This is a genomic window from Cupriavidus sp. FW306-01-F10A (assembly GCF_058782785.1).
Genome location: NZ_JBYSYA010000016.1, coordinates 1 through 112,499 on the forward strand (window position 1 = coordinate 1; position 112,499 = coordinate 112,499).

103 protein-coding genes, 1 tRNA gene and 1 pseudogene (1 of these 105 running past the window's edge) are annotated in these 112,499 nt (G+C 67.0%); 62 read left to right on the forward strand and 43 right to left on the reverse strand.

All coding sequences use genetic code 11. The features are described 5' to 3' along the window. Positions 1 to 277: 277 nt before the first annotated feature. From gsiC to AC3WLF_RS21545, 12 genes are all read left to right on the forward strand, one after another. A complete protein-coding gene (gene gsiC / locus AC3WLF_RS21490) occupies positions 278 to 1,198 on the forward strand; it encodes a glutathione ABC transporter permease GsiC (RefSeq protein ID WP_010814211.1) in 921 nt (306 codons plus the stop codon). A 7-nt stretch (positions 1,199 to 1,205) separates the two neighbouring features. Beyond that, on the forward strand, positions 1,206 to 2,120 hold the full coding sequence (gene gsiD / locus AC3WLF_RS21495) for a glutathione ABC transporter permease GsiD (protein WP_010814210.1): 915 nt from the start codon (positions 1,206 to 1,208) through the stop codon (positions 2,118 to 2,120). Positions 2,121 to 2,137: 17 nt separating this feature from the next. After that, a complete protein-coding gene (locus tag AC3WLF_RS21500; RefSeq protein ID WP_492356488.1) occupies positions 2,138 to 3,184 on the forward strand; it encodes a DmpA family aminopeptidase in 1,047 nt (348 codons plus the stop codon). Beyond that, a complete protein-coding gene (locus AC3WLF_RS21505) occupies positions 3,184 to 4,002 on the forward strand; it encodes a M55 family metallopeptidase (RefSeq protein WP_492317868.1) in 819 nt (272 codons plus the stop codon). Before AC3WLF_RS21500 ends, AC3WLF_RS21505 begins: the two co-directional genes overlap by 1 nt. 79 nt (positions 4,003 to 4,081) lie before the next feature. Next, positions 4,082 to 4,843, forward strand: a complete 762-nt coding sequence (locus AC3WLF_RS21510) for a hypothetical protein (protein ID WP_492356490.1) — start codon at positions 4,082 to 4,084, stop codon at positions 4,841 to 4,843. Between the two features lie 63 nt (positions 4,844 to 4,906). After that, entirely contained in the window at positions 4,907 to 5,977 is a 1,071-nt protein-coding gene (locus AC3WLF_RS21515) for a M14 family metallopeptidase (RefSeq protein WP_492317866.1), read from the forward strand. A gap of 233 nt (positions 5,978 to 6,210) precedes the next feature. After that, a complete protein-coding gene (locus AC3WLF_RS21520; protein ID WP_492351149.1) occupies positions 6,211 to 6,837 on the forward strand; it encodes a CDP-alcohol phosphatidyltransferase family protein in 627 nt (208 codons plus the stop codon). A 4-nt stretch (positions 6,838 to 6,841) separates the two neighbouring features. After that, on the forward strand, positions 6,842 to 8,611 hold the full coding sequence (locus AC3WLF_RS21525; RefSeq protein WP_492356491.1) for a bifunctional alpha/beta hydrolase/class I SAM-dependent methyltransferase: 1,770 nt from the start codon (positions 6,842 to 6,844) through the stop codon (positions 8,609 to 8,611). Next, positions 8,608 to 9,993 (forward strand): phosphatase PAP2/dual specificity phosphatase family protein, encoded by a 1,386-nt coding sequence (locus tag AC3WLF_RS21530; RefSeq protein WP_492356492.1) that lies wholly within the window; start codon positions 8,608 to 8,610, stop codon positions 9,991 to 9,993. Before AC3WLF_RS21525 ends, AC3WLF_RS21530 begins: the two co-directional genes overlap by 4 nt. Beyond that, on the forward strand, positions 9,980 to 10,414 hold the full coding sequence (locus AC3WLF_RS21535) for a hypothetical protein (RefSeq protein WP_492317862.1): 435 nt from the start codon (positions 9,980 to 9,982) through the stop codon (positions 10,412 to 10,414). Before AC3WLF_RS21530 ends, AC3WLF_RS21535 begins: the two co-directional genes overlap by 14 nt. 6 nt (positions 10,415 to 10,420) lie before the next feature. After that, positions 10,421 to 11,047 carry a lysophospholipid acyltransferase family protein gene (locus AC3WLF_RS21540; RefSeq protein ID WP_316149908.1) on the forward strand — a complete coding sequence of 209 codons (627 nt, stop codon included), beginning with the start codon at positions 10,421 to 10,423 and terminating at the stop codon, positions 11,045 to 11,047. Next, the gene (locus AC3WLF_RS21545; RefSeq protein ID WP_010814200.1) at positions 11,044 to 12,006 is read left to right on the forward strand and encodes a phosphatidate cytidylyltransferase; all 963 of its coding nucleotides are present in this window, start codon (positions 11,044 to 11,046) and stop codon (positions 12,004 to 12,006) included. Before AC3WLF_RS21540 ends, AC3WLF_RS21545 begins: the two co-directional genes overlap by 4 nt. 12 nt (positions 12,007 to 12,018) lie before the next feature. Here the strand turns inward: AC3WLF_RS21545 and AC3WLF_RS21550 are convergent, their stop codons facing one another. The 7 genes from AC3WLF_RS21550 to AC3WLF_RS21580 all read right to left on the reverse strand — a co-directional run bounded on the left by AC3WLF_RS21550 (position 12,019) and on the right by AC3WLF_RS21580 (position 20,187). Further along, positions 12,019 to 12,918, reverse strand: a complete 900-nt coding sequence (locus AC3WLF_RS21550) for a LysR family transcriptional regulator (protein WP_492351146.1) — start codon at positions 12,916 to 12,918, stop codon at positions 12,019 to 12,021. Between the two features lie 72 nt (positions 12,919 to 12,990). Then, positions 12,991 to 14,376, reverse strand: coding sequence for an amidase (locus AC3WLF_RS21555; protein ID WP_492358819.1), 1,386 nt, complete (start codon positions 14,374 to 14,376; stop codon positions 12,991 to 12,993). Between the two features lie 50 nt (positions 14,377 to 14,426). Continuing rightward, the gene (locus AC3WLF_RS21560; protein ID WP_492351144.1) at positions 14,427 to 16,076 is read right to left on the reverse strand and encodes a dipeptide ABC transporter ATP-binding protein; all 1,650 of its coding nucleotides are present in this window, start codon (positions 16,074 to 16,076) and stop codon (positions 14,427 to 14,429) included. Continuing rightward, positions 16,076 to 17,005, reverse strand: coding sequence for an ABC transporter permease (locus AC3WLF_RS21565; RefSeq protein ID WP_492351143.1), 930 nt, complete (start codon positions 17,003 to 17,005; stop codon positions 16,076 to 16,078). Before AC3WLF_RS21565 ends, AC3WLF_RS21560 begins: the two co-directional genes overlap by 1 nt. A 7-nt stretch (positions 17,006 to 17,012) precedes the next feature. Beyond that, the gene (locus tag AC3WLF_RS21570) at positions 17,013 to 17,954 is read right to left on the reverse strand and encodes an ABC transporter permease (protein ID WP_492358820.1); all 942 of its coding nucleotides are present in this window, start codon (positions 17,952 to 17,954) and stop codon (positions 17,013 to 17,015) included. A 107-nt stretch (positions 17,955 to 18,061) separates the two neighbouring features. Beyond that, entirely contained in the window at positions 18,062 to 19,645 is a 1,584-nt protein-coding gene (locus AC3WLF_RS21575; RefSeq protein ID WP_492358821.1) for an ABC transporter substrate-binding protein, read from the reverse strand. Between the two features lie 41 nt (positions 19,646 to 19,686). Beyond that, complete coding sequence (locus tag AC3WLF_RS21580; RefSeq protein ID WP_010814193.1) at positions 19,687 to 20,187, reverse strand: MarR family winged helix-turn-helix transcriptional regulator; 501 nt, start codon at positions 20,185 to 20,187, stop codon at positions 19,687 to 19,689. Positions 20,188 to 20,428: 241 nt separating this feature from the next. Between AC3WLF_RS21580 and AC3WLF_RS21585 the strand changes: the two genes are divergently transcribed. Genes AC3WLF_RS21585 through AC3WLF_RS21595 form a run of 3 tightly spaced genes read left to right on the forward strand, consistent with a single transcriptional unit; the run spans position 20,429 to position 23,612 of the window. Then, complete coding sequence (locus AC3WLF_RS21585) at positions 20,429 to 21,424, forward strand: Bug family tripartite tricarboxylate transporter substrate binding protein (RefSeq protein WP_492317855.1); 996 nt, start codon at positions 20,429 to 20,431, stop codon at positions 21,422 to 21,424. An 11-nt stretch (positions 21,425 to 21,435) separates the two neighbouring features. Then, positions 21,436 to 22,449, forward strand: a complete 1,014-nt coding sequence (locus AC3WLF_RS21590) for an NADPH:quinone oxidoreductase family protein (protein WP_492351141.1) — start codon at positions 21,436 to 21,438, stop codon at positions 22,447 to 22,449. Positions 22,450 to 22,463: 14 nt separating this feature from the next. After that, positions 22,464 to 23,612, forward strand: a complete 1,149-nt coding sequence (locus tag AC3WLF_RS21595) for a CaiB/BaiF CoA transferase family protein (RefSeq protein ID WP_492317853.1) — start codon at positions 22,464 to 22,466, stop codon at positions 23,610 to 23,612. 64 nt (positions 23,613 to 23,676) lie between these two features. Here AC3WLF_RS21595 and AC3WLF_RS21600 read toward each other — a convergent pair. The 3 genes from AC3WLF_RS21600 to AC3WLF_RS21610 all read right to left on the reverse strand — a co-directional run bounded on the left by AC3WLF_RS21600 (position 23,677) and on the right by AC3WLF_RS21610 (position 26,474). Further along, positions 23,677 to 23,753, reverse strand: a tRNA-Val gene (locus tag AC3WLF_RS21600). A gap of 96 nt (positions 23,754 to 23,849) precedes the next feature. After that, positions 23,850 to 25,400: a class I adenylate-forming enzyme family protein gene (locus AC3WLF_RS21605; protein WP_492358822.1), complete on the reverse strand. Its 1,551-nt coding sequence runs from the start codon at positions 25,398 to 25,400 to the stop codon at positions 23,850 to 23,852. 66 nt (positions 25,401 to 25,466) lie between these two features. Further along, complete coding sequence (locus AC3WLF_RS21610) at positions 25,467 to 26,474, reverse strand: tripartite tricarboxylate transporter substrate binding protein (RefSeq protein ID WP_492351139.1); 1,008 nt, start codon at positions 26,472 to 26,474, stop codon at positions 25,467 to 25,469. 292 nt (positions 26,475 to 26,766) lie between these two features. On the opposite strand from AC3WLF_RS21610, the gene AC3WLF_RS21615 reads away from it, so the two are divergent. After that, complete coding sequence (locus AC3WLF_RS21615; RefSeq protein WP_114130968.1) at positions 26,767 to 27,087, forward strand: helix-turn-helix domain-containing protein; 321 nt, start codon at positions 26,767 to 26,769, stop codon at positions 27,085 to 27,087. Then, positions 27,080 to 28,402, forward strand: coding sequence for a HipA domain-containing protein (locus AC3WLF_RS21620; RefSeq protein WP_492358823.1), 1,323 nt, complete (start codon positions 27,080 to 27,082; stop codon positions 28,400 to 28,402). The genes AC3WLF_RS21615 and AC3WLF_RS21620 overlap by 8 nt, the downstream gene beginning before the upstream one ends. Positions 28,403 to 28,408: 6 nt before the next feature. On the opposite strand, the gene AC3WLF_RS21625 is transcribed toward AC3WLF_RS21620, so the two are convergent. The 7 genes from AC3WLF_RS21625 to dapC form a co-directional block, all read right to left on the reverse strand. Then, positions 28,409 to 29,671, reverse strand: a complete 1,263-nt coding sequence (locus tag AC3WLF_RS21625; RefSeq protein ID WP_492358824.1) for an MFS transporter — start codon at positions 29,669 to 29,671, stop codon at positions 28,409 to 28,411. A gap of 361 nt (positions 29,672 to 30,032) precedes the next feature. Next, entirely contained in the window at positions 30,033 to 30,926 is an 894-nt protein-coding gene (gene prmB, locus AC3WLF_RS21630; protein WP_492358825.1) for a 50S ribosomal protein L3 N(5)-glutamine methyltransferase, read from the reverse strand. Positions 30,927 to 30,951: 25 nt separating this feature from the next. Beyond that, complete coding sequence (gene dapE, locus AC3WLF_RS21635) at positions 30,952 to 32,103, reverse strand: succinyl-diaminopimelate desuccinylase (protein ID WP_011615477.1); 1,152 nt, start codon at positions 32,101 to 32,103, stop codon at positions 30,952 to 30,954. Positions 32,104 to 32,122: 19 nt separating this feature from the next. Continuing rightward, the gene (locus AC3WLF_RS21640; RefSeq protein WP_436221894.1) at positions 32,123 to 32,470 is read right to left on the reverse strand and encodes an ArsC family reductase; all 348 of its coding nucleotides are present in this window, start codon (positions 32,468 to 32,470) and stop codon (positions 32,123 to 32,125) included. A 22-nt stretch (positions 32,471 to 32,492) separates the two neighbouring features. Continuing rightward, on the reverse strand, positions 32,493 to 32,876 hold the full coding sequence (locus AC3WLF_RS21645; RefSeq protein WP_011615476.1) for a hypothetical protein: 384 nt from the start codon (positions 32,874 to 32,876) through the stop codon (positions 32,493 to 32,495). Positions 32,877 to 32,973: 97 nt separating this feature from the next. Continuing rightward, on the reverse strand, positions 32,974 to 33,801 hold the full coding sequence (dapD, locus tag AC3WLF_RS21650) for a 2,3,4,5-tetrahydropyridine-2,6-dicarboxylate N-succinyltransferase (RefSeq protein WP_492317846.1): 828 nt from the start codon (positions 33,799 to 33,801) through the stop codon (positions 32,974 to 32,976). A 202-nt stretch (positions 33,802 to 34,003) separates the two neighbouring features. Continuing rightward, positions 34,004 to 35,203: a succinyldiaminopimelate transaminase gene (dapC, locus tag AC3WLF_RS21655; RefSeq protein ID WP_492358826.1), complete on the reverse strand. Its 1,200-nt coding sequence runs from the start codon at positions 35,201 to 35,203 to the stop codon at positions 34,004 to 34,006. A gap of 194 nt (positions 35,204 to 35,397) precedes the next feature. Between dapC and AC3WLF_RS21660 the strand changes: the two genes are divergently transcribed. After that, positions 35,398 to 36,366: a DMT family transporter gene (locus tag AC3WLF_RS21660; protein ID WP_492317844.1), complete on the forward strand. Its 969-nt coding sequence runs from the start codon at positions 35,398 to 35,400 to the stop codon at positions 36,364 to 36,366. Positions 36,367 to 36,383: 17 nt separating this feature from the next. Here AC3WLF_RS21660 and AC3WLF_RS21665 read toward each other — a convergent pair whose 3' ends face one another. Further along, the gene (locus AC3WLF_RS21665; protein ID WP_492317843.1) at positions 36,384 to 37,211 is read right to left on the reverse strand and encodes a ferritin-like domain-containing protein; all 828 of its coding nucleotides are present in this window, start codon (positions 37,209 to 37,211) and stop codon (positions 36,384 to 36,386) included. A gap of 431 nt (positions 37,212 to 37,642) precedes the next feature. Between AC3WLF_RS21665 and smc the strand changes: the two genes are divergently transcribed. The 4 genes from smc to def are packed head-to-tail and all read left to right on the forward strand — an operon-like array spanning position 37,643 to position 45,182. After that, entirely contained in the window at positions 37,643 to 41,161 is a 3,519-nt protein-coding gene (gene smc / locus AC3WLF_RS21670; RefSeq protein WP_492358827.1) for a chromosome segregation protein SMC, read from the forward strand. Next, on the forward strand, positions 41,158 to 42,492 hold the full coding sequence (locus tag AC3WLF_RS21675) for a cell division protein ZipA C-terminal FtsZ-binding domain-containing protein (RefSeq protein ID WP_492317841.1): 1,335 nt from the start codon (positions 41,158 to 41,160) through the stop codon (positions 42,490 to 42,492). The genes smc and AC3WLF_RS21675 overlap by 4 nt, the downstream gene beginning before the upstream one ends. Positions 42,493 to 42,504: 12 nt before the next feature. Further along, positions 42,505 to 44,634 carry an NAD-dependent DNA ligase LigA gene (gene ligA / locus AC3WLF_RS21680; protein WP_492351133.1) on the forward strand — a complete coding sequence of 710 codons (2,130 nt, stop codon included), beginning with the start codon at positions 42,505 to 42,507 and terminating at the stop codon, positions 44,632 to 44,634. Positions 44,635 to 44,648: 14 nt separating this feature from the next. Beyond that, a complete protein-coding gene (gene def, locus AC3WLF_RS21685) occupies positions 44,649 to 45,182 on the forward strand; it encodes a peptide deformylase (protein ID WP_492351132.1) in 534 nt (177 codons plus the stop codon). 89 nt (positions 45,183 to 45,271) lie between these two features. Here def and AC3WLF_RS21690 read toward each other — a convergent pair whose 3' ends face one another. The 3 genes from AC3WLF_RS21690 to map form a co-directional block, all read right to left on the reverse strand. Beyond that, a complete protein-coding gene (locus AC3WLF_RS21690) occupies positions 45,272 to 47,023 on the reverse strand; it encodes a pseudouridine synthase (protein WP_492358828.1) in 1,752 nt (583 codons plus the stop codon). A 22-nt stretch (positions 47,024 to 47,045) separates the two neighbouring features. Beyond that, entirely contained in the window at positions 47,046 to 49,628 is a 2,583-nt protein-coding gene (locus AC3WLF_RS21695; protein WP_492317945.1) for a [protein-PII] uridylyltransferase, read from the reverse strand. A gap of 87 nt (positions 49,629 to 49,715) precedes the next feature. Beyond that, a complete protein-coding gene (gene map, locus AC3WLF_RS21700) occupies positions 49,716 to 50,534 on the reverse strand; it encodes a type I methionyl aminopeptidase (RefSeq protein WP_013956962.1) in 819 nt (272 codons plus the stop codon). Between the two features lie 335 nt (positions 50,535 to 50,869). Here map and rpsB point away from each other — a divergent pair, with 335 nt between their 5' ends. The 16 genes from rpsB to AC3WLF_RS21780 all read left to right on the forward strand — a co-directional run bounded on the left by rpsB (position 50,870) and on the right by AC3WLF_RS21780 (position 67,114). Beyond that, entirely contained in the window at positions 50,870 to 51,616 is a 747-nt protein-coding gene (gene rpsB, locus AC3WLF_RS21705) for a 30S ribosomal protein S2 (RefSeq protein WP_492317837.1), read from the forward strand. A gap of 296 nt (positions 51,617 to 51,912) precedes the next feature. After that, on the forward strand, positions 51,913 to 52,791 hold the full coding sequence (gene tsf / locus AC3WLF_RS21710) for a translation elongation factor Ts (RefSeq protein ID WP_010809600.1): 879 nt from the start codon (positions 51,913 to 51,915) through the stop codon (positions 52,789 to 52,791). Between the two features lie 271 nt (positions 52,792 to 53,062). Beyond that, positions 53,063 to 53,773 (forward strand): UMP kinase, encoded by a 711-nt coding sequence (gene pyrH / locus AC3WLF_RS21715; protein WP_010809599.1) that lies wholly within the window; start codon positions 53,063 to 53,065, stop codon positions 53,771 to 53,773. 110 nt (positions 53,774 to 53,883) lie between these two features. Further along, complete coding sequence (frr, locus tag AC3WLF_RS21720; protein ID WP_010809598.1) at positions 53,884 to 54,444, forward strand: ribosome recycling factor; 561 nt, start codon at positions 53,884 to 53,886, stop codon at positions 54,442 to 54,444. A gap of 44 nt (positions 54,445 to 54,488) precedes the next feature. Beyond that, positions 54,489 to 55,259, forward strand: a complete 771-nt coding sequence (uppS, locus tag AC3WLF_RS21725; protein WP_035815510.1) for a polyprenyl diphosphate synthase — start codon at positions 54,489 to 54,491, stop codon at positions 55,257 to 55,259. 36 nt (positions 55,260 to 55,295) lie between these two features. Continuing rightward, a complete protein-coding gene (locus AC3WLF_RS21730) occupies positions 55,296 to 56,117 on the forward strand; it encodes a phosphatidate cytidylyltransferase (RefSeq protein ID WP_492317836.1) in 822 nt (273 codons plus the stop codon). Positions 56,118 to 56,128: 11 nt separating this feature from the next. Further along, entirely contained in the window at positions 56,129 to 57,310 is a 1,182-nt protein-coding gene (ispC, locus tag AC3WLF_RS21735) for a 1-deoxy-D-xylulose-5-phosphate reductoisomerase (RefSeq protein WP_492317835.1), read from the forward strand. A gap of 107 nt (positions 57,311 to 57,417) precedes the next feature. Next, on the forward strand, positions 57,418 to 58,821 hold the full coding sequence (rseP, locus tag AC3WLF_RS21740) for an RIP metalloprotease RseP (protein WP_010809594.1): 1,404 nt from the start codon (positions 57,418 to 57,420) through the stop codon (positions 58,819 to 58,821). A gap of 100 nt (positions 58,822 to 58,921) precedes the next feature. After that, complete coding sequence (gene bamA, locus AC3WLF_RS21745; RefSeq protein WP_231881344.1) at positions 58,922 to 61,255, forward strand: outer membrane protein assembly factor BamA; 2,334 nt, start codon at positions 58,922 to 58,924, stop codon at positions 61,253 to 61,255. A 23-nt stretch (positions 61,256 to 61,278) separates the two neighbouring features. Next, the gene (locus tag AC3WLF_RS21750) at positions 61,279 to 61,806 is read left to right on the forward strand and encodes an OmpH/Skp family outer membrane protein (RefSeq protein ID WP_492317834.1); all 528 of its coding nucleotides are present in this window, start codon (positions 61,279 to 61,281) and stop codon (positions 61,804 to 61,806) included. A 53-nt stretch (positions 61,807 to 61,859) separates the two neighbouring features. After that, positions 61,860 to 62,951, forward strand: coding sequence for a UDP-3-O-(3-hydroxymyristoyl)glucosamine N-acyltransferase (gene lpxD, locus AC3WLF_RS21755; protein ID WP_492317833.1), 1,092 nt, complete (start codon positions 61,860 to 61,862; stop codon positions 62,949 to 62,951). Between the two features lie 12 nt (positions 62,952 to 62,963). Further along, entirely contained in the window at positions 62,964 to 63,413 is a 450-nt protein-coding gene (gene fabZ, locus AC3WLF_RS21760; protein ID WP_010809590.1) for a 3-hydroxyacyl-ACP dehydratase FabZ, read from the forward strand. Between the two features lie 134 nt (positions 63,414 to 63,547). Then, positions 63,548 to 64,351 (forward strand): acyl-ACP--UDP-N-acetylglucosamine O-acyltransferase, encoded by an 804-nt coding sequence (lpxA, locus tag AC3WLF_RS21765; RefSeq protein WP_340530707.1) that lies wholly within the window; start codon positions 63,548 to 63,550, stop codon positions 64,349 to 64,351. A gap of 87 nt (positions 64,352 to 64,438) precedes the next feature. After that, on the forward strand, positions 64,439 to 65,572 hold the full coding sequence (gene lpxB, locus AC3WLF_RS21770) for a lipid-A-disaccharide synthase (protein ID WP_492317944.1): 1,134 nt from the start codon (positions 64,439 to 64,441) through the stop codon (positions 65,570 to 65,572). Next, the gene (gene rnhB / locus AC3WLF_RS21775) at positions 65,572 to 66,297 is read left to right on the forward strand and encodes a ribonuclease HII (RefSeq protein WP_492317832.1); all 726 of its coding nucleotides are present in this window, start codon (positions 65,572 to 65,574) and stop codon (positions 66,295 to 66,297) included. The genes lpxB and rnhB overlap by 1 nt, the downstream gene beginning before the upstream one ends. A 34-nt stretch (positions 66,298 to 66,331) precedes the next feature. Then, on the forward strand, positions 66,332 to 67,114 hold the full coding sequence (locus AC3WLF_RS21780; protein ID WP_492317831.1) for a TrmH family RNA methyltransferase: 783 nt from the start codon (positions 66,332 to 66,334) through the stop codon (positions 67,112 to 67,114). A gap of 48 nt (positions 67,115 to 67,162) precedes the next feature. Here AC3WLF_RS21780 and ppsR read toward each other — a convergent pair whose 3' ends face one another. Next, a complete protein-coding gene (gene ppsR / locus AC3WLF_RS21785) occupies positions 67,163 to 67,966 on the reverse strand; it encodes a posphoenolpyruvate synthetase regulatory kinase/phosphorylase PpsR (RefSeq protein ID WP_010809585.1) in 804 nt (267 codons plus the stop codon). Between the two features lie 397 nt (positions 67,967 to 68,363). On the opposite strand from ppsR, the gene ppsA reads away from it, so the two are divergent. The 3 genes from ppsA to AC3WLF_RS21800 all read left to right on the forward strand — a co-directional run bounded on the left by ppsA (position 68,364) and on the right by AC3WLF_RS21800 (position 72,356). Next, positions 68,364 to 70,748, forward strand: a complete 2,385-nt coding sequence (ppsA, locus tag AC3WLF_RS21790) for a phosphoenolpyruvate synthase (protein WP_492317830.1) — start codon at positions 68,364 to 68,366, stop codon at positions 70,746 to 70,748. 152 nt (positions 70,749 to 70,900) lie between these two features. Next, positions 70,901 to 71,323: an NfeD family protein gene (locus AC3WLF_RS21795; protein ID WP_010809583.1), complete on the forward strand. Its 423-nt coding sequence runs from the start codon at positions 70,901 to 70,903 to the stop codon at positions 71,321 to 71,323. Between the two features lie 100 nt (positions 71,324 to 71,423). Next, entirely contained in the window at positions 71,424 to 72,356 is a 933-nt protein-coding gene (locus AC3WLF_RS21800; protein ID WP_010809582.1) for an SPFH domain-containing protein, read from the forward strand. 40 nt (positions 72,357 to 72,396) lie between these two features. On the opposite strand, the gene smpB is transcribed toward AC3WLF_RS21800, so the two are convergent. Further along, complete coding sequence (gene smpB / locus AC3WLF_RS21805; RefSeq protein ID WP_013956942.1) at positions 72,397 to 72,849, reverse strand: SsrA-binding protein SmpB; 453 nt, start codon at positions 72,847 to 72,849, stop codon at positions 72,397 to 72,399. Between the two features lie 177 nt (positions 72,850 to 73,026). Between smpB and AC3WLF_RS21810 the strand changes: the two genes are divergently transcribed. Together AC3WLF_RS21810 and AC3WLF_RS21815 are read left to right on the forward strand one after the other, a co-directional pair. After that, positions 73,027 to 73,464, forward strand: coding sequence for a type II toxin-antitoxin system RatA family toxin (locus AC3WLF_RS21810; RefSeq protein WP_010809580.1), 438 nt, complete (start codon positions 73,027 to 73,029; stop codon positions 73,462 to 73,464). Beyond that, positions 73,451 to 73,798, forward strand: coding sequence for an RnfH family protein (locus AC3WLF_RS21815; protein WP_492317829.1), 348 nt, complete (start codon positions 73,451 to 73,453; stop codon positions 73,796 to 73,798). The genes AC3WLF_RS21810 and AC3WLF_RS21815 overlap by 14 nt, the downstream gene beginning before the upstream one ends. A 54-nt stretch (positions 73,799 to 73,852) precedes the next feature. On the opposite strand, the gene AC3WLF_RS21820 is transcribed toward AC3WLF_RS21815, so the two are convergent. After that, positions 73,853 to 74,362: a DUF4124 domain-containing protein gene (locus tag AC3WLF_RS21820; RefSeq protein WP_492317828.1), complete on the reverse strand. Its 510-nt coding sequence runs from the start codon at positions 74,360 to 74,362 to the stop codon at positions 73,853 to 73,855. Between the two features lie 203 nt (positions 74,363 to 74,565). Then, a complete protein-coding gene (locus tag AC3WLF_RS21825; RefSeq protein WP_492317827.1) occupies positions 74,566 to 75,525 on the reverse strand; it encodes a DMT family transporter in 960 nt (319 codons plus the stop codon). A 124-nt stretch (positions 75,526 to 75,649) separates the two neighbouring features. Between AC3WLF_RS21825 and guaB the strand changes: the two genes are divergently transcribed. The 3 genes from guaB to guaA all read left to right on the forward strand — a co-directional run bounded on the left by guaB (position 75,650) and on the right by guaA (position 79,527). After that, positions 75,650 to 77,113: an IMP dehydrogenase gene (guaB, locus tag AC3WLF_RS21830; protein WP_010809576.1), complete on the forward strand. Its 1,464-nt coding sequence runs from the start codon at positions 75,650 to 75,652 to the stop codon at positions 77,111 to 77,113. Positions 77,114 to 77,309: 196 nt separating this feature from the next. After that, a complete protein-coding gene (locus tag AC3WLF_RS21835; protein ID WP_010809575.1) occupies positions 77,310 to 77,933 on the forward strand; it encodes a membrane protein in 624 nt (207 codons plus the stop codon). Beyond that, positions 77,908 to 79,527, forward strand: coding sequence for a glutamine-hydrolyzing GMP synthase (guaA, locus tag AC3WLF_RS21840; RefSeq protein WP_492340331.1), 1,620 nt, complete (start codon positions 77,908 to 77,910; stop codon positions 79,525 to 79,527). Before AC3WLF_RS21835 ends, guaA begins: the two co-directional genes overlap by 26 nt. A 122-nt stretch (positions 79,528 to 79,649) precedes the next feature. Here guaA and AC3WLF_RS21845 read toward each other — a convergent pair whose 3' ends face one another. The 9 genes from AC3WLF_RS21845 to AC3WLF_RS21885 all read right to left on the reverse strand — a co-directional run bounded on the left by AC3WLF_RS21845 (position 79,650) and on the right by AC3WLF_RS21885 (position 87,524). Further along, entirely contained in the window at positions 79,650 to 80,666 is a 1,017-nt protein-coding gene (locus tag AC3WLF_RS21845) for a D-cysteine desulfhydrase (protein ID WP_492358829.1), read from the reverse strand. 107 nt (positions 80,667 to 80,773) lie between these two features. Further along, entirely contained in the window at positions 80,774 to 81,499 is a 726-nt protein-coding gene (locus AC3WLF_RS21850) for an amino acid ABC transporter ATP-binding protein (RefSeq protein WP_492317824.1), read from the reverse strand. 52 nt (positions 81,500 to 81,551) lie between these two features. Beyond that, the gene (locus AC3WLF_RS21855) at positions 81,552 to 82,211 is read right to left on the reverse strand and encodes an amino acid ABC transporter permease (RefSeq protein WP_492317823.1); all 660 of its coding nucleotides are present in this window, start codon (positions 82,209 to 82,211) and stop codon (positions 81,552 to 81,554) included. A gap of 81 nt (positions 82,212 to 82,292) precedes the next feature. Continuing rightward, complete coding sequence (locus AC3WLF_RS21860; RefSeq protein ID WP_316149854.1) at positions 82,293 to 83,093, reverse strand: transporter substrate-binding domain-containing protein; 801 nt, start codon at positions 83,091 to 83,093, stop codon at positions 82,293 to 82,295. Positions 83,094 to 83,137: 44 nt separating this feature from the next. Beyond that, entirely contained in the window at positions 83,138 to 84,316 is a 1,179-nt protein-coding gene (gene metC, locus AC3WLF_RS21865) for a cystathionine beta-lyase (protein ID WP_492317822.1), read from the reverse strand. A 5-nt stretch (positions 84,317 to 84,321) separates the two neighbouring features. Beyond that, positions 84,322 to 85,548 carry a pyridoxal phosphate-dependent aminotransferase gene (locus tag AC3WLF_RS21870; RefSeq protein WP_492356852.1) on the reverse strand — a complete coding sequence of 409 codons (1,227 nt, stop codon included), beginning with the start codon at positions 85,546 to 85,548 and terminating at the stop codon, positions 84,322 to 84,324. 68 nt (positions 85,549 to 85,616) lie between these two features. Further along, positions 85,617 to 85,850 carry a DUF6356 family protein gene (locus tag AC3WLF_RS21875; protein WP_492344790.1) on the reverse strand — a complete coding sequence of 78 codons (234 nt, stop codon included), beginning with the start codon at positions 85,848 to 85,850 and terminating at the stop codon, positions 85,617 to 85,619. Positions 85,851 to 85,980: 130 nt separating this feature from the next. Then, complete coding sequence (gene trxB / locus AC3WLF_RS21880) at positions 85,981 to 86,982, reverse strand: thioredoxin-disulfide reductase (RefSeq protein WP_492317819.1); 1,002 nt, start codon at positions 86,980 to 86,982, stop codon at positions 85,981 to 85,983. A gap of 194 nt (positions 86,983 to 87,176) precedes the next feature. Continuing rightward, a complete protein-coding gene (locus AC3WLF_RS21885; protein WP_026201285.1) occupies positions 87,177 to 87,524 on the reverse strand; it encodes a DUF3088 domain-containing protein in 348 nt (115 codons plus the stop codon). Between the two features lie 244 nt (positions 87,525 to 87,768). Between AC3WLF_RS21885 and ftrA the strand changes: the two genes are divergently transcribed. Then, positions 87,769 to 88,779 carry a transcriptional regulator FtrA gene (ftrA, locus tag AC3WLF_RS21890; RefSeq protein ID WP_492317818.1) on the forward strand — a complete coding sequence of 337 codons (1,011 nt, stop codon included), beginning with the start codon at positions 87,769 to 87,771 and terminating at the stop codon, positions 88,777 to 88,779. Positions 88,780 to 89,031: 252 nt separating this feature from the next. On the opposite strand, the gene AC3WLF_RS21895 is transcribed toward ftrA, so the two are convergent. The 5 genes from AC3WLF_RS21895 to AC3WLF_RS21915 form a co-directional block, all read right to left on the reverse strand. Next, positions 89,032 to 89,904, reverse strand: coding sequence for a 3-oxoadipate:acetyl-CoA acetyltransferase (locus AC3WLF_RS21895; RefSeq protein ID WP_492317817.1), 873 nt, complete (start codon positions 89,902 to 89,904; stop codon positions 89,032 to 89,034). Between the two features lie 26 nt (positions 89,905 to 89,930). Next, on the reverse strand, positions 89,931 to 90,713 hold the full coding sequence (gene pcaD, locus AC3WLF_RS21900) for a 3-oxoadipate enol-lactonase (RefSeq protein ID WP_492317816.1): 783 nt from the start codon (positions 90,711 to 90,713) through the stop codon (positions 89,931 to 89,933). A gap of 13 nt (positions 90,714 to 90,726) precedes the next feature. Next, positions 90,727 to 91,005 (reverse strand): muconolactone Delta-isomerase, encoded by a 279-nt coding sequence (catC, locus tag AC3WLF_RS21905; RefSeq protein WP_492317815.1) that lies wholly within the window; start codon positions 91,003 to 91,005, stop codon positions 90,727 to 90,729. A 45-nt stretch (positions 91,006 to 91,050) separates the two neighbouring features. After that, complete coding sequence (locus AC3WLF_RS21910) at positions 91,051 to 92,196, reverse strand: muconate/chloromuconate family cycloisomerase (RefSeq protein WP_492317814.1); 1,146 nt, start codon at positions 92,194 to 92,196, stop codon at positions 91,051 to 91,053. A 113-nt stretch (positions 92,197 to 92,309) separates the two neighbouring features. Then, positions 92,310 to 93,227, reverse strand: coding sequence for a LysR family transcriptional regulator (locus tag AC3WLF_RS21915; protein WP_492317813.1), 918 nt, complete (start codon positions 93,225 to 93,227; stop codon positions 92,310 to 92,312). A 146-nt stretch (positions 93,228 to 93,373) separates the two neighbouring features. Here AC3WLF_RS21915 and catA point away from each other — a divergent pair, with 146 nt between their 5' ends. The 6 genes from catA to AC3WLF_RS21945 all read left to right on the forward strand — a co-directional run bounded on the left by catA (position 93,374) and on the right by AC3WLF_RS21945 (position 98,974). Next, entirely contained in the window at positions 93,374 to 94,297 is a 924-nt protein-coding gene (gene catA / locus AC3WLF_RS21920; protein WP_492317812.1) for a catechol 1,2-dioxygenase, read from the forward strand. Positions 94,298 to 94,401: 104 nt separating this feature from the next. After that, positions 94,402 to 95,826, forward strand: a complete 1,425-nt coding sequence (gene benA / locus AC3WLF_RS21925; RefSeq protein ID WP_492351121.1) for a benzoate 1,2-dioxygenase large subunit — start codon at positions 94,402 to 94,404, stop codon at positions 95,824 to 95,826. Next, positions 95,823 to 96,338, forward strand: coding sequence for a benzoate 1,2-dioxygenase small subunit (benB, locus tag AC3WLF_RS21930; RefSeq protein WP_492317810.1), 516 nt, complete (start codon positions 95,823 to 95,825; stop codon positions 96,336 to 96,338). Before benA ends, benB begins: the two co-directional genes overlap by 4 nt. Positions 96,339 to 96,359: 21 nt before the next feature. Further along, a complete protein-coding gene (benC, locus tag AC3WLF_RS21935; RefSeq protein WP_492317809.1) occupies positions 96,360 to 97,379 on the forward strand; it encodes a benzoate 1,2-dioxygenase electron transfer component BenC in 1,020 nt (339 codons plus the stop codon). A 17-nt stretch (positions 97,380 to 97,396) separates the two neighbouring features. Beyond that, positions 97,397 to 98,182: a 1,6-dihydroxycyclohexa-2,4-diene-1-carboxylate dehydrogenase gene (locus AC3WLF_RS21940; RefSeq protein ID WP_492317808.1), complete on the forward strand. Its 786-nt coding sequence runs from the start codon at positions 97,397 to 97,399 to the stop codon at positions 98,180 to 98,182. 96 nt (positions 98,183 to 98,278) lie between these two features. Then, positions 98,279 to 98,974, forward strand: coding sequence for an alpha/beta hydrolase (locus AC3WLF_RS21945; protein WP_492317807.1), 696 nt, complete (start codon positions 98,279 to 98,281; stop codon positions 98,972 to 98,974). 87 nt (positions 98,975 to 99,061) lie between these two features. Here AC3WLF_RS21945 and AC3WLF_RS21950 read toward each other — a convergent pair whose 3' ends face one another. Further along, entirely contained in the window at positions 99,062 to 100,453 is a 1,392-nt protein-coding gene (locus AC3WLF_RS21950) for an aminotransferase-like domain-containing protein (protein WP_492317942.1), read from the reverse strand. A gap of 415 nt (positions 100,454 to 100,868) precedes the next feature. Between AC3WLF_RS21950 and AC3WLF_RS21955 the strand changes: the two genes are divergently transcribed. The 9 genes and pseudogenes from AC3WLF_RS21955 (at position 100,869) to scpA (ending at position 109,670) form a co-directional block, all read left to right on the forward strand. Further along, positions 100,869 to 101,351: an MSMEG_0572/Sll0783 family nitrogen starvation response protein gene (locus AC3WLF_RS21955; RefSeq protein WP_456806965.1), complete on the forward strand. Its 483-nt coding sequence runs from the start codon at positions 100,869 to 100,871 to the stop codon at positions 101,349 to 101,351. Positions 101,352 to 101,371: 20 nt separating this feature from the next. Beyond that, entirely contained in the window at positions 101,372 to 102,388 is a 1,017-nt protein-coding gene (locus tag AC3WLF_RS21960; protein WP_492317806.1) for a Nit6803 family nitrilase, read from the forward strand. Next, positions 102,381 to 103,484, forward strand: coding sequence for an MSMEG_0568 family radical SAM protein (locus tag AC3WLF_RS21965; RefSeq protein WP_492358830.1), 1,104 nt, complete (start codon positions 102,381 to 102,383; stop codon positions 103,482 to 103,484). The genes AC3WLF_RS21960 and AC3WLF_RS21965 overlap by 8 nt, the downstream gene beginning before the upstream one ends. Further along, positions 103,481 to 104,035 carry an MSMEG_0567/Sll0786 family nitrogen starvation N-acetyltransferase gene (locus AC3WLF_RS21970; RefSeq protein WP_492358831.1) on the forward strand — a complete coding sequence of 185 codons (555 nt, stop codon included), beginning with the start codon at positions 103,481 to 103,483 and terminating at the stop codon, positions 104,033 to 104,035. Before AC3WLF_RS21965 ends, AC3WLF_RS21970 begins: the two co-directional genes overlap by 4 nt. Further along, positions 104,032 to 105,027: a sll0787 family AIR synthase-like protein gene (locus AC3WLF_RS21975; protein ID WP_492317803.1), complete on the forward strand. Its 996-nt coding sequence runs from the start codon at positions 104,032 to 104,034 to the stop codon at positions 105,025 to 105,027. Before AC3WLF_RS21970 ends, AC3WLF_RS21975 begins: the two co-directional genes overlap by 4 nt. An 8-nt stretch (positions 105,028 to 105,035) precedes the next feature. Next, positions 105,036 to 105,323 (forward strand): MSMEG_0570 family nitrogen starvation response protein, encoded by a 288-nt coding sequence (locus AC3WLF_RS21980; RefSeq protein WP_492356844.1) that lies wholly within the window; start codon positions 105,036 to 105,038, stop codon positions 105,321 to 105,323. Positions 105,324 to 105,358: 35 nt separating this feature from the next. Further along, positions 105,359 to 106,645 (forward strand): MSMEG_0569 family flavin-dependent oxidoreductase, encoded by a 1,287-nt coding sequence (locus tag AC3WLF_RS21985; protein WP_492317801.1) that lies wholly within the window; start codon positions 105,359 to 105,361, stop codon positions 106,643 to 106,645. Between the two features lies 1 nt (position 106,646). Beyond that, the gene (locus AC3WLF_RS21990; RefSeq protein ID WP_492317800.1) at positions 106,647 to 107,483 is read left to right on the forward strand and encodes a Pnap_2097 family protein; all 837 of its coding nucleotides are present in this window, start codon (positions 106,647 to 106,649) and stop codon (positions 107,481 to 107,483) included. After that, positions 107,480 to 109,670, forward strand: a pseudogene (gene scpA / locus AC3WLF_RS21995) (methylmalonyl-CoA mutase). The gene AC3WLF_RS21990 and the pseudogene scpA overlap by 4 nt, the downstream one beginning before the upstream one ends. Before the next feature lie 74 nt (positions 109,671 to 109,744). Here the strand turns inward: scpA and AC3WLF_RS22000 are convergent. The 3 genes from AC3WLF_RS22000 to AC3WLF_RS22010 form a co-directional block, all read right to left on the reverse strand. Beyond that, positions 109,745 to 110,554: a putative hydro-lyase gene (locus AC3WLF_RS22000; protein ID WP_492317798.1), complete on the reverse strand. Its 810-nt coding sequence runs from the start codon at positions 110,552 to 110,554 to the stop codon at positions 109,745 to 109,747. Between the two features lie 27 nt (positions 110,555 to 110,581). Next, positions 110,582 to 111,925: an MFS transporter gene (locus tag AC3WLF_RS22005; protein ID WP_492358832.1), complete on the reverse strand. Its 1,344-nt coding sequence runs from the start codon at positions 111,923 to 111,925 to the stop codon at positions 110,582 to 110,584. 505 nt (positions 111,926 to 112,430) lie between these two features. Then, positions 112,431 to 112,499, reverse strand: partial view of an acyl-CoA carboxylase biotin carboxyl carrier protein subunit gene (locus AC3WLF_RS22010; protein WP_492317796.1) — the end only. It continues 171 nt past the right edge of the window; only the last 69 of its 240 coding nucleotides appear in the window; its start codon lies beyond the right edge, outside the window — the gene reads right to left on this strand; it ends in the stop codon at positions 112,431 to 112,433.

Here is a 112,499-nt window from a genome sequence, read left to right on the forward strand (position 1 = left end):
GAGAACTTGACCTGCGCGCATCATGATGCGCGCAGGTCACGTGTCACCTATGTCTCCGAACACCTGTTACCCATGTCTCCGGTCTGTACACCGCGAGCGGGAGAGGGGCGGGGGTGAGGGCGGGCGCGTGCAGGACCAATGCCAGCCGCTTTGCCTTCTCCACTCAACGAGCAGTAAGCAGTAAAGCAGTAAGCCGAGGTGGCCGCCTTGCCCGCGTCGCGGGGTCGCAGGGCGGGCGGCCTGCGGCCTCTGCTGCTGCATTTCCTTCTGGTGTGTCATGCTGAATTACTTCCTCAAACGTGTGCTGGGCGTGATCCCCACGCTGCTGATCGTGGCAGTGCTGGTGTTCCTGTTCGTCCACCTGCTGCCGGGTGATCCCGCGCGGCTGGCGGCGGGCCCGGAGGCCGATTCGGCCACGGTCGAACTGGTGCGCAAGGACCTTGGGCTGGACCGGCCCATGCACGAGCAGTTCGTCAACTTCTTCTCCAATGCGGTCCGCGGCGAGTTCGGCCATTCGCTGCGCACCAAGCGCCCGGTCAGCGAGGAGATCGGCGACCGCTTCATGCCCACGCTGCTGCTGACGGTGGCGTCGATGGCCTGGGCGGTGGTGTTCGGCATGGCGATCGGCATCGGCTCGGCCGTGTGGCGCAACCGCTGGCCGGACCGGTTCGGCATGACGCTGGCGGTGTCGGGCATTTCGTTCCCGGCCTTTGCGCTGGGCATGCTGCTGATGGAAGTGTTCTCGGTGCAGCTGGGCTGGCTGCCGTCGATCGGAGCCGACAGCTGGAAGCACTACGTGTTGCCGTCGATCACGCTGGGTGCGGCGGTGGCCGCGGTGATGGCGCGTTTTACGCGGGCCTCGTTCGTCGAGGTGCTGCAAGAAGATTTCATCCGCACCGCGCGTGCCAAGGGTGTGCGCGAGACGCTGGTGGTGGCCAAGCACGGCCTGCGCAACGCCATGATCCCGGTGGTGACCATGATGGGCCTGCAGTTCGGCTTCCTGCTGGGCGGCTCGATCGTGGTCGAGAAGGTGTTCAACTGGCCGGGCCTGGGGCGCCTGCTGGTCGATGCCGTCGAGATGCGCGACTACCCGGTGATCCAGGCCGAGGTGCTGCTGTTCTCGCTCGAATTCATTCTGATCAACCTGGTGGTGGACATGCTCTACACCGTGATCAACCCAACCATCCGCTACAAGTGAGGCCGGCATGACTGAGCTTTCCACGCCCGCCGCAGCGCAAGCGGCACCCGCCACCGCCCCCGTGCCGGAGGCCGTGCGCACGCCCTGGACCGAGTTCTGGCGCAAATTCCGCAAGCAGCACCTGGCGCTGGGCGCCGGCGCCTTCGTGCTGGTGCTGGTGGTGATTGCCATCGTGGCGCCGCATATCGTGCCGTACGACCCGGAGAACTACTTCGACTACGACGCGCTCAACGCCGGCCCGTCGGCCGCGCACTGGATGGGCGTCGATTCGCTCGGACGCGATATCTTCAGCCGCATCCTGGCAGGCGCGCGCATCTCGCTGGCGGCGGGTTTCCTGTCGGTGATCATCGGCGCGCTGATCGGCACCGTGCTGGGCCTGCTGGCGGGCTACTACGAAGGCTGGTGGGACCGCATCGTGATGCGCATTTCCGACGTGCTCTTCGCCTTCCCGGGCATCCTGCTGGCGATCGGCATCGTGGCCATCCTCGGCAACGGCATGACCAACGTGATCTTCGCCGTGGCCATCTTCAGCATCCCGGCGTTCGCGCGGCTGGTGCGCGGCAATACGCTGATGCTCAAGCGTCTGACCTATATCGAGGCGGCGCGCAGCATCGGCGCATCGGACTGGACCATCCTGATGCGGCATATCCTGCCGGGTACGGTGTCGTCGATCGTGGTGTATTTTTCGATGCGTATCGGCACCTCGATCATCACCGCGGCCAGCCTGTCGTTCCTGGGACTGGGCGCGCAGCCGCCCACGCCGGAATGGGGCGCGATGCTCAACGAAGCCCGTGCCGACATGGTAACGGCGCCGCACGTGGCGATCTTCCCGAGCCTGGCGATCTTCCTGACGGTGCTGGCCTTCAACCTGCTGGGCGACGGCCTGCGCGACGCGCTCGACCCCAAGATCGACCGCCGTTGAACCCTGAGCCGCTGAACATGACCGCATCGACAACGGGCGTGCCGCGTGTCGGCAGCCTGCCGGCAGGTCCGCTGGACAGCATTGCCGACGTGGCCGGCGTGACCGTCGGCCATTGCACGCTGGCGGATGGCGCCGTGCAGACCGGCGTCACCGTGATCCGTCCGCATGGCGGCGATCCGTACCGCGACAAGGTGCCCGCCGCGGCCACCGTGCTCAACGGCTTTGGCAAGAGCATCGGGCTGGTGCAGGTGGACGAACTGGGCGTGCTGGAAACGCCGCTGGCGCTGACCAATACCTTTTCGGTCGGCGCGGTCGCGCAGGCGCAGATCCGTGCGGCGGTGGCGGCCAATCCGGAGATCGGCCGCGCGCTGCCGACCGTCAATGCGCTGGTGTTCGAGTGCAATGACGGCTACCTGAACGATATCCAGCGCATGGCGGTGGAGGGCAGCCACTATGAGGCGGCCCTGGCCGGTGCCGGCCAGGAGGTTGCGCAGGGCGCGGTCGGCGCCGGGCGCGGCATGTCGGCATTCGGCGTCAAGGGTGGTATCGGCACCGCTTCACGCCTGGCCGGTGGCTATCGCGTGGGCGCGCTGGTGCTGGCCAATTTCGGCACGCCGGAATCGTTGACCGTTGCCGGCCGCCTGGTCGGTCCGGAACTGGTCCAGCGCCTGGCGCAGCCCGACACAGCGGCGCAACCGGAAAAGGGATCGATCATCATGATCCTCGCCACCGACGCCCCGCTGGACGCGCGCCAGTTGCGCCGGCTGTCGCTGCGCGCCGGCGCCGGGCTGGCGCGTACCGGCTCGGTGTTCGGGCATGGCTCGGGCGATATCGCAGTCGCGTTCTCGAGCGCGTATACCGTGCCGCACGACACCGCCCGGCCGATGCCGGCCGTCGCCATGCTGCATGAAACCCATCTCGACCCGCTGTTCCGCGCCGCGGCCGACAGCGTCGAGCAAGCCATCCTGCATGCCCTGTGGCATGCCGCACCGGTGCAGGGCCGCGACGGCCACGGCCGGCGCGCACTGCTGGACGTGATGCCCGAACTGGGCCAAACCGCCTGATGAAGATCCTTGTTTCCACCGATATCGAAGGCGTGGCTGGCGTCTTCCACGCCGAACAGACCCGCCCCGGCAACGGCGAATACGAACGCGCCCGCGCCTGGATGACCGGCGAAGCCAATGCCGCGGTCGAAGGCGCCTTTGCCGGCGGTGCGACTGAAGTACTGGTCAACGATTCGCACGGCGGCTTCCGCAACCTGCTGCCGGACCAGCTCGATCCGCGCGCGCGGGTGGTGCTGGGCAAGCCGCGCTACCTTGGCATGATGGCCGGCGTCGAGGCCGGAGTCGACGGCGTGCTGATGATCGGCTACCACGGCCGCGCCCAGAGCCGCGGCGTGCTGGCGCACACCATCAACAGCGGCGCCTTCGCGCGGGTCTGGCTCAACGGCAAGGAACTGGGCGAGGCGGGCCTGTACGCCGCGCTGGCCGGCGAGTTCGGCGCGCCGGTGCTGATGGCCAGCGGCGACGATGTCTTCGTGCAGGAAACCCATGCGCTGATGCCGTGGGTGCGCTATGTCGAGACCAAGTCAGCGGACGGCTTCGGCAGCGGCACCTCGCTGTCGCCGGCGGCGGCGCGCGAGGCCATTGCCGCAGCGGCTGCAACCGCGGTGCGCGAACGCGCGCAGGCGCAATGCCTGCGCATCGCCGCGCCGGTGACTTGCACCCTGCAGACCCTGACGCCCGCGCACGCGGACCTGTTCTGCCAGTGGCCGGCGCTGGAGCGCCGCGACGGCGTGACGCTGTCCTTCCAGGCCGATTCGGTCCAGGCGGCGGTGCGCATGCTGAACTGCCTGTCGGCGATGTCGTTCATGCTGAAGTAGGGCAGGGCAGATTCGCCGGGGCGAGCGCGCAGATCGGCGACAATGGCGGGTCTAGCAATTCAGGCATGAGCCGCAACGCATGACCCAGGCACACGACGGGGGCTGGATCCCCGTGCGCAAGGACTTCGTCGACCCCGCCACGCGCTGCCATGCGCGGGGCGCGAGCCGCCGCCACCATGGTTTCCCGGCCGGGCAGGCTTATATCCTGCGCGACGCCGCAGGGCATGAATATCCCTTTGGCGATGACTGCGCGCGTGCCGCGGTGCCGCATCCGGGCCTGCTGCTGCAGGTGCCGGACTACACCGAGCGCGATGTGGTGCCGCGCACGGCCTTGCCCGAGGCGGCGCCCCCGGCCCGCCGGCGCGATCCCGCCCAGGCACAGGCCGCCGAGCGCGCCGCCGCGATCCGCTACCTGGTGCTGCGCATGGAGAAGGTGGCCGCGGTGCCGCGCGTGCAGCCGACAGTGCGCTTCCCGGCGCTTGAGGGCGTCTACGAGCAGTACCAGCGCACCGGCGACATCGGCATGGCGCAGGTGCGCCGCATCCTCGCGATCGAACGCAGCCCGTCCACCCCGCCGCGGCTGCGCGCCACCAACCTGCTCGACGTCTATACGGCGCATATCAAGCTGGAATGGCTGATCGCGGGGTCCAACAGCGTCGACAACATCCGCTTCCTGCGCAGCCTGCACGACTGGCTGGCCCGTCACCTGGTGCTGACCGCCGGCCAGCTGGCCGCGGCCGGGATCGAGATGCATCCGCAGGCGTTCACTTCGCCTGGTATCTGGGGGCCGGGGACGGAGCCCGCGCCGGCGCCCGGGTATGCGTCCGGGTCGCTGTTCTAGCAGCGGGTGGCAAGACCTGCGGATTTGGCGTCTAATGCCTGCATCGCATCCGCCGGTCACGCCATGAGCCATTTTTCTCGCAGCTACGCCGAAGCCCGCCAGAAGTTCCTTGACGCCGCGCGCACGGCCGGGGCCGCGCTGGCCCAGTTCCCGCACCCCACCAAGCGCGGCAGTGCCGGCGAGGACCTCGCGATCGACGTGGCGCTGGCCGGCCCGGCCGAGGCCCGCCGCTGCCTGATGGTGACCTCGGGCACGCACGGCGCCGAAGGCTTTGCCGGCTCCGGCGCGCAGGTGACGATGCTGCACGACGCCGCGCTGCTTGCCGATTGCGCCGCCGCCGACACCAGCCTGCTGCTGGTGCATGCGATCAATCCCTACGGTTTTTCCCACCTGCGCCGGGTCAACGAGGACAACGTCGACCTGAACCGCAATTTCATGGACTTCACCCAGCCGCTGCCGTACAACGAGGCTTATGCCGAGATCGCGCCGCTGCTGGTGCCGGCGCAATGGCCGCCGTCCGACACCGACCAGGCGCAACTGATGAAGGCCGTGGCCGAGCGCGGCATGCCGTGGTACCAGGCCGCGGTCAGCCGCGGCCAGTACCAGGACCCGGGCGGCATGTTCTACGGCGGCGACAAGGCTGCCTGGAGCAACTACACGCTGTGCCGCATCCTGGCGCGCTTCGGCGCCGGGCGCGAGGCGCTGCGCTGGATCGACGTCCATACCGGGCTGGGCCCCTGGGGCTATGGCGAGCCCATCCACATGGGCCCGGACACGCCGGAATCGCTCACGCGCACGCGCGCGATCTGGGGCGCGCGCGTGACCTCGATCTACGATGGCTCGTCGACCTCGGCCAACCTCACCGGCCTGGCCTGGCACGCGGTGCTGCAGACCCTGCCCACCATGGACTATGCCGGCATCGCGCTTGAGTTCGGCACGCTGCCGGTGGGCGAGGTGCTGGACGCGCTGCGCGGCGACCACTGGCTGCACCAGCACCCGGAAGCCGACGAAAACCAGCGCGCGCTGGTCCGCCAGGCGATGTGGCGTGCCTTCTATGGCGATACCGACGACTGGCGCGAGGGCGTGGTGGCGCAGGTGACCGACGCAGTGCGGGACACCATTGCCTCGGCCTAGCCGGTTCTGGCCGCAAGCGCCTTCTGGTAATGTCTCGACGTTGGCGGTAGAGTGCTGAGCCAGGCACTGCCGCCATGCCTTGGCCGGCACGAGCAGCAGCCGCGCCGCGGTCAGAAAACTACCAGAAACAAGACGGAAGAGGTCGGGGCAGGCCCGGCGCATGACCCTGCGCGTCGCCGCGGCCTGGCGCACGGCGTCGCTTCCGGCATCAGCTCGGCAGGGAGGCCGGTGCGATGACCCTCTATGAACTGAAGCCCAGGTTCCAGGCCCGGTTGCGCCCCATGGTGCAAGACCTGGCGCAGCGCGGCGTGACTGCCAACCAGGTGACGCTGGCCGCCGCGGCCGGCTCCCTCGCGGTGGGGGTGCTGGCCACGCTGGGCATGCTGGTGGCCGAGACCCCGGCGCTGTTCCTGCTGTTTCCCCTATGGTTGTTCCTGCGCATGGCGCTCAACGCCGTCGACGGCATGCTGGCGCGCGAGCACGGCCAGCAGAGCGTGCTGGGTGCCTACCTGAACGAGCTTGGCGACATTGCCTCGGACCTGGCGCTGATCCTGCCGCTGGCCGCGCTGCCGGGCTTCAGCCTGGGCCAGGTCGGCACCTTCGCGCTACTGGCGGTGATCGTCGAGGCCGCCGGGTTGATCGGCCCGCTGGCCGGGGCCAGCCGGCGCTACGACGGCCCGCTGGGCAAGAGCGACCGCGCCTTCGCGGTCGGCGCGATCGCGCTGTGGGCCGGTGTTGGCCTGGGCTTTGGCGCGGCCGCCAGCTGGCTGTGGCTGGTGCTGTCGCTGCTGTCGCTGTTCACGATTGCCAACCGGGTGCGCCGCGGTGTCGCCGAGGCCCAGTCCCGCACAGCGGAGTAGCGAGATGGACCGACCGTCGACGCGCCAGCCGCAAGAGCGGCAATTCGAGACCCACGACCGCCAGACGCTGTTCTATCGGCACTGGCCGGCGGTGGAGGGCCCGGCGCGCGGCGCCGTGGTGCTGTTCCATCGCGGCCATGAGCATTCCGGCCGGGTCGCCCACCTGGCCGACGAACTGAACCTGCCCGGCTACGAGATCTTTGCCTGGGATGCGCGCGGCCACGGCCGTTCGCCCGGCGAGCGCGGCTACAGCCCCAGCCTGGCGGACTCGGTGCGCGATATCCAGACCTTCACCACCCATATCGCCGAGGTCCACGGCATCCCGCTGGAACGCACCGCGGTGATCGCGCAGAGCGTGGGCGCGGTGCTGGCCGCCACCTGGGTGCACGACTACGCGCCGCCGATCCGCGCGCTGGTGCTGGCCTCGCCCGCGTTCAAGGTCAAGCTCTACGTGCCCTTTGCGCGGCCGGGGCTGAAGCTGATGCAGCGCCTGCGCGGCAAGTTCTTCGTCAACAGCTACGTCAAGGCCAAGTTCCTCACGCACGATCCCGAGCGCATCGCCAGCTACGACAGCGATCCGCTGATCACGCGCCCGATCGCGGTCAATATCCTGCTGGACCTGTACGACACGGCGGAGCGCATCGTCGCCGATGCCGCGGCGATCACGGTGCCGACGCAGCTGCTGATCTCCGGCGCCGACTGGGTCGTGCATCGCGGGCCGCAGGACCGCTTCTATGAGCGCCTGGGTTCGCGCACCAAGGAGCGCATCGTGCTGGACGGCTTCTATCACGACACGCTCGGTGAGCGCGACCGCAAGCTGGCGGTCGATGCCGCGCGCCGTTTTATCCTGCGCGAATTCGACACGCCGTCGGCGCCGCGCTCGCTGCTCGATGCCGACCAGATCGGCCCGTTCCGCGAGGAATCCGACCGCCTGGCGTCGGCGCCTGTCGGGCTGGCCGCCTGGTACTGGCGCGCGGCGCGGGCCAACCTGAAGCTGGGCGGAATACTGTCGGACGGGGTGCGGCTGGGCCATGAGACCGGCTTCGACTCGGGCTCGACGCTCGACTATGTTTACCGCAACGCCCCCTCGGGCCGCGGCAAGCTGGGCCGGCTGGCCGATCAGCAGTACCTGGACGCGATCGGCTGGCGCGGCATCCGCCAGCGCAAGGTCCACGCCGAGGCCCTGATCGCCGAGGCCGTGCGGCGGCTGCGCGCGGCCGGCATGCCGGTGCGGATCGTCGATATCGCCGCCGGGCACGGGCGCTATGTGCTTGAGGCGCTGGGCGCGCTGGATGGCGGCGCCGCGGCGGTCGAGTCGATCCTGTTGCGCGACTACAGCCCGCTGAACGTCGAGCAGGGCCGCGCCCTGATCGCCGCCAAGGATCTCGCGGACGTGGCCCGCTTCGAGCAGGGCGATGCCTTCGACGGCGACAGCCTGGCGGCGCTGGCACCGGCGCCGACACTGGCGGTGGTTTCCGGCCTGTACGAACTGTTCCCCGACAACGCAATGGTGCGGCGCTCGCTCGAGGGCCTGGCGCGCGCGGTGCCGCCCGGCGGCTACCTGGTCTACACCGGCCAGCCCTGGCATCCGCAGCTGGAATTCATCGCGCGCGCGCTCACCAGCCACCGCGCCGGCGCCGCCTGGGTGATGCGCCGCCGCTCGCAGGCCGAGATGGACGAACTGGTGCGGGCCGCTGGCTTTGACAAGGTGACCCAGCGCATCGACCCGTGGGGCATCTTCACCGTCAGCCTGGCGCGCAGGCACGGCGCATGAGCACGGTGCCGACGGAGGTTGACGCCGGGGCGCATTCGCAGCTGCCTGCAGGCAACCGGCCCTGGGGGCTGGCCTGCCTGCTGCTGGCGCTGGCCGGCGCGTTCTTTTTCTCCAGCTACGGCTTTGCCAACTGGCTGGCGAGCCAGCGCGCCAACGTGCCGGCGATCTATTTCGAATGGGAGCAGGGGATCCCGTTCCTGCCGTGGACCATCGTGCCGTACTGGTCGATCGACCTGCTGTACGGCATCTCCTTCTTCCTGTGGCGCACGCGCGCGGCGCTGCTCACGCACGTCAGGCGGTTGGTGCTGGCGCAGCTGGTGTCGGTGGCGTGCTTTATCGCCTTCCCGCTGCGCTTCAGCTTTGCCCGGCCCGAAGCCGACGGCCTGCCGGGCCAGCTGTTCACGCTGCTGGGCGGTTTCGACCTGCCGTTCAACCAGGCGCCGTCGCTGCATATCAGCCTGCTGGTGATCCTGTGGGTCGCCTTTGCGGCGCACCTGCGCGGCGGCTGGCGCTGGCTGCTGCACGGCTGGTTTGCGCTGATCGGGGTCTCGGTGCTGACCACCTGGCAGCACCACCTGATCGATGTGCCCACCGGCGCGCTGGTGGGCTGGCTGTGCGTTTACCTGTTCCCGATGCAACGGCCCGCTGCCGGTGCGCCGGACGCGCGCACGCGCCAGCTGTCGCGCCGCTACACCGTGGGCGCGCTGGTGGGGTTGCTGTGCGCGGTGCTGGCGGTGGGTGCGTCGGTGACGCTGGCGTTGCTGCTGCTGTGGGCCGCGCTGGCGCTGGCCTGCGTCGCCCGGATCTACGCGCTGGCCGCGCCGGCGTGGTTCCAGAAGGACGGCGATGGGATGATGGCCCCGGCCGCGCGCTGGGTGCTGGCGCCGTACCTGCTGGGCGCCTTCCTCAATTCGCGCTGGTGGACGCGGCGCGCGCCGCAGCCCAGTGCCATCGCGGACGGCATCTGGGTTGGCCGCTTCCCGACCCGCGCCGGACTGCGCGCGATCGGGGCGGACGCAGTCCTCGACCTGACCGCCGAACTGCCGCGCGCAGCCACCGACCCGGCGCTTGCGTATCGTTGCGTGCCGGTGCTGGACCTGACCGTGCCGACGCCGGAACAGTTGGACCAGGCCGTGGCTCAACTCGACGCCTGGCAGCGGCAGGGCCGCCGCGTGCTGGTCAGCTGCGCGCTCGGCTATTCGCGCAGCGCGCTGGTTGCCGCCGCATGGCTGGCGCGCCGGCAGGGACTGCGCGACGCCGGCGCTGCGCTGGAGTTGCTGCGCGAGCATCGCCCGGCGGTGGTGCTCGGGCGCGAACATGCGCAGGCGCTGCAACGCTGGCTGGACCGTCCCGCCATGCCGGAGCCCGATGATGGACGCTGAGTTCACGCAAGGCACTGATGCCTGGATCGCACACGCCGTCACCGGCGCGCTGTCGGGCGCCGTGTGGATCGGCGCGGCCGGGCTGGCTTTCGGCGTGGCCACGGCATGGCTGGGGGTGGCCACGCCGGTCCCGCGCGTGCTGGCGGCCGCTTCGCTGCTGCTGGCGCTGCCCCAGCTCTGGCTGCTGCTGCGCGTTGCCATCGACCGCCGCTTGTTCGATGCGCTCGCGGCCGGGCGGCAGGACCAGCCCGACCTGGCCGGATTGGACGCCGCGCTGCTCGAACTGGGCTGGATGCCGGCGCAACGCGCCGGCCGTCCGCTGCCGGACCGCGCCCGCGGCGCGCTGCGGCTGGTGCGCGCCAGCGCCGCGCTGACTGTGTGCCAGCTGGCGCTGGCCTTGCTGACCGTGATCCTGAGGTAACCAACCATGTGGCTTGCCCGCGCGACCGCGCGCGCCATCATCGTCTTCGCCCGGCTGCTGACCGGCATGCGCGCCAACTGGCAGGGCTGCATCCCCGCCGCGGTGCAGCGCGTCTACTTTGCCAACCACAGCAGCCACGGCGATTTCGTGCTGATCTGGGGCTGCCTGCCGCCCGACCTGCGCACCGTCACGCGCCCGGTGGCCGGTGCCGACTACTGGGAGCGCTCGCCGCTGCGGCGCTTTATCGGCCGCGACGTATTCCACGCGCTGCTGATCGACCGCACCCGCAGCGAACCGGGCAGCGACCCGGTGGCGCTGATGCACGGCGCGCTGGCATCCGGCGACTCGCTGATCCTGTTTCCCGAAGGCACGCGCAATACCACCGACGCGCGCCTGCTGCCGTTCAAGAGCGGCATCTACCACCTGGCGCGGGCCTGCCCCGGGGTGGAGTTCGTGCCGGTGTGGATCGACAACCTCAACCGCGTGATGCCCAAGGGCGAAGTCGTGCCGGTGCCGCTGCTGTGCACCGTCACCTTTGGCCAGCCGGTGCTGCTGGCCGCCGAGGACAGCAAGGAAGCCTTCCTTGCGCGGTGCCGCGACGGCCTGCTCGCGCTTGCCCCGGAGCTGGAATGACCGCCATGCCCACTTTGCACTGGAGTCCCGAGACCTGGCTGCTGTTCGGTGGCCTGTTCGGCGTGCTGCTGCTGGCCTCCACCGTGACCGCGCTGCTGCGCTGGCGGGTGGCGGGCGGCGGCCAGCACGCGGTGATCGACAACCTGGCGCAGCGTGTCTGGGCCTGGTGGTGGATGATCGGCATCATGGGCGTGGCCTTTGCACTGGGCCGCACCGCGGTGATCGTGCTGTTCTACCTGCTCTCGTTCTTCGCGCTGCGCGAGTTCGTCACCATCATCACCACGCGGCGCGGTGACCATCACGCCATCGTCGCCGCCTTTTTCGTGTTCCTGCCGCTGCAGTACGTGCTGGTCTATATCGGCTGGTACGGCATGTTCTCGATCCTGATCCCGGTCTATGCCTTCCTGATCCTGCCGATCCTGGCGGCGCTGTCGTCCGAGACCACGCGCTTCCTGGAGCGCTGCGCCGGAGTGCAGTGGGCGGTGATGGTGTGCGTGTTCTGCATCTCGCACGTGCCGGCGCTGCTGACGCTGCCGATCCCGGGCTTCGAAGGCCGCAACCTGCTGCTGATCGCCTTCCTGGTGATCGTGGTGCAGGGCAGCGACGTGCTGCAGTATGTGTGGGGCAAGCTGTGCGGCAAGCGCAAGATCGCGCCGCTGCTGTCGCCGTCCAAGACCGTCGAGGGCTTTGTCGGCGGCGTGGCCAGTGCCACCGCGCTGGGCGCGGCGCTGTGGTGGATCACGCCGTTCTCGCCGTGGCAGGCCGGCGCGATTGCGCTGGTGATTGCGCTGATGGGCTTCCTGGGCGGGCTGGTGATGTCGGCGATCAAGCGCGACCGCGGCATCAAGGACTGGGGCCATATGATCCAGGGCCACGGCGGCATGCTGGACCGGCTGGACTCAGTGGTGTTCGCCGCGCCGGTGTTCTTCCATATCACCCGCTACTGGTGGGTGCCCTGAGCACCCCGGCCCTCACAGCTCCATCTCTTCGCACCACGCCACCACCGCATCGCGGAAGTCCTGGCAGATCGGCGACAGGTAGCCATCGGCGCGCCACAGCACGGCCAGCTCATGCTGCCACGACATGCCCGGCGCCTCGATCGCGGCCAGCCCCTGGCCCTCGGCCTGGTGCAGCATGCGCGGCGGCATGATGCCGAGCAGGTCCGAGTGCCGCAGCAGCTCGCCGAAGGCCACCGGCGACGCCGTGCTTTCCACCGCCACGCGCGGCGGCGGCAGCCCGACCGAGGTAAACCGTTCCTCCAGCCACTGGCGCAGGTAGAGCGAACTGGCCGGCACTACCCAGCGCTCGCCGCTCAGGTCGGCCAGCGTGCGGAAGCCCTCGCGGCGCGGATGGCCGGTGCGGGACACGATCTGCATGGTCAGCGGACCGAGCGGCAGCCAGGCAATGTCCGGCGGCAGGCTGGTCGGGCGCGCGCCCAGGATCAGGTCGGCCTCGCCATTCTGCAGCATCGCCATCAGGCGCGCGCTCAGGTGGGTCTCGATCGAGAACGTGGCCAGCGGCCGGCTCAGGAAGAAGCGGGCCAGCAGCGGCGACAGCAGCGACGGCAGCAGGTAGGGGATGGCGCCCAGGCGCACCGTGCCCGCGCGCGCCGCGCGCTGCTCGGTCAGTTCGTTGCGCATGTCGCCCGCGGCCAGCGCGATCCTGCGCGCATGGGCGGCCAGGGTGCGGCCCACGCTGGTCGGCACCAGCCCGCGCGGGGTGCGCTCGAACAAGGGCATGCCGGCTTCGCCCTCCAGCCGCGCCAGCGTCTTGGACAGGCCGGACTGGGTCATGCCGAGGGTGTCGGCGGCGCGGTGCAGGTTGCCTTGCTCGATGACAACCAGGAAGGCTTCAAGATCCTCGAATCGCATGGGGCGTGATGGCGCTGGGGTCGGTGCGGGCCATTGTAGCGCCGCACCTCCCCCGCGCCGGTCACGCAGGGCTTACTGCGGCTCAGGCCATTGCCGCTGGGGTTCCGAGGCGCGCTCGAACCAGTGCGCCAGCTGCAGCACGCCCAGGTCGTCAAAGCGCCGGCCGGAGATCTGCAGCCCGATGGGCAGGCCGTCGCGCGACATGCCGCAGGGGACCGATGCCGCGGGCTGTTCGGAGTGGTTGAACACCGCTGTGAAGTGAGAGTCCTTGAGCGGCAAGTCGCCGCCGCTGTTGATGGCATCGGCGGCGAAGGGCAGCACCGGTGACACCGGCGAGATCACGAAGTCATAGGGCTGGGTCGCGGCCACGGTGGCCTCGCGCAGCTGCTGCATGCGCGTGAAGGCCTGGAAGGTCTGCTCCGGCGTGAGCTTGCCGGCAAACTCGGCGGCCTTGCGGATGTAGCCTGCCGCCAGGCTGGCGCGCTCCGGCGGCATCCCGGCCAGGTCGACCCGGCAGCGCATGGTGAAGAAGTGCGCCATGCCGATGCGCATGTCCATGGTGGTCCAGTCGCGCACGGGTTCGACCACGGCACCGCCTTGCTCGAACAGGCGCGCTGCCGCCAGCACCGCCGTGCGGACTTCGGCATCGACCTGCCAGTCGCCGGTCGGGTCCAGCCACAGGCCGATGCGCAGCCCGCGGATATCGCGCTCAAGCTGGTGCCAGGCGATGTCCTGCGGCGGCAGGCTCATGTAGTCGCGGGCATCGGGGCGCGAGATGGCCTGCATCGCCAGCGCGGCGTCGGCCACGGTGCGCGTCAGCGGGCCGACCACGCGCGCGGCGGCTGGCGGGTGGACCGGCACGCGGCCATGGCTGGGCTTCAGGCCGAATACGCCGCAGAAGCTGGCGGGAATACGCACCGAGCCGCCGATATCCGTGCCCAGGTGGATCGGGCCGTAGCCCGCCGCGGCCGCGGCGCCGGCGCCGGAACTGGAGCCGCCGGTGTTGCGGTCCAGCTTCCACGGGTTGCGCGTGAGCGGATGGAAGCTGGACGGCGCCGCGCCCAGGAAGCCGAAATCCGGCATGGTGGTCTTGCCGACCACGATCGCGCCGGCCTCGAGCAGGCGCGCCGCGGCCGGCGCATCGGCCGGCGCCGGCGCCAGCACGGTGGCGGCGCTACCGAGCGGCACCGGCGTGCCGCGCGTGGCGATGTTCTCCTTCAGCGTCACCGGCACGCCGTCGAGCGGGCCGTTCGGGGTGCCTGCCAGCCAGCGCGCCTCGGCGCTGCGCGCGGCGGCCAGCGCTTGCTCGGCATGCACCACGTACATCGCACGGATGCCGGGCTCCCAGTGTTCGATGCGGTCCAGCACCGACTGCATGACTTCGACCGGGGAGAGTTCGCGCTGGCGGTAGTTGCTGAGCAGGTCGGCGGCGCTGAGTGCGTAGAGCGGAGTTTTCATGGTTTTGTCCAAGAGGGTTGGCTGGCGCTTGGGAATCTGCATGGCCGGCGTTACTGCACACCGAACGGGTAATGGCGTCCCGGCGCGGCGGCCAGCAGCGCGCGGGTGTAGTCCTGGCGCGGCGACAGCACGACGTCGCGCGTGGCGCCTTGCTCGACCACGCGGCCCTTGTGCATGACGATCAGGCGGTCGCACACCTGGCTGGCCACGCGCAGGTCGTGGGTGATGAAGAGGATGCCGATGGCAAGCCGCTGCTGGATATCGGCCAGCAGCTTCAGGATCTGCGCCTGCACCGAGACGTCCAGTGCCGACACCGCTTCATCGGCGATCAGCACGCGCGGCTCGCACGCCAGCGCGCGGGCGATGCAGATGCGCTGGCGCTGGCCGCCGGAGAACTCGCTGGGGTAGCGGTGCAGCGCGTCGGGCCGCAGCCGCACCAGTTCCATCAGCGACTCGGCGCGTTGCCACGCCTGCGCAGGCGTCGCGCCGAAATTGACCGCGCCTTCGACGATGGACTGGCCCACCGTGCGGCGCGGATTGAGCGAGCGGTTGGGGTCCTGGAACACCACCTGCACCATGCGCCGGAACGCGGACAGCTGCGCGCGGCGCGGCAGTTGCTGCGCCGCTTCGGGCAGCACCTGGATATTGCCCGCGGACGGTTCGATCAGCCGCGCGATGCAGCGCGCCACCGTGGACTTGCCCGAGCCGGACTCGCCCACGATGCCGACGGTCTCGCCCGCCCGTACCTGCAATGACACATCGGTGGCCGCCTCGACCACGCGGCGCCGGCCCGGCCAGGCTCCTGAGACATAGGTCTTGCCGATGCCGCTGGCGTCGAGCAGCAACGGCCGCCGCGCCACCGACGGACGCTGCGCGGGCTCCAGTCCCGGCACGGCATTGAGCAGCATGCGGGTGTAGTCCGCATCGGGCTGGCGCAAGACCCGGTCTTTCGGCCCGCTTTCCACCTGGCGGCCAAGCTCCAGCACCACCACCCGGTCGGCAATGTCGGCGACCACGCCGAAGTCGTGCGTGATGAACAGCACCGCGGTCTGGTTCTCGTGCTGCAGTTCGCGCACCAGTGCCAGGATCTCGGCCTGCGTGGTCACGTCCAGCGCGGTGGTGGGCTCATCGCACACCAGCAGGGCCGGGCGCAGGATCAGCGCCATGGCGATGACGATGCGCTGGCGCTGCCCGCCGGACAGCTGGTGCGGGTAGGCGTCGTAGATCCGCTCGGGATCCGGCAGCCGCACGCGCGCAAAGATCGACAGCACGCGCTCGCGCCGCTGCGCGGCGCCCAGGCTGGTGTGCTGCGCCAGCATTTCCTCGACCTGCCGGCCGCAGCGCATGACCGGGTTCAGCGCGGTCATGGGTTCCTGGAACACCATGGCCACGCCGGTGCCGCGCAGTTCGCGCCGGCGTGCTGGGGAGGCTGCCAGCAGGTCTTCGCCGGACAGGGCGATGCCGCCACCCGAGACCTTCAGGCCTTCGGGCAGCAAGCCCATCACCGCGCGCGCGACCACGGACTTGCCTGAGCCCGATTCGCCCAACAGGCAGACCACTTCGCCGGGCATGACGTCGAAGGACACCCCCTGGACCGCATGCGGCCGGTCGGCGCCGGGCGGCAGGTCGATGCGCAGGTCGCGCACGCGCAGGCAGGGCGTGGCCGAGTCCGCGGCCGCGGTCGTGTTCATTGGCATCATCAGGCGCTCCGCTTGCTGAACCTGGGGTCGAGAGTGTCGCGCAGGCCGTCGCCGAGCATGTTGACGGCCAGCACCGTTACCGCCAGGAAGGCGCCGGGCAGCAGTACGCTGTGCGGATGCGAGGTGAAGTGGGCGCGCCCCTCGGCCATGATGTTTCCCCAGGTGGGGATGTCGGTGGGCAGGCCGATGCCGAGGAAGGACATCACCGCTTCCACCAGCATCGCGCCGGCGCAGATAAAGGTGCCCTGCACCAGCAGCGGCGCGATGGTGTTCGGCAGGATGTGGCGCAGCATCAGTTTCCAGGTCGGCGTATCGAGCGCAATGGCGGCCTCGACATAAGGCTCTTCACGCACCGACAGCACCACCGACCTGACCAGGCGCGCCACGCGCGGCGTGTCGGGCACGGTCATGGCCACGATCACCGTCAGCAGGCTGGGCCGCCAGGCGGCCACCAGCACGATGGCGAAGAGAATGCCGGGAATGGCCATCATGCCGTCCATCACGCGCATGATGAAGCCGTCCAGCCAGCGCACATAGCCCGATACCAGCCCGACCACCAGCCCCAGCAGCACCGAGGCCAGCGCCACCGACACCCCGACCGCCAGCGAGACCCGCGCGCCGTACAGCGTGCGGCTCCAGATGTCGCGGCCCAGGCTGTCGGTGCCCAGCGGGAACAGGCGTTCGAAGGCATCGCCGGCCAGGGTTACGATCTCGGCGCGCGTGAAGGGGGGCAACTGGCCGCTGGCGGGGTCCATGGTGTTGGGATCGATGGTGTAGAGCCAGGGCGCGGCCACGGCAAGGAACAGCATCAGGCCGAGGATGGCGCCGCCGGCGCGCACGGCACCGTTGGCCAGCACCGGGCGCAGCCGAGAGGGACGGGCGCCGGTGCCGGGCGGGGCGGATTCGATGGCAGTGGTGAGTGAGGTCATGGGGCTCTCAGTAGCGAATGCGGGGATCGAGCAGCAGATAGCTCGCGTCCACCAGCAGGTTGATGACCACGTACGAGACCGAGAAGAACAGCGTGATGCCCTGGATCAGCGGGTAGTCGCGCGAGAGCACGGCATCCACCGTGAGCTGGCCGACACCGGGAATGGCGTAGATGCTCTCGGTCACGACCACGCCGCCGATCAGGCCGGCCAGGCTCAGCCCGATCACGGTGGCGATCGGCACCGCGGCATTGGCCAGCGCATGGCGCGTCAGCATGCGCCACTCTGGAATGCCCTTGGCGCGCGCGGTCTGCACGAAGTCCTCGGTCAGCGCTTCGGACACGGCGGCGCGGGTGGTGCGCGCCACCAGCGCGCACGACATCACCGACAGCGTGACGCAGGGCAGGGCCAGGTTGCGCAGCCATGGCCAGATGCCGTCGGCCAGGCGGCTGTAGCCCTGCGACGGCAGCCAGCCCAGGTGCAGCGAGAACACCCAGATCATCAGGTAGCCGGCCACGAAGATCGGCACCGAGAAGCCCAGCACGGAGCCGCGCATCACCAGGCGGTCGAGCCAGCGGCCGCGCCGGTAGGCCGCCAGCGTGCCCAGCGGCACCGCCGTCAGCACGGTCAGCACGATGGTCAGCGCCGCCACCGAGAGCGTGGGTTCCAGCCGCTGCGCGATCAGCGTGGTCACGGGCATCTTGTAGAAGAAGGAATAGCCCAGGTCGCCGCCCAGCACGTGGCCGAGCCAGCCGATGAACTGGCGCGGCAGCGCTTGATCCAGCCCGAGCTGGGTGCGGATGCGGGCGATGTCTTCCACGCTGGCGGCGTCGCCGGCAATGGCCGCGGCCGGGTCGCCGGGCGTGAGCCGCAGCAGCGTGAAGACGATGACAGCCACCACCGCCAGCACTGGCACGGTGGCCAGGCTGCGGCGGAGCAGGAAATTCATCATGGCACTACCTCGTTGGGGGAAAGGGAGGTCAGCAGGCTGGCGGCACGGCAGCCGGGACCGCGGGTGGCGATCCCGCGCGAGGGCGGGACCGCGGGCGCCGTAGCGGGCTATTGCTTGCGCACGTTCCAGTACAGCACCGCCGGTGCCGGCAGCAGGCCGCTGATCGCGCCGCTGCGCACCACGGTGGGCGCCTTGCCTTCGCCGACTGGCGCCAGGATGCCGTTTTCGATGGCGCGCAGCTGGATCCTGGTGGCGATGTACTTGCGTTGCGCGGCGTCCGCGGTTTCGATGAAGCGGGTCTTGAGGGTTTCCAGCTCGGCGTCTTCCGGCCAGCCGAAGTAGCCGCGGTCGCCGTTGCCGGTCAGCGGGCTGTAGGTGATGGGGCTGCTGGCGTCGACGCCGCCCCAGAAGGTGATATAGGCATTCCAGCCGCCTTTCTCGGGCGGTTCCTTCCTGGTGCGGCGCGTGATCAGGGTGCTCCAGTCGGTAGCCTGCACGTCGACATTGAAGCCCACCTGCTTGAGCAGCTGGCCGTAGACCACCGGCAGGCGGCTCAGCGCGGGGGCATCGCCCGGCAGCATGATTACCACTGGCTTGCCGTCATAGCCGGACTCCTTGAGCAGCTTGCGCGCCTGTTCGAACTGCGGCTTGCCGGTGAAGAAGCCGGTCTGGTCGCTGGCATAGGGCGAGCCGCACAGGTAGATCGAGGCGCACGGCTTGTAGAAGTCGCGGTAGGTGGCCTGCGCGCGCAGCATCGCTTCCTGGTTGATCGCCAGCATCGCCGCCTTGCGCACCCTGGCGTCATTGAACGGCGGCACCTTGTGGTTGTAGATCACGGTGAAGGGGCCGGCGGGCATGATGTCGAACATCTGCACCCGCTTGTCGGTGCGCAGTTGCGGATAGTGCGATGCCGGCACGACCTCGAGGATATCCACCTCGCCGTTGAGCAGCGCGTTCACCTGGGTCTGGGTATCGCGCAGGAACACCCATTCGACGCGGTCGACGTGCACGGCCTTGCCGCCGGCCAGGCCGGACGGCGCATCCTTGCGCGGCACATAGTCGGGATTGCGGCGGTAGACCACGCGGTCGCCGGGCCGGAAGTCCTCCTTCTTCAGTGTGAAGGGGCCGGAGCCGGTCAGGTCGTCGATCTGCTTGTCGGCAGGCGTTTCAGCAACGCGCCTGGGCATGATGAACGGCACCAGCGGGCTGGGCTTGCCCAGCGCATCCAGCACTGCGCCGAAGGGCTGGCGGAAGGTCATGCGCACCGTGGCCGGGCCTTCGGCGGTGATGCCGGCCATGGCTTCATACATGCGCTGGCCCAGCACGTCACGCTTGCCCCAGCGCGCCAGCGAGGCGATTACGTCCTGCGCGGTGACCGGGGTGCCGTCATGGAACTTGAGCCCTGGCCGCAGCGTGAAGGTCCAGGTCTTGTTGTCGGCGCTGGTGGTGGTCTTGTCCACCATCTGCGGCCGGATCACGCCCTTCTCGTCCATGCCGAACAGGGTGTCGTAGATCATGAGGCCATGGTTGCGCGTGATGTTCGCGGTGGTCCAGACCGGGTCCAGGATCTTCAGGTCGGACGACGGCACGGTGCGCAGCACGGTCTCGGCGATTGCACTGCCGGCGGACATGCATGCCAGGGCGCACAACGCGACGGCACCGGCATGGCGAAGCGGGATTGCAGACGTCATGGTCATCATCTCTCGGGCAGGGTGGGTGGCAAAGGTGCCGGTCAGGGCGTGGTGGTGCCGCGCTCGCGCAGCTTCTGGAGATACCGCTCGAAGGACTCGCGCGAGGCCGCCTCGGCTTCGATCAGCTTGACCAGCGTGGCGCGCAGCGCGTCGATCTCGGCCGGCGTCAGGCAGTGCAGGAAGCCCGCTTCCAGCTCGATGCCGAGCGGCTCGGCGCGCCGCACCAGGTCGACGCCGGCCTCGCTCAGGAACAGGCACACCTGGCGCGCGTCTTCCGTGCTGATCTCGCGCTGCACCAGGTCGCGCTTGACCAGCGCCCCAACCAGCTTGGACGCCAGCGTCTTCTCGATCGCCGACTGCTGCACCAGCTGGCCCATGGTGATGCCAGGCGCCGATCCGATCATCCGCAGCAGGCGGATGTCCCGCAGCGAGACCCCGAACTTCTCTTCGTACACGCGCGAGCCGCGTTCGCGCGTGCGCTCGGCGGCCATGTCGAGCAGGATGTTGATGTAGTCGGACTTGAGCCGGAGGGCGCGTGGCATGGATAGATGAAAAATTCGATAGTTGAAAATTTCAACAAATAATAGTGACCGGGGCGGGGGCTGGGCCATGAGGGATTTCCCGGGGTAGGGCAATGCGGCGCTGCGCCATGCCTGGCAGGACTTGGCCCGCGCCGCGCGGGAATCACGCCGGGCGGGGTGCTGGCCTAGACTGCGTTGGCATCCCTCGCGCGCCGCACTCCCGCGGGCACCACAGAAGGGAGCCAGGACAGGAGACACACCGATGCAACACCGTTCCGCACGGCTGCGCGCAGCCGTGGCAGCCATGCTGCTGGCGGCCATCCCGGCGGCAGTCTGCGCCGCCGATCCCGCCTCTGCCGAACCCTACCCGTCGCGCCCGCTGACCATCGTGGTGCCGTCCGTGGCGGGCAATGTGAACGATGCCGTGGCGCGGCTGATCGGGCAGGAGCTGACCAGGAGCTGGGGCCAGCCAGTCATCGTCGACAACAAGCCGGGCGCCGGCACTACTACGGGCACCAAGTACGTCGCCCGCGCGGCAAAGGACGGTTACACCGCACTGCTCACCTTCACCGCGCACGTGCAGAATCCGTCGTTGTATCGGGGTATCGGCTATGACCCGATCGCGGACTTCACGCCGGTCAGCGAGGTGGCGATCTCGTCCACCATCCTGGCGGTGTCGCCGGACTTCCCGGCGCGCACGCTGCCGGAGGTGGTGGCGCTGCTCAAGGCCAATCCCGGCAAGTATCCATACGGATCGTATGGCGCGGGAACGACCGGCCATATCCTGGGTGAGTTGCTCAAGCGCGAGGCCGGGCTGCAGATGGAGCACGTCGCCTACAAGGGCGGCGCGCCGCTGGCCACCGACCTGGCGGCCGGCCATGTGAAGCTGGGCTTTATTGCCGTGGGCACGGCCATGCCGCTGCTGCAGGGCGGCAAGCTGGTGCCGGTGGCGATCGCCGGCGCGGAGCGTTCGGCGCTGCTGCCCAAGGTGCCGACCTTCCGGGAGACCGGCTACAAGGGCTTCGAGCCCGATGCGTGGATGGGCCTGCTGTTCCCCGCCGGCGTGCCCAAGGCACGGGTCGATGCCTTGTCGCGCGAGGTCGCGCGCATCGTGCGCCTGCCGGAGATCGCGAAGAAGATGCAGGACCTGAACCTGGTGCCGGTCGGCAGCACGCCGGAAGCCTTCGCCACGGTGATGAAGAACGACCGCGACAAATGGAGCCGGATCATCAGCGATGTCGGCATCACGCTCGAATGACAGGAGTCCCGATGCAAGAGACCGATTACCTTGGGCTGGTCTGCTCCCGCTGGTGCCACTGGAGCGAGCTGGAACTGCAACGCCTCCCGCGCCAGCCGCTGGCGCCGGGCCAGGTGCGCATCCGCGTGCGCCATGCCGGGGTGGGCTTTGCGCTGAGCCTGTTTGTGTCCGGCAAGTACCAGCGCAAGCCGCCGCTGCCGTTCACGCCCGGCACCGAGGCCGCGGGCGAGATCATCGAGGTGGCGCCTGATGTCACCCGCCTGCACCCGGGCCAGCGCGTGGCCGCGGCGCTGGACTGGGGCGGCTTCGCCGAGGAGGCGGTGGCCACTGCGGACACGGTCTATCCGGTGCCTGACGGGCTGGAACTGGCCCAGGCGGCGGCGCTGCCCGTCACCTTTGGCACGGTCTGGGCGGCGCTGGCGTGGCGCGCCGCGCTGCAGCCGGGCGAGACCATGCTGGTCCATGGCGCCAGCGGCGCGCTGGGCACGGCCGCGGTGCAGGTGGGCCGGCTGATGGGCGCGCGCGTGATCGCCACCGCCAGCACCGAGGCCAAGCGCGAGGCGGCGCTGCGCAACGGCGCCGCGCATGCGCTGCCGTCCGACGCGGCCACGCTGGCGGCAGCGGTCAAGGCGTTGTGCCCCGCGGGCGGGGCCGACGTGGTGTTCGATCCGGTCGGCGGCGATCTCTTCGACGCCTCGCTGCGCTGCGCGGCGCCGGGCGCGCGGCTGCTGTCGATCGGCTATGCCAGCGGGCGCATCCCGGAGGTGCCGGCCAACCTGCTGCTGGTGAAGAACCTGACCCTGATCGGCTTCAACTACGGCTACTACATCGGCTGGGGCCTGACCGACGAGCGCCGGCGCTTTGCGCAGCCGGTGCAGGCGATGGTGGCCGAGATCATGCAGGCGGCAGCCAGCGGCAAGCTGGCGCCGCCCGTGCTGCAGCACTTCCCGCTGGGCGACTGGCTCAACGCCGTCGACACCACGATGTCGCGTCGCGCCATCGGCAAGGTCATGCTGGATATCTGAACGGAGAGCACGACATGCACCATGCACAAGCGGCAACGGAGGATGCCATGTTCGAGGGCCTGACCGTGCTCGACCTGAGCCAGGGCATCGCCGGCCCGTATTGCGGCCTGATCCTGCGCCAGCAGGGCGCGCGCGTGATCAAGGTGGAGCCGCCGGGCGGCGACTGGTCGCGGCAGATGGGGCGCATCCGCGCCGGCCAGACCGCGATCGCGGTCGCCTGCAACGCGGGCAAGGAGAGCGTGCTGCTGGACGCGCGCAGCGACAGCGGCCGGGCCGCCATCGCCAGGCTGGCGCAGCAGGCCGACGTGGTGATCCAGAACTTCCGCCCCGGCGTGGCCGAGCGCATGGGCGTTGGCTACGAGGCGCTGGCCGCGCGCAACCCGGCGCTGGTCTATGTCTCGATCTCGGGCTACGGCCATGCCGGCCCGATGGCGAACATGCCGGCGGTGGACACCACCATGCAGGCCTTCAGCGGCCTGATGCACCTGAACCGCGACAGCGCCGGCCAGCCGCGCCGCATCGCCTTCTACATGGTCGACCTGAGCACCGGGCTCTATGCGGCCCAGCATGCGTCGGCAGCGCTGTACAAGGCCGCGCGCAACGGCCGCGGCCGGCACGTGCGGCTGTCGCTGCTGGAGACCAGTGCCGCGCTGCAGTCCTACCTGATGGTGGATGACGCGATGTTCCCCGATGCGGAGCTGGCCGTGGCCAATGCGCCCACCGGGCTGTTCGATGCGGCCGATGGCCGGCTGTACCTGAGCATGCTCAACGACGCCATGTTCGTGCGGCTGGCAACGCTGCTGGGTTTCGACGACTGGCTGGCCGATATCACGCTGCACACCAGCGCCGGCCGTCTGCCGCGCGCGGCGGAGCTGGGGCGGCGCGTGGCGCAGGCCATTGCCGCACAGCCGCTGGCGCACTGGGAGGCGCTGCTGACCGAGCACGATGTGCTGTTCGCGCGCGTGGGCCATGCACGGGACCTGCTGCAGAGCGCGCAATGCGCGCAGGCAGGCGTGTTCGGCCGGCTGCGGCTGGCAGGGATCGGCGAAGTGCCGTGGGCCAACCTGCCAGGCATGGCAGGATCGGAACGGCCGGCAGGGAATGCGCCGGCGCTGGGTCAGCATACCGAAGCGGTGCTGGCGGAGTTCGGCATCGGCACCTGAAAGCGGCGCCGGAAAAGAAAAACGGACGGTGCGCAATGCGTACCGTCCGTGTTCCGTTGTGCGTTGGTAGGCTCGATTGGACTCGAACCAACGACCCCCACCATGTCAAGGTGGTGCTCTAACCAGCTGAGCTACGAGCCTAGCGAAGGCGCGAATTATAGAGACGCCTTTTCGATTGCGCAAGCACCCCCGCGAACTTTTTGCGTGGATGCCTGCGCTTGTGCCGTGCGCGGCGCGTCAGGCGCCGGTGATGCGGTCGCGCAGTTCGCGCTTGAGCACCTTGCCGATGGCGCTGCGCGGCAGGCTCTCCACCTCATGGATCGCGGCCAGCCGCTGGGTCTTGCCCAGGTGCTGGTTGGCCCAGGCCAGCACGTCCTGTGCCGTGGCGCCGCTGCCGGCGCGCAGCACGACGAAGGCCACCGGGGTCTCGCCCCAGCGCTCCGACGGCACGCCCACCACCGACACGTCGGCCACCGCCGGGTGTTCGCGCACCACCGCCTCGAGATCGCTCGGGTAGATGTTGAAGCCGCCCGAGATGATCATGTCCTTCTTGCGGTCCATCAGCACCAGGAAGCCGTCTTCGTCAAAGCGGCCGATGTCGCCGGTGCGGATAAAGCGCTGGCCCTGCGCGTCGTGCCACTCGGTCTCGGCGGTTTTTTCCGGCTGGTTGTGGTAGCCGTTCATCATCGCCGCCGAGCGGCCCACCACTTCCCCGGTGCTGCCGGGCGGCAGCTCGCGGCCCTCGTCGTCGATGATGCGCACGTCGGCACCGGTGGCGGGGCGCCCCACGGTATGCAGCTTGTCGGGGAACTGGTCGGCGAACAGCAGGCAGCCGCCGCCGCCTTCGGTCATGCCGTACAGCTCGGTCAGCGCGCCCGGCCAGCGCCGCAGCACTTCGGCCTTCAGGGCGGGGCTGAACGGCGCGCTGGTGCAGAACTTCTGCTGGAAGGACGACAGGTCATGGCGGTCGAACTCCGGATGCGCCAGCAGCCGCTGGTACTGCACCGGCACCAGCATGGTGTGCGTGGCGCGGTGCTGCTGCGCCAGCGCCAGGTACTGGCCCGCATCGAACTTGGCCATCAGGATCGCCGTGCCGCCCAGGCCGATGGTCGGGAAGAAGCTGGCCAGCGTGGTGTTGGAGTACAGCGGCGTCGACAGAAGCGTCATGGCATGCGTGCCGTAGCCGGTGGCGGCGCCGCGCGACACATGGGCCCAGCGCATGCCGTGCGACTGCACGATGCCCTTGGGGGTGCCGGTGGTGCCCGAGGAATAGATGATGTTGAGCGGCATCTCCGGGCGGATCACGGGCTCGGTCACCGGTGTGCCGGCGGGTGCCAGCCAGGCCTGGTACGGCTGGCCTGCGTCGCTGCCGTCCAGCGTGACGATGGGCGTGGCGGCCAGCTGGTCGCGCACCGGTTGCAGCACGTCGGCCACGCTGGCGTCCGTGAACAGGATGCGCGCGCCCGCGTCGGCAACCATGCCGGCCAGGCTGTCCGGCGTGGATGACGGTGCCAGCGGCGCCACCACTACGCCGGCGCGCACCGCGCCCAGGTACACCGCGGCGTATTCGATCGAGGACGACGCGCAGATGGCGATGGCCTCGCCGGGGCGCACGCCGTCGCGGGCCAGCGCCGCGGCAATGCGGTCCATGGCGGCATCGAGGCCGGCATAGTCGAGCACGCGCTCGCCATGCATCAGGGCGCGCTGCGTGGGGCGCTGCGTGGCGTGCTCGCGCACGAGCACGGACATGGTGGTAAAGGGGCGTTGGAGCGGGGTCGGTTGGATCATGTTCGGCAAGGGAATGCGGACGCCGGCCTGGCGGCGCCCGATGAGCAATGATGGAGCGAAGCAGGCTTACTGGATCTGTGCGCCGGAGTCCTTCACCACCTTGCTCCAGCGGTTGATCTCGGCGTCGATATGGGTGCGCAGCGCGGCGGGCGTCGAGCCCACCGGCTCATAGCCGTTGGCGGCCAGCGTCGCCTTCAGTTCGGGCTGGCGCAGCACCGTGGCAATCTCGGTGCTGAGCCGGTCGATCACGGGCTGCGGCGTGCCGGCCGGTGCCAGCATCGCGTACCAGCCGGTGATGCTGATGCCCGGCACGCCGGCCTCGGCCAGCGTCGGCACCTCGGGCGCGACCGCGGCGCGCTGGCTGCCGGTCACGGCCAGTGCGCGCAGCTTGCCGCTCTTCACATGCGGCAGGGTGGTGGAGATGCTGTCGAAGGTCAGCTGGACCTCGCCCGACAGCATTGCCGTCACCACCTGAGCGCTGCCTTTGTACGGAACGTGGGTCATCTTGATACCCGCGACCGAATCGAACAGTTCGCCCGCCAGGTGGCCGGTATTGCCGTTGCCGGCCGAGGCGAAGGTCAGCTTGCCGGGCGCGGCCTTGGCCTCGGCAATCAGCTCTTTCACGTTGGTGGCCTGCAGCGAGGGGCTCCCTGCCAGGATCATCGGCAGGTTGGCCACCAGCGAGACCGGCGCGAAGTCCTTGCGCGTGTCATAGGGCAGCTTCGGATACAGGCTGGCATTGATGGCATGGGCGGCCAGCACCATGATCAGGGTGTAGCCGTCGGGCTTGGCCCGGGCCAGCGCCTGGCTGGCGATGGTGCCGCCGGCGCCGGGCCGGTAGTCCAGCACCACGGGCTGGCCCAGGCGCTCCTGCAGCCTGGCTGCGACCGGGCGGGCCAACAGGTCGGCGCTGCCGCCCGGCGGGTAGGGGATCAGCAGCTGGATCGGGCGCGATGGCCAGGTCTCGGCGCTGGCGCCGGACGGCAAGGCGGTTGCGGCCGCGGTGGCCAGCATGCCGGCCAGCCATGCGCGGCGGCCCCAGGCGCGGCGGCGGGATGCGATCAGGGATGCCATCAGCTTGTCTCCTCGTTATGCCGGCCGCGGGCGCAGCCGTTGTCCCTTGTCGCCAGGTCGGGCTGGGATGTTGGTGTCACAAACGGTAAAGGCGTAAGCGCGCCAGCGGAATTCTTAAATCGATAAGTCTGGCTTTTTGCAGGCGAAGCGGTAGGGCGGCCTGCAATAATCTTTGTGAATGAGGAGATTTTTCCGGTTGGCCGTGTCCAGAGGCTAGAATCTTTGCAATCAGGGAGATTTCTTGATTTTCCCGCCTGGAAACACTAAAGTCTTTGCAATCAAGGAGATTTTTGTGCCAGTGACCCTCACCGAACCCGGCGATATCGGCGCCTTCGTACGCGCTGCCCGCAAGGCGCAAGGCCTGCGCCAGGACGATGCCGCAGGCGCCATCGGCGTCAGCGAGAACTTCATGGTGCGCGTAGAGAACGGCGCCGAAGGCATCCAGTGGGGCAAGCTGTTCCAGGTGCTGGAAGGGCTTGGCCTGCGCGTGGTGGTGGATATGCCGGAGGCAGCGGCCCCGCTGGTAGCGGCTGAACTTGCCAAGCTCAGGCAACGCCAGGCGCGCAGCCGCAACCGGCGCGCAGCGGTCAAGGGAGGCGGCCAGCATGGCTGAGCGCGTACTGGTCGCCAGCATCAACGGAGCGCCGGTGGGCGAGCTGCATGAGGCCAGCGATGCCTGGTCGTTCCGCTATGACGCGGCGTGGCTGGGCAACCCGCACGCCTTCGCCCTGAGCCCGGCGCTGCCGCTGCAGCCGGAGGCGCTCGCCGATGGCAGCACGCTGCGGCCGGTGCAGTGGTACTTCGACAACCTGCTGCCCGAGGACGGCCAGCGTGCGCTGCTGGCACGCGATGCCAGCATCCGCAACGAGGCCGATGCCTTTGCCCTGCTGGCCCACTATGGGGCGGAATCGGCGGGCTCGCTGACGCTGCTGCCGCCCGGCCGCGAGCCCGCCACCGCGCCGGCCCTGCGCGCCTTGAGCGACGCCGCGCTCGACGCCCGCATCCACAGCCTGCCCAGCGTGCCGCTTACACATGGCGCGGTCAAGCGCATGTCGCTGGCCGGTGCCCAGCACAAGCTGGCGGTGGTGCTGCGGGACGGCGCGCTGTTCGAGCCCGGCGCGGATACGCCGTCCACGCATATCCTGAAGCCGACCCACCAGATGCAGGAGATCTATCCGCATTCGGTCATCAACGAGTGGTTCGTGATGTCGCTGGCCGCGCGGCTGAAGCTGGAGGTGCCGCCGGTGCACCGGCGCTATGTGCCGTCGCCGGTCTACCTGATCGACCGTTTCGATCGCCATCTTACGCAGCAAGGGCAGTGGCAGCGGCTGCATGCGATCGATGCCTGCCAGCTGCTGAACCTGCCGCGCACCTTCAAGTACGACCAGGGCAGCGTCGAGCGGCTGGCGCAGCTGGCAACGCTGTGCCGCGCGCCGGCGGTGGCGCGGGCACGGCTGTTCGACTGGCTGGTGTTCAACATCCTGGTGGGCAATTCGGACGCGCACCTGAAGAACCTGAGCTTCCTGGTGTCCGATGCCGGCATTGCGCTGGCGCCGTTCTACGACCTGCTCAGCGAGGCGGCTTACGCCACCCGCACCTATGACAAGACCGGCTGGCCGCAGGCGCACCGCTTTGCCTGGCCGGTGCTGGGGGTGGAGTTCTACAGCGATTTCTCGCGCGCGCTGGTGCTGGAGGCAGGGCGCGCGCTGGGCCTGACCGGCGTGACCGCCGAGCGGCGGCTGGACGCCATGCTGCGCGGCATCGGGGCGGCCGCGCAGGCGCTCTACGAGCAGGCCGAGCAACAGAACGCGGCCATGGCGCGGGAGCGCCCGGCGCTCACCGGCGGGTTTGCCGGCGAACTGGCCTGCCTGCGCGTGATCCGCTTCACCATCATCGCCGACATGGTCAGGGCGCTTGCGGCGGCCTGAGTCTGGCTAATGACTGGTGGGATGCGGCTGGCTGAAGAAGTAGGGCACCAGCGCGGCGGCAATCAGCAGGCCCGCGGACAGGAAGATCGCCGCATAGGTGGAAGGCAGCGGCCAGCCGCGCACATGGCCGGCATTGGCGATCAGCCCGTAGCCCCATGACGTCAGCGCCGATCCCAGGAACACAAAGGTGTTGAGCAGGCCCAGCCCGCGCCCGCGCCGCGACGGCGTGATCAGCCCGCGGCCCTGCGCCATCACCAGCGGGTGCAGCATGCCGATGGTCGACAGCAGCGCCATCATCGCCACGCCGTAGCCGATGCCGCTGTCCGGCCATAGCGCCAGCAGGAACGAGCCCGACATGGCAAAGCACGACCAGCCGGCGATGGCGGTCTTGAGCGTGTTGCGGCGGACCAGCACCGGCAGCAGGAAGGCGGTCAGGAAGCCGGCCAGGCTCAGCAGCGCCAGCGCCACCCCGCGCGGCGCCGAGCCCAGCCCGAACACGTCGGCCAGGTAGGGGCCGCTCCAGGCATTGCGGAAGGCGGTGCCGGCGGACATCGCCACGCACAGCGGAATCAGCGTCCACAGCGGCGCCAGCTTCAGCAGCTGCAGGCTTTCCGACAGCATCGCCGGCCACGACGCGCTGCGGGCCTCGGCATGGCCCTGGTCGCGCACGAAGCGCCACACGCCATAGCAGGCCGCGACCATGCCCAGGGCCGATACCGCCATCGACGGGCGCCAGCCGATCAGCGAGATGGCCCAGCCCAGCGGCGCCGTGGCACACAGCGCGCCGATCATGCCCATGGCATTGGAGCGGCTGACCACGCGGGTGTAGTCGCGCTCGGACAGCTGCTCGGAGGCGAAATGCAGCAGGCCCATGAAGACCGGCGTGCATGCCAGCCCCAGCCCTACCTGCGCCAGCGTGGCGGCCGCGCCGTTGGGCGCCAGCACGAACAGGATCGACGACACCGCGCCCACCGCCAGCAGCAGCGCGGTTGGCCGGCCCACGCCGTAGCGGTCGAAGGCAATGCCCACCGGGATCTGCGCCACGGCAAAGGCCAGGAAGAACGACGAAGACAGTGCGCCAAAGCCCGCCGGCGACAGCCCGAAATCATGCTGCAGTTCGGGCGCCATCACCGCCAGGCAGGAGCGGAAGAACTGGCTGAGCGCAAAGGCGAACGTCAGCAGGGCGATACCGCGCGCGGCGTGCGCTGCCGGGGCATGGGCGGGCAGGGCGTCGGGCGATGCGGGGAGGCGGGTGTTGCTGGGGGTCACGGCTTCAGGGTTTGCCGCCGCACTGGTTGCGGGGCGAAGGCGCAATGGTTGGCGGGTATCCGCAGCGAGTGTAGAGCGGGCGCGGTATTCATGGCCGGGGGATGGCCGGTGTTCGCCCAGTTTGCGCAGCACTTCGTCGAAACGCCGGCTCTCACCCCAGCCCTCTCCTGCAAGCGGGAGAGGGAGCACCCAATCGGTCAGCGAAAAACGGTGGTTCTACCAACCACGCCGGCGTTCGGCCGGTTTGCTCCTCTCTCCCGCTTGCGGGAGAGAGGCAGGGGGTGAGGGCAGGCACCGGCAGACCGACAGTCCGGCTTGAATTGCTACCCCTACCGTGAGGAGCTATGAATCCGCTAACAAACTACCCCGGCAGCGCGTCATACGTCAGCAAAAACACCTGCTCATCCCCAGCACTGACCGGCAGCCAGACGATTTCCAGTTCAGGGAACGCGGCTTCCACGTTGGCGTGCTCGTTGCCGATCTCCACCACCAGCACGCCACCCGGATTCAGGTGCGCCTTGGCGCCGGCGATGATCCGGCGCACCACGTCCATGCCGTCGTCGCCGCCGGCCAGGGCGATGCGCGGCTCGGCCAGGTATTCCGGCGGCAGCGCCTGCATCGAGCCTTCGTTGACGTAGGGCGGGTTGGTCAGGATCACGTCGTAGGTGGCGCCGTGCGGCAGCGGCGCGTACAGGTCGCCCTCATACAGCCGGATGCGGTCGTCCATCTTGTAGTCGGCCACGTTGCGGCGCGCCACGGCGAGCGCGTCGGGCGAGATGTCGACGGCGTCGATCTTCGCGCTCGGCCACACGTGCGCGGCCACGATCGGCAGGCAGCCGGAACCGGTGCACAGCTCCAGCACCGGGCCGATGCTGTCGGTCTCGCCGACCCACGGCTCCAGCCCGTCCTGCAGCAGTTCGCCGATAAAGCTGCGCGGCACGATCACGCGTGAATCGACGTAGAAGCGCAGGCCATGCATAAAGGCCTCGTGCGTGATGTAGGCGGCCGGCACGCGCTCATTGACGCGGCGCTCGATGACCTTGAGCACGGCATCGACTTCCTCGGGCAGCAGGCGCGCGTCCAGGAAGGGATCGAGCGTGTCGAGCGGCAGGTTCAGCGTATGCAGCACCAGGTAGGCGGCTTCGTCATAGGCATTGGCGCTGCCGTGGCCGAAGGACAGGCGCGCGGCGGTAAAGCGCGAGACTGCGAGACGCAGCAGGTCGCGCACGGTGCGCAGGGGAGAGGGCGTTGCCATGTATGGGTGTCTTCCGGCGAAAAAATCAGGCGACGAGACGTTCCAGCACGCCGCGGTAAACGTTCTTCAGCGGCTCGATGAAGCGCACTTCAACGTGCTCGTCGATCTTGTGGATGCTGGCGTTGGGCGGCCCGAACTCGATCACCTGCGGGCAGATCTTGGCGATAAAGCGCCCGTCCGAGGTGCCGCCGGTGGTCGACAGCTCGGTCTTGACGCCGGTCTCGGCCTCGATCGCCGACGACAGCGCGTCGGACAGCTCGCCGCGCGGGGTCAGGAAGGGCTCGCCGCCCAGGGTCCAGTCCAGCGCGTATTCCAGCTGGTGGCGGTCCAGGATCGCATGCACGCGCGCCTTCAGGCCTTCGGGCGTGCTGGCGGTCGAGAAGCGGAAATTGAAGTCGATGGTGACGTGGCCCGGGATCACGTTGGTGGCGCCGGTGCCGCCGTGGATGTTCGACATCTGCCAGCTGGTCGGCGGGAAGTACTCGTTGCCCTGGTCCCAGACCTCGGCGGCCAGCTCGGCCAGCGCCGGCGCGGCTTCATGGATCGGGTTGCGGCCCAGGTGCGGGTAGGCGATATGGCACTGGATGCCCTTGACCGTGAGCTTGCCCGAGAGCGAGCCGCGGCGGCCGTTCTTGACCATGTCGCCGAGCGTGTCGACCGAGGTCGGCTCGCCGATCACGCAGTAGTCCAGGCGCTCGCCGCGCGCGGACAGGGCCTCGACCACCTTGATGGTGCCGTCGTGCGCCGGGCCTTCCTCGTCGCTGGTGATCAGGAAGGCGATCGAGCCGGCATGCGCGGGGTGCGCCTTGACGAACTCTTCCACCGCCACCACGAAGCCGGCGATCGAGGTCTTCATGTCGGCGGCGCCGCGGCCGTACAGCTTGCCGTCGCGGTGTGTCGGCGCGAACGGGTCCGAATGCCATTGCTCCAGCGGGCCGGTCGGCACCACGTCGGTATGGCCGGCAAAGACCAGCAGCTTGCCGTCCTTGCCCTGCGTGCCGCGCCTGACCGCCCACAGGTTGGTCACGCGGAAATCGTCGGGGCCGCTGACGAGCGCTTCGCAGTCGAAGCCGAGCGCCTTCAGGCGGGTTTCCAGGATGGCCTGGCAGCCTTCGTCGGCGGGCGTGACGGAGCGGCGGCGGATCAGGTCTTCGGTAAGGGCGAGGGTGGCGGTCATCGGACTACGGAAATGGAAATCAGAACTGGCCGGCGTACTGGTCGGCGGAGAAGCCGACCATCACCTTGCCATCGTGGGCCAGCACCGGGCGCTTGATCAGCGACGGGCTTTGCTGCATCAGCGCGATTGCGCCGGCTTCCTGCTCGGCGCGGGCCTTGTCGGCGTCCGACAGCGCGCGCCAGGTGGTGCCCTTGCGGTTGAGCAGCGTGGCCAGCGGTACATGCTTCAGCCAGCCGCGCAGCATGGCTTCATCCACGCCCTGCTTCTTGAAGTCGTGGAAGCTGTAGGCCACGCCGTTGGCATCCAGCCAGGTGCGGGCTTTCTTGACGGTATCGCAGTTGGGAATGCCGTAGAGCAGGACGGTCATGGCTAGTCTTGATGGATTGGATTCAGCGGAACAGCAGGTTCAGCGCGATCACCAGGCCGCCCAGGCCCAGCGCCACGCCGCCCATGGCCACCGCGGTCATCAGGCGCAGGCGGCGGTCCAGCCGGGCGGCTTCCTTGCGCAGCGCGTCGATGGTGATGGCATGTTGCTCGGCCAGCAGCTTGACGGCCTCGGCCTGCTGCACAGCAGCGGCTTCCAGCTCGGCGATGCGGGCGGCGGGATCGCGCGTGTCGGCCACCGCGCCTTCCGGCGTGCCGTCCTTGCGCTTGTTCTTCTTCAGTTTCTCGATGGTCTTGTTGGCCTGCTCGAGAATGGTGGGAAGCAGGGAGAGCACGGTACTGACGGTGGTGGGATCCAGGGCCATGAGTCGCTTGCGGAGGGAAGGCATGTTCAGCCTGGCCAGGCGGGGTGACAACGGAAATACTGCCCCGGGGCCGGGCCCCGGGGCGGGGCGGCGCAGCCATTGCGGGCTGCGCCAGGCGCGCTCAGTCGCCGCGCAGCAGGTCGTTCAGGCTGGTCTTGGCGCGGGTCTGCGCGTCGACCTTCTTCACGATCACGGCGCAGTACAGGCTGTACTTGCCGTCCTTGGACGGCAGGTTGCCCGCCACCACCACCGAGCCGGCCGGCACGCGGCCATAGTGGATCTCGCCGGTTTCGCGGTCGTAGATCTTGGTCGACTGGCCCAGGTACACGCCCATCGAGATCACCGAGTTCTCTTCCACGATCACGCCTTCGACCACTTCCGAGCGCGCGCCGATAAAGCAGTTGTCTTCGATGATCACCGGGTTGGCCTGCAGCGGCTCCAGCACGCCGCCGATGCCCACGCCGCCCGACAGGTGCACGTTCTTGCCGATCTGCGCGCACGAACCGACCGTGGCCCAGGTGTCGACCATGGTGCCTTCATCGACGTAGGCGCCGATGTTGACGTACGACGGCATCAGCACCGCGTTCTTGGCGATGAACGAGCCGCGGCGGGCCACGGCCGGCGGCACCACGCGGAAGCCAGCCTTGGCGAAGTCGTCGGCGCTCCAGTTGGCGAACTTTGTCGGCACCTTGTCGTAGAACTGGGCAAAGCCGCCGGCGCTCATCGGGGCGTTGTCTTCCAGGCGGAACGACAGCAGCACGGCCTTCTTGATCCACTGGTTGACGATCCAGTCCTTGCCTTGCTTCTCGGCCACGCGCAGCGCGCCGGCATCCAGCTGGCTGATGACGTTGGCGACGGCTTCGCGGATGTCGTTGGGGGCGGACTTGGGCGACAGGCTGGTGCGGTCTTCCCAGGCCTGGTCGATCAGGGCTTGCAGAGCTTGCGTCATGTTTGGCTTCTCAGGGTTGATGTTGATGTTCGGTCGTCGAGTCTCAGCCTCGACCTCTTGTTTGCTCCCCTCTCCCGCTTGCGGGAGAGGGGCAGGGGGTGAGGGTGGGCGGTTCTACGGGCGTGGTGCCTTGCTAAACCACCCCTCACCCCGACCCTCTCCCCTTGAGGGGAGAGGGAGAACACAATTGGGCAATCAGGCCTCAGGCCAGCGATTTGCAGAATTCCACGATCCGGCGCGCGCCTTCCAGGCATTCCTCCGGCGTCGCCACCAGCGCCATGCGCACGCGGTTCGCCCCCGGGTTGATGCCGTCGGCTTCGCGCGCCAGGTAGCTGCCGGGCAGCACGGTCACATTCTGCTCGGCCAGCAGGCGCGCGGCGAATTCGGTATCGGTGAGGCCGGTGCGCGAGACATCGGCCCACAGGTAGAAGCCGGCATCGGGCAGCGCCACGTCCAGCACCTCGGCCAGCATCGGCGTGACTTCGCTGAACTTGCGCACGTAGGCGGCGCGGTTCTCGCGCACATGCGATTCATCGTTCCAGGCGGCGATGCTGGCGCTCTGCACCGCGGGGTTCATGGCGCCGCCGTGGTAGGTACGGTATAGCAGGAATTTCTTCAGCAGCGCGGCGTCGCCGGCGACGAAGCCCGAGCGCAGGCCCGGCACGTTGGAGCGCTTGGACAGGCTCGAGAACATCACCAGCCGGTCAAGGCCGCGGCCCAGTTTGTGCGCGGCTTCCAGCGCACCCAGCGGGGCGCGCCCCTCGTCGAAATAGATTTCCGAGTAGCACTCGTCCGAGGCGATCACAAAGCCGTAGCGGTCCGACAGCGCAAACAGCTGCTTCCAGTCTTCCAGCGACAGCACCGCGCCGGTCGGGTTGCCGGGCGTGCACACAAACAGCAGTTGCACCTTCTGCCAGACCTCGCCGGCGATGCGGTCGAAGGCCGGGGCGAAGTTGCGCGCCGGGTCGCTGTTGGCGAATACCGGGGTGGCGCCGGCCAGCAGCGCCGCGCCTTCGTAGATCTGGTAGAACGGGTTGGGGCACAGCACCAGCGCGCCCGGGCGGGTGCCGTCGACCACGGTCTGGGCAAAGGCGAACAGCGCCTCGCGCGAGCCGGTCACCGGCAGCACTTCGGTGGCGGCGTTGACCTTGGGCAGGCCGTAGCGGCGTTCCAGCCAGCTGGCGATGCACTGCCGTAGTGCCTCGGAACCTGCCGTTGTGGGATAATTCGCCAGCCCCGCGAGCGACTCTGCCAGCGCTTGCTTGATGAATTCAGGCGTCGGATGCTTGGGCTCACCGATGCCAAAGCTGATGGCCGGCTTGTCGGCAGGCTTTACCTGTGCAAAGAGCACCCGCAGTTTCTCGAACGGGTAGGGCTGGAGCAGGTCGAGGCGCGGATTCACAGTGTCAGTCGGGGCCGGTTAAAACGACGCATTATAGAGGAACGGCGCGGGTTTCCGTGCGCCGGCCCGGCCCGCGCGGCCGGTCACGAGCACGGATGGCGGGCATCACGCCCTGGTGATGCCGCCGGCGCCGTCCGGACGCCGCCTGCCTGTCACCGGCCGGCGGCCCGGCTCGCCTCGCACTGATTCCCTTTATGAGCACAAATACTGTTGCGGCGCAGCATGCGCCGGCCGACCGCCATGCGGTCAAGGCATCGCTTTCCATCCTGATCGGCGCCTCGGTCTGGGGCATCGCCTGGTTCCCGTATCGCATGCTGGCGGGCTGGGGCCTGGGCGGCATGCACGCCGCGGCGCTGGTCAGCTCGGTCGCGGCGGTGCTGTCGCTGCTGGCCTTCCGCCGGCACCTGGCCGGCCTGCGCCCGCACTGGCTGTTCGTCGCGATCGGGCTGGCGGCGGGCGTGACCAACGCCGGCTTCGTCTGGGGCAGCGTCAACGGCCATGTGATGCGCGTGCTGCTGCTGTTCTACCTGACCCCGGTCTGGACCGCGCTGTTTGCCCGGCTGTTCCTGGGCGAGCGGCTGTCGGCGGCGGGGCTGTCGCTGGTGGCGCTGGCCCTGTTCGGCGCCGGGCTGATGCTGTGGACGCCCGAGGTCGGCGTGCCGCTGCCGGGTTCCGCCGCCGAATGGTCGGGCCTGATCGGCGGCATGGGCTTTGCCGTCAACAATGTGCTGTCGCGCCGCGCCGGCCAGCGCTTCCCGGACATGGACGCACGCGTGCGCACGGTGGTGGTCTACCTGGGCTGCACGGTGGTGGGCGTGCCGGCCGCGCTGCTGCTCGATGGCCCGTCGGTGACCATCGTCGCGGGCGCACAGGTCAGCGTGGGCATGCTGGTGCTGGGCCTGGCGGCGGTGCTGGTGGTCAGCAACTCGGTGGTGCAATACGGGCTGCAGCGGCTGCCGGCCAACCGCGTGTCGCTGCTGATGCTGTTCGAAATCGTCATCGCAGCGCTGTCTTCGTGGTGGCTGGCGACCGAGGTGCTGAGCTGGAAGGAAGCGGCCGGCGGCCTCTGCATCATCGCCGCCGGCGCCTTGTCGGGACTGGTGCACCGCAGCCGCGCGCCGGCGCCGGCCGCAGCGGGGGCCGAGGCAGCGGCATGTCACTGACTGGGCCGGCGGGTGTTTCAGTGCAGCATGACCCGCGACACCACTGCCACCAATGGCGTCCGCACCGCGCGCTCCACGCCGCGATGCAGGTGCAGCGGCCGCAGCAGCATCTTCACGGTCATTTCGATGGGGAGGTTGCGCCGGATCACCCCGGACACGCGCGCATTGAGCGCGCGCACCTCGGCTTCTGACACCGCTTCCACACCGCGCTCCATGCGCAGCACATTGCGCAGCGCGATCGCGGCGTCCTCGTTCTTGATCTCCAGCAGCCGGCGCGCCAGCGCACCCAGCACGCGCAGCCGGCCCAGCCGCTCGGATGCCGCAAAGCGGTTGAAGTACTGGTAGAAGTGCTTGTAGTGCCGCACCTCGTCGTTGGAGATGCGGCGCGTCAGGTCGCGCAGCACCGGTTCGTCGCTGGCCTGTTCCAGCGCGCGGTAGTAGGCGGCGGTGCCGGTTTCCACCACGCAGCGGGCCGCCATTTCCAGGCCCTCGGTCGGCTCGAACTGGTCGATCGAGCAGGTCTTGCTGTACTCGTCGAAGAAGCGTGCATAGCCGCGCTCCCAGTCGAATTCCGGCCAGACATGCTCGACATAGCGCCGCAGCGCCAGCCCGTGCTGCAGTTCCTCGGCTTCCCAGTGCTCGGCAAGCCAGTCGGCCGCGTCGGGCACACGGGCGTAATAGGTGGCAAGGTTGCCTGCATAGGTGTCGGATCCGCTCTCGATAAACGAGGCTGACACCAGCAGGTAGAAGAGATCGCGGTCGCCGCGTACGCGTTCCACGTCGATCGCCTGGTAGTTGATGTCGCTGACAGACCACGGCCGGGCGGCCGTTGACGGTTCACTCATGCTCTGTCCTCCTGGTTGGCCAAAGGCTGCGAGGGGCGTTCATGGGCGTGTGGCCCGGAGCGCATCCGGAGTCACGCCGACAGATCAGAGACTAGCATTTACCCTAATTAGTTTCCCGGCGATTGGCCGGCAACGATGGCTGACAGCGCCCGCGGCGCCTGCCAAAGTGCTTGCGGAAACGCTTGTAAAGGGCGGAATAGCAAGGGAAATCGGCCATGGGATAGGTCGCCGGGGCGACTGCCAAACGGGCCGGCGAAGGCATCTGCGATGGTATGATTAGCCCCAATTCTCGGGCCCGAGGGGTATTTTGAGGTGCTGGCGTCACGCCGCGCCGGCTCCCGCGCAGCCCGGCTTTCTGAACAGTGCAATAGCCCCGATACCAGGCCGACCCCGGGTTCCATGCCGGAGTGGCCGATACCACACGAGAAACCGTGCGACTATCCTCGATCAAGCTGGCGGGCTTCAAGTCATTTGTCGATCCCACCAATTTTCAAGTGCCCGGCCAACTGGTCGGCATCGTAGGGCCCAACGGCTGCGGCAAATCGAACATCATCGATGCGGTGCGCTGGGTGCTGGGTGAGTCACGTGCGTCAGAGCTGCGTGGCGAATCCATGCAGGACGTCATCTTCAACGGCTCGACCGCGCGCAAGCAGGCCGGCCGGGCGAGTGTCGAACTGGTGTTCGACAACGCCGAGGGCCGCGCCGCCGGCCAGTGGAGCCAGTACGCCGAAGTCGCGGTCAAGCGCGTGCTGACCCGCGACGGCACTTCGTCCTATTACATCAACAACCAGCCGGTGCGCCGGCGCGACATCCAGGACATCTTCCTGGGCACAGGCCTGGGGCCCCGCGCCTACGCCATCATCGGGCAGGGCATGATCTCGCGCATCATCGAGGCCAAGCCCGATGACATGCGCATCTTCCTGGAGGAAGCCGCGGGCGTGTCCAAGTACAAGGAACGCCGCCGCGAGACCGAAAACCGCCTGTCCGACACGCGCGAAAACCTGACCCGCGTCGAAGACATCCTGCGCGAACTCGGCAGCAACCTCGAGAAGCTGGAAGGCCAGGCCGAGGTGGCGCAGCGCTTCAAGACGCTGCATGCCGATGGCGAAGAGAAGCAGCACCTGCTGTGGCTGCTGCGCAAGCGCGAGGCCCAGCAAGAGCAGGAACGCCACCAGCGCGCCATCGAGCAGGCCCAGATCGACCTGGAAGCGCAGACTGCGCAGCTGCGCCATGTCGAGGCAGAACTCGAAACCATGCGCGCCGCGCATTATGGGGCGTCCGATGGCATGCACGCCGCGCAAGGCGCGCTGTATGAGGCCAATGCCGAAGTCAGCAAGCTCGAAGCCGAGATCCGCTACGTGGTGGAATCGCGCAACCGCGTGCAGGCCCAGATCGCCGCGCTGACCGGGCAGCGCGAGCAGTGGCAGGGCAAGGCCGAGCAGGCCACCGACGAGCTGGCGCAGGCCGAGGAAAACCTGGCCGTGGCCGAAGGCCGCACGGTCGAGGCGCAGGAAGCCGTCGCCCACAAGAACGACGAACTGCCGACGCTGGAAGCGCAATGGCGCGACGCGCAGCAACTGCTCAACGAGCAGCGCGCAGGCATCATGCAGGCCGAGCAGGCCCTGAAGCTCGAAGCCGCGCAGCAGCGCAGCGCCGACCAGATGCTGCAGCAGCTGGAACAGCGCCGCGAACGCCTGTCGGCGGAAGAAAAGGGCCTGGACCGCCCCGACGAGACCCGCCTGGAGCAGGCCCGCGCCGAACTGGCCGAGCAGGAAGCGCTGGTCGAGGAAGCCCAGGCCGTGCTGGCCGATGCGGAAGAGAGCGTGCCGCGCCTGGATGAAGCGCGCCGCGCCGCGCAGGCGAGCGTGCACAGCGAAGCCTCCGCCATCGCCACGCTGGAGGCGCGCCTGTCGGCGCTGCGCCAGCTGCAGGAGAATGTGCAGACCGACGGCAAGGTGCAGCCGTGGCTGGCCAAGCATGAGCTGGCCGAGCTGCCGCGCCTGTGGAAGAAGGTCCATATCGAGCCGGGCTGGGAAAACGCGCTCGAATCCGTGCTGCGCGAGAAGCTGGCCGCGCTGGAAGTGTCGAACCTGGACTGGGTCAAGGCCTTCCTCCTGTCCGACGCGCCGCCGGCCAAGCTGGCGTTCTACTCGCCGCCGGCCGCCGCCCGCCCGCTGGAAACGCCTGCCGGCCTGCGCCCGCTGATGTCGCTGGTGCAGATCACCGAGCCCGGCATCCGCGCCGTGATGCAGGACTGGCTCGCCGATATCTATGTCGCCACCGACATGGCGCAGGCGCTGGCCGCGCGCAACACGCTGCCTGACGGTGCGTCGCTCGTCGTGGCCGAGGGCCACCTGGTGGGCCGCAACGCCATCCAGATCTACGCCGCCGATTCCGAGCAGGCCGGCATGCTGGCGCGCGAGCAGGAAATCGAAAACCTGCAGAAGCAGGCGCGCGCGCAGCTGCTGCTGTCCGACGAAGCCAAGACCCAGGCGGTGCGTGCCGAAGCGGCCTACACCCAGGCCAGCCAGGGACTGGGCGATGCCCGCGCGCGCGCCGAGCAGGCTACCCGCCGCGTGCACGCGTTGCAGATGGACGTGCTCAAGCTGTCGCAGGCGATGGAGCGCTACTCCGCCCGCAGCGGCCAGATCCGCGAGGAGCTGGACGAAATCAACGCGCAGACCGAGGAGCAGCGCGCCATCCGCGCCGAATCCGAAGCCAGCTTCGAGCAGCACGACGCCGCGCTGGCAGAGATGCAGGCCACCCACGAAGACCAGCAGATGGCCTTCGAGGCGCTGGACAGCAAGCTCTCGGGCGCGCGCCACCAGCTGCGTGACTTCGAGCGCGCCGCGCAGGAAGCCCTCTTTGCCGAGCGCAACCTGGCCAGCCGCATCGACGAGCTGCGCCGCAATATCCAGGTGGCCGCCGACCAGGCCGAACGCATCGCCGAGTCGCTGGAAAACGCCCGCGCCGAGCTGGAAACCATCAACGAGCAGACCGCGCACACCGGCCTGCAGGAAGCGCTGGAGCGCCGCGCCGAGAAGGAAGAAAAGCTCACCATCGCGCGCACCGAACTCGATGCGCTGTCGGCACAGCTGCGCCAGCACGACGAGCAGCGCCTGGCCGCCGAGCGCAGCCTGCAGCCGCTGCGCGACCGCATCACTGAACTGCAGCTCAAGGAACAGGCCGCGCGCCTGAACCAGGAGCAGTTCAGCGAGCAACTGACCGCGGCCGAGGTGGATGAGGCCGCGCTGGCCGACAAGCTGACCGGTGACCTGAAGCCGTCGTACCTGCAGGGCGAAGTCACGCGCATCAACAACGCCATCAACGCGCTGGGCCCGGTCAACATGGCCGCGCTCGACGAACTGGCGGCGGCGCGCGAACGCAAGACCTTCCTCGATGCGCAGTCGGCCGACCTGAATGACGCCATCAATACGCTGGAAGACGCGATCGCCAAGATCGACCAGGAGACCCGCGCGCTGCTGCAGGGCACCTTCGACCAGGTCAACCATCATTTCGGCGAGCTGTTCCCGTCGCTGTTCGGTGGCGGCCAGGCGCGCCTGATCATGACCGGCGAGGAAATCCTCGACGCCGGCGTGCAGGTGATGGCGCAGCCCCCGGGCAAGAAGAACTCGACCATCCACCTGCTGTCGGGCGGCGAGAAGGCGCTGACCGCGATTGCGCTGGTGTTTGCCATGTTCCAGCTCAACCCGGCGCCGTTCTGCCTGCTGGACGAGGTGGACGCGCCGCTGGACGACGCCAACACCGAACGCTACGCCAATATGGTGGCGCGCATGTCGGACAAGACTCAATTCGTTTTCATCTCACATAACAAGATTGCCATGGAAATGGCTCATCAACTCATTGGCGTGACCATGCAGGAGCAGGGCGTTTCGCGTATCGTGGCCGTGGATATGGACGCGGCGGTTTCGATGGCGGAGGCAGCATGAAACTGAACATGGACCTGCAGACCGCGCTGATCGTCGCGGGCCTGGTTTTCGTGGTACTGGTGTTCGGCTACAACCAGTGGCAGATCCGCAAGGCGCGCCGACCGCGCGAGCTCAGCCCTGAAGACGACCTGCCGCCGATGCGCGAGCCGGTGGTCGGGCCGGGCACCGCGCCGGAAACCGCCGCGCGCCTGCACGAAGCCGCTGCCGAACAGGCACCGCGGCGTGAGCCGACGCTATCTCCGGCGCAGGCCACGGCCGGTGCCGCGGTGGCGACGGACAGCAACCATGCGGCTGCCGCCGCTGCGGCCGCCGCAAGCACCGCGGACGCCGACGAAGTCGTCGCCGAGGAAGTGTCCGTCGCGGCCGCCGCGACGCATGCCGAGGCCGCCGAGGCCGCCGAGGACGAGGCTGAAGCCGAGGCCACTCCGGCCCCGGTTCCCGCGCCTGCACCCGCCCCGGCCGCGGCTCCGGTGGCCGCCGTGCCCGATGGCCAGCCCACGCCGGCCCTGATCGATCCGCTGATCGACTGCATCGTGCCCCTGCACCTGGAACGCAAGGCCTCCGGTGACCGCATCCTGCCGCTGACCGGCCGGCTGCGCCGCGCCGGCACCAAGCAGGTCCATATCGAGGGCCTCCGCACCGAAGCCAATGCATGGGAGCCGGTCACCGCCGGCCACCAGTACGAAGACCTGCAGGTCGGCGTGCAGCTGGCCAACCGCGGCGGCCCGCTCAACGCGCTGGAATTCTCGGAGTTCATCACCGCGGTGGAGTCGCTGGCCGAGTCGCTCGATGCTTCGGCCGACCTGCCGGACATGAGCGAGACCGTCGCCAACGCGCGCGAGCTCGACGGCTTTGCCGCCGGCTGCGACGTGCAGTTGGGCGTCAACGTGATCTCGGATGGCGCGCCGTGGTCGGCGGCGTACGTGCAGAACGTGGCCACGCAGGACGGGCTGGTGCTGTCGCGCGACGGCACGCGTTTTATCCGCTACCAGGCCAATGCCGAGGGCGTGCAGCGTCCGCTGTTCACGCTGCAGTTCGGCGACACCAACTTCCTGCGCGACGACCTGACCGTCAAGGCCGGCCGCCAGATCACGCTGCTGCTCGACGTGCCGGTGGCCGACCAGGCCGCCAAGCCGTTCAAGACCGTGTGCGAATACGGTCACACGCTGGCCCAGCGCATGGGCGCGCAGCTGGTCGACGACAATATGCGGCCGCTGACCGAGGCCTCGTTCGTCGCGATCTTCAGCCAGCTTGAAACGCTCTACAACAAGCTGGAAGCGCGCGGCATGCCGGCCGGTTCGTTGGTGGCGCAGCGCCTGTTCAGCATCTAGCCGGAGCCTGCCATGACCGCAACACACCGCGGCGCGCAGGCAGATGCCTCCGCGCCCGCCGGCCCCTTGCCGCCCGAAGCCGCCGCCAGGCGCGTGGCCTGGCTGCGCGACGAGCTGGATCGCCACAACTACCAGTACTACGTGCTGGACGCGCCTACCATTCCCGACGCCGAGTACGACGCGCTGTTCAGCGAGCTGCAGGCGCTGGAGCTTGAGCATCCCGAACTGCAGACGCCGGACTCGCCCACCCAGCGCGTGGGCGGCGAGCCGCTGTCGGCCTTCGACTCGGTGCGCCACCGCGTGCCGATGCTGTCGCTCAACAACGGCTTCGCCGACGACGACGTGCTGAACTTCGACCGCCGTTGCGCGCAGGGCCTGGGCCGCACCGCGCCCGCAGCCGGCGAGCAGGACCTGTTCAGTGCCGCCGACGCAGTCGAATACGCCTGCGAGCTGAAGTTCGACGGCCTGGCCATGTCGCTGCGCTATGAGGACGGCCGCCTGGTGCAGGCCGCCACCCGCGGCGACGGCGAGACCGGCGAAGATGTCACGGTCAACGTGCGCACCATCAAGGCGATTCCGCTGAAGCTGCGCGGCCAGGCTCCCGCCGTGCTTGAAGTGCGGGGCGAAGTCTTCATGTACCGCGGCGACTTCGACAAGCTCAACGAACGCCAGGCCGAGGCCGGCGAGAAGACCTTCGTCAACCCGCGCAACGCCGCCGCGGGCAGCCTGCGCCAGCTCGATCCGCGCATCACCGCCAAGCGGCCGCTGTCGTTCTTCGCCTACGGGCTGGGCGAGCTGCAGGGCGTGGACCGTCCGCCCACCCACAGCGCCATGCTCGACGGCTTTGCCGCGCTGGGCCTGCCGGTGTGCAAGGACCGCGCGGTGGTGAAGGGCGCGCAGGGGCTGCTGGATTTCTACCGCGATATCGGCCAGCGCCGCGACGCGCTGCCGTATGACATCGACGGCGTGGTCTACAAGGTCAACGCACTGGCCGAGCAGGAGCGCCTGGGCTTTGTCTCGCGCGCGCCGCGCTTTGCGTTGGCGCACAAGTTCCCGGCGCAGGAAATGACCACCATCGTCGAGGACATCGAAGTCCAGGTCGGCCGCACCGGCGCGATCACGCCGGTGGCGCGGCTCAAGCCCGTCTTCGTCGGCGGCGTGACCGTGACCAATGCCACGCTGCATAACGAGGACGAGATCCGCCGCAAGGATGTGCATATCGGCGACACCGTGATCGTGCGCCGCGCCGGCGACGTGATCCCGGAAGTGGTCGCCGTGGTGACCGAACGCCGCCCCGACGATGCGCGCGCGTTCGTGATGCCGACTGCCTGCCCGGTGTGCGGCTCGCATATCGAGAAGCTCGAGGACGAAGCCATCGCCCGCTGCACCGGCGGCCTGATCTGCGCCGCGCAGCGCAAGCAGGCGCTGCTGCATTTCGCGCAGCGGCGCGCCATGGATATCGAAGGCCTGGGCGACAAGCTGGTCGAGCAGCTGGTCGACCAGGGCATCGTGCGCACGCCGGCGGATCTGTTCAAGCTGGGCGTGGCCAAGCTGGCCGCGCTGGAGCGCATGGCCGACAAATCGGCGGCCAACCTGGTGGCGGCGATCGACGCGTCGCGCGAGACCACCATGAACCGCTTTATCTTCGCGCTGGGCATCCGCCATGTGGGCGAAGCGACCGCCAAGGACCTGGCCCGGCACTTCGGCAAGCTGGATGCGCTGATGGCAGCCGACGAAGCGGCGCTGCTGGAAGTGAACGATGTCGGCCCGGTGGTGGCGCAGTCGATCGCGCACTTCTTTGCCGAGCCGCACAACGTCGAGGTCATCGAACAACTGCGCGCCGCAGGCGTACACTGGGCGGAAAGCGAGCCGGTGGCCAAGGCCCCGGCGCCGCTGTCGGGCAAGACCTTCGTGCTGACCGGCACGCTGCCCACCATGTCGCGCGAGGACGCCAAGGAACTGCTGGAAACCGCCGGCGCCAAGGTGGCGGGTTCGGTATCGAAGAAGACCGACTACGTGGTCGCGGGCGCCGAGGCAGGCAGCAAGCTCGACAAGGCCGAGGCGCTGGGCGTGCCGGTGCTGGACGAGGCCGGCATGCTGGCGCTGCTGGCTGAAGCCGGCGCCGCGCCGGCACAGGAATAACCGGGGAAGCAACCATGATCCGTGAGATTCTCAAGATGGGCGATCCGCGCCTGCTGCAGGTGGCGCGGCCGGTGGAGCGCTTCAATACGCCGGAGCTGCGCACGCTGATCGAAGACATGTTCGACACCATGGACCACGCCAACGGCGCCGGCCTGGCCGCGCCGCAGATCGGCGTGGACCTGCAGGTGGTGATCTTCGGCTTCGACCGCAACCCGCGCTACCCGGACGCGCCGACCGTGCCCAAGACCGTGCTGATCAACCCGGCGCTGGAAATGGGGTCCGACGAGATGGAGGACGGCTGGGAAGGCTGCCTGTCAGTCCCCGGCCTGCGCGGCGTGGTGCCGCGCCACCTGCGGCTGAAGTACAGCGGCTACGACCTGATGGGCAACCGCATCGAGCGCGTGGCCGAAGGCTTCCATGCGCGGGTGGTGCAGCACGAGTGCGACCACCTGCAGGGCATTCTGTATCCGATGCGGATCAAGGACTTCAGGCAGTTTGGGTTTACGGAGGTGTTGTTTCCGGATCTGCCGCCAAATAGCGACGATTGACGAGATGTGCGGCGTGGTATCGAACCCGCGCAAGGCGCAAAAAAACCGGTCCCCAAGGACCGGTTTTTTTGTGTCGGCAAATTCCGGAATCAGAACTTCTCAAACTGCCCCAGGAACCGCCACTTGCCCGGCGGCAGGTCCCCCAGCACCACGCGCCCCATGCGCACGCGCTTGAGGCCGACCACCTGCAGCCCGACCTGTTCGCACATGCGGCGGATCTGGCGCTTGCGGCCTTCGCGCAGCACGAAGCGCAGCTGCTCCTCGTTCTGCCAGCTCACCTTGGCCGGCTTGAGCGGCACGCCATCCAGCGACAGCCCGTGGCGCAGCAGTTCGAGATCATCGGCCGGGAATTCCGCGCTGATATTGCGCTCGACCACGCCCTGCGGCGAGTGCCAGACCACGCGCACCAGGTATTCCTTCTCGACGGTCGAATCCTCGCCGATCAGCGCGCGCGCGACGCGGCCGTCCTGCGTCAGCACCAGCAGGCCGGTTGAGTCGATATCGAGGCGGCCCGCCGGGGCCAGGCTCTTGCGTTGCCACGGGGCAAAGCGCTTGCGCGTGGGGTCGCCTTCCCACTGGTTCTCGGGGGTGAACAGCACCGCGGCCGGCTCGTAGCCGTCTTCGGCCTGGCCGGAGACGTAGCCCACCGGCTTGTTCAGCAGCACCGTGACGCGCTCGCCCTGTTCGGAGCGCGCTTCCTGCATGATCTCGATCTCGGCGTCGGGGCGGATGCGGCTGCCCAGTTCGGTCACGGGCTTGCCGTCGACCAGCACCCAGCCGTGCGGGATCCATTCGTCGGCTTCGCGGCGCGAGCACAGGCCCAGTTCGGACATGCGCTTGGACAGGCGCACCAGGCCGTCGTCGTGGCTGGACTCGGCGCGGGCGGGCTTTTCCTGGCGCGCGGCCGGTGCCTGCTGGCGTGCCGGGCCGGCGGTGCGGATGCGGTCGGCGGCGTCGCTGAAGCGGCGTGCCGGCGCGGTGCCTTCACGGCGGCGCTCGCCCGACGGCGCGCGACGCGGGCGCTGGTCGCCATCGCCATCGCCATAACGGCGCGGACGCGAGTCGGCGCCTTCGAAGCGGCGGGGACGGTTGTCGTCGTCGCCATAGCGGCGCGGGCGCGAGTCGGTGCCTTCGAAGCGGCGGGGACGGTTCTCGTCATCGCCAACGCGGCGCGGACGCGATTCGGCGCCTTCGAAACGGCGGGGACGGTTGTTGTCCTCGCCAGCACGGCGCGGCGGACGCGAATCACCGCCCTCGAAACGGCGCGGCGGGCGCGCTTCGCCGCCTTCGAAACGGCGCGGACGTGCCTCGCCCCGGTCATCGCCCGTGCGGCGCGGCCGGTTGTCGTCGTCGCCAAAACGGCGCGGCGGGCGCGCTTCGCCGCCTTCGAAGCGGCGCGGGCGTGCCTCACCCCGGTCATCGCCCGTGCGGCGCGGGCGATTGTCGTCGTCGCCAAAACGGCGTGGCGGGCGCGCTTCGCCGCCTTCGAAGCGGCGCGGACGTGCCTCGCCCCGGTCGTCGCCATAACGGCGCGGACGGCCTTCGTCATCGCCGAAGCGGCGCGGACGCGCCTGGCGTTCGCCGTCAGCGGGACGCGGCGCGCGGGGCGCGGCGCGCTGGGCTGCGCCGGCCTGCGCTTCGCCCTGGGCCGGACGGCCGCCGGTCTTGCCGCCGGCGCGCTCCTGGGCGCGCTTGATGCCTTCGGAGACGGCTTGCACGCGCTTGCGGTTCAGGTCGGACACGCGCACGGGGCGGGTGCCGGTCTTGCGCGCGGCCGTGCCGGTGTCGCTGGCGGCCTTGATACCTAGCGTCTTGCGCTTCGGCGAATTGCTGTCGGTCATATGTTGATGCTGCCCGCCCGCCTCAGATGGCGAGGGCGGCGAGCAAGTCCTGTTCAAGCTGAATCTGCAATCGGTTGTCGGCAGCCAGGCGGCTGCCGTCGACCAGGAACACGTCTTCGACGCGTTCGCCCAGGGTGTTGATGCGTGCCGTGTGGACGGATACGCGATGCCGTGCCAGTACGCGGGCGATGGCGTACAGCAGGCCGGTGCGGTCGTTGGCGGACAGCGACAGCAGGTAATACTGGCCGCGCTCGTCGGGGCGCAGGTCCACGCGCGGCTTGATCGGGAAGCTGCGCGACTGGCGCGACAGCCGCCCCTGCGTGGGTTCGGGCAGTGCGCCTTGCAGGCGCAGCCGCTCGCACAGTTCGTGCTCGACCAGCGCGATGATGTCGCGGTAGCTGCCGCCGTCGCCGGCCATGCCGGGGTCGGTGACCTGGAACGTGTCCAGCGCGTAGCCGTGGCGCGTGGTGTGGATCTTGGCGTCCTGGATCGAGAACGCCTTGCGCTCGAAGTAGCCGCAGATGCGCGCGAACAGGTCGGGCTGGTCCTTGACATAGACCGCCACCTGCAGGCCTTCGCCGGCGGGGGAAACGCGTGCCTTGACCACCGGCGTGGGGCTGTCCACCTTGTTGTACAGGTGGCGCGTGAGCCAGGCGATATCGTGCGAATCGTGGCGCAGGAAGAAGGCCACGTCGAGCTGCGCCCACAGGGACTTGCCCAGCGCCGGGTCGAAGGCCTTCAGGCGCAGCTCGGAGATGGTGTCCTCCTTGCGCTGCGACCACAGCGAATGCGAATCCACGCGCGCGCCGCCGAGCACGCGCAGCGTGATGTGGTACAGGTCTTCCAGCAGCTTGCCCTTCCACGCGTTCCATACCTTGGGGCTGGTGCCGCGGATGTCGGCCACGGTCAGCAGGTAGAGCGCGGTCAGGTAGCGTTCGCTGCCGACCACGCGGGCAAAGGCGTGGATCACGTCGGGATCGGTCAGATCCTGCTTCTGCGCCACGTGGCTCATGGTCAGGTGGTGCTCGACCAGCCAGCAGACCAGGTCGGCGTCTTCGCGCGCAATGCCGTGCTGCTTGCAGAAGCGGCGCGCATCCACGGTGCCAAGCTTCGAGTGGTCGCCGCCGCGGCCCTTGGCGATGTCGTGGAACAGCGCTGCGACCCACAGCACCCACGGCTTGTCGAAGCTGGCCATCAGCTGGCTGCAGAACGGGAACTCGTGGGTGTGCTCGACGATGGCGAAGCGGCGCATGTTGCGCACCACCATCAGGATGTGCTGGTCCACGGTGTAGACGTGGAACAGGTCGTGCTGCATCTGGCCGACGATGCGCCGGAAGTTGATCAGGTAACGGCCCAGCACGCTGGTCTGGTTCATCAGGCGCAGCGCATGCGTGATGCCCTGCGGCTCCTGCATGATGGCCAGGAACAGGCGGCGGTTTTCCGGATCGTTGCGCCAGCCCGCGTTCATCACGGTGCGCGCGTTGTACAGCCCGCGCAGCGTGCGCGGCGACAGGCCTTTCACGCCGGGCGTGCGCTGGTACAGCAGGAAGGTTTCCAGGATCGCGTGCGGGTCGCGTTCATAGATGTCGTCGCTGGTGATCTCCAGCATGCCCTGGCGCTCGACAAAGCGCTCGTTGAGCACGCGCGTCACCTGAGACTCGCTCGGGAACAGCATCGCCTCGATGTTCAGCAGCAGCACGCTGTTGAGCTGCGTGACCGCCTTGGCCGCCCAGTAGTAGCGGCGCATCAGTTGTTCGCTGGCGCGCTTGTTGGTGGTCTGGCGATAGCCGAAGGACTCCGCCAGCGCGGTCTGCAGGTCGAATACCAGCACGTCCTGGCGCCGGCCGGCCACCAGGTGCAGGCGCGCGCGGATGGTCTTGAGCAGGCGCTCGTTGCGCGCCAGCTCCTGCGCTTCGCGCTGCGTCAGCAGGCCGCGCTCGAACAGTTCTTTCCAGCTGTCGCCCAGGCCCGCCGCCTTGGTCATCCACAGGATCACCTGCAGGTCGCGCAGGCCGCCGGGGCTTTCCTTGCAGTTGGGCTCGAGCGAGTAGGGAGTGTCCTGGTACTTGGCGTGGCGCTGGCGCATTTCCAGCAGCTTGGCCTGGAAGAACGCGGCCGGGTCCAGGTCGGCGAGGTAGCGCGTACGCATCGACTCGAACAGCTTGCGGCTGCCGGTCAGCAGCCGCGCTTCCAGTAGCGAGGTCTGGATGGTGACGTCCTGGCGCGACTCGCGGGTGCAATCGTCCACGGTGCGCACCGAAGAGCCGATCTCCAGCCCGAGGTCCCAGCACAGGCCGATAAAGCGCTCCAGGCGCCCGGTGGTGTCCTGGTCGGGCTCGGCGGGCAGCAACAGCAGCACGTCGACGTCGGAGTACGGCAGCAGCTCGCCGCGGCCATAGCCGCCCACCGCCACCAGCGCCGCGCCCGCGGGCATCCCCAGGCCGCGCCAGGCTTCCACCAGCCCGGCGTCGACGGCGCGGCGCAGCCGCGTGATCAGCGTGCCGACATTGGCGCTGATGTTGAAGTCGGCAAACAGCGCCTGCTTGTCGGCTTTGAGCTGGTCGCGCACGCGCGCGGCAAGCAGCAGTTCCGGCGTGGTGTCCATGGTGGTGGCGGGCTCGGCGAGCGGATTGGTGGGCACGGCTGGAAAAAGAAAGGCGCCCGGTCAGGCGCCCCTGGCTTCAGTGCGACCTCAGGCCGCGACGGAATCGGTGATAAAGGCCGGCGGCGCCGGGCTCCCGGCCGATACCGTGAGGACCTCGTAGCCGGTTTCCGTGACCAGCACGGTGTGCTCCCACTGCGCCGACAGGCTGCGGTCGCGGGTCTTGACCGTCCACTGGTCGGGCATGGTGCGGATATCGCGCTTGCCGGCGTTGATCATCGGCTCAATGGTGAAGATCATGCCGGCCTTGATCTCGGCGCCGGTGCCCGGGCGGCCGTAGTGCAGGATCTGCGGGTCTTCGTGGAAGTTCTTGCCGATGCCGTGGCCGCAGTACTCGCGCACCACGCTGTAGCCGGCGGCTTCGGCGTGTACCTGGATGGCGTGGCCGATGTCGCCCAGACGGGCGCCGTGGCGAACCTGCGCGATACCTTTCCACATGCATTCATAGGTCACCTGCGACAGGCGCTTGGCCAGGATCGAGCCCTCGCCGACGATGAACATGCGGCTGTTGTCGCCGTAGTAGCCTTCCTTGGTGATGACCGTGATGTCCAGGTTGATCGCGTCACCGTTCTTCAGCACGCGGTCGCCTGGAATGCCATGGCAGATCACGTCGTTGACCGAGGTGCAGATCGCGCCGGGGAAGGGCGGATAGCCGGGGGGAGCATAGTTCAGGCACGCCGACACAGTGCCTTGCACTTCACGCATGTAGGCGTGGCACAGGCGGTCGATTTCGCCGGTGGTGATACCTGGCTGGACGAAGGGCGTGATGTAGTCGAGGACCTCGGACCCAAGGCGGCAAGCCACGCGCATCTGGGCGATGTCTTCGGCGGTGTTCAGGTGAATGCTCATGCTACGTCGCCAAAAAGTGAAGGCGAGGCCACTGGCCGCGCCGAAATCGAAAGGTCAATGTAGGATTATCGCACCATCGGGGCCAGATCGCAGCCTGTGCGCGCCCGTCCCGGGCTGAGTCCGCAGGGCGCCAGGAAGCCGGGCGGCTTGAGCGGGCCGCACTTTTGTTGCTACAATAGCGGGCTGACTTGGTTGCGGCGCAGCATTGCGTGCGCCAGGCCGGTATTTTGCAGGATTATTCCTGCTGTCGTTTGAAATCGCTGGCCCGCCTATCCGGGGTGTTCCTTTTCAGGAATGTCGGGGCGGGCTTCAGACCTAACCCTCTGGAGTTTTACATGTCCGTTACCATGCGCGAAATGCTGGAAGCCGGTTGCCACTTCGGCCACCAGACCCGCTTCTGGAACCCGAAGATGGCCCCCTTCATCTTCGGCCATCGCAACAAGATCCACATCATCAACCTCGAAAAGACGTTGCCGATGTTCCAGGACGCAATGAAGTACGTGCGTCAGCTGGCAGCCAATCGCGGCACCATCCTTTTCGTGGGCACCAAGCGCCAGTCGCGCGAAATCCTGGCTGAAGAAGCAGGCCGTGCCGGCATGCCCTACGTCGACGCCCGCTGGCTCGGCGGCATGCTGACCAACTTCAAGACGGTCAAGATCTCGATCAAGCGCCTGAAGGACATGGAAGCCGCCAAGGAAGCCGGCGCGCTGGAAACCATGAGCAAGAAGGAAGCGCTGATGTTCGAGCGCGAAATGCTCAAGCTGGAAAAGTCGATCGGCGGCATCAAGGACATGGGCGGCGTTCCGGACGCGATCTTCGTGGTCGACGTCGGCTACCACAAGATTGCCGTGACCGAAGCCAACAAGCTGGGCGTGCCCGTGATCGGCGTGGTTGATACCAACCACTCGCCGGAAGGCATCGACTACGTGATCCCGGGCAACGACGACTCGAGCAAGGCCGTGGCCCTGTACGTGCGCGGCGTGGCTGACGCGATCCTGGAAGGCCGTGCCAACGCGGTGCAGGAAGTGGTTGAAGCCGCTCGCGGCGGCGACGACGAATTCGTCGAAGTGCAGGAAGGCTGATTGCCCGCCGCCTGATTGCCGCAAAGGAACCCGCTAGCGCGCATCGTCACCGCACGACAGACAAGCAACGCTTGCCGCCCGTCACCACGGGCTGCGCGCAAGGCGAAAGCCGGGGTACGCCGGCAACCGGGCAAGAAGGGCAATAAAAAGGGGGCACATCTGGCGCCCCCTTTTTTTGAATTTGAATTGTTGTCATCCGCCGCAGGCAGTATCTGCCGCGGGTGTGCTGTAGACCCACCGACCGGGTGCCGCAGGCGACTGCCGGCAGCCGGCGTGAACCATTCAAGGAGTGACAAATGGCGGCAATTACCGCAAGCATGGTTGCAGAACTGCGCGCGAAGACCGACGCGCCGATGATGGAATGCAAGAAGGCCCTGACCGAGGCCGACGGCGACCTGGACAAGGCCGAAGAGCTGCTGCGCGTCAAGCTGGGCAACAAGGCCAGCAAGGCCGCCTCGCGCGTGACCGCCGAAGGCGTGGTCGCATCGTTCATCGACGGCACCACCGGCGTGCTGGTCGAACTGAACTGCGAGACCGATTTCGTCTCCAAGAATGACGACTTCCTGGCGTTCTCGGCCAAGGTCGCCGAACTGATCGCCAAGCAGAACCCGGCCGACGTGGCCGCCCTGTCGGCGCTGGAAATCGACGGCGTGAGCGTTGAAGCCACCCGCACGGCCCTGATCGGCAAGATCGGCGAGAACCTGACGATCCGCCGCTTTGCCCGCTACGCCAACGGCGGCAAGCTGGTTTCGTACCTGCACGGCACCCGCATCGGCGTGATGGTCGAGTTCGATGGCGACGAAGCCGCCGCCAAGGACGTGGCCATGCACGTGGCCGCCATGAAGCCGGTGTCGCTGTCGGCCGAGCAGGTCCCCGCCGACCTGATCGCCAAGGAGCGCAGCATTGCCGAGCAGAAGGCTGCCGAGTCGGGCAAGCCGGCCGAGATCGTCGCCAAGATGGTCGAGGGTTCGGTGCAGAAGTACCTGAAGGAAGTCTCGCTGTTCAACCAGCCGTTCGTGAAGAACGACAAGCAGACGGTTGAGCAGATGCTGAAGGCCGCCAACACGACCGTGAAGGGCTTCACCCTGTTCGTGGTCGGCGAAGGCATCGAGAAGAAGCAGGACGACTTCGCCGCTGAAGTGGCCGCCCAGGTGGCCGCTGCCCAGAAGGGCTGATGTCCGGGGCGCTGCGGACTGCCCGTTCGGGCTGGTCCGGGCGCCTATAATGCCGCAGGGGCGCCGTAAGGTGCCCCTCTGCATAAGTAGTGCGACGCTGCGCATGCCGCGTTGCACTGCAGCAGCCAGTTTCCGTGGTGGTCCGGCAGTCCGGGGCACCCCGAAAACCGGCTTTCTTCCGCCGGCGGCACGAGGATCCGTGCCGCCGGTGCCAAAACATACGTCTCAAGATCGTCTCAACCGAGCGATTTGCTCCTGTCCGAGGGTGAACATGCCAGCCTACAAGCGCGTCCTTCTGAAACTGTCCGGTGAAGCCCTGATGGGCGACGATGCCTTCGGCATCAACCGCTCCACCATCGAGGCGATGGTGAACGACATTGCCGAGATCGTGAAGCTCGGCGTGCAGGTCGCGGTGGTCATCGGCGGCGGCAACATCTTCCGCGGCGTCGCCGGCGGCGCCGCTGGCATGGACCGCGCCACTGCCGACTACATGGGCATGCTGGCCACCATGATGAACGCACTGGCGCTGCAGGACGCGATGCGCCACGCCAATATCGAAGGCCGCGTGCAGTCCGCGCTGCGCATGGACCAGGTGGTCGAGCCCTATATCCGCCCGCGCGCGATCCGCCAGCTGGAAGAGGGCAAGGTGGTGATCTTCGCCGCCGGCACCGGCAACCCGTTCTTCACCACCGACACCGCCGCCGCGCTGCGTGGCTCGGAAATCGGTGCCGAGGTCGTGCTCAAGGCGACCAAGGTGGACGGCGTGTACACCGCCGACCCCAAGAAGGACCCGAGCGCGACGCGCTACACCACCATCAGCTTCGACGAGGCCATCTCGCGCAATCTGCAAGTGATGGACGCCACCGCCTTCGCCCTGTGCCGCGACCAGAAGCTGCCGATCAGGGTGTTCTCGATCGTCAAGCCGGGCGCGCTCAAGCGCATCATCCTGGGCGAGGACGAAGGTACGCTGGTGCACGTCTGAGGCAGGGCGCCAGACGCCGGGCTGCTGGTATCCGGCCGGGCAAAGGGTAGAATGATTCATTTTCGATCCCCGCCAGGGGGATCATGGTTGGCTGATTTCCGGAGGTAAAAATGAGCGTCGCCGACACAAAGAAGAGCGTCGAGCAGAAAATGCAGAAGTCGATCGAAGCCTTCAAGGCCGATCTGGCGAAGATCCGCACTGGCCGTGCCCACACCGGCCTGCTCGACCACGTTCAGGTGGACTACTACGGCTCGATGGTTCCCATCAGCCAGGTCGCGGCAGTCGGCCTGGCCGATGCGCGTACCATTACGGTGCAGCCCTGGGAAAAGAAAATGGTGGGCGCGGTCGAGAAGGCCATCCGCGACTGCGACCTGGGCCTGAACCCGGCCACCATGGGTGAAGTGATCCGCGTGCCGATGCCCGCACTGACCGAAGAGCGCCGCAAGGAGCTGACCAAGGTCGTCAAGGGCGAGGCCGAGGGCGCCAAGGTTGCCGTGCGCAACCTGCGCCGCGATGCCAACGAGCAGTTCAAGAAGCTGGTCAAGGACAAGACCATCTCCGAGGACGACGAGCGCCGCGGCCAGGACGAAGTGCAGAAGCTGACCGACAAGTACGTGGCCGAGATCGACAAGATGGTCGCCGAGAAAGAGAAGGAGATCATGACGGTCTGACCCCGTCCCGGCATGGCCGGGGCAGTCAACGACCGTCTGCCATCATGCAGCACATCAGTTCAACGCTCGACGTACCCGATACCTCCTACGTCCCCCGCCACGTTGCCATCATCATGGACGGCAACGGCCGCTGGGCGACCCAGCGGCACCTGCCGCGCGTTGCCGGGCACACCCGGGGGCTGGACGCGGTGCGCGCGGTGGTGGAAGCCAGCGCCGCCCGCGGCGTGCAGTTCCTGACGCTGTTCGCCTTCAGTTCCGAGAACTGGCGGCGCCCGGCGGACGAGGTCTCGTTCCTGATGCGGCTGTTCATGATGGCCCTGCGGCGCGAAGTGGTGAAGATGCACGCCAACAACATCCGGCTGCGGGTGGTGGGCGACCTGGACCGCTTCAGCCCCCGCATCCAGCAGCTGATCCGCGATGCCGAGGCGCGCACGGCCGGCAACACCGGCCTGACCGTGACCATCGCCGCCAACTACGGCGGCCGCTGGGACCTGCTGCAGGCCATGCGCAAGATGCTGGCGCGCTCGCCCATGCTCGACCCGGCCTCGATCGACGAATCGGTGCTGGCGCCGCACCTGGCGATGGCCTATGCGCCGGAGCCGGATCTGTTCATCCGCACCGGCGGCGAACAGCGCATCAGCAACTTCCTGCTGTGGCAGCTGGCGTATTCCGAGTTGTATTTCACCGACGTTTTCTGGCCGGATTTCGACGCCGCGGAACTGGACAAGGCCTTCGCCTCGTACCGCCAGCGCGAACGCCGTTTCGGCCGCACCAGCGCACAGCTGGTCGCCCCGGGACTATCGGGTACGGCCTGAGCCTGGCTACTCCAACCTCTCACGGGACTGCAGCGCATGCTCCTCACCCGCGTCATCACCGCCCTGTGCCTGTTGCTGCTGATCCTGCCAATCCTGTTCCTGGCGCCGCCCGCGGCTCTGGCCGGGCTGGTGGCCGTGATCGTGCTGCTGGCCGGCTGGGAATTCGGCCGCCTGATCGGGCTGCGCGGGCCGTGGCCCTATGTCTATGCGCTGGCGTGCCTGATCGCGGCCATTGCCTGGCATGACCTGCCGCTGCGCCACGCCACCACCTGGCTGCTCGAAGCCGCGGTAGTCTGCTGGGGCGTTGCAGTGCTGCTGCTGGCGCGCGGTGTGCGCACCGCGACGCCGTCGTTTACCGCCCTGGGCGCGGTGCTGGGACTGGTGATGCTGCCCGCGTTCGCCCATGCCACCATGATCCTGCGCGGCGCCGGCATCGGCGTGCTGCTGACCGCGGCCGTGCTGGTGTGGGCGGCCGACATCGGCGCGTATTTCACCGGCAAGGCCATCGGCCGGCGCAAGCTGGCGCCTGGCATCAGCCCGGGCAAGTCGTGGGAGGGCGCCATCGGCGGCTGGCTGCTGGCGCTGGTGATCGGCCTGGCGCTCGCCGCCACCCATGCCTTTGCCCCGACCTGGTTCTCCGCGATGGGCGATCGCGGCGGGCTGGCCTACGTGGCGGTGCTGACCACGCTGCTGGTCGCCGCGAGCGTGGTCGGCGACCTGTTCGAATCGCTGCTCAAGCGCCAGGTCGGCAAGAAGGACAGCAGCCGGCTGCTGCCCGGCCATGGCGGCGTGCTGGACCGCATCGACGCCTTGCTGCCGGTGTTCCCGCTGGCGGCCCTGATGCTGATTTTTCTCTGAAGCCGTCTGCTATGCATCGGATTACCATCCTGGGCGCCACCGGCTCCATTGGCGAAAGCACGCTCGACGTCGTCAGGCGCCATGCCGACCGCTATGCGGTGCATGCGCTGACCGCCCACCGGCAGGTGCGCAAGCTGGCTGACCAGTGCGTTGAATTCCGCCCGGCCCGCGCCGTGGTGGGGACCGCCGAGGCAGCGCGCGAACTGGAAACCCTGCTGCGCGATGCCGGCGTGAAGACCGAGGTCAGCCACGGCGAAGCCGCGCTGGAATCCGTGGCCGCCGATGCGCAGACCGATTCGGTGATGGCCGCCATCGTCGGCGCCGCCGGCCTGCGCCCGACGCTGGCGGCAGCACGTGCCGGCAAGCGCGTGCTGCTGGCCAACAAGGAAGCGCTGGTGATGTCCGGGCGCATCTTCATGGATGCGGTGCGCGAGCACGGCGCCACCTTGCTGCCGATCGACAGCGAGCACAACGCCATCTTCCAGTGCCTGCCGGCCGACGATCCGCGCTACGGCAGGGGCGTTGCCAGGGTGCTGCTGACCGCGTCGGGCGGGCCGTTCCGCACGCGCGACCCGGCCACGCTGCACGATATCTCCCCCGACCAGGCCTGCGCCCATCCCAACTGGGTCATGGGCCGCAAGATCTCGGTCGATTCCGCCACCATGATGAACAAGGGCCTCGAAGTTATCGAGGCGCACTGGCTGTTCGGCGCCCCCGCCGAGCGCATCGAGGTACTGATCCATCCGCAGAGCATCGTGCATTCGATGGTGGCCTACACCGACGGCTCGGTGCTGGCGCAACTGGGCAACCCGGACATGCGCACGCCGATCGCCTATGGCCTGGCGTATCCGGAACGGATCGATGCGGGGGTCACGCCGCTGGACCTGACCGTGGCAGGAGGCTTGCATTTCGAGAAGCCGGACCTGGTGCGCTTCCCCTGCCTGGGTCTGGCTTTCGATGCATTGCGCGCCGGCGGTGTGGCGCCGGCGGCCCTCAATGCAGCCAACGAGGTGGCGGTCGAGGCATTCCTGGGCGGCAAAGTGCGCTTCACGGACATTGCCGATATCGTCCGGCAGGTGCTTGAAGCGACACTTCAGGGGCCTGCCGATACGCTCGAAGCGGTGCTGTCAGCCGACGCGCTGGCGCGCGAGGCGGCACGCGCGGGCGTGGCCGCCCTGGCTGCAAAGCGCTGATCCGGCGGGTCGGCTTGCCGCATCTGCGACAATAGCGGCTGCGGCGCCCCCGGATCCCCCGGGGCCCGGCGCGCCAGTCCAGCCATCGTTACCGACGTCCCGACTCCATGCAAACCGTACTCGCTTTCATCGTTGCCCTGTGCGTGCTGATCTATGTGCACGAAATGGGGCACTACCTCGCCGCGCGTGCCTGCGGCGTGAAGGTGCTGCGTTTCTCGATCGGCTTCGGGCGGCCCTTGCTGCGCTGGATTTCAAAAAGCCGCGACCGGACCGAATGGACGGTGGCGGCGATCCCGCTGGGCGGCTACGTCAAGATGCTGGACGAGCGCGAGGTCGATCCCGAGCGCGACACGCCGATCGACCCGGCCGACCTGCCGCGGGCTTTCAACCGCCAGCCGGTCGGCAAGCGCTTCGTGATCGTGGCGGCCGGCCCGCTGGCCAATTTTGCACTGGCAATCGTGCTGTATTTCGCGCTCTTTGCCGGCGGCATGCGCGAGCCCGTGCCGGTGGTGGCGGCGCCCGCGGCCGGCACCATGGCGGCGCAGGCCGGCGTGCGCGAAGGCGACCGGGTGCTGTCGCTGACCGCCAATGACCATACCGAAGCGGTGCGCTCCTGGAATGACCTGCGCATGGCCGTATTCGCCGAGGGCTTTGGCGATGCGCGCGCCGTGCTGCGCGTGCGCGGCGCCGACGGGGCCGAGCGCGACGTAACGCTGCCGCGCCTGCCCAATACCGGCGGCAATCCCGAGCAGGATCCGCTGGCCACGCTGGGCCTGAACCTGAAGGGCGGGCCGGTGACGATTACCGAGGTGCTGCCGGACTCGGCCGCAGAGCGCGCCGGACTGAAAAAGGACGACCGCATCGTTGCCTGGCAGGGCAGCCCGCTCACGCAGGCCAGCGCGCTGATCAAGGCGGTGCGCAGCCAGCCCGGCCAGACCGTGACACTGGGCATCGAGCGCGACGGCAAGCGCCTGGACGTGCCGGTGACGCTAGACACCGCCGTGGCGCGCGATGGCGCCAAGGACGCGAGCGGCGCCACCGCGGCGCCGGCGGGCAAGCTCGGCGCGGCGCTCAGCCAGGCGGTGCAGATGGAAACCGTGCGCTACCGGCCGGACCAGGCGCTGGCGCGTGCGGCCGGCCAGGTCTGGGACACCAGCGCGCTCTCGCTCAAGCTGCTGGGCAAGATGCTGGTGGGGCAGGCTTCGCTGCAGAACCTGAGCGGCCCGCTGACCGTGGCGGACTACGCGGGGCGTGCCGCAAACCTGGGCCTGCAGGCCTTTGTCAGCTTCCTGGCACTGGTCAGCGTAAGCCTTGGTGTACTCAATTTGTTACCCATTCCGGTTCTGGATGGGGGGCATTTGCTGTATTATTGCGTGGAATTTTTGACTGGCCGGCCCGTCCCAGACCACTGGCAGGCAATGCTGCAGAAGGTTGGCATCGCCTGCATCTTGCTCCTGACTTCGCTCGCTTTGTTCAATGACGTCAGCCGAATGTTTCTGGCGAACGGCTAGAAACGTGTATCGGCAAGGGGGCGGTGGTGTCGTCGGGCACCGTCGCCAGGGACGCCATTTGCCAGGCGCAGTCCAATAAGGCATCGGAGCGCAATCCTGGATGGAATCAAAGAGGGGATCAACATTGATCAGACATAAGCGCATTTCGCTGGGCTTGCTGGCGAGTGCCGTTATTGCAGCCTGGAGCCCGGCGGGCTGGGCTGCCGATCCGTTCGTCGTCAGGGACATCCGCGTTGAGGGCCTGCAACGCGTCGAGCCGGGTACCGTGTTTGGCTACCTGCCGGTGCGCGTCGGTGAGACCTTCACCGATGACAAGGGCGCCGACGCCATCCGTGCCCTCTACAATACCGGCTTCTTCAAGGACGTGCAGATCCGCGCCGAGGAAGGCGTGCTGGTGGTCCAGGTCGAAGAGCGGCCGGCGATCTCGCAGCTCGAATTCGTCGGCATCAAGGAATTCGACAAGGACACGCTGCGCCGTTCGCTGCGTGCCGTTGGCGTGGCCGAAGCCCGTTACTACGACAAGGCACTGATCGACAAGGCCGAGCAGGAGCTCAAGCGCCAGTACGTCGCGCGCGGCTACTATGCCGCCGACGTGCAGACCACGATCACGCCGGTGGACCGCAACCGCGTCTCGGTCGTGTTCAACGTGGATGAAGGCCCGGTCGCCAAGATCCGCCAGATCAATATCGTCGGCAACAAGGCCTTCAAGGAAGGCACGCTGCGCGACGAAATGCAGCTGTCCACGCCGAACTGGCTGTCCTGGTACACCAAGAACGACCTGTATTCCAAGCAGAAGCTGACCGCCGACCTGGAAGCGCTGCGCTCGTTCTACCTGAACCGCGGCTACCTGGAGTTCGCGATCGAGTCGACCCAGGTGTCGATCACCCCGGACAAGAAGGACATCTTCCTGACGCTGAACATCAAGGAAGGCGACCAGTACAAGGTGTCCGATGTGCGCCTGGCGGGCGAGCTGCTCGGCAAGCAGGAGGAAATGGAAAAACTGCTGCAGCTGAAGAAGGGCGATATTTTCTCGTCCGAGAAGCTGACGCAGAGCACCAAGGCCATCACCGACCTGCTGGGCACCTACGGCTACGCGTTCACCACCATCAACCCGCAACCGCAGATCGACAAGGAAAAGCGTGAAGTCGCGCTGACCCTGATGGTCGACCCGGGCCGCCGCGTCTACGTGCGCCGCGTCAACGTGGTGGGCAACAGCAAGACCCGCGACGAAGTGGTGCGCCGCGAGATGCGCCAGATGGAAAGCTCGTGGTTCGACAGCGAGAAGCTCACGCAGTCGCAAGCCCGTATCAACCGTACCGGCTACTTCACCGACACCAACATCACCACCGAAGACGTGCCGGGCGCGCCCGACCAGGTCGATGTGAACGTCAACGTGACTGAAAAGCCGACCGGCCAGATCAGCCTGGGCGTGGGCTTCTCGTCCACCGACAAGCTGGTGCTGCAGGCCGGCCTGCGCCAGGACAACGTGTTCGGCTCCGGCACCAGCCTGGGCCTGGACGTGAACACCGCCAAGTCGTTCCGTACCATCGCGCTGACGCAGTACGACCCGTATTTCACGGTGGACGGCATCAGCCGCTCGACCGACATCTACTACCGTACTTCGCGCCCGCTGTACTACACCGGCGACCAGGACTACAAGATCGTGTCCGCCGGCGGTGGCTTCAAGTTCGGCGTGCCGTTCTCGGAAGTCGATACGGTGTTCTTCGGCATCGGCTATGAACGGACCCAGGTGTATACGTCGGTCAACACGCCGAGCCAGTACACCGACTGGCTGAACAAGATCGGCAAGAGCTCCGGCGACGGCATCAACAACTTCCCGTTCACCATCGGCTGGGCACGTGACCGCCGCGACAGCGCGCTGGTGCCGACCAAGGGACCGTACACCCAGGCCAACCTGGAAGTCGGGCTGCCGGGCGGCGATACGCAGTACTACCGCGCCAGCGTGCAGCAGCAGTACTTCTATCCGATCTCGAAGTCCTTCACGCTGGCACTGAACGGCGAAGTCGCTTACGGCCACGGCTACGGCAACACGCCGTTCCCGGTGTTCAAGTACTTCTACGCCGGTGGTATCGGCTCGGTGCGCGGCTACCAGACCAGCACGCTGGGCCCGAAGGACCAGAATGGCAACCCGGTGGGTGGTGCCTCGAAGATGATCGGCAACGTCGAGTTCATCTTCCCGCTGCCGGGCTCGGGCGTGGACCGCACGCTGCGCCTGTTCACGTTCTTTGACTTCGGTAATGTCTACCAGGAAGGTCAGCCGCTGAGCTTCAGCGAGCTGAAGTACTCGACCGGCTTCGGCATGTCGTGGTTGTCGCCGATTGGCCCGCTGAAGATCAGCATGGGCTTCCCGCTCAATCGCGACACCAACGACAAGGTCCAGCGCTTCCAGTTCCAGATCGGCACGGCATTCTGATTCTGATAAAGGATCTGTTTCAAATGATTACAACATCCAAGCTGGTCAAATCCCTGGGCGCCGCCGCGCTCGCCACGGCTGCCCTCTGCGCAGCGGCGCCGGCCTCGGCCCAGGAGGCGCGCATTGCGGCCGTGAACTCCGAACGCATCCTGCGCGACTCGCAGCCGGCCAAGGCTGCCCAGGTCAAGCTGGAGCAGGAATTCTCCAAGCGCGACCGCGAACTGCAGGACATGGCCCAGAAGATCAAGGGCATGGCCGACAAGCTCGACAAGGACACGGCCGTGCTGGCCGACTCCGACCGCCAGCGCCGCCAGCGCGAAGTGGCCGACCTTGACCGCGAGTTCCAGCGCAAGCAGCGCGAGTTCCGCGAGGACCTGAACCAGCGCCGCAATGAAGAGCTGGCACAGGTGCTGGAGCGCGCCAACCGCGTGATCCGCCAGCTGGCCGAGCAGCGCAAGTACGACCTGATCGTGCAGGAAGCGGTGTACGTGAACCCGCGCATCGACATCACCGACGACGTGATGAAGGCGCTGAACGCCGGCGCCCGCTAAGCCGCACCGGTTCTCACGTTCTTTCGTCTTTCGTTTTTTTAGGAAGTACCGCCATGCAGACACCCACACTGGGTCAGCTCGCCACCGAGAACGGCGCGCAGGTTGTGGGTGACCCCGACCTGGCGATCGTCGGCCTGGCCCCCCTGGACCAGGCCGGACCGGGCGAGCTCTCGTTCCTGTCCAATCCGCTCTACCTGCAGCAGGCGCTGGATTCGCAGGCCGGCGCCGTGATTGTCTCGGCAGCCGACCTCGAGCGCGTTCGCGCCGAGGGCAGGGCCGACGGCCGCAACTGGCTGGTGGCGCGCAATCCCTACGTATGCTTTGCCCGCGTGGCGCAGCGTTTTGACCGCGCCGCCAACACCGATACCCGCACCGGCATCGATCCGCGCGCGACCGTGGCGCCTGACGCGGTGGTGCCGGCTTCGTGCTACATCGGCCCCAACGTGGTGATCGAGCGCGGCGCGCGCCTGGGCGAGCGCGTGCGCATCCTGGCCAACGGCTATGTCGGCGCGCAGGCGGAGATCGGTGACGATTCGCTGCTCCATGCCAACGTTTCGGTCTACCACGGTTGCGTGGTCGGCGCCCGCGCCATCCTGCACAGCGGCGTGGTGATCGGCGCGGACGGCTTTGGCTTTGCGCCGGACATCAGCGCAACCGGCGTGGAATACGTAAAGATCCCGCAAACGGGACGCGCGGTGCTGGGCAATGACGTGGAGGTCGGCGCCAATACGGCAATCGACCGCGGCGCCATGGCCGACACCGTGATCGAGGACGGCTGCAAGATCGACAACCAGGTCCAGATCGCGCATAACGTGCGCGTCGGGGCCCATACGGTCATCGCTGGCTGCGCCGCGGTATCGGGCAGCACGCGCATCGGGCGCTTCTGCGTGATCGGCGGGGCGGCCAATTTTTCCGGCCACCTGAATATTGCCGACCGCACCACGGTGTCGGGCGGCACCTCGATCACCAAATCCATTACCAAGCCCGGGGGGCATTTCACCAGCGTCTTCCCGTTCCTGCCGCACGGCGAGTGGGAGCGCAATGCAGCCATCGTGCGCGGCCTGACCAGGCTGCGCGAACGGGTGGTGGCGCTGGAACGCCGCCTGCGCGGCCAGGCCGCCGGGTCCCAACCCTCACAAGACTAAAGAGAAATCATCATGAGCGCGGCCGAAATCGATATCCGCAAGATCCTCAAACTGCTGCCGCACCGGTACCCGTTCCTGCTGGTGGACCGCGTGCTGGAGTTCGAGGCGCAGAAGCGGATCAAGACGCTGAAGAATGTCACCATCAACGAACCGTACTTCCAGGGTCATTTCCCGGAACAGCCGGTGATGCCGGGCGTGATGATCCTGGAGGCGCTGGCGCAGTCGGCCGGCCTGCTGACCTTCGGCGCCGACATGGAGCGCAAGGAAGGCGCGCTGTACTACTTTGTCGGCATCGACGGGGCCCGCTTCAAGCAGGTGGTGTACCCGGGCGACCAGCTGCACATGAACGTGACAGTCGAACGCTATATCCGCGGCATCTGGAAGTTCAAGGCGTTCGCCACGGTGGACGACAAGGTGGCCTGCGAGGCGGAGCTGATGTGCACCGTGAAGCAGGCCGAGTGAGGCCGCCCGCGGCCGGCGGCAGCGCCGCCGGCTGACTGCCGCGCCCCCGTGCAACGGGGGCAAGCGGCCCGGACGGGAACCATTGCCCCGCGCATTGGCCCATCCTTCACCAGACACACCAAAGGACAGGACGTATGACGCAAATCCACCCCACCGCGCTGGTCGACCCGAAAGCAGAGCTGGCATCCGACGTGACCGTCGGCCCGTTCTCCATCGTCGGCCCCAACGTGCGGATCGGCAGCGGCACCCGGGTCGGCTCGCATACGACGGTCGAGGGTTACACCACGATCGGCGAGGGCAACACGATCGGTCCTTACGCATCGGTCGGCGGCGTGCCGCAGGACATGAAGTACCGCAACGAGCCGACCCGGCTCGAGATCGGCGACCGCAACACCATCCGCGAATTCACCACGATCCACACCGGCACGGTGCAGGACCGCGGCCTGACCAGCCTCGGCAACGACAACTGGATCATGGCCTACGTGCATATCGCGCATGACTGCACGGTCGGCAACCACACCGTGTTTTCCAGCAACGCGCAGATCGCCGGCCACGTTGAAGTGGGCGACTGGGCGATCCTGGGCGGCATGAGCGGCGTGCACCAGTACGTGCGCATCGGCGCCCATGCGATGCTGGGCGGCGCCTCGGCGCTGGTGCAGGACGTGCCGCCGTTCGTGATCGCCGCCAGCGACAAGAGCGGCAACAAGGCCACGCCGCACGGCGTCAACGTCGAGGGGCTGCGCCGCCGCGGCTTCGACGCGGGCCAGATCGCCGCGCTGCGCCAGGCTTACAAGCTGCTTTACAAGTCCGACCTCAGCTTCGATGAGGCGCGCAACGAGATCACTGCCTTGCTGGGCCAGTCCGATGCCGGCACCGCGGCGCCGCTGCGCGCGTTCGTCGACTTCCTTGCCGCCACCCAGCGCGGCATCGTACGCTGAGACCGGACCGCAATGGTCGACGCCGCAATTCGGGGTGGCTTGCCCACAGGCAACGGTAGCGCTGCGGACAAGCGCGGCACCATCGCCATGGTGGCCGGCGAGGCCTCGGGCGACCTGCTGGCATCGTTGATGATGGGCGGGCTGCAGTCCCGCCTGGGCGATACGGTCGAGTACGCCGGCATCGGCGGCAAGCGCATGATGGCGCAGGGCTTCACCTCGCGCTGGCCGATGGAAACACTGTCGGTCAACGGCTATGTCGAGGTCCTGGGCTCGCTGCGCGAGATCCTGGCCACGCGGCGCGCGGTGCGCGACTGGCTGCTGGCCAATCCGCCGCAATGCTTTATCGGGGTTGACGCCCCGGACTTCAATTTCGGCCTGGAACTGCCGCTGCGCCGTGCCGGCATCCCGGTGGTGCATTTTGTCAGCCCGTCGATCTGGGCCTGGCGCGGCGGGCGCATCCGCACCATCGCGCGCGCGGTGGACCACATCCTGTGCCTGTTCCCGTTCGAGCCGGAGATCTACGCCAAGGCCGGCATCCCGGCCACCTACGTGGGCCATCCGCTGGCTGACGTGATCCCGATGGTGCCCGACGTCGCCGGCGCGCGCGCCGAACTCGGCCTGCCGGCCGGGCACCGCATCGTCGCCGTGCTGCCGGGCAGCCGCCAGTCCGAAGTGCGCAACCTCGGCGCCACCTTCTTTGCCGCCATGGCTCGCATGCAGCGCATGGACCCGAACCTGGCGTTCGTGCTGCCGGTGGCGAGCGCGCAGCTGCGCGGCATCGTCGAGGAACTGCACGCGCAGTATCCAGAACTGCGCCTGACCATCGTCGACGGCAAGTCGCACCAGGCGATGGAGGCGGCCGACGTGGTGCTGCTGGCCAGCGGCACCGCCACGCTGGAAGCGGCGCTGTACAAGAAGCCCATGGTGATCTCGTACAAGGTGCCCTGGCTGACCGCGCAGATCATGAAGCGGCAGGGTTACCTGCCGTACGTGGGATTGCCTAATATCCTTTCAGGGCGCTTCGTCGTGCCGGAACTGCTGCAGGACGATGCCACGCCCGAGGCGCTGGCCCGCGAAACGCTGCTGCAGCTCAACGACGAGGGCAACACCGCCTTCCTCTACGAGCATTTCACCCGCATGCACGAGACGCTGAAGTGCAATACCGCGCAACTGGCCGCCGATGTGGTGGTGGATCTGATGCACAGCCGGGGGACCGTCTGATGGCGCGCCGCAATGCCGCTTCTCCCCAGATGGGCCTCGATCTCGCCCCGGCCGCTGCCGCCGTGCAGCGCCTGTGCGGCGTTGACGAAGCGGGCCGCGGCCCGCTGGCCGGGCCGGTCTATGCCGCCGCGGTGATCCTGGACCCGAAGCGTCCGATTCGCGGCTTGGCCGACTCCAAGATCCTGACTGCCGCCAAGCGCGAGCAGCTCTACGAAAAGATCTGCGAACGCGCGCTGGGCTGGCATATCGCCTTTGCCACGGTCGAGGAGATCGATACGCTCAACATCCTGCACGCGAGCATGCTGGCAATGCAGCGTGCCGTGCAGGGGCTGGCCGCCAGCGGCATCGTGCCGGACCTGGTGCAGGTCGATGGCAATCGTTGCCCGCAGGTGCCGTTCCCGGTCGAAGCCATTGTCCAGGGCGATGCGCTGGTCAAGGCGATCTCGGCGGCGTCGATCCTGGCCAAGGTGGCGCGCGACCGCGAGCTGAAGGTGCTGCACGAGCGCTATCCGCAGTACGGCTTCGATTCGCACGTCGGCTACGGCACGCCGCAGCATCTGGCTGCGCTGGCCGAGTTCGGCGCCACGCCGCACCACCGCCGTTCGTTTGCGCCCGTGCGCGAGGCGCTGCAGCAGCGGCCCATGTTCACCGCGGTGGCCGAAGTTACCGAAGTCATCGAAGTCACCGGGGCCAGCGCCTCGGTATCGGTCACGGTCGCGCCCTGAGGGGCAACCGGCGTATCCCGACAATTCCCGCATCGTGAAGCACGTCACCTCGCGCGACAACGCGCTGTTCAAGCATCTGAAGGCCTTGGCCACTTCCACGCACCAGCGCCGCAAGGCAGGGCAGTCGCTGCTCGACGGCGTGCACCTGGCGCAGGCCTATGTGGCCGCGCGCGGCCAGCCCGTCACCTGCGTGGTGTCGGAACGGCACTACGACCATGCCGAGGTGGCGCCGGTGCTGGCGCTGATCGAGGCCGAGCGCGTGGTGGTGCTGGCCGATGCACTGTTCACGCAGATCAGCGGCGTGGTCAATGGCATCGATCTGATGCTGGTGATCGAGACGCCGGTCGGGCATCTGCCTGCGCGCATCGAGCAGGACTGCATCATCCTGGACGGGGTGCAGGATGCCGGCAATGTCGGCTCGATCCTGCGCAGCGCCGCCGCCGCCGGCATCCAGCATGCCTTCCTTGCCACCGGCTGTGCCTTTGCCTGGTCGGTCAAGACGCTGCGTGCCGGCATGGGTGCCAACTTTCACCTGAATATCGTCGAGCACTGCACGCTTGAGTCGCTTGCGCCGCGCCTCGCGGTGCCGCTGCTGGCGACTTCGTCGCACGCCGATGCCGCGGTATTCGAAACCGACCTGCGCGGGCCGGTGGCCTGGGTGGTCGGCAACGAGGGGGCAGGGGTCAGCGAGGCCTGGATGGCGCACGTCACGCGCAAGGTGGGAATCCCGCAACCGGGCGGGCTGGAATCGCTGAATGTGGCGGCGGCGACCGCCATCTGCCTGTTCGAGGCAGTGCGCCAGCGGCGCGCCGCCTGAGGCTGCGCCGGCAGTGCAAAAAAAGCGGCCTGAGCGGCCGCTTTTTACTTAGTAGTTGTCGCGATCGACCTTGATCTCCTGCAGGATCGTGGTCGCGATTTCCTCAATGGACTTGTGCGTCGACGACAGCCATTTGATGCCTTCACGCCGCATCATGGCCTCGGCTTCGTTGACCTCGTAGCGGCAGTTTTCCAGCGCCGCGTACTTGCTGCCGGGGCGGCGCTCGTTGCGGATCTCGGTCAGGCGCTGCGGATCGATCGACAGGCCGAAGATCTTCGGCTTGAACGCATACAACGCCGACGGCAGCCGGCCGCGCTCGAAATCGTCGGGGATCAGCGGGTAATTGGCCGCCTTCAGCCCGTATTGCATGGCCAGGTAGAGGCTGGTCGGGGTCTTGCCGCTGCGCGACACGCCCACCAGGATCACATCGGCTTCTTCCAGGTTCTTGTGTGACTGGCCGTCATCATGCGCCAGCGAGAAGTTGATCGCTTCGATCCGGTTTTTGTAAGCCTCTGTATCAGCGTTCTGGTGGAAGCGGCCGATGGCGTGAGTCGACTTCAGCCCCAGTTCTTTCTCAAGCGGCTCGATGAAGGTCTGGAACATGTCCAGGATCATCGCCTTGGCGCGGCGCAGTGCCTTGTTCGCTTCCTGGTTGACCAGGGTGGTGAAGACGATGGGCGGCACGCCTTCGTTGTGGAATGCCTCATTGATCTTGCCGACGGCGATATGTGCCTTTTCCGGGGTATCGACGAAGGGCATGCGCACCTTGCGGAAGCGCATCTCGAACTGGGCCAGGATGGAGTGGCTGAACGTCTCCGCCGTGATGCCGGTGCCATCCGAGACGATGAACACGGTGCGGACCGCAGGGCGCTCGCTGGCCTGGGGCGCGGGAGCGGAGGGGGATTCAGGCTGCGTTCCAGGCTGGGACCCGGGCGTCGCCGTTCCGGGCGCTTCTGGCAGGGACATGGGGATGGCGCAATAAATAAATAGATTCAATCTTCCGCAGAAAAGTGCGGCGCAGCACGGTAGAATAGCGGCGATCTTTTCGCTAAGCAATTCCGCAGGGTGCCCGCCCATGGAACAATCCGGGCCCGGAATTGTCGACAATCTGCGCTACGCGATGAGAGCCGTAGCGCCAGGTCCGCAGCGCCAGTTCGGGGTTGCTTAGCCAAGCGATCAGTCCGGGAACAGAACTCCAAGAACATACCGGACATGGGCGACAAGTTTTCTACTTTGTTTTGAGGCTCTCATGACTAACCAGGCAGATAACGGCGCCTACGTGTTGCCGTTCGAGCAGTTGCGCATGGCTGACGTGGAAATCGTCGGCGGCAAGAATTCGTCGCTGGGCGAGATGATCTCCCAGCTGGCGGAGGCCGGCGTCCGGGTTCCCGGCGGCTTTGCCACCACCGCGCTCGCCTTCCGCGACTTCCTTGCCCACAACAACCTGACCGAGCGCATTTCCCAGCGCCTGAAGACCCTGAACGTCGACGACGTCAAGGCCCTGGCCGAGGCCGGTGCCGAGATCCGCGAGTGGGTCGCCTCCGCGCCGTTCCAGCCGCGCCTGGAACAGGAAATCCGTGAATCCTACGCCCGCGTGGCCGAGCGCGAAGGCGCCGAGGCCTCGTTCGCCGTGCGTTCGTCGGCCACCGCCGAAGACCTGCCCGACGCCTCGTTCGCCGGCCAGCAGGAGTCCTACCTGAACGTCAGCGGCATCGACGACGTGCTCGACAAGATCAAGCACGTGTTCGCGTCGCTGTACAACGACCGCGCCATTTCCTACCGCGTGCACAAGGGCTTTGCCCATGACGTGGTGGCACTGTCCGCCGGTATCCAGCGCATGGTCCGTTCGGACCTGGCCGCTTCGGGCGTGATGTTCACCATCGACACCGAATCCGGCTTCCCCGACGTGGTCTTCATCACCTCCAGCTACGGCCTGGGCGAAACGGTGGTGCAGGGCGCGGTCAACCCGGACGAGTTCTACGTCTTCAAGCCGACGCTGCAGGCCGGCAAGTACCCGATCATCCGCCGCTCGATCGGCTCCAAGCTGATCAAGATGGAATTCACCAAGCCGGGCGAAGCCGGCCGCGTGAAGACCGTCGACGTGCCGGGCGAACTGCGCAACCGCTACTCGATCAGCGACGAGGACGTGACCGAGCTGTCCCGCTACGCGATGATCATCGAGAAGCACTATGGCCGCCCGATGGACATCGAGTGGGGCAAGGACGGCAAGGATGGCAAGATCTACATCCTGCAGGCCCGCCCGGAAACGGTGAAGAGCCAGTCCGCCGGCAAGGCCGAGCTGCGCTTCAAGCTCAAGGGCACCGCCCCCGTGCTGACCAGCGGCCGCGCCATCGGCCAGAAGATCGGCACCGGCCCGGTGCGCGTGATCAACGACCCGTCCGAGATGGAACGCGTGCAGCCCGGCGACGTGCTGGTGGCCGACATGACCGACCCGAACTGGGAGCCGGTGATGAAGCGCGCCTCGGCCATCGTCACCAACCGTGGCGGCCGTACCTGCCACGCCGCCATCATCGCGCGTGAACTGGGCGTGCCGGCCGTGGTCGGCTGCGGCGATGCCACTGACATCCTCAAGGACGGCACGCTGGTAACCGTGTCTTGCGCCGAAGGCGACGAAGGCCGCATCTACGACGGCCTGCTGGAAACCGAAGTGACCGAAGTCCAGCGTGGCGACATGCCGGAAATCGACGTCAAGCTGATGATGAACGTGGGCAACCCGCAGCTGGCGTTCGACTTCGCGCAGATCCCGAACTGCGGCGTCGGCCTGGCCCGCCTGGAATTCATCATCAACAACAACATCGGCGTCCACCCGAAAGCCATCCTCGACTACCCGCAAGTCGATGCCGACCTGAAGAAGGCCGTGGAAAGCGTGGCGCGCGGCCATGCCAGCCCGCGCGCGTTCTACGTCGACAAGCTGGCCGAGGGCATCGCCACCATCGGCGCGGCCTTCTACCCGAAGCCCGTGATCGTGCGCCTGTCGGACTTCAAGTCCAACGAGTACAAGAAGCTGATCGGCGGTTCGCGCTACGAGCCGGACGAGGAAAACCCGATGCTGGGCTTCCGCGGCGCCTCGCGCTATATCGCCGATGACTTCGCCGAAGCGTTCGAGATGGAATGCAAGGCCATGAAGCGCGTGCGCGATGAAATGGGCCTGACCAACGTCGAGATCATGGTGCCGTTCGTGCGTACGCTGGGCCAGGCCGAGAAGGTCATCGAGCTGCTGGCCAGGCACGGCCTGAAGCGCGGCGAGAACGGCCTGCGCGTCATCATGATGTGCGAAGTGCCGTCCAACGCGATCCTGGCCGAAGAGTTCCTGCAGTACTTCGACGGCTTCTCGATCGGCTCGAACGACCTGACCCAGCTCACGCTGGGCCTGGACCGCGACTCCGGCATGGAGTTGCTGGCCAAGGACTTCGACGAGCGCGATCCGGCAGTGCGGTTCATGCTGTCGCGCGCCATCGAGGCGTGCCTCCGCCTGGACAAGTACGTCGGCATCTGCGGCCAGGGCCCTTCGGACCATCCGGACTTTGCCGAGTGGCTGACCAAGGAAGGCATCAAGTCGATCTCGCTGAATCCGGACTCGGTGGTCGAGACCTGGCAAAAGCTGGCTTCCTGAAGCATTTGACGTCACAATAACGACATTGCCGGCGCCTTCTGGCAGCCGGCAGGCACCGGCCCTGCGTCAGGTGTTGCTACTGCCCCGCAGACGCTGAAAGGCGCTGCGGGGTTTTTACTTTTCGGGATGTATCTGGACGAACGGGAGCTTGGATGGCGTACTACATCTGGTTCGTGGCAGCGGTCGCGCTGGTGATCATCGAGATGAACACCGGCACCTTCTACCTGCTGATGGTGGCGGTGGGGCTGGCCGCCGGCGGCGTGGGGGCCTTGCTGGGATTGTCGCCGGCCGCGCAGACGCTGGTGGCGGCGCTGGTCGCTGCGGTGCTGATCGCAGGCCTGCGCCGCACCCGCTTTGGCAAGCTGCGGCGCGGCAACGCCGCCGCCGATCCCAACGTCAATATCGATATCGGCCAGGAGCTGGACGTGCCCGGCTGGGACGCCAACGGGCGCGCCCGCGTGCCGTACCGCGGCGCCGACTGGACCGTGGAGCTGGCGCCCAACTGTGCCGCCGCACCAGGACGCCACCGCATCGTCGCGGTGCGTGGCAGCACCCTGGTCGTGTCTCCCCGCTGAAACCCTGTCTTAATGCGCAGCGCGGCAATTGTCGCGCTGCGATCCGCCTGCCGCCGCCTGGCGGCTCCGTACTGCTGTCTTCTGTCTGGAGGGTCGTTACATGCTCGCATTTCAGCTTGGTTTGTTGCCGCTGATCATCCTCATTGCCGTTATCGTGCTGATTGCCAAGGGCATCAAGATCGTGCCGCAGCAGCATGCCTGGGTGCTCGAGCGCCTGGGCCGCTACCACGCGACGCTGACGCCGGGGCTGTCGATCGTGGTGCCGTTCGTCGACCGCGTCGCCTACAAGCACGTGCTCAAGGAAATCCCGCTGGACGTGCCCAGCCAGGTCTGCATCACCAAGGACAACACCCAGCTGCAGGTCGATGGCGTGCTGTACTTCCAGGTCACGGACCCGATGAAGGCATCGTATGGATCGAGCAATTTCGTGGTGGCGATCACGCAGCTGTCGCAGACCACGCTGCGCTCGGTGATCGGCAAGCTGGAGCTCGACAAGACCTTCGAGGAGCGCGAGTTCATCAACCACAGCGTGGTCAACGCGCTGGACGAGGCCGCATCCAACTGGGGCGTCAAGGTGCTGCGCTACGAGATCAAGGACCTGACCCCGCCCAAGGAGATCCTGCACGCGATGCAGGCGCAGATCACCGCCGAACGTGAAAAGCGCGCGCTGATCGCGGCGTCGGAGGGCAAGCGCCAGGAGCAGATCAACCTGGCCACGGGCGCGCGCGAGGCGGCGATCCAGAAGTCAGAGGGCGAGCGGCAGGCCGCCATCAACACGGCCCAGGGCGAGGCGAGCGCGATCCTGGCGGTGGCCGAGGCCAACGCGCAGGCGATCCAGAAGATCGGCAATGCGATCCGCACCGAAGGTGGCATGGATGCGGTCAACCTGAAGGTGGCCGAGGAATACGTGGCCGCCTTCGGCAACCTGGCCAAGCAGGGCAATACGCTGATCGTGCCGGGCAATATGGGCGACATGAGCAGCATGATCGCGGCCGCCCTGCAGATCGTGAAGGGGCAGCAGAAGGCTGCCTGAAGGGGCTGACGGACACGCCGCGGCAGCGCGGCGCCGGGGCTCAGTCCTTGGCGTCGCCCTTCATGATGCGGGCCTTCTCGCGCTGCCAGTCGCGCTGTTTCTCGGTCTCGCGCTTGTCGAACTGCTTCTTGCCCTTGGCCAGGCCGATCTCGCATTTGACGCGGCCGCGCGTGTAGTGCAGGTTCAGCGGGACCAGGGTATAGCCGCGCTGCTCGACCTTGCCGATCAGCTTCTTGATCTCGTCGGCCTTGAGCAGCAGCTTGCGGGTGCGCACCGGGTCGGGATTGACGTGGGTGGAGGCGCTTTGCAGCGGGCTGATATGGGCGCCGATCAGGAACATCTCGGCATCGCGCACCACCACGTAGCCCTCCTTGATCTGCACGCGGTTGGCCCGGATCGCCTTGACTTCCCAGCCTTCCAGCACGATCCCGGCCTCATATCGCTCTTCGATGAAGTAGTCGAAAAAGGCCTTTTTGTTGTCTGCGATGGTCATGCGTGCGGGTGGGGGAACAATGAGTGGAATCCGGTCGGATCGCTGCAGTGCCGCATGGCGAGGTGCCGCCATGCGCCAGCGTCGGCTAAAATTGGCATTTTAGCAAACCAGCCCCGGTACCGGCTCATGCTGCCGCGCGTTGCGCACGGCGTGGCCGGAAGCCAGATTGCCCACTACATGGCAGACGTCCATAAATCCGTGCTGCTCGGCTACTCCGCCGCGCAGATGTACGACCTGGTCACGCGCGTGGAGGACTATCCCAAGTTCCTTCCATGGTGCGGTGGCGTGGAGGTGTTCGAGCAGACCGATACCATGCTCGACGCCAAGATCCATATCCACTTCAAGGGGATCCAGCAGTTCTTCCACACCCGCAATACGCAAGAACGCCCCACCCGCATCGACATGACCTTTGCCGACGGGCCGTTCAAGACCTTCAACGGCGCATGGCGCTTTACGCCTCTGCGCGAAGACGCCTGCAAGATCGAATTCCACCTGCACTATGAGTTTTCCAGCCTGCTGCTGGAAAAAATCATCGGCCCGGTCTTCAGCATGATTGCCAATACCTTTGTCGACGCCTTCGTCAAGCGGGCCGAGGTGGTCTATGTCGCCAACTGACGCCGGCGCGGGGGCGGTGCATATCGCGGTCTGCTATGCGCGGCCCGATAGCGTCTTCCTGAAGGAGATCGACGTGCCAGCCGGCACCACGATTGCCGCGGCCATAGTCGGCTCCGGGCTGCAGCAGGCCTGTCCGGAGGTGGACCCGTCGACCATGCGGGTGGGCATCTTCGGCAAGCTCAAGACGCCGGAGACGGTGGTGCGCGAAGGCGACCGCGTGGAGGTCTACCGGCCCTTGACCGCCGATCCCAAGCAGGCGCGCCGCAAGCGCGTGCAGAAGCAGCGCGCGGGCGGCACGCGCGAAGGCCAGAAGTGGTTGCGCGGCAGCGGTTGAGCCGAGCCTGCCAGGCATGCAAACGGGGCCGATGCGCCCCGTTTTTCTTTGGTTTCAGCTGCAGTTCTTCTCGAGGCTGGCGTTGGTCTTGAGCACCTCGGCCTGGCGCTGGTCGCTGTTCAGGTGCTGCAGCGAACCGTCCGGACCCGCCACCGCGGCGCGCATGCCTTGCTGCAGGCCGTTGGCGTAGTTGCGCAGCTGCGCGCAGCGGGCCTCGCGCTCGGCCGCCTCGCTTTCCTTGCGGGCCTCTTCGGTAGCGGCTTTCAGGCTGGCCTCGCGGCGCTTCTGGAAGGCTTCTTCGGGCGTCGGCGCCGGGGCCGCGGCGGGCTTGGCCGGAGCCGGGGCAGCAGGGGCGGGCGCCCCGGCATTGGCGGCCTCCACCGGCTGCAGCTCGCCGGCGAAGCGGCCCGGGGCGCGCAGCACCTTGGCTGCCGCCGCCGACGGCGGCACGTCGCTGTAGACCATGCGGCCGTTGGCGTCGCGCCATTGCCAGTAGGCAAGGGCCTGGACGGGAACGGCGAGAGTGGCGGCGGCAAGCAGGCACAGCGCGGACGATCGTTTCATGGCGAGGCGTCTTAAAGTGACTCGGAAGTAACTGGTGCGGCTGGAATCGTGCTGGGCCGCCGGCTGGGCGCATGGCGATGCCGCGGCAGGACAGCCGCGGCGATGGCTTGGCGCCCGCCCGGTATCAGGTGCGTAGCGCCGGTTTGACCCTGGTAAAGCTGTTGTTCGTGGCGCGTGTGACCCCCGCGCCATCGTTCGCTAGTCTACGCAGACTTGTCGGTGGCGTGCAAGCGCACCGACCAGGCCACGCCGACCATCAGCAACACAATGGCGGCGATTTCCAGCGGCCGCGGCCAGCGGTGGTCGAAGACAAAACCGTAGGCCAGCGCGAACAGCGTCTCGAACACGATCATCTGGCCCGACAGCGTCAGCGGCAGGCGCCGGCTGGCGATGTTCCACAGGTTGTTGCCGATCAGTGATGCGCCCAGCGCCACCGCGGCATTGACCATCCAGAACCACTGCCAGTCACGGCCACTGTCGCCCGCGGTCAGCGTGTCGCCCGCCAGCGCCCAGCCGATCACGGCCAGCACCGCCGACACCGCGCCGGTCGACAACCCGTACAGCGCCGACCATTCATTGCCGCTGTAGTGCGGGTTGCGCTGCAGGTAGCGTGCGTTATCGACCGCGTAGAGCGTCCAGCAGACCAGCGCGCCGGCTGCGCAGCAGACCCCGGCCAGTTTCTGCCAGACCGGCCGGACTGCCGCGCCGGCTGCCGCCGCGTGGGCGCTCTGGCCGCCGCCGAACAGGTCGATATTGATGCAGGCGATGCCGGCGGCCACCACCAGCAGCGGCCACGCCAGCCGCGACAGCGGCATGGCGCCGTGGTCGCGCCGGCCCATGATGGTGACCGAGATCGGCAGGATGCCGATGATCAGGGAGGTGGGACCCACCCCGGCGAGCTGCACGCCGAAGGCCAGCAGCACGTAGTAGAGCAGGTTGCCGGTGAAGGCCTGGCGCAGCAGCGCCACGCAGTCCGCCCGGGTCAGCTTGCGCGCGATGCGCTTCATCAGCGGCAGCGCGGCCACGAAGGCGACCAGGCCGTAGGCCAGGTAGCGGCCGATGGCCAGCTCCCACGGCGAGAACACGGGCAGCAGCTTGGGGGCGATAAAGACCATGCCCCAGAAGGCGCCTGCCAGCAGCCCGCACAATACGCCGATTCCCATGCTTCGCGTTCGCCCGAATAAAAGGACGACGAGCATAGCAGACCGCTTCCAGGAAAGCCCATTGCAGTGCATCAGCAAAGCGCGCATTCCTGTATAATTCGGTTTTGCGCCTAGAGGATTTGCTATGCGTCTTGTCCAGAAAGCACTCACATTCGATGACGTGCTGCTCGTCCCGGCCTATTCGGCCGTCCTTCCCCGGGATGTCTCCCTCCGCACCAGCCTGACCCGCTCCATTGAACTGAACATCCCGCTGGTATCCGCGGCGATGGACACAGTGACGGAAGCCCGCCTGGCGATTTCCATGGCGCAGGCCGGCGGTATCGGCATCGTCCACAAGAACCTGAAGCCCGCCGACCAGGCCCGCGAAGTCGCGCGCGTGAAGCGCTATGAGTCGGGCGTGCTGCGTGATCCGATCACCATTTCGCCGGACATGAAGGTCCGCGATGTGATCGCGCTGTCGCAGCAACATGGCATTTCCGGCTTCCCGGTGCTGGAAGGCAAGGCCGTGGTCGGCATCATCACCAACCGCGACCTGCGCTTCGAGGAAGAGCTCGACGCCCCGGTGCGCGCCAAGATGACGCCCCGCGAAAAGCTGGTGACCGTGGCCGAAGGCGCGACGCTGGAAGAAGCCAAGCGCCTGATGAACCGCCACCGCCTTGAGCGCGTGCTGGTGGTCAACCAGGCCTTCGAGCTGCGCGGCCTGATCACGGTGAAGGACATCCAGAAGGCAGTGGACAATCCGCTCGCCAGCAAGGACGAGCGCGGCCAGCTGCGCGTGGGCGCCGCGGTCGGCGTGGGCCCGGACAACGACGAGCGCGTCGAACTGCTGGTCAAGGCCGGCGTCGATGTGATTGTGGTGGATACGGCGCACGGCCATAGCCAGGGCGTGCTGGACCGCGTGCGCTGGGTCAAGCAGAACTTCCCGCAGGTGCAGGTGGTTGGCGGCAATATCGCCACCGGCGATGCCGCGCGTGCGCTGGTCGAGCATGGCGCCGACGGCGTCAAGGTCGGCATCGGCCCGGGCTCGATCTGCACCACGCGTATCGTTGCCGGCGTGGGCGTGCCCCAGATCACGGCGGTTTCCAACGTGGCCGAGGCCCTCAAGGGCACCGGCGTGCCGCTGATCGCTGACGGCGGCGTGCGCTACTCCGGCGATGTGGCCAAGGCCCTGGCGGCCGGCGCCCACACGGTGATGATGGGCGGCATGTTCTCGGGTACCGAGGAAGCGCCGGGCGAAACCTTCCTGTTCCAGGGCCGTTCGTTCAAGAGCTACCGCGGCATGGGTTCGGTGGGTGCGATGAAGGATGGCGCGGCAGACCGCTACTTCCAGGAAGACAACACCGCCAACGTCGACAAGCTGGTGCCGGAAGGCATTGAAGGCCGCGTGCCGTACAAGGGCTCGGTGATGGCGATCATCCACCAGCTGACCGGCGGCGTGCGTGCCTCGATGGGCTATTGCGGCAGCAAGTCGATTGCCGACTGGCACGAGAGCGCCCAGTTCGTCCAGATCACGGCAGCCGGCATGCGTGAATCGCACGTGCACGACGTGCAGATCACCAAGGAAGCGCCGAACTACCATATCGACTGAGGCGCAGCGGCTGCGCCCGTCGCCTCGCGGCGGTGCGCGGCCGCAACGTCGTCGGGGCGAGGGCGCATTGCCGCGGGCGGCGCCTTCGCCTGACCGGAATGCCATCCGGCCCGGCCGCTCGCCAAGCCGGTGTTGCCTGAACGTGGGCCGCACCCGCCGGCCGCACCATCGGCCAGGCCCATGACGAGGAGCGCCAATGAAGGTATTGCTGCGAGCCGTGCTGTTTTTTGATGCCCTGGTGGATTTGATGCTGGGCATCCTGCTGTTGATGTCCCCGTTCACCACGCTGTATGCGGCGCTGCAGTTGCCGCAGCCGCAACCGGCCCTGTTCGGGCAGCTGCTGGGCGTGGCACTGGTCGGCCTGGCCGCGCTGCTGTGGCAGGCAACATTCAACGGCCAGCTGACGGTGCCAGTGGCGCGCACAGCCGGCTATGTGAACCTGGCCAGCGCAGTGCTGATCATTGCCTGGATGGTGTTCATGGAACTGCCGCTGGTCGGCGCGGGCAAGATCTGGCTGCCGGTGATGGCAGTGGTGCTGGCGTTTTTTGCGCTGGTGCAGATTCCCGCTTCCAGGCGCGTGCGCAACCGCGAAAGGCAGCTGAAGGCCGAGCGCGCACTGCAGGAACAGGAACACAAGAAGGAAGTCCGCAAGGAACCCGGCGTCGCCCCCGCGGCGCGCCCAACGAATACCCCAGAATACCGGCGCGAGCCGGTCATCACGCCGCCGCCGGGCTATGGCCCCGGCACGGAAGTCGTGACCGAGCCCATTCCGGAAGACACGCCATCGGCCCATCATGCACGACAAAATCCTCATTCTTGATTTCGGCTCGCAGGTCACGCAGCTGATCGCCCGCCGCGTCCGCGAGGCGCACGTCTATTGCGAGATCCACCCGAACGACGTCTCCGACGACTTCGTCCGCGAGTTCGCCCCCAAGGCCATCATCCTGTCCGGCAGCCACGCCAGCACCTATGAAGACCACCAGTTGCGCGCGCCGCAAGCCGTGTGGGACCTGGGCGTGCCGGTGCTGGGCATCTGCTACGGCATGCAGACCATGGCCGTGCAGCTGGGCGGCAAGGTCGAGTGGAGCGACCAGCGCGAATTCGGCTACGCCGAGGTGCGCGCCCATGGCCACACCAACCTGCTCAAGGACATCGAGGATTTCCGCACGCCGGAAGGCCATGGCATGCTCAAGGTCTGGATGAGCCACGGCGACAAGGTTGCCGGCCTGCCGCCGGGCTTCAAGCTGATGGCCTCCACCCCCAGCTGCCCGATCGCCGGCATGGCCGACGAGGCGCGCGGCTACTACGCGGTGCAGTTCCACCCCGAGGTCACGCATACCGCCAAGGGCCGCCAGATGCTGGAGCGCTTCGTGCTCGGCATCGCCGGCTGCAAGCCTGACTGGGTCATGCGCGACCATATCGAGGAAGCAGTTGCCAAGATCCGCGAGCAGGTCGGCGATGAAGAAGTCATCCTGGGCCTGTCCGGCGGCGTCGACTCGTCGGTGGCCGCGGCGCTGATCCACCGCGCCATCGGCGATCAGCTCACCTGCGTGTTCGTCGACCACGGCCTGCTGCGCCAGGACGAAGGCAAGCTGGTGATGGAAATGTTTGTCGGCCGCCTGCACGCCAAGGTCGTGCATATCGACGCCTCCGATCAGTTCCTCGGCCATCTGGCCGGCGTGACCGATCCCGAGCAGAAGCGCAAGATCATCGGCCGCGAGTTCGTCGAAGTATTCCAGGCCGAGGCCAGGAAGCTGACCAACGCCAAGTGGCTGGCGCAGGGCACGATCTATCCGGACGTGGTGGAGTCGGGCGGCACCAAGACCAAGAAGGCCACCACCATCAAGAGCCACCACAACGTCGGCGGCCTGCCGGAAACGCTGGGCCTGAAGCTGCTGGAGCCGCTGCGCGACCTGTTCAAGGACGAAGTGCGCGAGCTGGGCGTGGCCCTGGGCCTGCCGCCGGAAATGGTCTACCGCCACCCGTTCCCGGGCCCGGGCCTGGGCGTGCGCATCCTGGGCGAAGTCAAGCGCGACTACGCCGACCTGCTGCGCCGCGCCGATGCCATCTTCATCGAAGAACTGCGCAAGACCATCGCCACCGAACAGGACGCCGCCGCGGGCGTGTGCGAGCCGGACCAGGTCGGCAAGAGCTGGTACGACCTGACCAGCCAGGCCTTCGCCGTGTTCCTGCCGGTCAAGTCCGTGGGCGTGATGGGCGACGGCCGCACCTACGACTACGTCGTGGCGCTGCGCGCGGTGCAGACCACCGATTTCATGACCGCGCACTGGGCGCACCTGCCCTATGCGCTGCTGGGCCGTTGCTCTAACCGGATCATTAACGAAGTACGTGGCCTGAACCGGGTTGTGTATGACGTGTCGGGGAAACCGCCGGCGACGATTGAGTGGGAGTAACGTGTAATCCGCTTTTAATCGAGCATACAGGGCGCCCTCGAGGCGCCTTGTCTTTTGGCTCCGCGCTTCGCGTTGCCGCGGCGGGGCTGGGCGGTGGTGTCGACTTCCCCTCCGTTCCCGCTTTAGTCCCTCGGACCTGTATTGATTGCATTGCGATACGCAAACAACGCCGGCGCACCACCGGTATGCAGGAACAACACCGGGCCATCCGAAGCAAAACGCCCGCGCGCGACGCCATCGAGCAAACCAGCCATCGCCTTCCCCGTATAGACGGGATCGAGCAACACACCTTCGGTACCTGCCAGGATGCGGATGGCCTCCAGTCCCGCCTGGTTGGGTTCACCATAGCGAGGTGCGAAGTACTCGTCCCACAACTCGACCTTCAGCCATGCCGGCACCGCGACATCGAGCAGCGCGGCAGTCCCTTCGATCAGCCCAGCCACCTTCGGCGTTTGCGCCGCGACGCTGCGCGACACGGTAACGCCGACGACCGGTGTATCCGGCATCGCGTGTGCGAGCGCAAACGCAAGCCCGCCATGGGTTCCGGCACTGCCGGACGCCAGCACGACCGCCGAGAACGCAAGACCCATCTCCTCGGCTTGCTGCGCCAGCTCCAGGCCGGCACGTACATACCCCAATGCCCCCAGCGGATTGGACCCGCCGATTGGGATGACATACGGCTTGTGCCCCTCGCCACGCAGCCGTTCCGCAAGGGCTTGCAACTGTGCGTCGGCGTTGTCGAGACTAGTAACCGGCTCGGCCTGTGCGTCGAACAAATCGAGCAGCAGGCGGTTGCCGCTGTGCAGGTAGTCGCCGTCTGCCGTGCCGGTCGGGTTCTCCAGCAACGCGTTGCAGCGTAGCCCAAGACGGGCCGCCAGCGCCGCCGTCTGGCGGACATGATTCGACTGTATGGCTCCGGCCGTTACCAGCGTATCGGCGCCCTGGCGCAAGGCGTCAGCCGCCAGGAACTCAAGCTTGCGCAGCTTGTTTCCGCCAAACGCAAGTGGTGTGGTGTCATCCCGCTTGACGTAGATATCGCGCCCGAGCATCCCGGACAGGCGATCAAGCTTTTGCAGGGGCGTGACCGCGCCGACCAGATCGAGGCGGGAGAAAGCGGCAAGGCGATCCGAGATCTTCATGATTTCGACTTTGGGGGAGGTGGACCAGGACGGTGCGGCGGCGGGCGTTGTCAGCGGGAACCTTGATCGCCCCCGACCGCCCCCGCCTTTATGCAAGCGGGTGTGAGTCAATGCAGGATCTTTGCGAGAAACTCCTTCGCACGGGCCGACTTCGGGTCGCCGAAGAAGGCGTCCTTGCCGGTATCCTCGACGATGGCGCCGCCATCCATGAAAATTACGCGGCTGGCGACCTTCTTCGCGAACCCCATTTCATGGGTGACGCAGATCATCGTCATGCCCTCGCGTGCCAGTTCGACCATGACGTCCAGCACCTCATTGATCATTTCGGGATCGAGCGCCGATGTCGGTTCGTCGAACAGCATGGCGATCGGATCCATCGACAGCGCGCGTGCAATGGCAACGCGCTGTTGCTGCCCGCCCGAAAGCTGCCCGGGGTATTTCCGCGCATGCGCTTTCAGGCCGACGCGCTCGAGCAGGCGCATGCCGTTCTCCTGTGCTTCCTCTTTGCGGCGTTTCAACACTTTGACCTGCGCCAGGGACAGGTTGTCGAGAATGGACAGATGCGGGAACAGCTCAAAATGCTGAAACACCATGCCAACCCGCGCACGCAACTGGGCGAGCTTGATCTTCGGATCACCGACCATTACCCCGTCCACACTGATCCGGCCCTGCTGAAACGGCTCGAGGCCGTTGACCGTTTTGATCAGCGTGGATTTTCCTGATCCGGAAGGGCCGCAGATGACCACGACCTCGCCTTTTTCTACCTGGGTGCTGCACGCATCAAGCACCTTGAACTGACCGTACCACTTCGATACGCCTTCGAGCGCGATCATCGTTTTGTCTCCTACTTGCAGATTGCATTCTTCGGGTTTCCGACCCGTTAGATCAACGCGTCACAGGCAGTGTCAGACGCGCCTCGAGGCGTCGCTGTGCCCATGACAATCCGGTGCTGAACAGCCAGTAGATCGCTGCTACCGACAGATACAAGGGAAGCGGTTGGAACGTTGATGCGATGATTTCCTGGGACGACCTGAGCAACTCGGTCACGGTGATGACTGACACTAGCGACGTATCCTTGATCAGGCTGATGAGCGTGTTGCCGAGGCTTGGCACGGCGAGCCGCAGGGCCTGCGGGCAGACGATGTAACGCAGCGTCTGCAGATGGCCCAGCCCGAGGCTGTGCGCGGCGCTCCATTGCCCTCTGCCGATACCGAGAATCGCGCCGCGCATGCTTTCCGACAGGTACGCGCCGGCATTGGCCGTGAGGGTAAGAATGCCGGCGCTGGTGGGGTCCAGGGAAATGCCGAGGTCTGGCAGGCCATAGTAGACGACGAACATCTGGACCAGCAGCGGCGTCCCGCGCATGACACTGACATAGGCGCGCGCAATGCCGCCGAGGATTGGACTGGTGCTGATACCCATGATGGCGACCACGATCCCGACCAGCAGGCCGAAGACCATCGACGCCAGGGCAAATTTCACGGTGATCACTGCTCCGTGCAGGAGTACCGGCGATGCATGAATGACTAGATCAAGAGATTCCATGATTCGATCCGTAGAAGTGGCCGCGTGGCCGGCCAGGCCGAGGCCTGCAGCGATGGAAGGAGCCGGCCGGCGTGGCAGCGATTACTGGGCGACGGGTCTGCTGGCGTCGGTACCCAACCACTGGATGGACAGCTTGCGCAACGTGCCATCCTGCTGCAACGCGTTCAGTGCGTCGTCAATGGCTTTGGCAAACTTGGGATTGCCCTTGCGGAACGGGATTCCCATCTCAAGCTTCGTGCCAGCGAGCAGCGCGCCGGTGCGTAGCGGCATCTTGGAGTTCTTGATCAGGTATGGCAGCATCAGGCGGTCATTGAGGGCCGCATCGATGCGCCCGGCCGCCAGGTCACGCAGGTTTTCCGACGTACCCGGATAGGTCTGCACCAGGATACCCGGCACGGATTTCGCCAGTTCGGCATAGTTGCTGCCCAGCGTGACGCCGACGGATTTTCCCTTCAGCTCTTCAAGCGAATTGAACTCGCGCTTGTCATTGTTGCGCTGAAGTACCTGGACCGCGGAATAGACGTATGGCTGGGTAAAATCCAGAGCCTGGCGGCGCGCCGGCGTGATGCCCACCTGGTTGACGATGACGTCGAACTTGCCGGCTTGCAGGCCGGCAATGATGCCACTCCACTCGGTGGTGATGAACTGGACCTTGAGCCCCATCTTGTCGGCCACGGCTTTGGCTACGGCCACGTCAAAGCCGTCGAGCTGACCGTCGCCATTGCGATAGCCAAAGGGTGGGTAAGTGCCCTCCATGCCGACTTTCAGGACACCGCTGACTTTGACCGAATCCAGCAGATCTTCAGCGTGCACGGCGGGCGCCGTGACAATCAGGAGGGTCGCGATGCACGCGCTTTGCAACAGCAGCTTCAGGGATTTCATGTCTTGTCTCCAATGTAGGAATAGGTATTTTTTTGAGGGCACTGCTACTGCACGGCAAGTCTGCGGAACGCGGCTTCCAGGTCGGCGATCAAATCCTCCTTGGCCTCCAGGCCCACGTGCAATCGAAATGCCTGGCCGGCATACGGCCAGGCGGCTGCGGGGCGCTCCTCCCTGGGATCGAAGGGCATCACCAGACTCTCGAATCCGCCCCAGGAAAAGCCTAGGCGGAACAGCTTCAGGTCGTCGATGAAGGCACGGAACGCCTCACGCCCATATCCGGGCTTGAGCACGACGCTGAACAATCCTGAAGCCCCCGTGAAATCCCGACGCCAAAGGGCGTGGCCCGGCGCACCAGGGAGCCCGGGGTGCAATACCCGGGCCACCTCCGGGCGGCACGCCAGCCAATCGGCAATTGCCAGTCCGCTACGCTGATGCCGCTCAAGGCGCACGGCCATCGTCCGCAAGCCCCGCTGCGCGAGATAGACGTCGTCCGGGCCCGCGTGCTGGCCAGTGGCGAAGACATAGTCGCGCACCGTGTTCCATGACTCACGGTTGGTCGTGATCACACCCATCAAGGCGTCCGAATGCCCAACGATGTATTTCGTCCCCGCATGCACGGAGACGTCCACGCCGTGCTCGAATGGCTTGAAGAACAAGGGCGTGGCCCACGTGTTGTCGATGACGACGACCGCGCCATGCCGGTGTGCGACCTTCGCAATGGCAGGAATGTCCTGCATTTCGAACGTCTGCGAACCCGGTGACTCGGCGAACACGAGCGTCGTGGTCGGACGGAACAAGGCCGCGATGTCGGACCCAAGCGTGGGGTTGTAGAACGTCGCTGACACGTTGCAGCGGGCCAGTACCGTTTCGACGTAGTGGCGCGTCGGGCCATAGACGCTGTCGCTCACCAGAATGTGATCGCCGGCTTTGACGAATGCCATGATGGCGCTCGTACACGCCGCCAGGCCGGACGACACTAACAGCGAACGGTGCCCGCCTTCGAGCTGCGCGAGTGCGTTCTGCAACGCGAAGGTGGTCGGCGTGCCTTTGCGGCCGTACCACATGACATCCGTGTCGGCGCCCGACATGGCACGCCCGCGCGCTTCCATGTCGTCGAGATTGCGAAACGTCACCGTCGACGCATGGAAAACCGGCGGATTGACGACGCCGCCGAAATCGTCCGGATCGATCACGCCGTGCGAGAGGTAGGTATCGGGGGACATCCGGATTACCCTCGTCTGGCGCTGTTGACCATGTCGCCCAGGCGCTCCAGTCCCATGCGGAGATTGGGCTCGGGCGGGCCGAACGAGAAGCGCACCCAGCTTGCGTCGATGTATTCGGTGGCGCGCTGGTTGCCCGGATTGACGTCGAAGAACCTGCCGGGCACGGTCATGACCTTGCGCTTGAGACCCTCCGTAAAGAAGGTGTCCGCGGTGTTCAGCGGCGCGGGCAGCCGATGCACCCGGCCCCAGAGATAGAACGTGCCGTTGCCAGGGCATGGGATCTCGACACCCATGTCGGTCAGCGCGTCCAGCATGATGCGGCGCTTCCTGGCGAACATCTTCCGCAATGCGGACGTTTCCTGATCCGCACGGTCGCGTTGCAGCGCTTGCACGGCAAGCCGTTGCACGATCGTCGGCGGGCCGCCGTCGATGGCGCTTGCGGCACGGCTGATCATGTCGATCACCTCGGTCGGCCCCACCACCCAGCCCACGCGCAGTCCGGGGTAACGATGATTTTTCGTCAAGCCGTCGACGATGACGACCGGGTCCGTTTCCACGTCCTCGACGAACTCGGCGGCAGATACCGGCTTGTCCGCGGGGGCATGGCCATCTTCGAACACGAAGTGCGAATAGAACTCGTCGAGCAGCATCCAGCAGCCCGTGTTGCGCGCCGCCGCCACATACTGTGCCAGTGCTTCACCACGTACCACGGCCCCGGTGGGGTTGTTGGGATTGCTCCACAGCAGTGCGTCCAGCTCTTCCCTTGCGATCAGTCCCTCGAGCGCCTGCGCCGGGATGGCAAAGCCGTCTTCGGGCCCCACGGGCAGCGTGACCGGCGTGAAGCGATGGCGGTGGTAAGCGATCAGATCTTCGTAGGCGGTGTAGTCGGGCACGACGTGGCCCAGGCGAATTTCGCCCAGGGTGGCGAGCAGGCGCGACAGCGCAAGCCGCCCGCCGGACGCAATCGCAACATTGTCCTTCGTGTACTGCGATGCCTTGCCGTGACGATAGCGACGGTTGTAATCGTCCGCGACCGCCTGACGCAGGGCATCGATGCCGCCGACCGGCCCGTAGGCGCAATCGGCCACGTCGAACTGCAGTGAAGCCAACCGTTCCGGCGCGCCTGCCATGGGCCCGATTTCAGGCTGCCCCTGGCCGAGGTTGCACCAGTCGGGATGACCGTTGCGGAAGCCGAGCTTGACGGCTTCGTGAACGACGTGGATCACGCCCATATAGGGGACCGGGCGTAGCAGGGAAGACGCTAGTGAGCTTGTCATGTTGTTGTCGAAGGGGGGCTTGTTTATCGGTGACGCGACGCCACGCGGTTGCGATGGGTGACCATGCGCTCATGCAGCCGGGAGATCGTGTTGCTGCCTGTGGCGACGAAGAGAAAAGGCAGCATGCCGTGCACGAGCGCCGCGATCGATGCGAACAGCATCGACGCGCCAAATGAAAACGACGACAACATATGCTGCAGATAGCTCTCGCCAACCGATGCCGGGTGCTCTTGGAAGAGCCGGAATATTGTTCTCATGGTGGGGGCGTCATCCGGTATTGCGCATTGTCCGATCCTGGATTGGAAAGCCGGTTTCGCGCTGTTTGTGAGAGAAATCATAGTGTTCGATTTCCGCAAATTGCTTCCATAAACACCCGTAAGCTCGCTCCTAATTAGAATAATTTTCTACTGGGATGGTGCAATGTAGAACAGCAGGCTCCGGCGTACTTTCCAGGTATCGCTGCGCGTCGAGCGCGGCCATGCAGCCCGTGCCGGCGCTGGTGATCGCCTGCCGATAGATGTGGTCCTGCACGTCGCCTGCCGCGAACACGCCCGGCACACTCGTGCCCGTGGCGTTGCCCGAGAGGCCGCCGTTGGTGACGATGTAGCCGTTCGTCATCTCGAGCTGGCCTCTGAAGAGATCGGAGTTCGGCTTGTGGCCGATGGCGATGAAAACGCCTTGGAGTGCGAGTTCGGTGGTCTCGCCGGTTTGCGCATGCCTGATGCGCAGGCCGGTCACGCCAGCCCCGTCGCCATTCACTTCGTCGAGCACGTGGTTCCATTTGATCTCGACAACACCTTGCTTCGCCTTCTCGAGCAGACGGTCGACCAGGATCGGCTCGGCGCGGAACTTGTCGCGGCGGTGGATCACCGTGACCTTTTTCGCGATGCCAGCCAGATACAGCGCTTCCTCGACCGCCGTATTGCCGCCGCCAACCACGGCTACATGCTGCTGCTGGTAGAAGAAGCCGTCGCAGGTCGCGCAAGCGGACACGCCGCGGCCCATGAAGGATTCCTCGGACGGCAGGCCGAGATACTGTGCGGACGCGCCTGTCGCGATGATCAGCGCGTCGCAGGTGTACTCGCCGGATTCGCCGATCAGGCGAATCGGCTTCCCGTCGAGCTTTGCCGTGTGGATGTGGTCGAACACGATCTCGGTCTTGAAGCGCTCCGCGTGATCGAGAAAGCGCTGCATCAGCTCTGGGCCCTGCACCCCCGTTGCATCCGCCGGCCAGTTTTCGACATCGGTCGTGGTCATCAACTGGCCGCCTTGCGCCAGGCCCGTGACGAGCACCGGCGACAAGTTGGCGCGCGCTGCATAGACGGCGGCGGTATAGCCGGCAGGGCCGGAACCGAGAATCAGGACCTTGGCGTGCTTGGGCGAAGACATAGGGGAATCCATAGCTTATTCAAGAGACTTCAGGCGATTGCCTGAAGCGATACTGAGCAGGTTCGAAGTCGAGGCCCGCCACGCATGGGCATCGCCAAAGTTGCGGCAGGCGATGCCGCAAATCGCAATGGCTGCGATCGGCGCGCGGGGCTGCATGGAAGGCCTCTTCACGCATGAGCCGGGTTGGCCTGTAGTCAGGAGGCGGGATGCGCCACACCGTACTGCGACGACAGGTATCGACGGATATGGTCGGGCGAATCGATAAAACGCGTCTGGCCGCTTACGTGAATCTCCACGCCGTCATCGACCGGCGCGCGCCCGGCGCCGAGCACCAGGACGGGGGCGGACTGGTTCGCCTCGCCGATCAGTTCGACAATTGCCATGCGAGGGCGGGGCGCATCGATGTATTCGACATCAACTTCATTGCGCAACTGCGGGAAGAAGCCGAGCAGGCCTTCAACGGCAACGGAATCTCCACAATAGAACGGACCTTCCGAGCCTGAAAAAAAGCCGGGGCGAAGCATGAATAGTTTGTCTTTCACTTTCACTCTCTCTGCGGGTTGAAATTGCTGGCGGACGCGCGTCGCTTGCCGTATCGCGAACCACCGGCCACAGGATAAGCAGCGCAAATTGAACCCACCAGTGGCACGAACGACAATTTGCGTAAAGATCGTGCCAACTTGATGGGAGTGGCGGCGATCAGGATCGCAGCACACGCAACAGACATGGGGGAGAGTCTTGCGAGACGTAGAGCGGTTGGGGCAAAATCAATCGCTAGTGGCATCAATGCCAGTTTCCGTCCATATCGTGCCAAAGACCAAATCACAATCGTCTGCCAACGCAGGACTGGTTGCCGTCGTCGTGTATGACGGCCTGAGCCTCTTTGAATATGGCTGCGCCGTTGAAGTGTTCGGTCTGCCAAGACCTGAAATGGGTGACAGCTGGTATCGCTTCACGACCTGTTCCGCCGAATCGGGGAGGTTGCGCGGTTCGGGGGGCATCCAGGTACAGGCTGACGGTGGCCTCGAACTCCTGGCCAAAGCGAAGACCATCATCATTCCGGGGTGGCGCGGTATCGAAGCGGAGGTCCCGCCGGAACTTTGCCGCGCGTTGAGGAAGGCAAACAAACGCGGGGCGCGCGTCATGTCAATCTGCACCGGCGCCTTTGTCCTGGCGGCAGCGGGGTTGCTCGATGGAAAGCGTGCGACTACGCACTGGCGCCATGCCGCAGCACTCGCGGCGCGATATCCGGACGTCCACGTGGAAGCGGACGTGCTCTATGTCGATGCCGGCGATGTCCTCACGTCTGCCGGCAGTGCGGCGGGAATCGACTTGTGCCTCCACCTGATTCGCCGGGATCTTGGCCCGCGCGCTGCCAATCAGGTCGCACGCCGACTGGTCATGCCACCCCACCGCGAAGGCGGGCAGGCCCAGTATATCGACGAGCCGGTCTCAAAGCGTAGCGGCTCGTCGCTGGCACCCTTGGTGGACGCGGTGCGCGCAACATTGGACGAAGGCTGGTCGATTCTCAGAATGGCAAGGCAAACGGCGATGAGTGCCCGGACCTTTCAGCGGCACTTTGTCAGTACGATGGGGATGCCGCCAGGGGAGTGGCTGCTTACCGAGCGCCTGGGCCGGGCCAGGACGTTGCTCGAAGAGACCGATTTATCCGTGGATGAAATCGCGGTGCAAGTCGGCTTTGGTGCTGCAGCCACGTTGCGCAATCATTTCCGGACTCGGCTTGGAACCAGCCCGGGTTACTACAGGCGACGGTTCAGCGCATCCGAGGCACGCTGATTGGACTTTCTGATTGAGCAGCGCGAACAGCTTGCGCATGAGAGTCGAGGCAGCCGGACCCCTTAGCGCGATTCCGTTGGCACGTCAGCTGCCAGTATCTCGCGGGCGCGCAGAATTGCCGACATTGCGTTTGGCCATCCCGGTCGGCGGAGCGCGGACAGGGCGCTGGGCTGTCGCGGTGCCTTTCGCTGGCTATCGCCGGCCAGCGGAACAGGTTGGCGGTAGACGTGGCGGTAGAACACTGGGGCCGAATTAATGCCCTCCCGCTTTCAAGGGCAGCGAACGCCCGTCGATTTCCATTGATGGCAGCCCCAGGAGCGCGCGCGCCTGGGCCACTGTCGCCACGGGGCGCCCATATTCCTCGCACAAGGCTGCTACCTGGCTGACCAGCGCAGCGTTGGAGGGCGCCAGTGTCTGCTTGTCGAGCCGCACATTGTCTTCCAGGCCGGTGCGGCAATGGCCGCCCAGTTCGAGCGACCAGCGCGCCATCGTCAACTGGCCCCGACCGATGCCAGCGCCGGTCCAGGTCGCATCGGGTGCCAGGCGCCGCAGGGTGTGCACGTAGAAGGCGAGCACCTCGCGATCGACCGGCATCGCATTTTTGATCCCCATCACGAACTGGATATGCAGCGCGCCGCCGATCTTGCCGGCCTGTTGCATGGCCACTGCCTGGAAGATCATCGACAGGTCGAAGGCCTCTATCTCGGGCTTGACGGCGTAGGCCTTCATTTCCGCGGCGAGCCAGTCCACCAGGTCTGGCGGATTGTCATAGACGCGGGTCGGGAAATTGACCGAGCCGGTGGCAAGCGATGCCATGTCCGGCCGCAGCGACAGCATCCCCCCTCGCTCCCTTCCCGCGCCGGAGCGGCCGCCGGTGGAGACCTGCGTGATGATTCCCGGCGCATGCTTGCGGATGCCCTCCAGCACGCGGGCAAAGCGGTCGGGCTCGGAGGAGGGCGTCTCGTCGTCATTGCGCACGTGCAGGTGGACTAGCGTGGCGCCCGCCTCGAAGGCGGCCTGGGTGGATTCGATCTGCTCGCTGACCGTGATCGGCACGGCAGCGTTGTCACGCTTGCGCGGCAGCGAGCCGGTGATGGCGACGGAGATGATGCAGGGCTGGGTCATGTCGGCTCCGGTAAGGATGTATGGCGTCACGCCTGTGACAGGAAGCGGATCACCGCGTGCGAGAACGCCTCGGGCAACTCCCAGTTGGACAAATGCGCGGCATTGAGCGCGAGGTATTCGGCGTCGGCAATGCCTTGCGCCAGCTCGCGGCCCTGTTCCGGCGTAGTGGCGGCATCCTGCACGCCCGCGATCACCAGCACGCGCGAGCGGATGCCTGGCAGCAGGCCGCGCAGGTCGGCATCGCGTACGGCGGCGCAGTTGGCGATATAGCCGTCGGGATCCGTGGGGGCGAGCATGGCGAGCACGGGCGCGATGTGCGCCGGATCGCCTGCCAGCGCGGCCGGCGTGAACCAGCGGGCCAGCACACCCTCGGCAATCGCCGCCATGCCCTCGTTGCGGACGCGCTCGATGCGCGTGTTCCAGCCGGACGCCGGGCCGATCAGCGCCGCGGTATTCGCCAGCACGAAGCGGCCGAAGCGTTCGGGATGATGGCGTGCCAGCCAGATGCCGGTCATGCCCCCCATCGACAGGCCGCAGAAGTGGGCGTGCTCGACACCGGCGTGGTCCATCACCGCCAGCACGTCGGCACCAAGCTCGGCCATGCCGAACGGCGCTGTCGGCACGCCGGAGGCGCCATGGCCGCGCGTGTCGTAGCGCAGCACGCGGAAGCGCTCCAGCAGCGCCGGCATCTGCGGGTCCCACATCGACAGGGTGGTTCCCAGTGAGTTGGACAGGACCAGCACCGGCGCGCCGGCCGGACCGTGGAGTTCATAGTGAAGGCGAAGCCCGTCGCGGGTGGCAAAGCGCATGACGTGGGCTCCCTCAGCGGATCGATGAAGGATGCGGCGCCAGCGGCGTGACGGCGATCTTCATGTACGGGAACAGCGGCAGCCCCGACAGCAGCGTGTGCAGTGCCTCGTTGGACTCGACGTCGAACACGCTGTAGTTGGCATACTCGCCGACCACGCGATAGAGCTGCTGCCATTTGCCCTGGCGCTGCAGGTCCTGCGCATAGGTTTTCTCGCGCGCCTTGATGTCCTCCGCCTGCGCGGTGGGCATGTCGTGCGGCAGATTTACGTCCATTCGTACCAGATACAGCATTGGTGTCTCCTCGCCTCGATTCTGATGGGGTCTGATTGCAGGGATTCAGGCGCGGTCGCGCCGGTAGTGGGCGAGCTTGTCCTCGTCCAGGGCCATGCCCAGGCCAGGGCCCTGCGGCAGGTGCAACGCGAAGTCGCGGTAGACGGGGCGCTCGGCCACGATGTCGTCCTTCAGCAGCAGCGGGCCGAACAGTTCGGTGCCCCACGCCAGTTGCGGCAGGGTCGCAAAGCCGTGGGCGGCGGCTATGGTGCCGATGCTACCTTCGAGCATGGTGCCGCCATACAGCGCGATGCCGGCCGCATCGCCCACCGCGGCCGTGCGCAGCATGCCGAAGATGCCGCCCGACTTGGCGATCTTCAGTGCGAACACGTCGGCGCCGCCGATGCGGGCCAGTTCCATCGCATCCTCGGGCCCGCACACGGCTTCGTCGGCCATGATGGGCACGACGAAGCGCGCCGCCAGACGCGCCAGCGCGGCGCGTTGTTCGCGAGGCGTGGGCTGCTCGATCAGATCGATGCCGGCGGACTCCAGCATGGCAATGCCGGTGGCGGCATCCGCTTCGTTCCAGGCCTGGTTGACGTCCACCGTGACGCGCGCCCGCTCGCCCAGCGCGCGCTTGATCGCGGATACGTGCGCCACGTCCTCGCGCACGCTGCGCCGGCCGATCTTGAGCTTGAAGGTGTCGTGGCGGCGCTCGGCAAGCAGGCGCTCCGCCTCGTCGATGTCCCGCGCGGTGTCGCCGCTGGCCAGCGTCCACAGCACCGGCAGGGTGTCGCGTACGGCGCCGCCCAGCAGTGTCGCCAGCGGCACGCCGAGACGCTTGCCCTGCGCGTCCAGCAGCGCGGTCTCGAGCGCCGACTTGGCGAAGCGGTTACCGCGTGCGACCTTGCCGAGGCGCGCCATGGCGCCATGCACGTTGGCCGCATCCTGGCCCAGCAGCGCTGGTGCAAGGTAGCTGTCGATGGTCAGCTTGATGCCTTCGGGGCTCTCGTCGCCGTAGGAAAGACCACCGATGGTGGTCGCCTCGCCGAGGCCTTCGACGCCGTCGGCACAGCGCAGCCGGACGATCACCAGCGTCTGCCGCTGCATGGTCGCCATGGCGAGCTGGTGCGGCCGGATGGTCGGAAGATCGACCAGGATGGCCTCGATGGACTCGATGGCCGTGGTGCTTTGCTGCGTCGCCACTTTCATACCTTCCTGATGCAGTTGAACGTTGCACCGGAGTATGGAGGGCTATTTTTTGGGTGTCCAACACCGTTGGCGTCTGATTCCATACCTTCAGAGTATGGACCGCCCGTTGATCCCTAATCCTTCGGCGGCGGCAGGTAGGCCATGCCCTCATCCTCGTAGAGCTGGTAGATCATGTCCCGCAGCGAGCGCAGGTCGGCCGACTCGTCCAGCATGCGCGTGCTCATGATAATGGGCGACACCAGCTTGGGATCGTCCAGTTCCTTGTAGGTCACGTCGCCCCGCTTGAGCCCGTAGACGCTGCTCGGGACCACCGAGATGCCTTCGCCCATCGCCACCAGCCCGAGTGCGATCTGCAGCTCGCGCACCTCGTGCAGGCGGCGCGGCTTCAGGGCGCGGTCGTGGAAGGCGGCCAGCACCTGGTCGGCAAAGCTCGGGCGCGGCGCCTTGGGGAAGATGATGAGCGGCTCGCCGACCAGGTCGTGCAGCGCGAGCTCGGGCTTGGCGTCAGCCAGCGGATGGCCGACCGGAAGCGCCACGATCATGCGCTCCTCGCGCAGCACCACGCGCCGCACCGACGGGTCTTCGTGGCGAATGCGCCCGAAGCCCACGTCGATGCGCCCCTCCTTGAGCGCCTTGATCTGGTCCATGGTCGACATCTCGTGCAGGCTCAGTTCGAGATCGGCGTGCATCTGCCGGAAGCGCCGGATGATCCGCGGCAGCATCCCGTACAGCGTGGAGCCGACAAAGCCGACCGACATCTTGTGCTCGATCTTGCCGACCCGCTTGGTCATCGCCTGCAGTTCCGCGGTCTGGGCCAGCAGTTGCAGCGCGTGGGTATAGAAGAAGCGCCCGGTGTCGGTCAGTTTCAGCGGGCGCGAGTGGCGCTCGAAGAGTTGCACACCCAGGTCGTCCTCCAGTTGCTGGATCTGGCGCGACAGCGGCGGCTGTGCGATATGCAGCCGCTCGGCCGCCCGGGTGAAGTTGCGTTCCTCTGCCACGGCCACGAAGTAACGCAGGTGCCGCAATTCCACGACTATACCTCCTGAGTATCAAGCGGATACTAAATCAGTGTTGGACTGCCAAAACTGGCGTTGACTATGCTCCATCCATACCCGGAAGACAAGCTCAATACCTGCAAAGCATGGTCCGGGACCCAACCACAACTATGGAGACCCCCATGACTCACTCGGAAATCGACGCCCTGGTCCACAGCTTTATCGTCGCCACCGGCACGCAAGGCACCCCCGACCCGCGCGTGCAGCAGGTGGTAGTCCGCCTGACCGCGGACCTGTTCAAGGCAATCGAGGACCTCGACCTGAGCGCCAGCGAAGTCTGGAAGGGCATCGAGTACTTCGCCGAGGCGGGCGCCACCCAGGAGTTGGGCCTGCTCGCCGCCGGCCTGGGGCTGGAACGCTTCCTCGACGTCCGCGCCGACGAGGCCGAAGCCCGCGCCGGCCTGACCGGCGGCACGCCGCGCACCATCGAAGGCCCGCTCTACGTGGCCGGCGCCCCGGAAAGCACCGGCTTCGCCCGGCTCGACGACGGTAGCGACGACGGCAAGGGCGAGGTCCTGTTCATGCAAGGCACGGTGTTCGGCGCCGACGGCAAGCCGCTGCCCGGCGCCAGGGTCGAGGTGTGGCACGCCAACCTGATGGGCAACTATTCGTTCTTCGACAAGACCCAGTCGCACTTCAACCTGCGCCGCACCATCGTCACCGACGCCAATGGCCGCTACCAGTTCCGCAGCAACGTGCCCAACGGCTACGGCTGCCCGCCGCAAGGCACCACCCAGGGCCTGCTGGACCAGCTCGCGCGCCACGGACGGCGCCCGGCCCACATCCACTTCTTCGTGTCGGCGGACGGCCACCGCAAGCTGACCACGCAGATCAACATCGACGGCGACGAATACCTGTGGGATGACTTCGCCTTCGCCAGCCGCGAGGGGCTGGTGCCGGCGGTGACCCGCGTCACCGAAGCCGCAGCGCTCGACAAACACGGCGTGGACAAGCCGTTTGCCTCGATCGACTTCGATTTCCGGCTGCTGCCGGAGCAGGCCGGCGCCCCCGCCGCCGAGGTGGAGCGCCAGCGCGCCGCCGCCTGATTTTCCGTAGTGCCGCCCGCCGCGCGGGCCGGCAGATCCAGTCCGGGCGGCAGCGCCATGCGCAGGGCCGTCCAGCAGACAAGACATCGGCAGGAGACAACTCCATGATCCCCATCTATCCGGAGGGCAAGGCCCCCGTTCGCCCCAGCGCCGGGCGCCTCGACCTCGACGCCTTCCTGGTGGAAGACAAGGCAAGCGGCGACCACCGGCTGCACCGCGCGGCCTTCACCGACGAAGACCTGTTCGAACTCGAGATGAAGCACATCTTCGAGGGCAACTGGATCTACCTGGCGCACGAAAGCCAGATCCCGAACAACAACGATTACTACACCACCCATATTGGCCGCCAGCCGGTGGTGATCGCGCGCAACCGCCAGGGCGAAGTGAACGCTTTCATCAATGCCTGCAGCCACCGCGGCGCCATGCTGTGCCGCCACAAGCGCGGCAACAAGGCCACTTATACCTGCCCGTTCCACGGCTGGACCTTCAACAACAGCGGCAAGCTGCTGAAGGTGAAGGATCCCGAGAACGCCGGCTATCCCGACTGCTTCAACAAGGAAGGCTCGCACGACCTGAAGAAGGTGGCGCGCTTCGAGAACTACCGCGGCTTCCTGTTCGGCAGCCTGAACGCGGACGTGCCGCCGCTGCAGGACTTCCTCGGCGAAGCGGCGCGCGTCATCGACATGATCGTCGACCAGTCGGCCGACGGGCTTGAGGTGCTGCGCGGCTCGTCCACCTACACGTTCGAGGGCAACTGGAAGCTGCAGGCCGAGAACGGCGCCGATGGCTACCATGTGTCGGCGGTGCACTGGAACTACGCCGCGACCACCAGCCAGCGCAAGCAGAAGAATGCGCAGGAAGACAAGATCCGCGCCATGGACGCCGGCAAGTGGGGGCAGCAGGGCGGCGGCTTCTACGCCTTCGAGCATGGCCACATGCTGCTGTGGACGCGCTGGGCCAATCCGGAGGACCGCCCCAACTTCAGCCGCCGCGAGGAATTCGCCGAGCGCTGCGGCGCGGAGACCGCGGACTGGATGATCCAGAACTCGCGCAACCTGTGCCTCTATCCCAACGTCTACCTGATGGACCAGTTCGGCTCGCAGATCCGCCTGCTGCGTCCGCTGGCCGTCGACAAGACCGAGGTCACCATCTACTGCATCGCGCCGAAGGGCGAATCCGACGAGGCGCGCGCGCGCCGCATCCGCCAGTACGAGGACTTCTTCAACGTCAGCGGCATGGCCACCCCGGACGACCTCGAGGAATTCCGCGCCTGCCAGCAGGGCTACGCCGGGCAGGCGCTGGCCTGGAACGACATGTGCCGCGGCGCGAAACACTGGATCGACGGTGCCGACGAAGCCGCGCAGCGCATCGGACTCAAGCCCGTGATGAGCGGGGTGCGTACCGAGGACGAGGGCCTCTACACGGTGCAGCACCGCTACTGGCTGGACGTGATGAAGAAGGCCGTGGCAGAGCAATCCGCCGAAGCCGCGAATGAAGCCACCGACGCCGCCGCAGGGAGCGCAGCATGAGCGCCGCCGACACCACCCTCGACAAACCGGTCGACCTTGCCGCCATCCAGTCCTTCCTGTACCGCGAGGCACGGCTGCTGGATGACGAAGAGTGGGACGCATGGCTTGCGTGCTACCACGCCGACGCAAAGTTCTGGATGCCCTGCTGGGATGACGACGGCAAGCTGATCACCGACCCGCAGCGCGAGGTCTCGCTGATCTATTACCCGACCCGACAGGGCCTGGAGGATCGCGTGTTCCGCATCAAGACCGAGCGCTCCAGCGCCACCATTCCGGACACGCGCACCAGCCACAACCTGAGCAACGTCGAAGTGCTCGGGGTGGCGGGCGACACCTGCACCGTGCGTTTCAACTGGCACACGCTGAGCCATCGCTACCAGACCACTTACAGCTACTTCGGCATGTCGCGCTACACCCTCGACCTCTCCGGCGGGCAGCCGCGCATCCTGGACAAGTATGTCGTGCTCAAGAACGACTACATCAACCAGGTCATCGACATCTATCACATCTGATCCAGGCTGGAGGAACGCGCCATGGAACACACCATTGCCCTGCAATTCGAAGACGGCGTCACCAGGTTCATCACCTGCGGCGAGCACGAGACCTTGTCCGATGCCGCCTATCGCCAGCAGATCAATATCCCGCTGGACTGCCGCGACGGCGCCTGCGGCACCTGCCGCGGGCTGTGCGAGTCGGGCAGCTATGACCTGCCGGCGTCGAGCTATATCGAGGATGCACTGACCGCGGAGGAAGCTGCCGAGGGCTACGTGCTGGCCTGCCAGACCCGTCCGCGATCGGACTGCGTGATCCGCGTGCCCGCCTCGTCAGCCGCATGCAAGACCGGCGTCACCACCTACCAGGGGACGCTGGCCGAGCTCGAACAGCTCTCCGATTCGACCATCGGCTTTTCCATCGACCTGGACGAGGCCGCTGGCCTGGACTTCCTGCCCGGCCAGTATGTCAATGTCGAGATCCCGGGCACCGGCCAGACGCGCTCCTATTCCTTCAGCTCCGCGCCCGGCAGCGCGCGCACCGGCTTCGTGGTGCGCAACGTGCCGGAAGGCCGGATGAGCACGTGGCTGACCAGCCGGGCCAGATCAGGCGAGCGCGTGGCGTTTTCGGGCCCCTACGGCAGCTTCTACCTGCGCGAGGTGGCGCGGCCGGTGCTGTTCCTGGCCGGCGGCACCGGCATCGCTCCCTTCCTGTCGATGCTCGATGTGCTGGCCGCCAGCGGCTGTGCGCAGCCGGTGCGCATGGTCTACGGGGTCACCAACGACATCGACCTGGTGGCGCTGTCGCGCATCAATGCGGCCCAGGGTGCCTTGCCCGGCTTCGAATACCGTACCTGCGTGGCTGACGCTGCCAGCAACCACGCCCGCAAGGGCTATGTCACAGCCCATGTGGAGCCGGAATGGCTCAACGGCGGTGATGTCGACATCTACCTGTGTGGCCCCGTGGCCATGGTGGAGGCCGTGCGCGGCTGGCTGCAGCAGAGCGGCATCACGCCCGCCGGCTTCTACTATGAGAAGTTCTCGGCCAGCAACGCGGCATGAGCGAGGAGCACGACAACATGAGAACTGCTACACGCTTTGCCGGCAAAGCCATGATCGTGACCGGGGCCGCACAAGGCATCGGCCGCGGCGTCGCACTGGCCGCCGCCGCCGAGGGCGCCTCGGTGGCGCTGGTCGACCGCTCGGCGCTGGTCGATGAAGTCGCGGCGCAGATCGTCGCCGCAGGCGGGCAGGCCATCGCAGTGCACGCCGACCTGGAGCGCTATGCCGGCGCCACGCAAATGGCGCAGGCGGCCGAAGCAGCCTTCGGCCGCATCGACATCCTCGTCAACAACGTGGGCGGCACAATCTGGGCCAAGCCCTTCCAGGCCTATGAGGAGGACCAGATCGAAGCCGAGATCCGGCGCTCGCTGTTCCCCACGCTGTGGTGCTGCCGGGCGGTGCTGCCCGGCATGGTCGCGCGCCGGCAGGGCGTCATCGTCAACGTGTCGTCGATTGCCACGCGCAGCATCCACCGTGTGCCCTACGCGGCGGCCAAGGGCGGCGTCAACGCACTGACGGCCAGCCTCGCCTTCGAGCATGCGCACGAAGGCGTGCGCGTCAACGCAGTGGCCACCGGCGGCACCGAGGCACCGCCGCGCAGGATCCCGCGCAACATGGCAGCGCAGAGCGAGCAGGAGGCCATCTGGTACCAGGCCATCGTCGACCAGACCAGGGCCTCGAGCCTGATGCACCGCTATGGCACGATCGACGAGCAGGTCCATGCCATCCTGTTTCTCGCATCGGACGAGGCTTCTTACATTACCGGCACGGTCTTGCCAGTTGGCGGCGGGGATCAGGGCTGACGGTGGCATCGATTGGAGCGCAGTCCAACCGGCGAGGGACTGCAGCGTGTTGCATTGTTCGGCTTACAGCTTACATTGGCAGATAGGAGTCAGATCATGAGCAAGCCCTCGATCATTCTGGTGCACGGCTTCTGGGGAGGTGCCGCGCATTGGGGAAAGGTCATCGTTGAACTGGCGCGAAAGGGGTATACGAACGTCCGCGCCGTTGAAATGCCGCTGACATCGCTTGCTGACGATGTCGAGCGTACCCGCAAGATGATTGCCCAGCAAAAAGGGCCAGTCCTTCTGGTGGGGCATTCGTACGGTGGTGCGGTGATTACCCAGGCGGGTGACCAGCCCAATGTGGTGGGGCTTGTGTATATCGCGGCGTTTGCGCCAGAAGCGGGGGAGAGTCCCGGTGGCATTACTCAGCAGCATCTTCCGGTTGCGGCTCCCAATCTCGAACCCGACAGCGACGGCTACTTGTGGCTCAAGTCCGATATGTTCCATGAGAGCTTCTGCCAGGATCTTTCGCCCGACGACGCGCTGGTGATGGCGGTGACGCAGAAGGCGCCGCTTGCAAGCACCTTCGGCGGCGTCATCACGGCGCCGGCCTGGAGAAAGAAGCCGTCCTGGTACCAGATTTCCAGCGAAGACAGAATGATCGCCCCCGAAAACCAGCTGAAGATGTCAGCCCGGCTCAATCCCCGGAAGGTCATGACTCTGGCGGCAAGCCATGCTTCGCTGGCTTCGAAGCCAGTCGAGGTTGCAGCGTTGATCGACGAAGCCGCGACCGACTCGGTCAAGGGATAACTCCCTGAACGCCGGCGCCCGCCGGGCCAGGCTGGGCAGTGCGCCGAACAGCGGAAAGCTGCGCGGGAATCAAGGGGAGCCCCCCGGCTACAGCATCGCTGAATGCAAATGATGCGGATTGTCGAGCGTCTCCGCGATGATCCGCAGCGACTCCTCGATCTCATCACGCTCGCCCGGGCCGCCCAGGCAGACGCGGATCGCATCGGGCGGGTTGCCGTCGGTCGAGAAAGCGGCGGCCGATACCGCGCCGATGCCGCGCGAGCGCAGGTGCAGCGCCAGTTCCGACGGGCTCCACGCTGAAGCTGCCGGGATCGGCAGCCACAGGTGAAAGCCTTCCGGGTCTGCGTCATAGGCCAGGCCCTCAAGCACATGGCGCGCAATCAACTGCCGCGCCGCGCTTTCGGCGCGGATGGCCTTGAGCATGTCGTCTACCGTTCCGTCCTTGATCCAGGATGTAGCGAGCAGTGTGTTGATGGGGCTCGCCATCACCGTCGTTGCCCGCAGGGTGCCAGCAAGGCGCTGCGCCTGCCGGGCGGTGGGGGCGTGCAGGAACGCTATGCGCAACCCGGCGCCCAGGCATTTGGACAGGCCGGTGACGTAATACGTGAGTTCCGGGGCGAGCGCGGCAAACGTCCGCGGTGCCCGCAGCGGCAGCATGCCGTAGGCATCGTCCTCGATGATCGGCACGCTGTAGCGCAGCGCGACTTCGGCGAGCTGCTCGCGGCGTGCCTGCGGCATGGTGCGCGTGCTCGGGTTCTGGATGGTCGGGTTGCAATAGAGCGCCGCCGGCTTCTGTGTCTTGCACATGGCTTCGAAGGCGTGGGCGAACGGGCCATCCTCGTCGCCGGGCAGCGCCTGTAGCTGGATATTGAGCTGCGCGGCGATGGCCTTGATGCCGGGGTAGGCCAGCGCGTCGGCACAGATGGTCTGCGCCGGGCGCGCGAGCTGCGACAGCAGTGCGACCAGCGCGCTGTGGATGCCGGGCGTGACCAGCACGGTGTCCGCGCTGCATGCCGGCACCCAGCTGCGCAGCCATTTCGCGGCGACGGAGCGATCGGCCGGGGATCCGCCAAAGTCCTGGTAGCGCAGCAGCGAGTAGGGGTCGGCGGCCTCCAGCAGTTGCGCCATGGCGTCACGAAGCCGCCCCGTCATCGCGGGCGGCTCCGGCGGCATGTTCATGGTCATCTCCGCACCCGTGCCGCCGCGCAGCGGCATCGCGGGCGCACGTCCGCGCACGTAAGTGCCACTTCCTGTCTTGGTGTCGATCAATCCCCGCTTCCTCGCTTCGCTGTAGGCGCGCGCCACGGTGGTGTAGTTCAGTTGCAGCGCTTCGGCCAGGTCGCGCAGCGCCGGCAACCGGTCGCGTGCGCGCAGCTGGCCATCGGCCAGCGCCTCCTCGATCAGGTCCGGAATCAGCAGATAGGCAGGCTTGGCACTACCGGCGATACGTTTTAACCAATGGCTGGTCAGGTTGGACACCATGGTCTCCCGCTGCGCGATGCGATGGAATTCAGTGCCCTGAGGGTAGCACTCGAATGATCGCTTACCAAGCCACGCAGGCGATCGCATCTGAAGTTCTCAATGATGGTGCGATATCAACGCTCATGCACCACGTGTGCGCACCCGGGCGGCTTGCTCCCGTTCAAAAACGTGCATTGTGGCAAAGCCGTCATGGCGTGCGCTGTGCGCCTTTGGTGGCATCCATGGCCAAAGCCGTTGCGATCATTGGGCCGATCATTTGGTCGCCATCGCTTTGATTGGAGATTGATCGCATGACTGCGGACATTGCGTGGCACATCGGTTGCGGATGTTGGCGTGTTCGGCCTGGCGCCGAACGGTCGATCGGCATGGGATCGATCGACCGCACTGCCTCATCAACGCAACGGAGAGAAGCATGCCTGCTGTCAGCAAACCGGCCCACAAGAAGGGCGATTTCCTGGTCGACTATGAAGAGAAGGTATTCGAGGACGTAAAGGCAGAAGCCGGCGAGAAGGCGCTGGTGACATTCCACACCGTCGCCTTCGAAGGCTCGATCGGCTTCGTCAACATGCTGCAAGCCACGCGGCTGCTGCGCAAGGGCTTCGAGACCTCGATTCTGCTGTATGGCCCCGGCGTCAACCTCGGCGTTCAGCGCGGCTTCCCGACGCTCGGCGATGAGGCGTTTCCGGGCCACATGAACTTCAACAAGCAGCTCACCAAGTTCATGGAAGAGGGCGGCAAGGTCTACGCCTGCCGCTTCGCCCTGCAGGCCCTGTACGGCCACGGCGAAGCCTCGCTGATCGAGGGCATTCGCCCGATCAGTCCGCTCGATGTGCTCGACCTCAAGCTGCTGCATCGCAAGGAGAACGCGCTGATCATCGACACCTGGACGGTCTGAGCAAAAGGGCAGGTGCCACCATGTCACAGAAACCCATTGTGCGCGCGGCCGCGGTTCAGATCGCGCCCGACCTCGAGAGCGGCGAAGGCACGCTGGCCAAGGTCTGCGAGGCGATCGACGAGGCCGCCGGGAAAGGCGTGCAGCTGATCGTCTTCCCGGAGACCTTCGTGCCGTACTACCCGTACTTCTCCTTCGTACGGCCGCCGGTGCACTCCGGCAGCGACCACATGCGGCTGTACGAGCAGGCCGTGGTGGTGCCCGGCCCGGTTACCGATGCCGTCGCCGGGCGCGCACGCCGGCACGGCATGGTCGTGGTGCTCGGCGTGAACGAGCGCGACCACGGCAGCCTGTACAACACGCAGCTTATCTTCGACACCGAGGGCAATCTCGCGGTCAAGCGCCGCAAGATCACGCCCACCTTCCACGAACGGATGATCTGGGGGCAGGGCGATGCGGCCGGCCTGAAGGTCGCGGACACGGCAATCGGCCGCGTCGGCGCGCTGGCGTGCTGGGAGCACTACAACCCGCTGGCCCGCTATGCGCTGATGACCCAGCACGAGGAAATCCACTGCAGCCAGTTCCCAGGCTCGCTGGTCGGGCCGATCTTTGCCGAGCAGATCGAAGTCACGATCCGGCACCACGCGCTGGAATCCGGCTGCTTCGTCGTCAACGCCACCGGCTGGCTGACCGAAGCGCAGATCGCCTCTGTGACCACCGATCCGGCGCTGCAGAAGGCGCTGCGCGGCGGCTGCAACACCGCAATCATCTCGCCGGAGGGGCAGCACCTGGCGCCGCCGTTGCGCGAGGGTGAGGGCATGGTCATTGCCGACCTTGACATGTCGCTCATCACCAAGCGCAAGCGAATGATGGATTCGGTGGGCCACTACGCGCGCCCGGAACTGCTAAGCCTGGCCATCAATGAGCGGCCGGCGGTGACGGCAGTGCCGATGGCAGGCGCCTTCTCCAACTTCCATGGGAGCATCCGCGATGACATCCAGCGCGACCGTGCCGGCTTCGAGCCGGCAATTGATGACTGAGCTGCAGTCCGTCGGGCTGCGCCTGGAAGACCCGAATGCCGGCGCGGCCAGCCGCCGCGGCGGGGCGGGTCCGTCCGACCACAAGGCGGTCACCATCGACGGCGTGACCATCATGGTGCCGGTGCATACCAGCACGGCGTGGCACTCGCCGTTCGTGGCGCAGGCGCCCGACGGAACGGGGCGCAGCGCGCTGATGCGCGGAACCATCCCGATTGCCAGCATCAGCTTTCCGAAGGCGCCGCGTTTCCATGCGCTGCAGACCCTGGAGGGCATTCCGTACTCGCATATCGCCACGCTGCATGGCGCCGACGTGCTGGCCACGACCGTCCTGCAGACCTGCATCCGGTACGAGAGCCGCAAGAAGACCTGCAAGTTCTGCTCGATCGGCCAGTCGCTGGCGGCAGGCCGTACGGTGGCGCGCAAGACGCCCGAGCAACTGGCCGAAGTGGCACGCGCCGCGGTGCTGCTCGATGGCGTCAGGCATATGGTGCTGACCACCGGCACGCCGCCGACGCCGGACCGGGGTGCGGCTATTCTTTGCGAGAGCGCCTTCGCCATCAAGGCGGCGGTCGACCTGCCGATCCAGGCGCAGTGCGAGCCGCCCGACGACGACCGCTGGTTCGAGCGCATGAAGGCCGCCGGCATCGACGCGCTCGGCATGCACCTCGAGGTCGTCACGCCGGCGCTGCGCGAACGCATCATGCCGGGCAAGGCGTCGGTGCCGCTGAGCCGCTACATGGAAGCCTTCAAGGCTGCCGTTGCCGTGTTCGGCAGGGGGCAGGTCAGCACCTACATCCTCGCGGGACTCGGCGACACCGCGGAAGCCATCCTGGCGATCTCGCGCGAGCTGATCGAACTCGGGGTGTATCCGTTCGTGGTGCCTTTCGTGCCGATCTCCGGCACGCCGCTGGAGGACCACCCGGCTCCCTCGCCGGCCTTCATGCAGTCGATCCTGCAGCCGCTCGGCGCCATGTTGGGCGCCGCCGGCATGCGCTCGTCCGATATCAAGGCGGGTTGCGGCAAGTGCGGCGCGTGCTCGTCGCTGGCCACCTACGAGCACGAGGCGGCACTGGCGAGCGACGGAGCAACATTATGAAAGGCAATCTCTGCGTCGAGATGCCGGGCATCCCGATGTTCCGCATCCGCTGGGCGGAGCACGTCTGGGAGGCGGAGCAGGCCTATCGCTTGCGCCAGGCCGTGTTCTGCGAGGAGCAGGGCATCTTCGCTGGCGACGACCGGGACGCGGTGGACGACGTGGCGCAACTGCTGGTGGCGGTGCGCTTCGAGCCGGAGTTGCCGGGCCATCCCGGCACCGTGGTCGGCACCGTGCGCATCCATGAAAGCGAGCCGGGCGTGTGGTTCGGCTCGCGCCTGGCGGTGGATGCGGCATACCGCAGCCAGGGCAATATCGGCGCGACGCTGATCCGCCTGGCGGTGAGCAGCGCCCACGCGATCGGATGCCGGCGCTTCCTTGCGCACGTGCAGAGTCAGAACGTGCCCTTGTTCAGGCGCTTGCATTGGCACGTCCTGGCAGAGGAGACGCTGCTCGGGCGGCCGCACCACCTGATGCAGGCAGATCTGAACCATTACCCGCCTTGCCATACCCCGCACGCGGGCCTGATTACCGAAGGCAGGGCCATGCGATGAACCTCGATGATCTCGTACACACGCTGCGCAGCAGCCGCGGCTTTGCGCATAAGACCGATATCCCGGCCATGTTGTCGCCGCTTGGCGCCGCGGCCGCCGGACGCAATGCAGCCATGGCTGTCGATGTCGGCGACGACTGCGCGGCATGGCGGGATGGCGACGGCTACCTGCTGTTCGCCATCGAAGGACTGGTCAGCGATTTCATCCGCACGATGCCGTGGTTCGCCGGCTACAGCGCGGTCATGGTGAACGTCAGCGATATCTATGCGATGGGCGGCAGGCCGACGGCCGTGGTCGATGCGCTATGGAGCCATGGCGCCGCCGACGCCGCCGAAGTGCTCAAGGGCATGGCCGCGGCGTCCGTCGCCTATGGCGTGCCGATCGTCGGCGGTCACAGCAACGCGCGCAGCGAGCAAAGCCAGCTTGCGGTGGCCATCCTCGGCCGTGCGCGCAAGCTGCTGTCGAGCTTCGCCGCGCGTCCCGGCCAGCGCCTATTGATGGCGGTGGACCTGCGCGGCGCATTCGCGGAGCCGTACCCGTTCTGGAACGCGTCGACGGGCGCACCGGGCGAACGACTGCGCGCGGATCTCGAACTCTTGCCGGTGCTGGCCGAAGACGGCCTTTGCGCGGCGGCCAAGGACATCAGCATGGCGGGTGCGCTCGGCACCACGCTGATGCTGCTCGAATGCTCCGGGGTGGGCGCCAGCATCGCGCTGAAGCGCATTCCCAGGCCCGCTGGCGTGCCGCTGGAGCGGTGGCTGACGGCATTCCCCAGCTATGGCTTCCTGCTGGCAGTCGATGACGACGAGGCGCAGGCGGTCGAACGCCGCTTCCTCGATCGCGGCATTGCCTGCGCCCAGATCGGCGCCATCGACGATTCCCGTGTCGCCACGCTCACGCACGCAGGCGAACGGGCCACGTTGTGGGACTTCCGCGAGGCGGGGTTCATCCTGCCGACGCGCCTGGCCACGCCGATCGATTCCCCAACCTGAGACCTGCCATGCCGGTTACCCATTTCCGCATCCGCTGGCCTGACCAGACCGAGATGGCCTGCTATTCCCCATCCTCCATCGTCACGAAGCATTTTGCCGCCGGGACGGCGTATCCGCTGGACGAGTTCGTCGAGCGCGCGCGTACCGCGCTGGGCGCCGCTTCCGAGCGGGTGTGTGCCAGGTACGGCTACGCCTGCTCCTCCGCGATGGACCAGCTCCGCATCCTGGAAATCGCTGCGCAGCGGTTCCAGGGTCAGGAGGACGCCACCGTCCAGTTTCTTGGCTTTGGCAGCTAGCCGATTTCCAAATTCCTCGCCTCAAAGGATCCAACATGTCCCACGTCATCAACACCAATCCGGGCCAGGCCGCAGAGCCCAGGCACTACGGCGTCATCATTGTCGGCGGCGGCCAGGCCGGACTATCGATGAGCTACTTCCTGAAGCAGGCCGGCATCGATCATCTGCTCATCGAGAAGCACACGGTCACGCACACCTGGCGCACGCAACGCTGGGATGCGTTCTGCCTGGTGACGCCGAACTGGCAATGCGCGCTGCCGGGCTATCCCTACCAGGGTGACGAGCCGCACGGCTTCATGAAGAAGGATGAGATCGCGGCCTATCTCGATGGCTTTATCCGGACGGTCGGCGCGCCGGTGCTCGAGCATACCGAGGTGCGGCAAGTGAAGGCGCGCGCGCTGGGGGGATTTTCCGTGGTGACGAGCCAGGGCGCATTCACCGCGGACCAGGTGGTGGTGGCCTCGGGCGGTTATCACACGCCGATCGTGCCGCGCATGGCCGAGCGCTTGCCGGCGTCGATCCGGCAGCTGCAATCGTCCGAATACAGGAATCCCGAGTCGCTGCCAGACGGTGCGGTGCTCGTGGTCGGCTCTGGCCAGTCGGGCGCGCAGATTGCGGAAGATCTGCATCTGGCCGGCCGCAAGGTGTATCTCGCCGTCGGCGAGGCGCCGCGTTGCGCGCGCTTCTATCGCGGGCGGGACGTCGTGGACTGGCTCGCGGACATGAAGTACTACGATCTGCCCGTCACCGAGCATCCGCTGCGCGAGGGCGTGCGCGACAACACCAATCACTACGTCACCGGGCGCGACGGCGGCCGCGATATCGACCTGCGCAAATTCGCCACCGAGGGCATGGAGCTCTACGGCGTGCTCGACGACTACCTCGACGGCCGACTGCGTTTTGCGCCGGACCTTCGTCACAACCTGGACGACGCCGATGCGACCTACAACCGCATCAACGCGAGCATTGACAAGTTCATCGCGGAGCGGGGCATCGAGGCACCGCCGCCGAGCGTCTATGAGCCCATGTGGACGCCCCCGGCCGAGCGCACCGAACTGGATCTCCAGGCAGCCGGCATTGGTTCGATCATCTGGTGCATCGGCTTCCGACCGGATTTCAGCTGGCTCGAAGTGCCGGTGTTCAACGGCCGCGGTTATCCGGGTCACGAACGCGGCGTGACCGCACACGCCGGCCTGTACTTCCTTGGCCTGCCCTGGCTGCACACGTGGGGGTCGGGGCGATTCTCCGGCATCGCCCGCGACGCCGAGTACCTGGCCGCCCTGATCGCCGCAGGCCGGGGCGACACCGCGCTGGCCGCCTGACATGGAAGCCGTCGTCTCGCGCCATGTGGCCGGCATGCCCCAGTTGGCATATACCGGCCTGTCAGAGAACTGGCTGCTGAAGACCTGCGGCGACCTGCACTGGCGCCTGCAGGCCGCCGGCGCCGGCCTGGGGGTGCCGGACTTCAGGGATGCCGGAGGCCATCCGGTGTATGCGGCGTTCACCGCGATCCGCGTGCGCGACGCGGCGCCGCAAACGATCGGCGAGCACGCCGAGTTCAGCATCGGCTCGCGCATCGTGCCAGCGGGCGGCGTGAAGCACCTCAGCGAACATACCGTCGACATGCAGGGGGACCGCCGCGCCAGCGTGACGATGCTGTCCACCTTCATCCGCCGCACGCGTGAGCGGGACAACCGCTCGGTCGTGCGCACCATGCCGACCGTGGCCGCGCAGTGGGCCGGCGCCGGCTCGTCGGCCCAGGCGGCGGAACTGTCGCTGCTGGCACGGCGTTTTCGCTGCGGCGATTGGGGTACGCATCTCGGGCTCGATCAGGCCCGGCATCGCGTCTGCCACGCGGCCGAATACTTGCCGTGCCCCTGCAACGACTTCAACGGCGCCGACCTGCTGTACTTCGCCAGCTTCCAGGCCATGGTCGATCGCGCGGAATGGCAATGGCGCCGCGACGCGGATCCGCCCACGGTGTTCGCGCGGGACCTGTTCTTCCATGGCAACGTCAATGTCGGCGAGTCGCTGGAGCTGACCTTTTCCGCGCTGCGCGAGGACGAGGAGGGATTGACGCACTGGTGTGAGATCCGACGCAGCCGCGACGGCGAGAAGATCGCCGATGTGGTCACGCAGAAGCGCTGGAGGCAGCGATGAACGCGAAACGGGATGACCCGGCAGGCGCCCTTGAGCTGAAGCCGGTCTACGGGCCCGGCGACCTGACTGGCCTTGGCCACCTGGGCGGCATGCCCGGCGAGGCCCCGTTCGTTCGTGGCCCCTATCCCTCCATGTACCGCGGCAGGCCATGGACCATCCGCCAGTACGGGGGATACGGCGACGCCGCGACGTCGAACCTCGCCTATCGCGAGGCTTTGAAGCAGGGCGCGCAGGGCTTGTCGGTGGCCTTCGACCTGCCGACCCATCGCGGCTACGATTCCGACGATCCACTGGCGCAGGCCGATGTCGGCATGGCCGGTGTGGCCATCGACTCGGTCGACGATATGCGGCGCCTGTTCGAAGGCATTGCGCTGGACCGTGTGTCGGTATCGATGACAATGAGTGGTGCGGTGCTCCCCGTACTGGCAGCGTTCCTGGTCGCGGCCGAGGAATCGGGCGTCCCGTTCGAACAGCTGCGCGGCACCATCCAGAACGACATCCTCAAGGAGTTCATGGTCCGGAACACCTGGATCCATGCGCCGCAGCCGTCGCTGCGCATCGCCACCGACGTGGTCGAATGGCTGGCGGCGCATGCGCCGAAATTCAATGGCATGTCGATCTCGGGCTATCACTTCCAGGAAGCGGGAGCCGATCCGGTGCTGGAACTGGCGCTGACACTGGCCAATGCCAGGACCTATGTCGGCCTGCTGCGTGAGCGTGGCCTTGATGTCGACGCATTCTGCGGCGGACTAAGCTTCTTTTTCGGCGTCGGCAAGCAATTCTTCATTGAGATCGCCAAGCTGCGCGCCGCGCGGCTCCTGTGGCACGACATCGTGCGCGAACTGGGTGGCACCAGCGCGCGCGCCATGGCGATGCGCATGCATTGCCAGACTTCGGGCTGGACGCTCGCCGCGCAGCAGCCGCTCAACAATATCGCGCGCACCACGGTCGAGGCGATGGCTGCGATCTTTGGCGGTACGCAGTCGCTGCATACCAACGGCTTTGACGAGGCGCTGGCATTGCCGGGCGCGCAGGCCTCGCGGCTGGCTCGCGATACGCAACTGGTCCTCCAGCATGAATTTGGCCTGTGCGAGGTGGCGGACCCGTGGGCGGGCTCCTACCTGATCGAGTCGCTGACCGGCCGCATGGTGACGGAGGTTCGCGCGGTGCTGGCGCACATCGATGCCCAGGGTGGCACCCTGGCAGCCCTCGAATCCGGCTGGGTGCAGCGGCGCATCCACCAGGCTGCGCTGCGGACGCAGGCTCGGCTCGATGCGCAGGAAGAGGTCGTGGTGGGTGTCAACCGCTACCAGGAGCCCGACGGCAATGGCCAGGAATGCCTGGAGATCGACGGTACCCGGGTGCGCGTGCAACAGGCACGCCGCCTGGACGCGCTGCGCAGCCGCCGCGATGACGCTGCGGTCAGGCATGCGCTGGCGGCGCTGACCGAGGCCGCCAAGCGCGGCGGGCCCCAACCTGCTCGCCGGTGCAATCGACGCGATGCGTTGCCGCGCCACGGTCGGGGAATGTACCCGGGCGCTGCTCCAGGTCTGGCCGCGCCATACGGTGCGGGCGTCCTACGACGCTGCGCTGTACGGCACGGCTCGCGCCGGCAACAAGGAATGGCTGGCGGCCTGCGAGTGCGTCAGTGCGCTGCGCGAGCGGCTCGGCCGCGCGCCCCGGATCTTCGTGGCCAAGCTCGGCCAGGATGGCCACGACCGCGGTGCGAAAGCGGTGGCGGCCGGGCTTGCCGATGCCGGGTTCGTCGTCGAACTGACGCCGCTGTTCCAGTCCGCCGATGCGGTTGCGTCTGCCGCCTGCGATGGAGACTTCGATGCCATCGGCATCTCCACGCTTGGCGGCGCGCATCTGGATCTGCTGCCGGCGCTGCTACACGCCTTGCGGCAGCGCGACTCCGATGTGCCGGTCTTCGTCGGCGGCATTGTTCCGGCAGGCCACAGCCGCTTGCTGCGCCAGTGCGGTGTGCAGGGGATTTTCGGACCGGGCACGCCGATGGAGATCATCGTGAGCACCATCGTGGCTGCGCTCACGTTGTCGAGGATGCTTACGGCCGTCCGCGCCTTTCCATTGACGCCTCCCGTTTGCTATCCAGACCATGACGGTAAAAATCTCCTCATTGAGCTGAGTTTCTGCAGTTTTCCCGGGACCACGCGGCGGGATGCATGATCTGCGTACTGGCGCCGATGCACTTCCTGGGATCGGTGCTGGGAGCGGCAAGCGCGAAAACGCCAACAGAAACCTCAGATAAGCGTGACGTCCTCGATCGCCACGTCGCCCACCAGCATGTAGCCGGGCGCATGCGTGATACACAGCGGCAGCCGCGTCTGCACGGCCGCGGCCTGAGGCGTCACGCCGCAGCCCCAGAATACCGGGATCTCGCCTGGCAGGATGGCGGTGGGCTCGCCTTCGTCGGGACGGTTGACGTCTGCAATGCCGATCGCTGACGGATCGCCGGCATGCACCGGTTTGCCATGCGCTGCCGGCAACGCTGCGCAGATCTCGCTGGCGCGCGCGGCCTGTGCCGGCGTATAGGGGCGCATCGACACTACCATCGGCCCGCGGAACGGCCCCACCTGCGTGGTCTTGATGCTGGTGCGGTACATCGGCACCACCTTGCCTTCATCGACATGCCGCACGGCCAGGCCGGCGCGCTGAAGCGCATCTTCGAAGGACAGCGAGCAGCCCAGCACGAAGCCGACAAAGTCGTCGCGCCACAACGCGCCGATGTCGCCGCACTCTCCGGCCAGCTTGCCATCGCGCCAGATCCGGTAGCGCGGCAGGTCGGTGCGCAGGTCGATATCTTCGCCCAGCCCCGGCACCAGCGGCGAGCCAGGCTCGGTCATGCCGATCAGCGGGCAGGGCACGGGGTTGGCACGGCAATAGCCGAGGAAATCGTCGGCCCACTGGCGTGGCAGGATCATCAGGTTGCCCTGCACGCGGCCGGGCGCCATGCCGGCAGTGTGCCCGTGCCAGGCACCGCTGCGGATGGCGGCGCGCGCGGTGGCCGGGCTGGCTGCCCAGCCGGGCAGCGCAACGGTAGCGTCATGCATGTCAGGTCGCTCCAGGCCGGTGGCGCATTAGCGCTGCGCCTCGCGCGAGGTTTCCCTGACGCGCAGCAGCCCAAGCAATGCGATGCCCGAGCCGCCCATCAGCAGGTACGCGGGCGAGAGCAGGTTGCCGGTGGCGCCGATCAGCGCGGTAGCCACATATGGCGTCACGCCCCCGCCGAGGATGGCGCCAAGGTTGAAGCTGAAGGCCATGCCGGAATAGCGCACGCGGGTCGGGAACTGCTCGGCGTAGGTGGGATAGCCGACGGACTGCACGATCGGCATCGGCAGCGCCACGATCAGCATGGCGAGGAAGGCCAGGCCGATATTCTGCTGGTCCATCAGCGCCATCATCGGCACCACCAGCACGATGTAGCCGACAAAGCCGATGGCGAGCACCTTGCGCCGGCCCAGGCGGTCGGAAAGGGCGCCCCAGAACGGCATCAGCACCGCCATGGTGAGGCTGACGAAGGCCATGATCCAGTAGACGCTGGCCTTGTCGTACTTGAGGTAGGTGGTCATGTAGATGTTCATGAACACCAGGCCCACCCAATAGCCCACATTCTGCCCGAAGGACAACACCAGCACCTTGAGCACCGCGGGCGTGTGCTGGCTGAACACTTCCTTCAGCGGTGCCTTGGGCGGTTCGTTGTGTTGCTGGAAATGCTGGAATGCCACCGACTCTTCCACGCGCTTACGCACCAGGAACGAGATCATCACCATCGGGATGGCGCTCAGGAACGGGATGCGCCAGCCCCATGCCGTCATGGCTTCGCTGCCGAGGATGGAGGTGGTCAGCCCGCACACGGTTGCCGCCAGTGCGCCGCCGATGGCCACACCCACCGGCGTGAACGAGCCGAAGAAGCCGCGCCTGCCGGATGGTGCCGATTCGGCCACGTATGCCGCCGCGCCCGTGACTTCGCCGCCGGCGAAGAACCCTTGCACCAGCCGGATCAGCAGCAGCAACAGCGGCGCCGCAAGGCCCGCGCTCGCGGCAACGGGCAGCACGCCGATGGCGGCAGTGGCAACGCCCATGCCGATCACGGTGACCAGCAGCACGGCGCGTCGGCCGATGCGGTCGCCGAGCCGGCCCAGCACGATGCCGCCGATCGGGCGCATCAGGAAGGCGCTGCCGAAAACCGCCAGGATCGCCAGTAGCGACGCGGTGGCGTTGTCGCCCGGAAAGAACAGCGGCCCGATGGTGGCGGCCAGGTAGCCATAGATGCCGAATTCGTAGTACTCGATGGCTGTGCCGGCAGCGGCGGCCACCGCGGCCTTGCGGGCCACGGCGACATCGCCGGTGACTGGGGCCGAGATGGGGGCCGAGGCAGGGGCATCCGCCAGCGGCAGCGTGGAAGTGGGGGCGTTGGACATGATCACGTTTCCAGAAACAGGGTGAAAGAAGCCGCGCCGGCTGCCGGTGGCATCCTGCGGGTCCCGGGGTCTGAGCATGAATACCGGTACGCTGCGCCGCTGTAACCGCGGCTGCGTACCTGTTGTTAATGGACTGCCTGCTTTGTCAGGTCAGTCCTTGCTGCATTCACAGCGTTAATGCACGCATGGAAGCTCTGTTTTTTTCAGCAACAAACGTGCCAGTCAAAATCAACTGTGAAATTCCGTGGGAATAAGCGCGACTTGTCCTGGTCGGTGATGACCATCCATTTTGCTGTCTCCTTTTATTCGGTTGCGCCAGAATGAACTGGCTGGGTGCATGCCGTGTTCTCTTGCGGGGCACGGCATGCACTGCTGCCGCCGTATTACTGCCTGTTCATTGCTTCAGTACGGGCACTCATTAATGAGGTAATTCGCGTGCTCCCGTTCAGATAACGCATCAACAGCTACTGTCATTCCCGCGAAGGCGGGAATGACGGTGGTTAAATCAGCCCGCGGGAATAAACGCGCCCAATACCTGCCCTTCCTCGACTGGCTCACCCTCACCAACCAGGTA

Excerpts from the sequence above, each read along its gene's own strand:
- gsiC (WP_010814211.1), top strand. The coding sequence starts at position 278 with ATGCTGAATTACTTCCTCAAACGTGTGCTGGGCGTGATCCCCACGCTG.
- gsiD (WP_010814210.1), top strand. The coding sequence starts at position 1,206 with ATGACTGAGCTTTCCACGCCCGCCGCAGCGCAAGCGGCACCCGCCACC.
- AC3WLF_RS21500 (WP_492356488.1), top strand. The coding sequence starts at position 2,138 with ATGACCGCATCGACAACGGGCGTGCCGCGTGTCGGCAGCCTGCCGGCA.
- AC3WLF_RS21505 (WP_492317868.1), top strand. The coding sequence starts at position 3,184 with ATGAAGATCCTTGTTTCCACCGATATCGAAGGCGTGGCTGGCGTCTTC.
- AC3WLF_RS21510 (WP_492356490.1), top strand. The coding sequence starts at position 4,082 with ATGACCCAGGCACACGACGGGGGCTGGATCCCCGTGCGCAAGGACTTC.
- AC3WLF_RS21515 (WP_492317866.1), top strand. The coding sequence starts at position 4,907 with ATGAGCCATTTTTCTCGCAGCTACGCCGAAGCCCGCCAGAAGTTCCTT.
- AC3WLF_RS21520 (WP_492351149.1), top strand. The coding sequence starts at position 6,211 with ATGACCCTCTATGAACTGAAGCCCAGGTTCCAGGCCCGGTTGCGCCCC.
- AC3WLF_RS21525 (WP_492356491.1), top strand. The coding sequence starts at position 6,842 with ATGGACCGACCGTCGACGCGCCAGCCGCAAGAGCGGCAATTCGAGACC.
- AC3WLF_RS21530 (WP_492356492.1), top strand. The coding sequence starts at position 8,608 with ATGAGCACGGTGCCGACGGAGGTTGACGCCGGGGCGCATTCGCAGCTG.
- AC3WLF_RS21535 (WP_492317862.1), top strand. The coding sequence starts at position 9,980 with ATGATGGACGCTGAGTTCACGCAAGGCACTGATGCCTGGATCGCACAC.
- AC3WLF_RS21540 (WP_316149908.1), top strand. The coding sequence starts at position 10,421 with ATGTGGCTTGCCCGCGCGACCGCGCGCGCCATCATCGTCTTCGCCCGG.
- AC3WLF_RS21545 (WP_010814200.1), top strand. The coding sequence starts at position 11,044 with ATGACCGCCATGCCCACTTTGCACTGGAGTCCCGAGACCTGGCTGCTG.
- AC3WLF_RS21550 (WP_492351146.1), bottom strand. The coding sequence starts at position 12,918 with ATGCGATTCGAGGATCTTGAAGCCTTCCTGGTTGTCATCGAGCAAGGC.
- AC3WLF_RS21555 (WP_492358819.1), bottom strand. The coding sequence starts at position 14,376 with ATGAAAACTCCGCTCTACGCACTCAGCGCCGCCGACCTGCTCAGCAAC.
- AC3WLF_RS21560 (WP_492351144.1), bottom strand. The coding sequence starts at position 16,076 with ATGATGCCAATGAACACGACCGCGGCCGCGGACTCGGCCACGCCCTGC.
- AC3WLF_RS21565 (WP_492351143.1), bottom strand. The coding sequence starts at position 17,005 with ATGACCTCACTCACCACTGCCATCGAATCCGCCCCGCCCGGCACCGGC.
- AC3WLF_RS21570 (WP_492358820.1), bottom strand. The coding sequence starts at position 17,954 with ATGATGAATTTCCTGCTCCGCCGCAGCCTGGCCACCGTGCCAGTGCTG.
- AC3WLF_RS21575 (WP_492358821.1), bottom strand. The coding sequence starts at position 19,645 with ATGACGTCTGCAATCCCGCTTCGCCATGCCGGTGCCGTCGCGTTGTGC.
- AC3WLF_RS21580 (WP_010814193.1), bottom strand. The coding sequence starts at position 20,187 with ATGCCACGCGCCCTCCGGCTCAAGTCCGACTACATCAACATCCTGCTC.
- AC3WLF_RS21585 (WP_492317855.1), top strand. The coding sequence starts at position 20,429 with ATGCAACACCGTTCCGCACGGCTGCGCGCAGCCGTGGCAGCCATGCTG.
- AC3WLF_RS21590 (WP_492351141.1), top strand. The coding sequence starts at position 21,436 with ATGCAAGAGACCGATTACCTTGGGCTGGTCTGCTCCCGCTGGTGCCAC.
- AC3WLF_RS21595 (WP_492317853.1), top strand. The coding sequence starts at position 22,464 with ATGCACCATGCACAAGCGGCAACGGAGGATGCCATGTTCGAGGGCCTG.
- AC3WLF_RS21605 (WP_492358822.1), bottom strand. The coding sequence starts at position 25,400 with ATGATCCAACCGACCCCGCTCCAACGCCCCTTTACCACCATGTCCGTG.
- AC3WLF_RS21610 (WP_492351139.1), bottom strand. The coding sequence starts at position 26,474 with ATGGCATCCCTGATCGCATCCCGCCGCCGCGCCTGGGGCCGCCGCGCA.
- AC3WLF_RS21620 (WP_492358823.1), top strand. The coding sequence starts at position 27,080 with ATGGCTGAGCGCGTACTGGTCGCCAGCATCAACGGAGCGCCGGTGGGC.
- prmB (WP_492358825.1), bottom strand. The coding sequence starts at position 30,926 with ATGGCAACGCCCTCTCCCCTGCGCACCGTGCGCGACCTGCTGCGTCTC.
- dapE (WP_011615477.1), bottom strand. The coding sequence starts at position 32,103 with ATGACCGCCACCCTCGCCCTTACCGAAGACCTGATCCGCCGCCGCTCC.
- AC3WLF_RS21640 (WP_436221894.1), bottom strand. The coding sequence starts at position 32,470 with ATGACCGTCCTGCTCTACGGCATTCCCAACTGCGATACCGTCAAGAAA.
- AC3WLF_RS21645 (WP_011615476.1), bottom strand. The coding sequence starts at position 32,876 with ATGCCTTCCCTCCGCAAGCGACTCATGGCCCTGGATCCCACCACCGTC.
- dapD (WP_492317846.1), bottom strand. The coding sequence starts at position 33,801 with ATGACGCAAGCTCTGCAAGCCCTGATCGACCAGGCCTGGGAAGACCGC.
- AC3WLF_RS21660 (WP_492317844.1), top strand. The coding sequence starts at position 35,398 with ATGAGCACAAATACTGTTGCGGCGCAGCATGCGCCGGCCGACCGCCAT.
- AC3WLF_RS21665 (WP_492317843.1), bottom strand. The coding sequence starts at position 37,211 with ATGAGTGAACCGTCAACGGCCGCCCGGCCGTGGTCTGTCAGCGACATC.
- AC3WLF_RS21675 (WP_492317841.1), top strand. The coding sequence starts at position 41,158 with ATGAAACTGAACATGGACCTGCAGACCGCGCTGATCGTCGCGGGCCTG.
- ligA (WP_492351133.1), top strand. The coding sequence starts at position 42,505 with ATGACCGCAACACACCGCGGCGCGCAGGCAGATGCCTCCGCGCCCGCC.
- def (WP_492351132.1), top strand. The coding sequence starts at position 44,649 with ATGATCCGTGAGATTCTCAAGATGGGCGATCCGCGCCTGCTGCAGGTG.
- AC3WLF_RS21690 (WP_492358828.1), bottom strand. The coding sequence starts at position 47,023 with ATGACCGACAGCAATTCGCCGAAGCGCAAGACGCTAGGTATCAAGGCC.
- AC3WLF_RS21695 (WP_492317945.1), bottom strand. The coding sequence starts at position 49,628 with ATGGACACCACGCCGGAACTGCTGCTTGCCGCGCGCGTGCGCGACCAG.
- map (WP_013956962.1), bottom strand. The coding sequence starts at position 50,534 with ATGAGCATTCACCTGAACACCGCCGAAGACATCGCCCAGATGCGCGTG.
- rpsB (WP_492317837.1), top strand. The coding sequence starts at position 50,870 with ATGTCCGTTACCATGCGCGAAATGCTGGAAGCCGGTTGCCACTTCGGC.
- tsf (WP_010809600.1), top strand. The coding sequence starts at position 51,913 with ATGGCGGCAATTACCGCAAGCATGGTTGCAGAACTGCGCGCGAAGACC.
- pyrH (WP_010809599.1), top strand. The coding sequence starts at position 53,063 with ATGCCAGCCTACAAGCGCGTCCTTCTGAAACTGTCCGGTGAAGCCCTG.
- frr (WP_010809598.1), top strand. The coding sequence starts at position 53,884 with ATGAGCGTCGCCGACACAAAGAAGAGCGTCGAGCAGAAAATGCAGAAG.
- uppS (WP_035815510.1), top strand. The coding sequence starts at position 54,489 with ATGCAGCACATCAGTTCAACGCTCGACGTACCCGATACCTCCTACGTC.
- AC3WLF_RS21730 (WP_492317836.1), top strand. The coding sequence starts at position 55,296 with ATGCTCCTCACCCGCGTCATCACCGCCCTGTGCCTGTTGCTGCTGATC.
- ispC (WP_492317835.1), top strand. The coding sequence starts at position 56,129 with ATGCATCGGATTACCATCCTGGGCGCCACCGGCTCCATTGGCGAAAGC.
- rseP (WP_010809594.1), top strand. The coding sequence starts at position 57,418 with ATGCAAACCGTACTCGCTTTCATCGTTGCCCTGTGCGTGCTGATCTAT.
- bamA (WP_231881344.1), top strand. The coding sequence starts at position 58,922 with ATGGAATCAAAGAGGGGATCAACATTGATCAGACATAAGCGCATTTCG.
- AC3WLF_RS21750 (WP_492317834.1), top strand. The coding sequence starts at position 61,279 with ATGATTACAACATCCAAGCTGGTCAAATCCCTGGGCGCCGCCGCGCTC.
- lpxD (WP_492317833.1), top strand. The coding sequence starts at position 61,860 with ATGCAGACACCCACACTGGGTCAGCTCGCCACCGAGAACGGCGCGCAG.
- fabZ (WP_010809590.1), top strand. The coding sequence starts at position 62,964 with ATGAGCGCGGCCGAAATCGATATCCGCAAGATCCTCAAACTGCTGCCG.
- lpxA (WP_340530707.1), top strand. The coding sequence starts at position 63,548 with ATGACGCAAATCCACCCCACCGCGCTGGTCGACCCGAAAGCAGAGCTG.
- lpxB (WP_492317944.1), top strand. The coding sequence starts at position 64,439 with ATGGTGGCCGGCGAGGCCTCGGGCGACCTGCTGGCATCGTTGATGATG.
- rnhB (WP_492317832.1), top strand. The coding sequence starts at position 65,572 with ATGGCGCGCCGCAATGCCGCTTCTCCCCAGATGGGCCTCGATCTCGCC.
- ppsA (WP_492317830.1), top strand. The coding sequence starts at position 68,364 with ATGACTAACCAGGCAGATAACGGCGCCTACGTGTTGCCGTTCGAGCAG.
- AC3WLF_RS21795 (WP_010809583.1), top strand. The coding sequence starts at position 70,901 with ATGGCGTACTACATCTGGTTCGTGGCAGCGGTCGCGCTGGTGATCATC.
- AC3WLF_RS21800 (WP_010809582.1), top strand. The coding sequence starts at position 71,424 with ATGCTCGCATTTCAGCTTGGTTTGTTGCCGCTGATCATCCTCATTGCC.
- smpB (WP_013956942.1), bottom strand. The coding sequence starts at position 72,849 with ATGACCATCGCAGACAACAAAAAGGCCTTTTTCGACTACTTCATCGAA.
- AC3WLF_RS21810 (WP_010809580.1), top strand. The coding sequence starts at position 73,027 with ATGGCAGACGTCCATAAATCCGTGCTGCTCGGCTACTCCGCCGCGCAG.
- AC3WLF_RS21815 (WP_492317829.1), top strand. The coding sequence starts at position 73,451 with ATGTCGCCAACTGACGCCGGCGCGGGGGCGGTGCATATCGCGGTCTGC.
- AC3WLF_RS21820 (WP_492317828.1), bottom strand. The coding sequence starts at position 74,362 with ATGAAACGATCGTCCGCGCTGTGCCTGCTTGCCGCCGCCACTCTCGCC.
- AC3WLF_RS21825 (WP_492317827.1), bottom strand. The coding sequence starts at position 75,525 with ATGGGAATCGGCGTATTGTGCGGGCTGCTGGCAGGCGCCTTCTGGGGC.
- guaB (WP_010809576.1), top strand. The coding sequence starts at position 75,650 with ATGCGTCTTGTCCAGAAAGCACTCACATTCGATGACGTGCTGCTCGTC.
- AC3WLF_RS21835 (WP_010809575.1), top strand. The coding sequence starts at position 77,310 with ATGAAGGTATTGCTGCGAGCCGTGCTGTTTTTTGATGCCCTGGTGGAT.
- guaA (WP_492340331.1), top strand. The coding sequence starts at position 77,908 with ATGCACGACAAAATCCTCATTCTTGATTTCGGCTCGCAGGTCACGCAG.
- AC3WLF_RS21845 (WP_492358829.1), bottom strand. The coding sequence starts at position 80,666 with ATGAAGATCTCGGATCGCCTTGCCGCTTTCTCCCGCCTCGATCTGGTC.
- AC3WLF_RS21850 (WP_492317824.1), bottom strand. The coding sequence starts at position 81,499 with ATGATCGCGCTCGAAGGCGTATCGAAGTGGTACGGTCAGTTCAAGGTG.
- AC3WLF_RS21855 (WP_492317823.1), bottom strand. The coding sequence starts at position 82,211 with ATGGAATCTCTTGATCTAGTCATTCATGCATCGCCGGTACTCCTGCAC.
- AC3WLF_RS21860 (WP_316149854.1), bottom strand. The coding sequence starts at position 83,093 with ATGAAATCCCTGAAGCTGCTGTTGCAAAGCGCGTGCATCGCGACCCTC.
- metC (WP_492317822.1), bottom strand. The coding sequence starts at position 84,316 with ATGTCCCCCGATACCTACCTCTCGCACGGCGTGATCGATCCGGACGAT.
- AC3WLF_RS21870 (WP_492356852.1), bottom strand. The coding sequence starts at position 85,548 with ATGGGCGTGATCCACGTCGTTCACGAAGCCGTCAAGCTCGGCTTCCGC.
- AC3WLF_RS21875 (WP_492344790.1), bottom strand. The coding sequence starts at position 85,850 with ATGAGAACAATATTCCGGCTCTTCCAAGAGCACCCGGCATCGGTTGGC.
- trxB (WP_492317819.1), bottom strand. The coding sequence starts at position 86,982 with ATGTCTTCGCCCAAGCACGCCAAGGTCCTGATTCTCGGTTCCGGCCCT.
- ftrA (WP_492317818.1), top strand. The coding sequence starts at position 87,769 with ATGCCAGTTTCCGTCCATATCGTGCCAAAGACCAAATCACAATCGTCT.
- AC3WLF_RS21895 (WP_492317817.1), bottom strand. The coding sequence starts at position 89,904 with ATGACCCAGCCCTGCATCATCTCCGTCGCCATCACCGGCTCGCTGCCG.
- pcaD (WP_492317816.1), bottom strand. The coding sequence starts at position 90,713 with ATGCGCTTTGCCACCCGCGACGGGCTTCGCCTTCACTATGAACTCCAC.
- catC (WP_492317815.1), bottom strand. The coding sequence starts at position 91,005 with ATGCTGTATCTGGTACGAATGGACGTAAATCTGCCGCACGACATGCCC.
- AC3WLF_RS21910 (WP_492317814.1), bottom strand. The coding sequence starts at position 92,196 with ATGAAAGTGGCGACGCAGCAAAGCACCACGGCCATCGAGTCCATCGAG.
- catA (WP_492317812.1), top strand. The coding sequence starts at position 93,374 with ATGACTCACTCGGAAATCGACGCCCTGGTCCACAGCTTTATCGTCGCC.
- benA (WP_492351121.1), top strand. The coding sequence starts at position 94,402 with ATGATCCCCATCTATCCGGAGGGCAAGGCCCCCGTTCGCCCCAGCGCC.
- benB (WP_492317810.1), top strand. The coding sequence starts at position 95,823 with ATGAGCGCCGCCGACACCACCCTCGACAAACCGGTCGACCTTGCCGCC.
- benC (WP_492317809.1), top strand. The coding sequence starts at position 96,360 with ATGGAACACACCATTGCCCTGCAATTCGAAGACGGCGTCACCAGGTTC.
- AC3WLF_RS21940 (WP_492317808.1), top strand. The coding sequence starts at position 97,397 with ATGAGAACTGCTACACGCTTTGCCGGCAAAGCCATGATCGTGACCGGG.
- AC3WLF_RS21945 (WP_492317807.1), top strand. The coding sequence starts at position 98,279 with ATGAGCAAGCCCTCGATCATTCTGGTGCACGGCTTCTGGGGAGGTGCC.
- AC3WLF_RS21955 (WP_456806965.1), top strand. The coding sequence starts at position 100,869 with ATGCCTGCTGTCAGCAAACCGGCCCACAAGAAGGGCGATTTCCTGGTC.
- AC3WLF_RS21960 (WP_492317806.1), top strand. The coding sequence starts at position 101,372 with ATGTCACAGAAACCCATTGTGCGCGCGGCCGCGGTTCAGATCGCGCCC.
- AC3WLF_RS21965 (WP_492358830.1), top strand. The coding sequence starts at position 102,381 with ATGACTGAGCTGCAGTCCGTCGGGCTGCGCCTGGAAGACCCGAATGCC.
- AC3WLF_RS21970 (WP_492358831.1), top strand. The coding sequence starts at position 103,481 with ATGAAAGGCAATCTCTGCGTCGAGATGCCGGGCATCCCGATGTTCCGC.
- AC3WLF_RS21975 (WP_492317803.1), top strand. The coding sequence starts at position 104,032 with ATGAACCTCGATGATCTCGTACACACGCTGCGCAGCAGCCGCGGCTTT.
- AC3WLF_RS21980 (WP_492356844.1), top strand. The coding sequence starts at position 105,036 with ATGCCGGTTACCCATTTCCGCATCCGCTGGCCTGACCAGACCGAGATG.
- AC3WLF_RS21985 (WP_492317801.1), top strand. The coding sequence starts at position 105,359 with ATGTCCCACGTCATCAACACCAATCCGGGCCAGGCCGCAGAGCCCAGG.
- AC3WLF_RS21990 (WP_492317800.1), top strand. The coding sequence starts at position 106,647 with ATGGAAGCCGTCGTCTCGCGCCATGTGGCCGGCATGCCCCAGTTGGCA.
- AC3WLF_RS22000 (WP_492317798.1), bottom strand. The coding sequence starts at position 110,554 with ATGCATGACGCTACCGTTGCGCTGCCCGGCTGGGCAGCCAGCCCGGCC.
- AC3WLF_RS22005 (WP_492358832.1), bottom strand. The coding sequence starts at position 111,925 with ATGTCCAACGCCCCCACTTCCACGCTGCCGCTGGCGGATGCCCCTGCC.